At 65.3% G+C, this 111,471-nt stretch carries 99 protein-coding genes, 1 tRNA gene and 1 riboswitch (1 of these 101 cut by a window edge); of the genes, 59 read left to right on the forward strand and 41 right to left on the reverse strand.

All coding sequences use genetic code 11. The features are described from left to right. Positions 1-290, forward strand: partial view of a hypothetical protein gene (locus AC1DOQ_RS10090; RefSeq protein WP_477362728.1) — the 3' portion only. It extends 37 nt beyond the left edge of the window; 290 of the gene's 327 nt are visible here — the last part of the coding sequence; the start codon falls outside the window, past its left edge; the stop codon is at positions 288-290. Between the two features lie 21 nt (positions 291-311). Further along, a complete protein-coding gene (locus tag AC1DOQ_RS10095) occupies positions 312-1,220 on the forward strand; it encodes a LysR family transcriptional regulator (RefSeq protein ID WP_477362730.1) in 909 nt (302 codons plus the stop codon). On the opposite strand, the gene AC1DOQ_RS10100 is transcribed toward AC1DOQ_RS10095, so the two are convergent. The 5 genes from AC1DOQ_RS10100 to ltrA all read right to left on the reverse strand — a co-directional run bounded on the left by AC1DOQ_RS10100 (position 1,217) and on the right by ltrA (position 7,348). Next, positions 1,217-2,389, reverse strand: coding sequence for a UbiH/UbiF/VisC/COQ6 family ubiquinone biosynthesis hydroxylase (locus AC1DOQ_RS10100; protein WP_477362732.1), 1,173 nt, complete (start codon positions 2,387-2,389; stop codon positions 1,217-1,219). The genes AC1DOQ_RS10095 and AC1DOQ_RS10100 overlap by 4 nt on opposite strands. Beyond that, positions 2,386-3,720 (reverse strand): Xaa-Pro aminopeptidase, encoded by a 1,335-nt coding sequence (pepP, locus tag AC1DOQ_RS10105; protein WP_477362734.1) that lies wholly within the window; start codon positions 3,718-3,720, stop codon positions 2,386-2,388. Before pepP ends, AC1DOQ_RS10100 begins: the two co-directional genes overlap by 4 nt. Next, positions 3,717-4,448, reverse strand: a complete 732-nt coding sequence (murU, locus tag AC1DOQ_RS10110; protein ID WP_477362736.1) for an N-acetylmuramate alpha-1-phosphate uridylyltransferase MurU — start codon at positions 4,446-4,448, stop codon at positions 3,717-3,719. The genes pepP and murU overlap by 4 nt, the downstream gene beginning before the upstream one ends. A 19-nt stretch (positions 4,449-4,467) precedes the next feature. Beyond that, positions 4,468-5,526: an aminoglycoside phosphotransferase family protein gene (locus AC1DOQ_RS10115; RefSeq protein WP_477362738.1), complete on the reverse strand. Its 1,059-nt coding sequence runs from the start codon at positions 5,524-5,526 to the stop codon at positions 4,468-4,470. A 124-nt stretch (positions 5,527-5,650) separates the two neighbouring features. Next, on the reverse strand, positions 5,651-7,348 hold the full coding sequence (gene ltrA, locus AC1DOQ_RS10120) for a group II intron reverse transcriptase/maturase (RefSeq protein ID WP_477362741.1): 1,698 nt from the start codon (positions 7,346-7,348) through the stop codon (positions 5,651-5,653). A 1,018-nt stretch (positions 7,349-8,366) separates the two neighbouring features. Here ltrA and AC1DOQ_RS10125 point away from each other — a divergent pair. From AC1DOQ_RS10125 to rsmA, 4 genes are read left to right on the forward strand one after another with little or no spacing between them, the layout of a single operon-like run. After that, complete coding sequence (locus AC1DOQ_RS10125) at positions 8,367-10,721, forward strand: LPS-assembly protein LptD (protein ID WP_477362744.1); 2,355 nt, start codon at positions 8,367-8,369, stop codon at positions 10,719-10,721. Between the two features lie 51 nt (positions 10,722-10,772). Further along, the gene (locus AC1DOQ_RS10130) at positions 10,773-12,173 is read left to right on the forward strand and encodes a peptidylprolyl isomerase (protein WP_477362747.1); all 1,401 of its coding nucleotides are present in this window, start codon (positions 10,773-10,775) and stop codon (positions 12,171-12,173) included. Positions 12,174-12,176: 3 nt separating this feature from the next. Further along, entirely contained in the window at positions 12,177-13,235 is a 1,059-nt protein-coding gene (pdxA, locus tag AC1DOQ_RS10135) for a 4-hydroxythreonine-4-phosphate dehydrogenase PdxA (RefSeq protein ID WP_477362750.1), read from the forward strand. A gap of 7 nt (positions 13,236-13,242) precedes the next feature. After that, positions 13,243-14,031, forward strand: coding sequence for a 16S rRNA (adenine(1518)-N(6)/adenine(1519)-N(6))-dimethyltransferase RsmA (gene rsmA / locus AC1DOQ_RS10140; protein ID WP_477362753.1), 789 nt, complete (start codon positions 13,243-13,245; stop codon positions 14,029-14,031). On the opposite strand, the gene AC1DOQ_RS10145 is transcribed toward rsmA, so the two are convergent. Next, complete coding sequence (locus AC1DOQ_RS10145) at positions 14,026-14,835, reverse strand: DUF6851 domain-containing protein (RefSeq protein ID WP_477362756.1); 810 nt, start codon at positions 14,833-14,835, stop codon at positions 14,026-14,028. The genes rsmA and AC1DOQ_RS10145 overlap by 6 nt on opposite strands. Before the next feature lie 248 nt (positions 14,836-15,083). On the opposite strand from AC1DOQ_RS10145, the gene AC1DOQ_RS10150 reads away from it, so the two are divergent. Continuing rightward, complete coding sequence (locus AC1DOQ_RS10150) at positions 15,084-15,278, forward strand: hypothetical protein (protein WP_477362759.1); 195 nt, start codon at positions 15,084-15,086, stop codon at positions 15,276-15,278. A 189-nt stretch (positions 15,279-15,467) separates the two neighbouring features. On the opposite strand, the gene AC1DOQ_RS10155 is transcribed toward AC1DOQ_RS10150, so the two are convergent. Together AC1DOQ_RS10155 and AC1DOQ_RS10160 are read right to left on the reverse strand one after the other, a co-directional pair. Beyond that, a complete protein-coding gene (locus tag AC1DOQ_RS10155; protein ID WP_477362762.1) occupies positions 15,468-16,163 on the reverse strand; it encodes a hypothetical protein in 696 nt (231 codons plus the stop codon). A gap of 22 nt (positions 16,164-16,185) precedes the next feature. Then, the gene (locus tag AC1DOQ_RS10160) at positions 16,186-16,794 is read right to left on the reverse strand and encodes a hypothetical protein (RefSeq protein ID WP_477362765.1); all 609 of its coding nucleotides are present in this window, start codon (positions 16,792-16,794) and stop codon (positions 16,186-16,188) included. 195 nt (positions 16,795-16,989) lie between these two features. On the opposite strand from AC1DOQ_RS10160, the gene AC1DOQ_RS10165 reads away from it, so the two are divergent. The 3 genes from AC1DOQ_RS10165 (at position 16,990) to AC1DOQ_RS10175 (ending at position 19,741) form a co-directional block, all read left to right on the forward strand. Further along, entirely contained in the window at positions 16,990-17,703 is a 714-nt protein-coding gene (locus tag AC1DOQ_RS10165; protein WP_477362768.1) for an HAD family hydrolase, read from the forward strand. Between the two features lie 60 nt (positions 17,704-17,763). Next, positions 17,764-18,777 carry a heat-inducible transcriptional repressor HrcA gene (gene hrcA, locus AC1DOQ_RS10170; RefSeq protein WP_477362771.1) on the forward strand — a complete coding sequence of 338 codons (1,014 nt, stop codon included), beginning with the start codon at positions 17,764-17,766 and terminating at the stop codon, positions 18,775-18,777. A gap of 97 nt (positions 18,778-18,874) precedes the next feature. Beyond that, positions 18,875-19,741, forward strand: a complete 867-nt coding sequence (locus tag AC1DOQ_RS10175; protein WP_477362774.1) for an alpha/beta fold hydrolase — start codon at positions 18,875-18,877, stop codon at positions 19,739-19,741. A 13-nt stretch (positions 19,742-19,754) separates the two neighbouring features. Here AC1DOQ_RS10175 and fur read toward each other — a convergent pair whose 3' ends face one another. Next, the gene (gene fur, locus AC1DOQ_RS10180; RefSeq protein ID WP_230026249.1) at positions 19,755-20,186 is read right to left on the reverse strand and encodes a ferric iron uptake transcriptional regulator; all 432 of its coding nucleotides are present in this window, start codon (positions 20,184-20,186) and stop codon (positions 19,755-19,757) included. A 90-nt stretch (positions 20,187-20,276) separates the two neighbouring features. Here fur and AC1DOQ_RS10185 point away from each other — a divergent pair, with 90 nt between their 5' ends. The 15 genes from AC1DOQ_RS10185 to AC1DOQ_RS10255 all read left to right on the forward strand — a co-directional run bounded on the left by AC1DOQ_RS10185 (position 20,277) and on the right by AC1DOQ_RS10255 (position 40,718). Beyond that, positions 20,277-20,894 carry an outer membrane protein assembly factor BamE gene (locus tag AC1DOQ_RS10185; protein ID WP_477362777.1) on the forward strand — a complete coding sequence of 206 codons (618 nt, stop codon included), beginning with the start codon at positions 20,277-20,279 and terminating at the stop codon, positions 20,892-20,894. A gap of 5 nt (positions 20,895-20,899) precedes the next feature. After that, on the forward strand, positions 20,900-21,709 hold the full coding sequence (gene dapB / locus AC1DOQ_RS10190) for a 4-hydroxy-tetrahydrodipicolinate reductase (RefSeq protein WP_477362780.1): 810 nt from the start codon (positions 20,900-20,902) through the stop codon (positions 21,707-21,709). A 120-nt stretch (positions 21,710-21,829) separates the two neighbouring features. After that, positions 21,830-22,156 carry a barstar family protein gene (locus AC1DOQ_RS10195; protein ID WP_477362783.1) on the forward strand — a complete coding sequence of 109 codons (327 nt, stop codon included), beginning with the start codon at positions 21,830-21,832 and terminating at the stop codon, positions 22,154-22,156. Between the two features lie 127 nt (positions 22,157-22,283). After that, positions 22,284-24,929 carry a leucine--tRNA ligase gene (gene leuS / locus AC1DOQ_RS10200; protein WP_477362786.1) on the forward strand — a complete coding sequence of 882 codons (2,646 nt, stop codon included), beginning with the start codon at positions 22,284-22,286 and terminating at the stop codon, positions 24,927-24,929. Positions 24,930-24,959: 30 nt separating this feature from the next. Beyond that, the gene (locus AC1DOQ_RS10205; protein WP_477362789.1) at positions 24,960-25,451 is read left to right on the forward strand and encodes an LPS-assembly lipoprotein LptE; all 492 of its coding nucleotides are present in this window, start codon (positions 24,960-24,962) and stop codon (positions 25,449-25,451) included. Positions 25,452-25,463: 12 nt separating this feature from the next. Further along, entirely contained in the window at positions 25,464-26,477 is a 1,014-nt protein-coding gene (gene holA, locus AC1DOQ_RS10210; protein ID WP_477362792.1) for a DNA polymerase III subunit delta, read from the forward strand. 110 nt (positions 26,478-26,587) lie between these two features. Further along, positions 26,588-27,853: a glutamate-5-semialdehyde dehydrogenase gene (locus AC1DOQ_RS10215; RefSeq protein ID WP_477362795.1), complete on the forward strand. Its 1,266-nt coding sequence runs from the start codon at positions 26,588-26,590 to the stop codon at positions 27,851-27,853. Between the two features lie 46 nt (positions 27,854-27,899). Beyond that, positions 27,900-28,313, forward strand: coding sequence for a CopD family protein (locus tag AC1DOQ_RS10220; RefSeq protein WP_477362798.1), 414 nt, complete (start codon positions 27,900-27,902; stop codon positions 28,311-28,313). Positions 28,314-28,370: 57 nt separating this feature from the next. Beyond that, complete coding sequence (locus AC1DOQ_RS10225) at positions 28,371-28,973, forward strand: DsbA family protein (protein WP_477362801.1); 603 nt, start codon at positions 28,371-28,373, stop codon at positions 28,971-28,973. Between the two features lie 170 nt (positions 28,974-29,143). Next, positions 29,144-30,367 carry a THUMP domain-containing class I SAM-dependent RNA methyltransferase gene (locus tag AC1DOQ_RS10230; protein WP_477362804.1) on the forward strand — a complete coding sequence of 408 codons (1,224 nt, stop codon included), beginning with the start codon at positions 29,144-29,146 and terminating at the stop codon, positions 30,365-30,367. Between the two features lie 3 nt (positions 30,368-30,370). Next, positions 30,371-31,645 carry a multidrug effflux MFS transporter gene (locus AC1DOQ_RS10235; RefSeq protein WP_477362807.1) on the forward strand — a complete coding sequence of 425 codons (1,275 nt, stop codon included), beginning with the start codon at positions 30,371-30,373 and terminating at the stop codon, positions 31,643-31,645. 370 nt (positions 31,646-32,015) lie between these two features. Beyond that, positions 32,016-34,121 (forward strand): HDOD domain-containing protein, encoded by a 2,106-nt coding sequence (locus tag AC1DOQ_RS10240; RefSeq protein ID WP_477363009.1) that lies wholly within the window; start codon positions 32,016-32,018, stop codon positions 34,119-34,121. A 7-nt stretch (positions 34,122-34,128) separates the two neighbouring features. After that, the gene (locus AC1DOQ_RS10245; protein WP_477362810.1) at positions 34,129-36,366 is read left to right on the forward strand and encodes a putative bifunctional diguanylate cyclase/phosphodiesterase; all 2,238 of its coding nucleotides are present in this window, start codon (positions 34,129-34,131) and stop codon (positions 36,364-36,366) included. A gap of 15 nt (positions 36,367-36,381) precedes the next feature. Continuing rightward, positions 36,382-37,917: a tetratricopeptide repeat protein gene (locus AC1DOQ_RS10250; RefSeq protein WP_477362813.1), complete on the forward strand. Its 1,536-nt coding sequence runs from the start codon at positions 36,382-36,384 to the stop codon at positions 37,915-37,917. Between the two features lie 26 nt (positions 37,918-37,943). Beyond that, positions 37,944-40,718: a M16 family metallopeptidase gene (locus tag AC1DOQ_RS10255; RefSeq protein ID WP_477362816.1), complete on the forward strand. Its 2,775-nt coding sequence runs from the start codon at positions 37,944-37,946 to the stop codon at positions 40,716-40,718. Positions 40,719-40,722: 4 nt separating this feature from the next. Here the strand turns inward: AC1DOQ_RS10255 and AC1DOQ_RS10260 are convergent, their stop codons facing one another. Beyond that, on the reverse strand, positions 40,723-41,523 hold the full coding sequence (locus AC1DOQ_RS10260; RefSeq protein WP_477362819.1) for an alpha/beta fold hydrolase: 801 nt from the start codon (positions 41,521-41,523) through the stop codon (positions 40,723-40,725). A gap of 153 nt (positions 41,524-41,676) precedes the next feature. Here AC1DOQ_RS10260 and AC1DOQ_RS10265 point away from each other — a divergent pair, with 153 nt between their 5' ends. The 3 genes from AC1DOQ_RS10265 to AC1DOQ_RS10275 all read left to right on the forward strand — a co-directional run bounded on the left by AC1DOQ_RS10265 (position 41,677) and on the right by AC1DOQ_RS10275 (position 45,531). Further along, positions 41,677-42,906, forward strand: a complete 1,230-nt coding sequence (locus AC1DOQ_RS10265; protein ID WP_477362821.1) for a putative DNA modification/repair radical SAM protein — start codon at positions 41,677-41,679, stop codon at positions 42,904-42,906. Next, positions 42,903-44,417, forward strand: a complete 1,515-nt coding sequence (locus tag AC1DOQ_RS10270; RefSeq protein WP_477362824.1) for a UdgX family uracil-DNA binding protein — start codon at positions 42,903-42,905, stop codon at positions 44,415-44,417. The genes AC1DOQ_RS10265 and AC1DOQ_RS10270 overlap by 4 nt, the downstream gene beginning before the upstream one ends. A gap of 121 nt (positions 44,418-44,538) precedes the next feature. Then, on the forward strand, positions 44,539-45,531 hold the full coding sequence (locus tag AC1DOQ_RS10275) for a TraB/GumN family protein (protein WP_477362827.1): 993 nt from the start codon (positions 44,539-44,541) through the stop codon (positions 45,529-45,531). 3 nt (positions 45,532-45,534) lie between these two features. Here AC1DOQ_RS10275 and epsC read toward each other — a convergent pair whose 3' ends face one another. Both epsC and AC1DOQ_RS10285 read right to left on the reverse strand, forming a co-directional pair. Continuing rightward, positions 45,535-46,467 carry a serine O-acetyltransferase EpsC gene (gene epsC / locus AC1DOQ_RS10280; protein ID WP_477362830.1) on the reverse strand — a complete coding sequence of 311 codons (933 nt, stop codon included), beginning with the start codon at positions 46,465-46,467 and terminating at the stop codon, positions 45,535-45,537. Between the two features lie 273 nt (positions 46,468-46,740). Then, positions 46,741-47,502: a PEP-CTERM sorting domain-containing protein gene (locus AC1DOQ_RS10285; protein WP_477362833.1), complete on the reverse strand. Its 762-nt coding sequence runs from the start codon at positions 47,500-47,502 to the stop codon at positions 46,741-46,743. Between the two features lie 516 nt (positions 47,503-48,018). Here AC1DOQ_RS10285 and AC1DOQ_RS10290 point away from each other — a divergent pair. The 3 genes from AC1DOQ_RS10290 (at position 48,019) to AC1DOQ_RS10300 (ending at position 53,005) form a co-directional block, all read left to right on the forward strand. Continuing rightward, positions 48,019-48,092, forward strand: a tRNA-Gly gene (locus AC1DOQ_RS10290). A 103-nt stretch (positions 48,093-48,195) separates the two neighbouring features. Then, positions 48,196-50,250 carry a hybrid sensor histidine kinase/response regulator gene (locus tag AC1DOQ_RS10295; RefSeq protein WP_477362836.1) on the forward strand — a complete coding sequence of 685 codons (2,055 nt, stop codon included), beginning with the start codon at positions 48,196-48,198 and terminating at the stop codon, positions 50,248-50,250. A gap of 43 nt (positions 50,251-50,293) precedes the next feature. Continuing rightward, positions 50,294-53,005 (forward strand): bifunctional diguanylate cyclase/phosphodiesterase, encoded by a 2,712-nt coding sequence (locus AC1DOQ_RS10300; RefSeq protein ID WP_477362839.1) that lies wholly within the window; start codon positions 50,294-50,296, stop codon positions 53,003-53,005. Positions 53,006-53,015: 10 nt separating this feature from the next. Here AC1DOQ_RS10300 and AC1DOQ_RS10305 read toward each other — a convergent pair whose 3' ends face one another. Then, entirely contained in the window at positions 53,016-54,149 is a 1,134-nt protein-coding gene (locus AC1DOQ_RS10305; protein ID WP_477362842.1) for a succinylglutamate desuccinylase/aspartoacylase family protein, read from the reverse strand. Positions 54,150-54,296: 147 nt separating this feature from the next. Here AC1DOQ_RS10305 and trmB point away from each other — a divergent pair, with 147 nt between their 5' ends. From trmB to AC1DOQ_RS10320, 3 genes are all read left to right on the forward strand, one after another. Further along, positions 54,297-54,977: a tRNA (guanosine(46)-N7)-methyltransferase TrmB gene (gene trmB / locus AC1DOQ_RS10310; RefSeq protein WP_477363012.1), complete on the forward strand. Its 681-nt coding sequence runs from the start codon at positions 54,297-54,299 to the stop codon at positions 54,975-54,977. 139 nt (positions 54,978-55,116) lie between these two features. After that, positions 55,117-56,334, forward strand: coding sequence for a sensor histidine kinase (locus AC1DOQ_RS10315; RefSeq protein WP_477362845.1), 1,218 nt, complete (start codon positions 55,117-55,119; stop codon positions 56,332-56,334). A gap of 8 nt (positions 56,335-56,342) precedes the next feature. Beyond that, entirely contained in the window at positions 56,343-57,116 is a 774-nt protein-coding gene (locus AC1DOQ_RS10320) for a LytR/AlgR family response regulator transcription factor (protein ID WP_477362848.1), read from the forward strand. A 3-nt stretch (positions 57,117-57,119) separates the two neighbouring features. Here AC1DOQ_RS10320 and recQ read toward each other — a convergent pair whose 3' ends face one another. The 3 genes from recQ to AC1DOQ_RS10335 all read right to left on the reverse strand — a co-directional run bounded on the left by recQ (position 57,120) and on the right by AC1DOQ_RS10335 (position 60,220). After that, positions 57,120-58,940: a DNA helicase RecQ gene (recQ, locus tag AC1DOQ_RS10325; RefSeq protein ID WP_477362851.1), complete on the reverse strand. Its 1,821-nt coding sequence runs from the start codon at positions 58,938-58,940 to the stop codon at positions 57,120-57,122. Positions 58,941-58,946: 6 nt separating this feature from the next. After that, complete coding sequence (locus tag AC1DOQ_RS10330; RefSeq protein WP_477362854.1) at positions 58,947-59,780, reverse strand: undecaprenyl-diphosphate phosphatase; 834 nt, start codon at positions 59,778-59,780, stop codon at positions 58,947-58,949. A 167-nt stretch (positions 59,781-59,947) separates the two neighbouring features. Then, positions 59,948-60,220, reverse strand: coding sequence for a YkgJ family cysteine cluster protein (locus tag AC1DOQ_RS10335; RefSeq protein ID WP_477362857.1), 273 nt, complete (start codon positions 60,218-60,220; stop codon positions 59,948-59,950). 86 nt (positions 60,221-60,306) lie between these two features. Between AC1DOQ_RS10335 and AC1DOQ_RS10340 the strand changes: the two genes are divergently transcribed. The 4 genes from AC1DOQ_RS10340 to AC1DOQ_RS10355 all read left to right on the forward strand — a co-directional run bounded on the left by AC1DOQ_RS10340 (position 60,307) and on the right by AC1DOQ_RS10355 (position 63,549). Beyond that, positions 60,307-60,969, forward strand: coding sequence for a TetR/AcrR family transcriptional regulator (locus tag AC1DOQ_RS10340; protein WP_477362860.1), 663 nt, complete (start codon positions 60,307-60,309; stop codon positions 60,967-60,969). 163 nt (positions 60,970-61,132) lie between these two features. Next, a complete protein-coding gene (locus AC1DOQ_RS10345; protein ID WP_477362863.1) occupies positions 61,133-61,786 on the forward strand; it encodes a protein-L-isoaspartate O-methyltransferase family protein in 654 nt (217 codons plus the stop codon). Positions 61,787-61,801: 15 nt separating this feature from the next. Beyond that, positions 61,802-62,125: a rhodanese-like domain-containing protein gene (locus AC1DOQ_RS10350; RefSeq protein WP_477362866.1), complete on the forward strand. Its 324-nt coding sequence runs from the start codon at positions 61,802-61,804 to the stop codon at positions 62,123-62,125. Positions 62,126-62,178: 53 nt separating this feature from the next. Further along, complete coding sequence (locus tag AC1DOQ_RS10355; RefSeq protein WP_477362869.1) at positions 62,179-63,549, forward strand: TolC family outer membrane protein; 1,371 nt, start codon at positions 62,179-62,181, stop codon at positions 63,547-63,549. Positions 63,550-63,614: 65 nt separating this feature from the next. On the opposite strand, the gene ribB is transcribed toward AC1DOQ_RS10355, so the two are convergent. The 5 genes from ribB to AC1DOQ_RS10380 form a co-directional block, all read right to left on the reverse strand. Then, complete coding sequence (ribB, locus tag AC1DOQ_RS10360) at positions 63,615-64,280, reverse strand: 3,4-dihydroxy-2-butanone-4-phosphate synthase (RefSeq protein WP_477362872.1); 666 nt, start codon at positions 64,278-64,280, stop codon at positions 63,615-63,617. 95 nt (positions 64,281-64,375) lie between these two features. Next, positions 64,376-64,515: riboswitch (FMN riboswitch) on the reverse strand. Positions 64,516-64,588: 73 nt separating this feature from the next. Beyond that, a complete protein-coding gene (gene gloA, locus AC1DOQ_RS10365) occupies positions 64,589-65,002 on the reverse strand; it encodes a lactoylglutathione lyase (protein ID WP_477362875.1) in 414 nt (137 codons plus the stop codon). Between the two features lie 142 nt (positions 65,003-65,144). Beyond that, the gene (locus tag AC1DOQ_RS10370) at positions 65,145-65,576 is read right to left on the reverse strand and encodes an OsmC family protein (protein WP_477362878.1); all 432 of its coding nucleotides are present in this window, start codon (positions 65,574-65,576) and stop codon (positions 65,145-65,147) included. A 21-nt stretch (positions 65,577-65,597) separates the two neighbouring features. Next, on the reverse strand, positions 65,598-66,926 hold the full coding sequence (locus AC1DOQ_RS10375; protein WP_477362881.1) for a PQQ-dependent sugar dehydrogenase: 1,329 nt from the start codon (positions 66,924-66,926) through the stop codon (positions 65,598-65,600). Beyond that, on the reverse strand, positions 66,923-67,246 hold the full coding sequence (locus AC1DOQ_RS10380) for a hypothetical protein (RefSeq protein ID WP_477362884.1): 324 nt from the start codon (positions 67,244-67,246) through the stop codon (positions 66,923-66,925). The genes AC1DOQ_RS10375 and AC1DOQ_RS10380 overlap by 4 nt, the downstream gene beginning before the upstream one ends. Before the next feature lie 135 nt (positions 67,247-67,381). Here AC1DOQ_RS10380 and AC1DOQ_RS10385 point away from each other — a divergent pair, with 135 nt between their 5' ends. The 8 genes from AC1DOQ_RS10385 (at position 67,382) to can (ending at position 77,211) form a co-directional block, all read left to right on the forward strand. After that, a complete protein-coding gene (locus tag AC1DOQ_RS10385) occupies positions 67,382-68,371 on the forward strand; it encodes a DUF3667 domain-containing protein (protein WP_477362886.1) in 990 nt (329 codons plus the stop codon). Positions 68,372-68,507: 136 nt separating this feature from the next. Next, on the forward strand, positions 68,508-69,410 hold the full coding sequence (locus AC1DOQ_RS10390) for an NAD kinase (protein ID WP_477362889.1): 903 nt from the start codon (positions 68,508-68,510) through the stop codon (positions 69,408-69,410). Positions 69,411-69,445: 35 nt separating this feature from the next. After that, the gene (recN, locus tag AC1DOQ_RS10395; RefSeq protein WP_477362892.1) at positions 69,446-71,110 is read left to right on the forward strand and encodes a DNA repair protein RecN; all 1,665 of its coding nucleotides are present in this window, start codon (positions 69,446-69,448) and stop codon (positions 71,108-71,110) included. A gap of 14 nt (positions 71,111-71,124) precedes the next feature. Then, a complete protein-coding gene (hemH, locus tag AC1DOQ_RS10400; RefSeq protein WP_477362895.1) occupies positions 71,125-72,228 on the forward strand; it encodes a ferrochelatase in 1,104 nt (367 codons plus the stop codon). Positions 72,229-72,599: 371 nt separating this feature from the next. Beyond that, positions 72,600-73,157: a nucleotide exchange factor GrpE gene (grpE, locus tag AC1DOQ_RS10405; protein WP_477362898.1), complete on the forward strand. Its 558-nt coding sequence runs from the start codon at positions 72,600-72,602 to the stop codon at positions 73,155-73,157. 96 nt (positions 73,158-73,253) lie between these two features. Further along, on the forward strand, positions 73,254-75,197 hold the full coding sequence (gene dnaK / locus AC1DOQ_RS10410; RefSeq protein WP_477362901.1) for a molecular chaperone DnaK: 1,944 nt from the start codon (positions 73,254-73,256) through the stop codon (positions 75,195-75,197). A 132-nt stretch (positions 75,198-75,329) separates the two neighbouring features. Continuing rightward, positions 75,330-76,451, forward strand: a complete 1,122-nt coding sequence (dnaJ, locus tag AC1DOQ_RS10415; RefSeq protein WP_477323340.1) for a molecular chaperone DnaJ — start codon at positions 75,330-75,332, stop codon at positions 76,449-76,451. An 85-nt stretch (positions 76,452-76,536) separates the two neighbouring features. Continuing rightward, positions 76,537-77,211, forward strand: a complete 675-nt coding sequence (can, locus tag AC1DOQ_RS10420) for a carbonate dehydratase (protein ID WP_477362904.1) — start codon at positions 76,537-76,539, stop codon at positions 77,209-77,211. Positions 77,212-77,336: 125 nt separating this feature from the next. On the opposite strand, the gene AC1DOQ_RS10425 is transcribed toward can, so the two are convergent. From AC1DOQ_RS10425 to gntR, 4 genes are all read right to left on the reverse strand, one after another. After that, entirely contained in the window at positions 77,337-78,398 is a 1,062-nt protein-coding gene (locus AC1DOQ_RS10425; RefSeq protein WP_477362907.1) for a porin, read from the reverse strand. Between the two features lie 27 nt (positions 78,399-78,425). Further along, positions 78,426-79,754, reverse strand: a complete 1,329-nt coding sequence (locus AC1DOQ_RS10430; protein ID WP_477362910.1) for an MFS transporter — start codon at positions 79,752-79,754, stop codon at positions 78,426-78,428. 35 nt (positions 79,755-79,789) lie between these two features. After that, complete coding sequence (locus AC1DOQ_RS10435; protein WP_477363015.1) at positions 79,790-80,269, reverse strand: gluconokinase; 480 nt, start codon at positions 80,267-80,269, stop codon at positions 79,790-79,792. A 211-nt stretch (positions 80,270-80,480) separates the two neighbouring features. Then, complete coding sequence (gene gntR, locus AC1DOQ_RS10440; protein WP_477362913.1) at positions 80,481-81,509, reverse strand: HTH-type transcriptional regulator GntR; 1,029 nt, start codon at positions 81,507-81,509, stop codon at positions 80,481-80,483. 90 nt (positions 81,510-81,599) lie between these two features. Between gntR and AC1DOQ_RS10445 the strand changes: the two genes are divergently transcribed. Continuing rightward, positions 81,600-81,971 carry a nucleotide pyrophosphohydrolase gene (locus AC1DOQ_RS10445; protein WP_477362916.1) on the forward strand — a complete coding sequence of 124 codons (372 nt, stop codon included), beginning with the start codon at positions 81,600-81,602 and terminating at the stop codon, positions 81,969-81,971. Positions 81,972-82,018: 47 nt separating this feature from the next. Here the strand turns inward: AC1DOQ_RS10445 and AC1DOQ_RS10450 are convergent, their stop codons facing one another. The 3 genes from AC1DOQ_RS10450 to AC1DOQ_RS10460 all read right to left on the reverse strand — a co-directional run bounded on the left by AC1DOQ_RS10450 (position 82,019) and on the right by AC1DOQ_RS10460 (position 85,717). Continuing rightward, positions 82,019-83,620, reverse strand: coding sequence for a methyl-accepting chemotaxis protein (locus AC1DOQ_RS10450; protein ID WP_477362919.1), 1,602 nt, complete (start codon positions 83,618-83,620; stop codon positions 82,019-82,021). A 263-nt stretch (positions 83,621-83,883) separates the two neighbouring features. After that, complete coding sequence (locus tag AC1DOQ_RS10455; RefSeq protein WP_477362921.1) at positions 83,884-84,249, reverse strand: DUF4844 domain-containing protein; 366 nt, start codon at positions 84,247-84,249, stop codon at positions 83,884-83,886. Between the two features lie 13 nt (positions 84,250-84,262). Further along, complete coding sequence (locus AC1DOQ_RS10460) at positions 84,263-85,717, reverse strand: NAD-dependent succinate-semialdehyde dehydrogenase (RefSeq protein WP_477362924.1); 1,455 nt, start codon at positions 85,715-85,717, stop codon at positions 84,263-84,265. Positions 85,718-85,871: 154 nt separating this feature from the next. On the opposite strand from AC1DOQ_RS10460, the gene AC1DOQ_RS10465 reads away from it, so the two are divergent. The 4 genes from AC1DOQ_RS10465 (at position 85,872) to AC1DOQ_RS10480 (ending at position 90,096) form a co-directional block, all read left to right on the forward strand. Next, positions 85,872-86,153, forward strand: coding sequence for a S41 family peptidase (locus AC1DOQ_RS10465; RefSeq protein WP_477363018.1), 282 nt, complete (start codon positions 85,872-85,874; stop codon positions 86,151-86,153). A gap of 207 nt (positions 86,154-86,360) precedes the next feature. After that, entirely contained in the window at positions 86,361-87,122 is a 762-nt protein-coding gene (locus tag AC1DOQ_RS10470) for a gamma-glutamyl-gamma-aminobutyrate hydrolase family protein (RefSeq protein ID WP_477362927.1), read from the forward strand. Between the two features lie 116 nt (positions 87,123-87,238). Further along, on the forward strand, positions 87,239-88,609 hold the full coding sequence (locus AC1DOQ_RS10475) for a glutamine synthetase family protein (RefSeq protein WP_477362930.1): 1,371 nt from the start codon (positions 87,239-87,241) through the stop codon (positions 88,607-88,609). 32 nt (positions 88,610-88,641) lie between these two features. Next, complete coding sequence (locus tag AC1DOQ_RS10480; RefSeq protein ID WP_477362933.1) at positions 88,642-90,096, forward strand: aspartate aminotransferase family protein; 1,455 nt, start codon at positions 88,642-88,644, stop codon at positions 90,094-90,096. Positions 90,097-90,175: 79 nt separating this feature from the next. Here AC1DOQ_RS10480 and AC1DOQ_RS10485 read toward each other — a convergent pair whose 3' ends face one another. Then, on the reverse strand, positions 90,176-91,633 hold the full coding sequence (locus tag AC1DOQ_RS10485) for a high affinity choline transporter 1 (protein ID WP_477362936.1): 1,458 nt from the start codon (positions 91,631-91,633) through the stop codon (positions 90,176-90,178). Positions 91,634-91,768: 135 nt separating this feature from the next. On the opposite strand from AC1DOQ_RS10485, the gene AC1DOQ_RS10490 reads away from it, so the two are divergent. Further along, entirely contained in the window at positions 91,769-93,253 is a 1,485-nt protein-coding gene (locus tag AC1DOQ_RS10490; RefSeq protein WP_477362939.1) for an aldehyde dehydrogenase, read from the forward strand. A 31-nt stretch (positions 93,254-93,284) separates the two neighbouring features. Here AC1DOQ_RS10490 and AC1DOQ_RS10495 read toward each other — a convergent pair whose 3' ends face one another. Both AC1DOQ_RS10495 and AC1DOQ_RS10500 read right to left on the reverse strand, forming a co-directional pair. Beyond that, positions 93,285-94,040: a LytR/AlgR family response regulator transcription factor gene (locus AC1DOQ_RS10495; protein ID WP_477362942.1), complete on the reverse strand. Its 756-nt coding sequence runs from the start codon at positions 94,038-94,040 to the stop codon at positions 93,285-93,287. A gap of 14 nt (positions 94,041-94,054) precedes the next feature. After that, a complete protein-coding gene (locus AC1DOQ_RS10500; protein ID WP_477362945.1) occupies positions 94,055-95,083 on the reverse strand; it encodes a sensor histidine kinase in 1,029 nt (342 codons plus the stop codon). A 198-nt stretch (positions 95,084-95,281) separates the two neighbouring features. Here AC1DOQ_RS10500 and AC1DOQ_RS10505 point away from each other — a divergent pair, with 198 nt between their 5' ends. After that, positions 95,282-96,628 (forward strand): glutamine synthetase family protein, encoded by a 1,347-nt coding sequence (locus AC1DOQ_RS10505; RefSeq protein WP_477362947.1) that lies wholly within the window; start codon positions 95,282-95,284, stop codon positions 96,626-96,628. A gap of 61 nt (positions 96,629-96,689) precedes the next feature. Here AC1DOQ_RS10505 and AC1DOQ_RS10510 read toward each other — a convergent pair whose 3' ends face one another. Continuing rightward, a complete protein-coding gene (locus AC1DOQ_RS10510; RefSeq protein ID WP_477362950.1) occupies positions 96,690-98,279 on the reverse strand; it encodes a response regulator in 1,590 nt (529 codons plus the stop codon). 169 nt (positions 98,280-98,448) lie between these two features. Here AC1DOQ_RS10510 and AC1DOQ_RS10515 point away from each other — a divergent pair, with 169 nt between their 5' ends. Both AC1DOQ_RS10515 and AC1DOQ_RS10520 read left to right on the forward strand, forming a co-directional pair. Beyond that, positions 98,449-99,228, forward strand: coding sequence for a DeoR/GlpR family DNA-binding transcription regulator (locus AC1DOQ_RS10515; RefSeq protein WP_477362953.1), 780 nt, complete (start codon positions 98,449-98,451; stop codon positions 99,226-99,228). Beyond that, positions 99,225-100,382, forward strand: coding sequence for an MFS transporter (locus AC1DOQ_RS10520; RefSeq protein WP_477362956.1), 1,158 nt, complete (start codon positions 99,225-99,227; stop codon positions 100,380-100,382). Before AC1DOQ_RS10515 ends, AC1DOQ_RS10520 begins: the two co-directional genes overlap by 4 nt. A gap of 49 nt (positions 100,383-100,431) precedes the next feature. Here the strand turns inward: AC1DOQ_RS10520 and thpR are convergent, their stop codons facing one another. After that, complete coding sequence (gene thpR / locus AC1DOQ_RS10525; RefSeq protein WP_477362959.1) at positions 100,432-100,947, reverse strand: RNA 2',3'-cyclic phosphodiesterase; 516 nt, start codon at positions 100,945-100,947, stop codon at positions 100,432-100,434. A 15-nt stretch (positions 100,948-100,962) separates the two neighbouring features. Continuing rightward, complete coding sequence (panB, locus tag AC1DOQ_RS10530) at positions 100,963-101,832, reverse strand: 3-methyl-2-oxobutanoate hydroxymethyltransferase (protein WP_477362962.1); 870 nt, start codon at positions 101,830-101,832, stop codon at positions 100,963-100,965. 157 nt (positions 101,833-101,989) lie between these two features. Here panB and AC1DOQ_RS10535 point away from each other — a divergent pair, with 157 nt between their 5' ends. The 4 genes from AC1DOQ_RS10535 to AC1DOQ_RS10550 all read left to right on the forward strand — a co-directional run bounded on the left by AC1DOQ_RS10535 (position 101,990) and on the right by AC1DOQ_RS10550 (position 108,487). Then, positions 101,990-103,228 (forward strand): anion transporter, encoded by a 1,239-nt coding sequence (locus AC1DOQ_RS10535; protein WP_477362965.1) that lies wholly within the window; start codon positions 101,990-101,992, stop codon positions 103,226-103,228. An 81-nt stretch (positions 103,229-103,309) separates the two neighbouring features. Then, positions 103,310-104,071: a peptidylprolyl isomerase gene (locus tag AC1DOQ_RS10540; protein WP_477362968.1), complete on the forward strand. Its 762-nt coding sequence runs from the start codon at positions 103,310-103,312 to the stop codon at positions 104,069-104,071. A gap of 46 nt (positions 104,072-104,117) precedes the next feature. Then, positions 104,118-107,186 carry a peptidase domain-containing ABC transporter gene (locus tag AC1DOQ_RS10545; RefSeq protein WP_477362971.1) on the forward strand — a complete coding sequence of 1,023 codons (3,069 nt, stop codon included), beginning with the start codon at positions 104,118-104,120 and terminating at the stop codon, positions 107,184-107,186. Beyond that, positions 107,183-108,487, forward strand: coding sequence for a sigma-54 interaction domain-containing protein (locus AC1DOQ_RS10550; RefSeq protein WP_477362974.1), 1,305 nt, complete (start codon positions 107,183-107,185; stop codon positions 108,485-108,487). The genes AC1DOQ_RS10545 and AC1DOQ_RS10550 overlap by 4 nt, the downstream gene beginning before the upstream one ends. Before the next feature lie 20 nt (positions 108,488-108,507). On the opposite strand, the gene AC1DOQ_RS10555 is transcribed toward AC1DOQ_RS10550, so the two are convergent. The 7 genes from AC1DOQ_RS10555 to AC1DOQ_RS10585 form a co-directional block, all read right to left on the reverse strand. Continuing rightward, complete coding sequence (locus AC1DOQ_RS10555) at positions 108,508-109,266, reverse strand: PP2C family protein-serine/threonine phosphatase (protein WP_477362977.1); 759 nt, start codon at positions 109,264-109,266, stop codon at positions 108,508-108,510. A 29-nt stretch (positions 109,267-109,295) separates the two neighbouring features. Further along, complete coding sequence (locus AC1DOQ_RS10560; RefSeq protein ID WP_477362980.1) at positions 109,296-109,586, reverse strand: hypothetical protein; 291 nt, start codon at positions 109,584-109,586, stop codon at positions 109,296-109,298. A 91-nt stretch (positions 109,587-109,677) separates the two neighbouring features. Beyond that, the gene (locus AC1DOQ_RS10565; protein ID WP_477362983.1) at positions 109,678-109,956 is read right to left on the reverse strand and encodes a hypothetical protein; all 279 of its coding nucleotides are present in this window, start codon (positions 109,954-109,956) and stop codon (positions 109,678-109,680) included. Positions 109,957-109,975: 19 nt separating this feature from the next. Next, the gene (locus AC1DOQ_RS10570; RefSeq protein WP_477362986.1) at positions 109,976-110,230 is read right to left on the reverse strand and encodes a hypothetical protein; all 255 of its coding nucleotides are present in this window, start codon (positions 110,228-110,230) and stop codon (positions 109,976-109,978) included. Between the two features lie 28 nt (positions 110,231-110,258). Next, the gene (locus tag AC1DOQ_RS10575) at positions 110,259-110,534 is read right to left on the reverse strand and encodes a hypothetical protein (RefSeq protein WP_477362989.1); all 276 of its coding nucleotides are present in this window, start codon (positions 110,532-110,534) and stop codon (positions 110,259-110,261) included. 49 nt (positions 110,535-110,583) lie between these two features. Further along, positions 110,584-110,862, reverse strand: coding sequence for a hypothetical protein (locus AC1DOQ_RS10580; protein ID WP_477362992.1), 279 nt, complete (start codon positions 110,860-110,862; stop codon positions 110,584-110,586). 360 nt (positions 110,863-111,222) lie between these two features. Then, the coding region (locus AC1DOQ_RS10585; protein WP_477362995.1) for a hypothetical protein at positions 111,223-111,471 on the reverse strand (249 nt) is incomplete at its 5' end.

A 111,471-nucleotide genomic window follows, 5' to 3' on the forward strand; every position in this document is an offset into this window, starting at 1 on the left:
CGTTCGGGATCGCTTGGGCATACACATCGTATAAATACAACTGGCTGAATGTTGGTGGCGGCGAAAGCGACTTCAAGGAATTCTGGATCGCGGCTAGCGGTGTCGTTCCCTACCTGGCGCTAAGTGTCTGGCTGGCAGCCGTCGCCCTTGTTGCAGCCCAGGGCTGGCGCCGACCCCTTACGGCAAAAAATCGTATCTACCGTATAGCAACGACATTCGTCATCACGCCAGCCGCTTTGTTTATAGCCGACTGGTTTTTTCATATCGGGTTCCCACAATCTCCGCTCTGAAAGATTACCCAAGGAACTACTATGCTCTTCGACCTGACCGACCTGCGCCTCTTCATCCTGGTCGCGGAACTGAAAAGCCTGACCCGCGCGGCCGAGCGCATGCATTTGTCATTGGCGGCCGCCAGCAACCGCATGAAGGAACTGGAGTCGCGCTTCGGCATGCGCCTGCTGTACCGCGAGAACAAGGGCGTGCTGCTGTCGCCGGCCGGCGAAACCCTGCTGGCGCATGCCCAGCAGTTCATGCAGCAGCTCGAGCGGCTCAAGAGCGATATGCAGCAGTACAACAATGGCATCAAGGGCCATATCCGCATCTTCGCGAACACCACCGCGGTGACCGAATTCATGCCGGAGGTGCTGGGCCTGTTCCTGGCGTCGCATCCGCAGGTGAACGTGGCGCTGGAAGAGCGGCTCAACCACGACATCGTGCGCGGCGTGCAGGAAGGCACGGCGGACATCGGCATCGCGGCCGGTCCGGTGCAGGGGCAAGGCCTGGAGATCATCAATTTTTCGACCGACCGCCTGGTGCTGGCCACGGCACTCGACCATCCGCTGGCCGAGGCGGGCAGCATCAGCTTTGCCGAGACGCTGGCCTATCCGCACATCGGCCTGCACGAAGGCAGCACCCTGCAGCATTTCCTGAACAAGGTCGTCGTCGACAGCGGCGACCGCCTGCACTTGCGGATCCAGGTGCGCGGCTTCGAGGCGATGTGCCGCATGGTGGAGGCGGACGTCGGCATTGGCATCCTGCCGCAGTCGTCGGCGCTGCGCCACAGCCGCAATATGCGGCTGGCGCTGGTGGAACTGACCGACCTGTGGGCGGTGCGCGAACGCAGCGTGCTGGTGCAGGACCTGGAGAGCCTGCCCGCCTATGCGCGCGAACTGGTGGAACTGATCCGCACGGAAGCGGGAACGACGTCGAATAAACCCTAGCGGCGGCCGAACATCATCAGCTCGGCAAGCAGCATGCGCGCCGGCTTGACCGTATCCAGCGCAGCCAGCGCCAGCCCGAACAGCGGCTGCAGCGGGCCTTTGTCCGCGAATACGCGCGCCATGGTGTCGGTGGCGCGGATCACCATCTTGCGGTCGCCTTCGCGTTCGTTCTTGAAGCGGTCGAGCGAAGCGGGCGACATCTCGCGGGCCAGCAGGCGCGCCAGTACCGCCGCGTCGCGCAGGCCCAGGTTGAGTCCCTGTCCGGCCACCGGATGCAGGGTCTGGGCCGCGTTGCCGATGGCGACCGTGCGGGCGCTCGCGCGCGGGTCGGCGTTCAGGCCGAGAGGGAAGGCGATGCGCGGCGAGACGCCGGTGAAGCGGCCGAGGCGTTCGCCGAAGGCCTCGCCCAGCGCCGAAAGAAACGCCTCTTCGCCCAGGTCCAGCAGGCGCTGGGCACGTTCCGGCTGTACGCACCAGACGAGGGCGTACTGGTGGCCGTCGGCGCCGCCTTGCGGCAGCAGGGCCAGCGGGCCTTCGTCGGTGAAGCGCTCGAAGGCGCGGTGGGCGGCCGGGCTGCTGGTCGAGACGCGCGCGATCACGGCGGTCTGGCCGTAGTCGCGGGTATTGGATTTATCGGCCTGTTCGCCGAACACGCCGCCCTCGGCCTGCACCGCGACCTGCGCGTGGAGGGTACGGCCGTCATCCAGGTGCAGCAGGACGCCGTCCGTGCCTTCGTCGATGGAATTTACCCGCAGCGGACGCAGCACCTGCACGCCGGCGCGCTCGCAGGCGCGGGCGAGGGCGTCGACCACGTCGCCGTAGCGGGCCACATAGCCCAGGGCGTCGAGGCCGTGCTCTTCGCGGTCCATCATGCTGCGGCCCAGGTGGCCGCGGCGCGAGACGTGGATCTGGTGGATCGGCGTGCTCGATGCCGCAACCCCGGGCCAGGCGCCAACGTCTTCCAGCAGCAGGCGGCTGCCCCAGGCCAGCGCGATCGAGCGCGGGTCCGAGATCGCCTGGCCCAGCGCCTTGCCGTCGATGAGGGCGATGCGTTTGCCGTCGATGCCGCGCCGCGCCAGCATGGCGGCCAGCGCCATGCCGACCGGGCCGGCGCCGCAGATGGCGACGTCGGCCTGCAGTGTTTCCTCAGTCCTTGCTTGTTCCGTCATAGTCCCTTTCCAACCAGAGCCTCGATTTCCTCGACCGTTTTCGGTGCGCTCGCCGTCAGGATGCGGTAGCCGTCCCCGGTGACGACCACGTCGTCCTCGATGCGGATGCCGATGTGCCAGTATTCCTCCGGCACGCCCTCCGCCGGGCGCACGTAGATGCCCGGTTCCACGGTCAGGACCATGCCGGGTTTCAGCTGGCGCGAAGGCTTGTCGGCCTGCGCCAGGTCGCGGTAGGCGCCGACGTCGTGCACGTCCATGCCCAGCCAGTGGCCGGTGCCGTGCATGTAGAAGGGGACATGGGCCTTGGCGGCGATGGCGTCCTCCACGCTGCCGAACTTGCCCGGCGCAATCAGGCCGAGGTCCAGCATGCCCTGGGTGAGCACGCGCAGGGCCGCTTCGTGGAAGGCGCTGTAGGGGCGTCCGGGGGCGATCGCCGCGAAGGCCGCTTCCTGGGCCGCCAGCACCAGCTCGTACAGCCTGCGCTGGGCGGGCGTGAAGCGGCCGTTGACGGGGAAGGTGCGGGTGATGTCCGAGGCATAGCCATCGAGTTCGCAGCCGGCGTCGATCAGCACCAGGTCGCCGTCCCGCATCGGGCGGTCGTTGGCGCTGTAGTGCAGGACGCAGGCGTTGGGGCCGGAGGCGACGATCGGGGTGTAGGCCGGGAACTGGGCGCCGTTGCGGCGGAATTCGTACAGCAGCTCGGCCTCCAGCGCGTATTCGTGCAGGCCGGGGCGGGCGGCGCGCATCGCACGCGCGTGGGCATTGCCGGAGATCTCGCCGGCGCGCAGCATGATCGCCTGTTCGTCCGCGTCCTTGATGAGGCGCATCTCGTCCAGCAGGGGCAGCAGGTCGTGGAAGGCTGCCGGTGCCGTCACGCCGCTGCGCGAACGCGCGCGCACGGCCTTGATCCAGCCCGCTACCCGGGCATCCAGCGCGGGACTGGAGGCGGTGGCGTAGTACAGCGCCGGGGCGTCGGCCAGCAGGTCGGGCAGGCGGGTGTCGAGTTCCGCGATGGGCCAGGCTTCGTCTACGCCGAAGGCTGAGCGTGCGGCTTCGGGGCCGTAGCGGTAGCCGTCCCAGATCTCGCGTTCGAGGTTCTTCTCGCGGCAGAACAGGATGGCGCGGGCCGGCCGCTTGCCGCGGGCGGCGACGATTACCAGCACGCTTTCCGGCTCCGTGAAGCCGCTCAGGTAATAGAAATAGCTGTCGTGCCGGTAGGGGTAGTCGCTGTCGCCGTTGCGCGGGACTTCCGGCGCGGTGGGCAGCACGGCCACCGCGCCCGGCAGCATCTGCGCGGCCAGGCGCGCACGGCGTGCCGCGTAATCGGTCATGGCTTCGCTCTGGCCGAGGCAGTTGCGGCGTAGGGGGCGTTGAGCTCCTCGAGCTGGCGCATGGTGCCGACGTTGACCCATTCGCCGTCGTAGATCTCGCCGCCGACCCGCTTCTCATCGATGAACTTGCGCATGAGCGGGCCGAATTTCAGGAACTCGCCGGCCTTGATGCCGTCGAACATCTCAGGACGGTAGACGCCGATGCCGGCGAAATTCCACTTCGGCGAACCTTCGTTCGACAGCGTGTACATGGTCAGGCCGAAGTCGCCGTCCGGGTTGTGCCAAGGGTTCGGCGTCAGATACAGCCAGGCGATGTCGCGCTTGTCCGCGGGGATCGGCCGGCCGACCGCGTCGTTGTCCGGCAGCGCGTCCAGTACCTGTTCGAAGTCGAAGTAGGGCGCGTAGATGTCGCCCGACACGGCCAGGAAGGGTTCGTCGCCCAGCAGGTGCAGGGCGTTGGCGATGCCGCCGGCGGTTTCCAGCGGCGTCGGCTCGTGGGAGTAGACGATGCGTGCGCCGTAGCGGCTGCCGTCGCCCAGTTCTTCCTCGATCATGTGGCCGAGGTGGGAATGGTTGATGACGATGTCCTTGATGCCGGCGCGCACCAGGTTGATCACGTGGTAGGTGATGAGCGGGCGCCCGCGCACCTTGAGCAGGGGCTTCGGGCAAGAGTCCGTCAGCGGACGCATCCGCTCGCCGCGGCCGGCGGCGAAGATCATGGCTTTCATCGGCGTGTTTGACCTGGAATCAGAAGGTGTAGCCGACCTGCGGCGCCTTGTCCTCGAAGGCATCGAGCAGGCGCAGCAGCGGTTTCAGTTCGGTATAGCGGTTGGCGGTCTTGCGCACGTAGTCCATCACGGTCGGCAGGTCGCCCATGTAGTGCGGCTTGCCGTCGCGGTAGTTCAGGCGGCAGAAGATGCCGAGGATCTTCAGGTGACGCTGCAGGGCCATGTACTCGAAGTCGCGGTAGAAGGCGTCGATGTCCGGATTGACCGGCAGGCCGACCTGTTTCGCGCTTTGCCAGTAGCGCACCACCCAGTCGAGCACGAATTCCTCGTCCCACTGGATGTAGGCGTCGCGCAGCAGCGAGGCGAGGTCGTAGCTGATCGGGCCGTAGACGGCGTCCTGGAAGTCCAGCACGCCCGGGTTGCCCTGGTCGAGGAACATCAGGTTGCGGGAGTGGAAATCGCGGTGCATGAACACCTGTTGCTGGGCCAGCACGTTGGCGGTGATGGCCTCGAACACCTTTTCCAGCTGGGCCTTCTGGGTGTCGTTCATCTCGATGCCCAGGTGGCGGCCGATGAACCATTCCGGGAACAGGTTCATCTCGCGCAGCACGAAGGCGCGGTCGAATTCCGGCAGCACGCCTGGCTGGCTGGTCAGCTGGAACTTGATCAGGGCGTCGACGGCGTCCGAGTACATGTAGGGCGCGTTGTCGATGTCGAGGCGCTGCAGGTAGGTGGTGGTGCCGAGGTCGGACAGCAGCAGGAAGCCGTCCTCGACCTTGCGGGCGACGATGGCAGGCACGGTCACGCCGGCGTCGAACAGCAGGCCGTCGACGTGGATGAAGGCCGGCACGTTCTCGCGCTCGGGCGGGGCGTCCATCGCGACCAGGGTGTCCCCCAGCTTGGCGCGTAGCGCGGGCACAACATCGAGACGGAAGTAGCGGCGGAAGCTGGCATCGGCCGAGGCGGGGCGCAGGCTGCCGACGTCGACCAGGTCCAGGGTGCCCAGCCATGCGGTCAGCTGGGCCAGCCGGGCATCCTTGTCGAAGGCGGCGGGGGAGTGTTGAGACAGAGAAGACATGAAGCGTCCCGGTGAATCCGGTTGGTGATGAGTAGGGTAGGAGGAAGCCATTGCTGGAATCCCTCCCCCTAAGAACCGTGCGTGCGACTTTCACCGCACACGGCTCAAGCATAATAAAAAGCCCCTATACAGGGACCGGCTTTTTAACTTCCAAGTGTAGAGCATGCACTTGAGCATGGCAATTAGGGTGCAATAATACGCGATTTTCCAGAGCGTTCGAGCCTCCGCTCACACGGTATTCGATGTGATGGTCGTGCCATCCCGTCTCCATGTCCATCGCGCATTCGCACACTGCGCACAAGCCCGCTTGTTCGCTGAACAACTTCGCCCATTCACGCCGATAGCGCATGTGCTTCAACATGCGCTCCTGCCTCAGGGTTTCACCGTACAGCTCGTATTTGGGGTCATAAGGGTGATACCCGCCCTTGATTTTCTTGTGGCGCTCGATAGGCGTAGCGGGTAGCGAGAACATCTCCACCTTGCCTATCTTGCCATTCATCGGTATGTCAGCCACAAACACCCTCGGTCGATCGCCGACGGACTGCCAGTACCGCTTGCGAATCCAGTCTTTGTTCTTCCTTGGATGCCTGCGCATGGCCCACCTTTGAAGCCGCCAGTACAGCAGCGACTCCACGTGCGTGAACGCTTCCTTGGCAACTACACAGCTGTGATATTGCGCCCAGCCACGTAGCATCGGGTTCAGCAGTTGAATCAGGTTTTCCTGCTTTGCGCCGATGTTTTCACTGATCGTCTTCCTGAGCTTTTCATAGAACGCTTTCATGTTCTTCTTACCAGGCTTGATGAGCAGCTTCCCGGCGTACTTGCGGAAGTTCCATCCCAGGAAATCGAATCCTTCGTCGATGTGCACGATCTTGGTCTTGGCCGTGGAGAGTCGCAATCCTCGGGTTGCGAGGAACTGTTCCACCCACGGCCTTACTTCAGCTTCCAACAGCTCTTTCGAGCCGCCGGTGATGACGAAGTCGTCCGCGTATCGCACGACGCCGATCTTCAGCTTCGATGCCTTGGCTTTGCCGTACTTTGCACAGAGGTGCTCGGTAAGGCCGGTTTCAAGACCGTTCAGTGTCCAGTTTGCCAGGGCAGGGCTGATGATGCCGCCCTGTGGCGTCCCTGCGGTGGTTGCTATCAGTTGCCTCCGGTCGACCACCCCGGATCTCAACCACTTTTTCAAAACCGACTTGTCCATGCAGACCTTATCGATCATCCAGTCATGGTTGATGTTGTCGAAGAAGCCTTCGACGTCCGCGTCCAGTACCCATTCGGCCGAAACCTTACGGCAGGTCTGGAGGAAGATCTGGGACATCGCGTCCGCCGTCGAGCGATTCTTCCTGAATCCGTATGAATTCGGGTCGCTCAGCGTTTCCAGAACGGGGTCGAGAGCCAGCAGATGAAGCGCCTGCATGGCTCTGTCCTTCATGGTTGGTATGCCTGGCGGGCGCATCCTTCCATCTGTCTTGGGAATATGGACCCTCCGTAGAGGGAGTGGTCGATAGCGGAAGTTTCTTAGACGGGCAATTGCGGCCAGTTTCTGCCGAGGCGAATCCCAGGTTTCCTGGTCTACCCCTGCAGTGCGCTTCCCTTGGTTTTCAGTCACCCGTTTGATTGCCAACGCTTTCGCGCTGAACGAGTGGGTCAGCCACCGCTGCAAGGCTTTCACCCTGCGCCAGTCGCCTTCCTGCGAAGCCTTCGTTAGTCGGCGCTGCATGTCTCTCACGTTCTTTTGAACGAGCCGCCAATCGATGGCTGCCCAATCCGTCGGAACGTGCGAGGACGCAGAACCGTCGAAGTCGGCGGTTACTCTCATGCTGTACCTCGTATCTGTTCCGTCCGAGGTCCAGTCCCTGAGGGGACAGGACCCCTTCGGGATTGTTGATCGATAAGAGTTATTCAGGCGTGTAACGACTATTACACCAGATGGAAGTCTGCACCCTTTCAGGTCAGGACAAATTCCGAATCCCTATCCGGATCATTACAACCCGGCCTTCGCTTTTTCCATCCTCCCATACCCGCTTCTCCATCAATTTCCCTTGCGGGTCGTCTGCCCTATCGATGTCCCGAGATGGCGGAGAATCGGGCTTACCACGTTCCCTACGATATCGACGCGATTCCCATCGCGACTAACTGTTTAGGGTCCATCTTTCCCCCGGTGGTCTTTGTGACGACGTGTCCCCAGAATACACGGAGACAACCGACCACATACCTGTTGGTTTAGGCGCGATGATTCCAGCAGCTTTCGCCTATCTATATTTACGAGGGTTCTGACGATGATTCACATTACGTTACCCTTGCAGCATTCACCTAGCCTCTTGACCGCTTTCGCTGCTTGCAGTCTCCGGCCGCCACTCGCATGGGCAACCGCCGAATTTTCGGGAGTACATTGTCGTCGGAGCTTCATACCCCACCGTTGCCGATGACGCATGTCAGAGTAGGTGACGGGCGGTCGTACGCCCGGTCGTGGCAGGCGTTCTTGCGAACTATCCGGCACGACAAGATATCGAAGAGCTTGTCGCACTCCATGTTGGTACAGGCGGTGTTCTGCCCGTTTAACGACATGACAGCAATGTCCGATAGAGGAACGTTACCCCTGAGCTGTATCAAAACAAGCTTGGGCTTGTTTCGTGAGCCACGAGTACAGGTTCTCTTGCTGTAAAAGTTGTAACCATAGCTTGAAGCGACTCCTTAGAAATCAAAGAGTTACGTTTGCTCGCTATTTCTAGAGACATTGCCGCATGGCGGCGAGTTTGCGACCGTGTCGCACATATTCCCATATAATAAGGGATTCAATCCAAAAAATCGCCCTCTATGGTGCAACGCGATCTTTCATGAGCTGGATTACGGCCCTTCCTTTCCCGCCGCGGCGCGCCGCTGCCTTGTCCGCCCTCGTCGCCGTGGCCACGGGGCCCTTGTACGCGCAGACCGCGCCGACGGGCTCGCGCAACGACGACGACCAGCCGACGACCATGCGTGCCGAGGAGTTCACCGGTCGTCCGGACCGCGAGCTGAACCTGTACCGCAACGTCGAAGTGACGCGCGGCGCCACCGGCATCACCGCCGACACCGCCTGCTTCCGGCAGGTCGAGGACGAAGTGACGGCCCAGGGCCACATCACGATGTGGCGCTTCGGCGACCGCTACAAGGGCGACGCGCTGCAGCTGAACCTCGAGACCGGCAAGGGCTGGGTGCTGAACCCATCCTACCATTTGCAAATGAATAACGGCCAGGGCAAGGCCGCGCGCATCGACTTCCTGGGCGAGAACCAGGCCCAGGTCATCGACGGCACCTACAGCACCTGCGATGGCCCGGATCCGGACTGGTACCTGAAGTCCAGCACCCTGAACCTGGACAGCGGCCGCGACGTCGGTACCGGCGGCAAGACCGTCATCTATTTCAAGAACGTGCCGATCCTGGGCACCCCGGCGATGTCGTTCTCGCTGTCCGGCGCGCGCCGCTCGGGCTGGCTGCCGCCGTCGATCGGCACCGGCTCCAAGGGCTCGGCCGAGATCATGGTGCCGTACTACGTCAACATCGCGCCGAACCGCGACCTGACGCTGTATCCGCGCTATATGTTCGACCGCGGCCTGCAGCTCGGCGCCACCGGGCGCTACATCGGCGAGACCTCGCGCGGCCCGTACAGTGGCGAGACCCACATCGAGGTCCTGCCGCACGACCGCGTCGCCTACCGCGAACGCGAGGACGGCAGCCCCGCTTTTGGCGCCGCCTTGCCGACCGACCGCCTGGTCCACCGCGACCGCTGGTGGATCGACACCCTGCACAGCCAGACCCTGGCGCCGGGCTGGACCTTCGGCTGGAACGCGCACGCCGCGTCCGACAACGAATACCCGTCCGACTTCTCGCGTACGGTGGCGGCCAGCGCCGAGCGCCAGCTGCTGCGCGAGCTGCGGACCGACTACTCGGGCCAGTACTGGAGCGTGAACGCGCGCGTCCAGAGCTACCAGGTGCTGCAGGATCCGGCCGCGCTCGACCCGACCAACCCGAACGCCAACGCCTTGCGCGTGCCGCGTCCCTACGACCGCCTGCCGCAGATTAACTTCCACGCCGGCCGCTACGACGTGCTGGGCGGCTTCGACTGGGCGGTGGACGCCGAGCTGGTGCGCTTCTCGCATCCGGACAACAGTTTCGTGCAGGGCAACCGCGCCAACCTGGTCAGCCAGGTCAGCTATCCGATCGTGCGTCCGGGCTGGTTCTTCACGCCCAAGGTCATGCTGCACGCGACCCAGTACGACCTCGACAACAACGTCGACCCGGTGACCAAGGTCGACCACAACCGGATCTCGCGCGTGTTGCCGACCGTGTCGCTGGACAGCGGCCTGATCTTCGAGCGCCCCAGCACGCTGTTCGGCGAGAATTCGACCCAGACCCTGGAACCGCGCCTGTTCTACGTGCGTACCCCGTACAAGGACCAGAGCGCGATCCCGAACTTCGACACCGCGGTGGCGGGCTTCAACTACGCCCAGCTGTTCACGGAAAACCGCTTCGTCGGCGCCGACCGGGTGTCGGACGCCAACCAGCTGACGGCGGCGGTGGTGTCGCGCTTCATCGAGGCCAACGGCGCCGAGCGCCTGCGCCTGGTGGTGGGCAGCCGCTACTACTTCAGCGATCCGCAGGTGAACCCGCGCGTGCGCCTGAACCAGGCGGAAGCGCCTGAAGTGACCCGCTCGGACGCCTTGCTGGCCGCCTCCGGCCGGATTTCCGAATCCTGGACCTTCGACAGCGGCGTACAATACGACGCGCAAAGCCGCAGCTTGTACAGCAAGAACTACGGCGTGCAGTGGAATCCGGCGCCGATGAAGGTGCTGAATCTCGAATACCGTTATCAGCGTGACACCGCCGGTCTGCTCACCGGTTTCCGGAACGCCGACCTGTCGGGCCAGTGGCCGCTGTCGCAGCGCTGGTACGGCGTGGGACGCGTCAGCTACTCGCTGCGCGACCGCAAGCTGCTCGAAGGCCTCACGGGGCTCGAGTACAAGGCCGATTGCTGGATTTTCCGGATGGGTGCCCAGCGTTTCGTGACGGCGTCGCAGACGACCTCGACGCAGTACTTCTTCCAGCTCGAGCTGAACGGCCTGTCGCGCCTGGGCCCGGGCAATGCGCTGGAAACCTTTAACAAGAGCATCCCGGGCTACACCCGGCTGAACACCAACGTCGGCCGCCCCTGAGCGGTCGGGCCATGGACAACTAGAAACCCTGAAATGAGTGCTTCCCTGAATATGCGTACTACCCGTTTGCATCAAGTCAAGCTGGCCGCAGTGATGCTGTGTGCCCTCGCAGCCGGCGACGTCCTGGCCCAAGCCGCGGCAACGCCGGCCGCTCCTGCCGCTTCGGCAGCCAAGCCTTCCACCGGTTTCCTGCCGCCGGCGTCGAGCAATGCCAAGGTCATCGATTCCGTGTACGTCATCGTCAACGACGAAGTCATCACCAAGCGTGAAGTCGACAACCGCGTCAACGAAATCACCGCGCGCCTGCGCGCCCAGAATGCGCAGCTGCCCAATCCGGAAGACCTGCGCCGCCAGGTGGTCGAGGCCATGATCACCGAGCGCGCCCAGCTCCAGCTGGGCAAGGAATACGGCATCCGCGTGTCCGACATCGAGCTGGACCGCGCCATCGGCCGCATCGCCGAATCGCAGAAGATGAGCGTGCAGGAGATGCGCAACCAGATGGAGAAGGAGGGCATGACCTTCGCCCAGTTCCGCGAGCAGATCCGCAACGAGATCGTCATGCAGCGCCTGATCGACCACGAAGTCGACGCCAAGATCCAGGTGTCGGAAGCGGAGATCGACACCTACCTGGCCGCCGAGAAGGCCGCCGCCGCCGACCGCATCGAAGTCGACATTTCGCAGATCCTGGTGCGCATCCCGGAAAACGCCTCGCCCGAGCAGATCGCGGCGCGCAAGGCGCGTGCCGACGAGGTCGCGCGCCAGCTGCGCACCGGCGCCGACTTCGCCAAGATGGCCGCCACCTATTCCGATTCGCCGGACGCCCTGCAGGGCGGCGCGGTCGGCTGGCGCGATCCGAACCGCCTGCCGCCGGTGTTCGCGGCCGAGCTGGTGAAGATGAAGGCCGGGCAGGTGACGCCGGTGATGCGCACCAACGTCGGCTTCCACATCCTGAAGGTGAACAATGTGCGCAAGCCGGAAGCCCAGCAGCAGGAGCAGGCCGCCGCCAACGTGCAGCAGGTCCACGCCCGCCACATCCTGCTGAAGATCACCCCGACCCAGAGCGAGGAAGAGGACCGCAAGAAGCTGCTCGACCTGAAGGCGAAGATCGAGAGCAAGCAGGCGACTTTCGAAGACCTGGCGCGCCAGAATTCGCAGGACAGCCTGGCCTCGAAGGGCGGCGACCTGGGCTGGGTCGAAGCCGGCGACATCCCGGATGAGCTGGCGACCGCGATGCACGCGCTGCAGCCGGGCCAGGTCTCGGATCCGGTCAAGACCCCGTTCGGCATGCACATCGTGCAGGTCGTCGAGCGCAAGACCGAAGACACCTCGAAGGACAAGGAACGCGCCATGGCGCGCCAGGTGCTCACCGAGCGCAAGCGCCAGGAAGCGATGGAAGACTGGGCGCGCCAGGTGCGCGACCGCGCCTACGTCGAGTTCCGCGAGGAGCAGTAAGCCATGGCGATTCCGGGCGCACGTCCCACGCTGGCCGTCACGGTCGGCGAGCCGGCCGGGATCGGTCCGGAAATCGCGATCCGCGCCGCCTGGGCCCTGCGCGAGCAGGCCAGGTGCGTGCTGGTCGGCGACGCCGCCTTCCTCTCGCTGACGGCCAGCCTGATCGACCCGGACATCCGCCTGTCGGCGCTGTCGACGATGGCGCTGCGCCACAGCGGGCTGCCGCATTTCGGGCCGACGACGATTCCCGTCATCGACGTGCCGCTCGAGGCCCACGTGGTGCCGGGCCAGCTAGACGCCGCCAACGGCCGCGCGGTGCTGGCCACGCTCGACCTGGCGATCGAAGGCTGCAAGGCCGGCTGGTTCGACGCCATCGTCACCGCCCCGCTGCAGAAGAGCACCATCAACGATGCCGGCATCGCCTTCTCCGGCCATACCGAATACCTGGCCGAGAAGACCGGCACGCCCAAGGTCGTCATGATGCTGGCCGGCTCATTACAAGCCCAAGCTTCGGCAGAGAATCGGCCCACCCTGCGGGTGGCGCTGGCCACCACCCACCTTCCCTTGAAAGACGTGCCGGCCGCGATCACGCGCGAAACCCTGGACCAGGTGCTGGACATCCTGCACGCCGACCTGCGCGGCAAGTTCGGGATCAAGGCGCCGCGCATCCTGGTGACCGGCCTGAATCCGCACGCCGGCGAGAACGGCTACCTGGGCCGCGAAGAAATCGACGTCATCGAGCCGGCCCTGGAGGCGGCGCGCGGGCGCGGGATCGACGCGCGCGGCCCGTATCCGGCCGACACCCTGTTCCAGCCGAAGTACCTGCAGGACGCCGACGCCGTGCTGGCGATGTACCACGACCAGGGCCTGCCCGTGCTCAAGCACGCCACTTTCGGGCGCGGCGTGAACATCACGCTGGGCCTGCCCCTGATCCGCACCTCGGTCGACCACGGCACGGCCCTCGACCTGGCCGCGCAAGGCCTCGGCCTGGCCGATTGCGGCAGCATGGAGGAGGCGATCCGCGTCGCCCTGTCCATGGTCCGCGCCCGAGCAACAACTTAAGAACCCCATGAAACACGTAGCCCGCAAGCGCTTCGGCCAGAACTTCCTGACCGATGCCCATGTCCTCCACGACATCATCGATTCGATCGGTCCGCGCAAAGGCGACACCATGGTCGAAATCGGCCCCGGCCTGGCGGCGATGACCTCGCTGCTGCTCAAGGAACTCGACCACATGCACGTGGTCGAACTGGACCGCGACCTGGTGGCGCGCCTGGAGAAGGCTTATCCACGCGAGCGCCTGACCGTCCATTCGGGCGACGCCTTGAAATTCGATTTCGGCTCGATTCCGGTGCCGGAAGGGAAGAAGCTGCGCGTGGTCGGCAACCTGCCGTACAACATCTCGAGCCCGCTGCTGTTCCACCTGGCGGACTTTGCCCACCTGGTCGAGGACCAGCACTTCATGCTGCAGAAGGAAGTCGTCGAGCGCATGGTGGCCGAGCCCGGCACCAAGGCCTACAGCCGCCTGTCGGTGATGCTGCAGTGGCGCTACGACATGGCGATGCTGTTCGTGGTGCCGCCCACCGCCTTCGATCCGCCGCCGCAGGTGGATTCGGCGATCGTGCGCATGGTGCCGACGCGCCGCCAGTTGCCGGCCGATGCCGCCACCCTGGAAGCGGTGGTGGCCAAGGCCTTCTCGCAGCGTCGCAAGGTCATCCGTAATTGCGTGGCCGGCATGTTCACCGAGCAGCAGCTGGTCGAGGCCGGCATCGATCCTGGCGCGCGTCCGGAAGCGGTGGGGCTGGAGCAGTATGTGGCGCTGGCCAACCTGCTCAAGCCGGTGTCTCCGGCTTCATAATCTTCCTTCCCAATGGCGGCGCGCATCGTCGAATGCGCGCGCGCCTACCTGCCTGCCCAGTTCCTGTCCGGCCGAGCCGGCGCCGATGTGCGTGCCGGCTCGCGTCCGGCCTCGCATCCCGCTCCGCATCTCGTTCTCGAAGCGCCTGATCACTTCGTGCACCGCCGCGCCGGCGCTGCCGTGGATGGCGGCCGGCCCGGCCGTCTCCCGCTCCTGCGCGTCGCCCCAGCCGGCAATGCTGGCGTCGGCCAGGGCATTGGCGAGCGCGAAGAACAGGCGCACGTCCTGGTCGTCGTCGTGACCTTCGCGTTCGGACAGCCGGTGCGCCGCCAGGCACCAGCGGCCGGGCGCCGGCTCGGCCGTCGTCGCCGTGGCGGCCGGGGTGCCGGTGCGGTGGCAGGAGTCGAGCATGCTGGCGGCCTGGATACGGCCGATGCCGGCCGGGCTCAGCTGGCCGCCGGGCGCCGGATCCAGGCCCAGGCCGGCCATCCAGGCGTCGAACATGGCTTGCTGGCCCGGGAAGCGCTTGCCGAGCGCGTACCAGGCCGCATGGCTCATGGCGCAGGCCTTGCTCGCGGCGCTGCGTTCGGCGCAGGGCAGCCTTACCCTTACCCCATGCGCGGTCTGGCGGGCGGCGCCGTCGTAGGCGGCCCAGGCGTTGTACATGCAGGTGTGCAGGATCGCCAGCGAGCGCGCCGCGCCCAGCGGACCGGGCTGCGCCGCGCGGATCGCCTGCAGGGCCAGCAGGTTCCAGCCCGCCACGGTGCCGGCCATGCCGGCCGCCGCGCCCGGATCCAGTTTCAAGACGTTCTCCCGCCTCATGTCGCCTCCGCATTTGTGCCGCCGTCGAGTATGGCGAGCACAGGCGCGCAGGCTGTTGAGCGTTCTCAGGCGTAAAAGGCAGCCGGCGCAACGCATAGCCCCGGTTTTTGGGCGTCCATCCCGCGTTTTTTGCAGTTCGTCGCAGTCCGCTGGAAGGAGAAGGCGCAGACGCCTACAGTGACACCATCGAAAAACAAAACGCAACGCACTTCACCCGAAGGAGAACCGAAATGAACGTCATGAAAAACATGGAAGCGATCTTCCTGGCAACCGTCTTCCTGGCCGGTGTCACCAGCGCAGCCAGCGCCGCCAGCACCAATGCGCGCGAACGCTACAACGCCCAGGTGTCGATCGAAGGCAAGCAGATGGCGGTGGTGACGGTGACGGCGAAGCGTTTGACTGCAGCAGAGAAGGCCGCAATCTAATCGTTTCCTGCAAGAGACGAAAAAAAAGCCCGCTTTTGAGGGCGGGCTTAAATCCAATTCTTTTCTGAGGAGAGTTGGAGGAGACAGGAAGCAGTATGCTGCGTTACAGCATATTCGTCCAATTTTTGTTTGGAATATTTGATATTCGCAACAGAAATATCTCCTCCGCAAGGACCTCCCTGGCGTCGATCAGCTGTTCTTGACGCAGGTGACAGCCACGTCCTTGACGCCGCCGTTCTTTTCCTGGGCATCCAGCATCACGCCGGTGCCGTTGCCGGAAACGGTGCAGGTATAGCCGGTCGGCTGGGTCAGCACCGTGATACCGAAACTTGCGCCGTAGGGCACATCGCCCAGGCCGAACGGAATCGACGCATCGGTGTCGCTGCCGGCGAAGGTACGGGTGCTGTTGCTGCCGTTGGTCAGGGTCACGCTCAGGTCCTTGGACGGCAGGCCGGTGATGGTGCCGCTCAGCGCGTACGACAGGATGGAGCAGGAGTAGAACACCTCGATTGCCGGCGTGCGTGCCGATTCGATCGAAGCGGTCTGGCCCGCCGTGCCGTATTCGCGCGGATAACCGTTGGTGACGCAGTTCTGGTGCGCCGGCTGCGAGCCGCCGCCGAGCGTGGCGGTGCCGCCTTTCGGAATCACGTCGTAGCGGGTGCCGTAGTCGAGACCGTTCGCGAAATACAGGACCTGGGTGTCGCCGGGCTTGGCCGGTACCGGAACGGCCAGTTCCTGGCCGTTGGTGGTCAGGATCAGACCTGGATACTGGACGTTGGAGACCGTGACCTTGATCGGGTAGGTCTCCTTGCCGCCGCCGCCGCAGGACGCCAGGACCACGGATGAAGCCAGGATCAGGGCCGGGCGCACGAGGTGGAACTTCATACTTTACTCTCCAGTTTCCAGATTATTGGGTCTTCGGACCGCAGGTGACCACAGGCGTGGTGCCCGGGCCGGTGGCGGTCATGGTGCCGGTGCCGCCGCTGATCGTGCAGGTCTGCGTATCCGGCTGGTTCAGGATGGTCACGCCGTAGGCGCCGTCTTCCGGAATGTCGCCGATGGCCACCGGCTGGGCCGCATCGGCAGCCGTCACCACTTTGCGGTTGGAACCGTTGACGAGTTCCAGGCCGGTGCCGGTCAGGCCGGTCACCGTGACCGACAGGGTGTGGGTCTTGATCGTGCAGAACACCGTCGGCACCGTGGTGTAGACCGTATAGTAGTTGGCGCGTGCCTTGTTGTTGCTGATGGTGCAGCCGCTGACGTTCGACGGCAGGGACTTGTACGAGATGTTGAACTCGTCGTCGGTCGACAGGTATTTCGGGAACTGGACGCTGGCCGCGCCGGCCGGAACCGCAATCTCGTCGCCATTGCCCTGGTTAACCAGTACCAGGCCTTCCTTGGTCACGCCGCCGGCGATGGTTACGGTCAGGGGCAGGTCACCGCTGCCGCCGCCGCAGGCGGACAGGCCAAGCGCGCATGCCAGCGCAGCGCCGGCATACAGGATCGAACTCTTCATAGAATCTCCGTTGGACGGGATGGCGCACGGCAGGACCGGCGGCACCGCTGAGTAGAATATTGCCCGACATTTTAGAGCATTTGCCAAGCCGCAGCCTCATTTGCCTTTGTATCACGGTGTAACGACATCTGCATGCCGTTGATTTTCAAGGCCGGCCTCGCTATCCTTGACCCGCCCTCCCTCCGACTCCCGAGCATGACGACGACCCCACGCGCCTGGCCCAAGGCCCTCCTTTTCGACCTGGACGATACGCTGTGGCCGATCGCCCCGGTGATCCTGCAAGCCGAACAGATCCTGTTCGCCTGGCTGCGCGAGCACGCGCCGCGTGTCGCCCAGCGCTTCACCATCGACAGCCTGCGCCAGGCGCGCCTGGAACTGCTGGCGCAGAAGCCGGAGTTCCAGCTCGACCTGGGCAAGCTGCGCCGCGCCGGCCTGCTGGCCGCCTTCGAACAGGCCGGCGAGGATGCCGCCAAGGTGGAGCTGGCGATGGCCGAGTTCTTTGCCGCCCGCAATGCCGTGGTGCCTTACGACGACGTGGTGCCGGGATTGCTGCGCCTGAAGACCAGGGTGCTGCTGGGCGCGATCACGAACGGCAATGCCGACCTGCGGGCCATCGGGCTGGCCCACCATTTCCGGGCGTCGGTATCGGCACCCGAGTTCGGCGTGGCCAAGCCGGATCCGGCGATCTTCCTGGCCGGCTGCCGCGAACTGGGCGTGGCCCCGCTTGACGCCGTCTACGTGGGCGACGACGTATTGCTCGACGTCCAGGGCGCCCAGCGCGCCGGCCTGCGCGCGGTCTGGATGAACCGCAACGGCAGCCGCAAGCATATCGAACACGGCGTCGAGCCGGACGCGATCGTGCGCGATGTCGACGAACTGCTGGACTGGCTCGAGCGCAACCATGCCTGAAGCGTCGTTGACGGCACGCATGACTGCACACGCGGCGGGCGAACAGGCATAATGTGAACCATGCAACTCGATAACCGTGCACAAACCCTGCTGAAAGCCTTGGTCGAGCGCTATATCGCCGACGGCCAGCCGGTCGGCTCGCGCGCGCTGTCGAAGATTTCCGGCCTCGACCTGTCGCCGGCCACGATCCGCAACATCATGGCCGACCTCGAGGAGATGGGCTATGTCGCCAGCCCCCACACCTCGGCCGGCCGGATCCCGACGCCGCGCGGCTACCGCATCTTCGTGGATACGCTCCTCACCGTGCGGCAGATCGACGAGAACGCCGTCGAAGCCGGCATGCGCCTGCCCGCGCACCAGCCGCAGAAGGTGATCGCCAACGCGGCCCAGATGCTGTCCTCGCTGTCGCAGTTTGCCGGCGTGGTGCAGAGCCCGCGGCGCGAGTCGGCGTTCCAGCAGATCGAATTCCTGCGCCTGTCGGAAAAACGCATCCTGCTGGTGATCGTCGACCCGCGCGGCGACGTCCAGAACCGCCTGCTGCTGACCGACGTCGACTACAGCCCCTCCGAGCTGACGCAATCGGCCAATTACCTGAACCAGAATTTCGCCGGCCTGTCCTTCGACGAGGTGCGCGCGCGCCTGACCGGAGAATTGCGCAAGCTGAGCGACGACATGGCGCGCCTGATGCAGTCCGCGGTGGATGCGGGCAGCGAAGCCCTGCAGGAAACCGACGACATGATCATTGCGGGCGAGCGCAACCTGCTGTCGGTGGCCGACCTCTCGTCGAATATGAGTTCGCTGCGCCAGATGTTCGAGATGTTCGAGCAGAAGACCGGCCTGATGCAGCTGCTGGACGTCTCCAGCAAGGCCGGCGGCGTGCAGATCTTCATCGGCGGCGAATCCAAGCTGGTGCCGATGGACGAAATGAGCGTGGTCACCGCGCCCTATGAGGTGAACGGCAAGATCGTCGGCACCCTGGGTGTGATCGGCCCGACCCGCATGGCCTATGAGCGGGTGATCCCGATCGTCGATATCACGGCCAAGCTCCTCTCGAACGCGCTCAGCCATTCCTAAAGCGCTCACTCCTGAGGTTTCTTACAGTTTCGGCGGGAATCCTCTCTAGATATAGTCGGTTCACTGCGCCGCGCGCGCCATCCGCCAAGGAACTGCCGTGAACCGATTCAGACGTCCCCTTATCCTCGCGATCATCATGCTGGTGTGCTGCGCCGTCGCACGCACCGGCGCCTCGGCGCCGGAGGAGCGCATCGCCGTGGGCGCCTGGCAGGTGCAGGCGGCGGAGCAGGGCAGCGGGCGCTATACCGTCATCTTCGAATCCGGTTTCGGCACCGGGCTGGATACCTGGCGCAAGGTGGCGCCGGAGGTGGCGAAATCGGCGCACGTGATGAGCTATTCGCGCGCCGGCCATGGCAGCTCCGACCCGCGTCCCGAACCGCGCAACATCCTGCAAAGCAGCCGGGAGCTCGACCAGCTGGTGGCCGCGGCGGGGCTGAAGCCGCCCTTCATCCTGGTCGGCCATTCCTACGGCGGCTTGCTGGCGCGCGCCTTTGCGCTGCGCCATCCCGGCCAGGTAGCCGGCATGGTGCTGGTCGACCCGGCCGACGAACGCTTCAATCCGGGCCTGCGCAGGCTCGATGCCGGGCGCGCGGCGGACGACGACCGGCGGTTCGAGGCCCTCGTGCCGGCCAGGTTCAGGGCGGAGTACGATGCGCTGAAGCCGGTCCTCGACCAGGGAGCGCTGCCGCCGCCGCTGGACGGCAAGCTGCCGGACGTGCCGGTGGTGGTCCTGACTTCGGTGCAGCAAGTCGACAAGCCGGAATTCTTCCTGCAGAGCGTGGAGGCGGTGGCGCTCAAGCGCGACCTGCACGCCAATTTCCTGCGCCAGTTCAGCGAAGGCTACCAGGTGCTGACCCTGAAAAGCGGGCACGACATCCAGAAGGACGAGCCGGAACTGGTGATCGCGGCGGTGAACAGGGTCATCGCCGCGGCCAGCCGGCGCGCGGCGCAGGACGAGCTATAGGAGTATGCGCAGCTTAACGGTGCCGGTGCGGGCAATCCGTCTTCTGGCAGTTGCCGTAGATGGCGAGGGCGTGCTCGGCGATCTTGAAGCCGCGCTCGAGGGCGATCTTCTGCTGGCGGCTTTCGATCTCTTCGTCGTAGAACTCCTCGACGTGGCCGCAGTCGAGGCAGACCAGGTGGTCGTGGTGCGAACCGGCGTTCAGCTCGTAGATGGCCTTGCCGGTTTCAAAGTGATTGCGGTTCAGGAGACCGGCCTGTTCGAACTGCGTCAGCACGCGGTACACCGTCGCCAGGCCGACGTCCATGTTCTCGTTCAGCAGGGTTTTGTATACGTCTTCCGCCGTCAGGTGCCGCACCGTGCTGTTCTGGAAGATCTCCAGGATTTTCAGCCGCGGTAGTGTCGCTTTGAGGCCGCTGGCCTTCAGGTCGGTTGGGTTGTTGCTCATGTTTTGTTACTCTTAGATGGGCCGAGATGGGCGTAGTGCTTTATGATATAGCGTTTCTAGAATCTCGCTCAATCGTTTTTAAGGTTAGATATGCGCGTCATGAATGCCGTTTTCCATCGTTCCCACGCCCGGGCAGCGCTCGTGGCCGGCCTTGCCGTCACGACGCTGACGGTCTCCGGCTGCGCATCCTGGCGTAACCAGACCAAGCCGGCAGCGCCGGTGAGCACCGCCCCGGCCGCGGTCGCCGCCGATGCCGACAAGTCCGCGGCAATCGCGAATTCGGGCGCGCAAACGACCACCGTCACCAAGCTGCAGAAATTCCTGTGGGTGTTCTCGCCGTATCGTCCGGACATCCAGCAGGGTAACTTCGTGTCCCAGGAAATGCTGACCCAGCTGAAGGTCGGCCAGACCCGCGACCAGGTCAAGTTCATCCTCGGCACCCCGCTGCTGATGGACGCCTTCCACGCCGACCGCTGGGACTATCCCTTCTACCTCGCGCGCGGCAACGGCGAGCTGACCACCAGCCGCGTCACCGTCTACTTCAAGGACAACCTGCTGGCCAAGATCGACGGCGGCAACCTGCCGAGCGAGCGTGAATACATCTCGCGCCTGATCGGCATTTCGAAGTACGAGACCAAGACCGAACAGGAATCGCTGGACGAACTGAAGCGCAAGCGCGAAGACGCGGCCAAGCGCGGCGGGGAGTAAGGGGCATGACGCAATTGAATATCGCCGTCGCCGGCGCCAGCGGCCGCATGGGCCGCATGCTGATCGAGACCATCGCCGCAGCCGACGACGCCACCCTGGCCGGTGCACTCGATCGCGCAGGCAATCCCTTCATCGGCTCGGATGCCGGCGCCTTTTCGGGCCAGCTGACCGGCGTGACGATCCGATCGAGCCTGGAGCAAGGCCTGGCCGGCGCCCAGTACCTGATCGACTTCACCCGTCCGGAAGGCACGCTGGAGCACCTGGAATACTGCGCCGCCCACGGCGTCAAGCTGATCATCGGCACCACCGGCTTCGATGAAGCCGGCAAGGCCGCGATCCGCGCCGCCGCCGAAAAGACCGCGATCGTGTTCGCGCCGAACATGAGCATCGGCGTGAACGTCACGCTGAAGCTGCTGGAAATGGCGGCGAAGAACTTCTCGCAAGGCTATGACATCGAGATCATCGAAGCCCACCACCGCCACAAGGTCGACGCCCCGTCCGGCACCGCGCTGAAGATGGGCGAGGTCATCGCCGACGCCCTCGGCCGCGACCTGCAGCAGTGCGCCGTCTACGGCCGCGAAGGCGTGACCGGCGAACGCGACCCCTCGACCATCGGCTTCGCCACCGTGCGCGGCGGCGACATCGTCGGCGACCACACCGTGCTGTTCGCCGGCATCGGCGAGCGCATCGAGATCAGCCACAAGTCGAGCAGCCGCGTCAGCTACGCCCAGGGCGCCCTGCGCGCCGCACGCTTCCTGGCCGACAAGCCGACCGGCCTGTACGACATGCAGGATGTGCTGGGCCTGAAGGCTTAAAGCCGAACTGTACGGCTTTGCCGGCGTTCTGCTGGCATACTGGCCGCATCAAGTCGCCCCGCGAATAAACCTTCGTCGTTCCCGCGAAAGGCGGGGGCGACGATGAATCGGAGAATCCCTATGGCCACCGTCGAACTGAACGGCGCCGCAATCGTCGACACCGAAAGCTTCCACACCGAGAGCCAGCGCGCCTTCGGCTTCCCGGACTCCTACCCGCACACCATGGATTCCTGGGTCGACTGCCTCAGCTACCTGCGCGACGAGGACGGCATGAGCAAGGTCCGCCTCGGGCCGGACGAGACCCTGCACATCGTCGTGCTGCATTCCGACGCCATGCGCGAGCGCGCCGAGGACGTGCTGGAGGAAATGGCCTTCTGCATCATCGGCATCAACGAGCGCTATGAGGATTACGGCGAAAAGCCGGCCCTGGAGCTCGAGCTGCGTTAAAACCACGTGGGCTCGGAGAGCCCACCCTACACGTGGTTCGTAGGGTGGGCACCCCGTGCCCACGCCGCCCAGTAGGTGAATGTACCAGTATAATGTTCTGCTCACCTCCATTAGTCCGCAGAACATCATGCAAGATAAATATAGTCCAGCCGAAGTCGAACAGGCCGCCCAGGCCTACTGGAAGTCGATCGACGCCTATAAAGCGGTCGAAAATGACCCGCGTTTCCCAAAAGGCAAGTATTACGCTTGCTCGATGCTGCCTTACCCGTCCGGTAAGCTGCACATGGGTCACGTGCGCAACTATACGATCAACGACGTGATGTACCGCTACCTGCGGATGAACGGCTACAACGTGCTGATGCCGATGGGCTGGGACGCCTTCGGCATGCCGGCCGAGAATGCGGCGATGGCGAACAACGTGCCGCCGGCCGAATGGACTTATTCGAACATCGCCCACATGCGCGGCCAGATGGAGTCGATGGGCCTGGCCATCGACTGGTCGCGCGAAATGACCGCCTGCAAGCCGGACTACTACAAGTGGAACCAGTGGATGTTCCTGAAGATGCTCGAGAAGGGCATCATCTACCAGAAGACCGGCACCGTGAACTGGGACCCGGTCGACCAGACCGTGCTGGCCAACGAGCAGGTCGTCGACGGCCGCGGCTGGCGCTCGGGCGCGCTGGTCGAAAAGCGCGAGATCCCGATGTACTACGTGCGCATCACGGACTACGCCGACGAACTGCTGGACTACGTCGACAACAAGCTGCCGGGCTGGCCGGAGCGCGTGCGCATCATGCAGTCCAACTGGATCGGCAAGTCGACCGGCGTGCGCTTCGCCTTCCCGCACGTGATCATGGACGAGCAGGGTGAGCTGATCAACGAGGGCAAGCTCTACGTCTTCACCACCCGCGCCGACACCATCATGGGCGTGACCTTCTGCGCGGTCGCCGCCGAGCACCCGCTGGCCACCCAGGCAGCCAGGGACAACCCGGAGCTGCAGGCCTTCATCGCCGAGTGCAAGCAGGGCTCCGTGATCGAAGCCGACATGGCGACGATGGAAAAGAAGGGCATGCCGACCGGCCTGTCCGTCATGCACCCGATCACCGGCGAGCAAGTGCCGGTCTGGGTCGGCAACTACGTGCTGATGACCTACGGCGACGGCGCCGTGATGGGCGTGCCGGCGCACGACGAGCGCGACTTCGCGTTCGCGAAAAAATACGAGCTGCCGATCAAGCAGGTCGTCGCGGTGGAAGGCCAGACCTTCTCGCTGGACGGCTGGCAGGAGTGGTACGGCGATAAAGAAAAGGGCGTGCTGATCGACTCCGGCAAGTACGACGGCCTCGATTACACCTCGGCCGTCAACGCCGTGGCCGGCGACCTGGCCGAGAAGGGCTTGGGCGACAAGAAGGTCACCTTCCGCCTGCGCGACTGGGGCATCTCGCGCCAGCGCTACTGGGGCACGCCGATCCCGATGATCCACTGCGAGAAGTGCGGCACCGTGCCGGTTCCGGAAAAGGACCTGCCGGTCGTGCTGCCGGAAGACTGCGTCCCGGACGGCACCGGCAACCCGCTCAAGAAGCACGAAGCCTTCCTGAAGGTCGACTGCCCGTGCTGCGGCGCCCCGGCCCGCCGCGAGACCGACACCATGGACACCTTCGTCGACTCGTGCTGGTACTACATGCGCTATACCTCGCCGGGTTCGAACGACTCGATGGTCGACCCGGCCCGCAACGATTACTGGATGCCGATGGACCAGTACATCGGCGGTATCGAGCACGCCGTGCTGCACCTGCTGTACGCGCGCTTCTGGACCAAGGTGATGCGCGACTTCGGACTGGTGAAATTCGACGAGCCCTTCGTCAACCTGCTCACGCAAGGCATGGTGCTGAACGAGACCTACTACCGCGAGGATGAATCGGGTAAGAAGACCTGGTTCAACCCGGCCGACGTCGACCTCGTGCTCGACGACCGCGGTCGTCCGCAGGCGGCGGCATCGAAGCTGGATGGCGCCCCGGTCATCATCGGCGGCACCGAGAAGATGTCGAAGTCGAAGAACAACGGCATCGACCCGCAAGCCCAGATCGAGCAGTACGGCGCGGACACCGCCCGCCTGTTCACCATGTTCGCGGCGCCGCCGGAGCAGACCCTGGAGTGGTCGGAGTCGGGCGTGGAAGGCGCGAGCCGCTTCCTGCGCCGCGTCTGGGCCTTCGCCTACGCGCAGCGCGAGCGCATCGCTGCGGCGCTGGCCGGCCAGCAGCAAGGCACCCTGGACGACGACCAGAAAACCCTGCGCCGCGAAGTGCACAAGATCCTGCAGCAGGCCGACTACGACTTCAAGCGCATCCAGTACAACACGGTCGTCTCGGCCTGCATGAAGATGCTGAATACCCTGGAGTCGGCCAAGCTGGCCGAGGGTTCGGCGAGCGATGCCGTCATTACCGAAGGCCTGTCGATCTTCCTGCGCATGCTGAACCCGGTGGCGCCGCACATCACCCACGCGCTGTGGCAGGAACTGGGCTACGCCGGCGTGTACGGCGACATCCTGAACGTGCAGTGGCCGGAAGTCGACCCTGCCGCGCTGGAGCAGTCCGAGATCGAGCTGATGATCCAGGTGAACGGCAAGCTGCGCGGTTCCGTCAAGGTGCCGAAGGGCGCCGACAAGGCCGCCATCGAAGCCGCGGCTCTGGCCTCGGAAGCGGCCCAGAAGTTCGTCGAAGGTACGCCGAAGAAGGTCATCGTCGTCCCCGGCAAGTTGATCAACATCGTGGTGTAATCGATGCCCGCCTCCTATAAGAAAATAGTGGTGCGTTCCGTCGCGGCGCTGTGTATCGCAGCGTCGCTGGCGGCCTGCGGCTTCCAGCTGCGCGGCTCGAACGGCAGCTATACGATGCCCTTCCACAGCCTGTTCCTGACCTTCCCGGACACCTCGCCGCTCGGGACTGAGCTCAAGCGCAACCTGCGCGCGGGCGACGTCGCCATCGCCGACAAGCCGGACCAGGCGGAAGCGCAGTTCGTGGTGCTGGGCGAAAACCGCGGCAAGTCGATCCTGTCGCTGAACAGCCTGGGCCGGGTGCGCGAATACCTGCTGACCTATACGCTGACGTTCACGGTCCGCGACAGCAAGGGCGTCGAGCTGCTGCCGGCCACCGAGATCACGCTGCGCCGGAACATGGCCTTCGACGAGACCCAGGTGCTGGCCAAGGAATCCGAGGAAGCGCTGCTGTACCGCGACATGCAGGCCGACCTGGTGCAGCAGATCATGCGCCGCCTGGCCGCGCTGAAACCTGCCAGGTAAGGAACAGAGACTATGCAGTTGCGGCCTGAGGCGCTCGACGGGCAGCTCGCCAAGGGGTTGGCGCCCCTCTACGTGATCACCAGCGACGAGCACCTGCTGGCGCTGGAGGCGGCGGACAAGATTCGCCGCGCCGCCCGTGCGCAAGGCTTTTCCGAGCGCGACGTGCTCACGGTCGAGCGCAACTTCAAGTGGGGCGAGCTGCTGGCCGCCAACCAGGCGATGTCGCTGTTCGGCGACAAGAAGCTGATCGAGCTGCGCATCCCCGGCGGCAAGCCCGGCAAGGACGGCAGCGCGGCCCTGCAGAACTACGCGAAAGACCTGAACCCGGACAACCTGACCCTGATCACCCTGCCCAAGCTGGACTGGCAGACGGCGAAGGCGGCCTGGGTCGCGGGCCTGCAGCAGGCCGCGGTCTACGTCGAGATCCCGAACGTGGAACGTCCCGCATTGCCGGCCTGGATCGGCATGCGTCTGTCGGCGCAGCAGCAGAGCGCAGACCGCCAGAGCCTGGACTTCATCGCCGATCGGGTCGAGGGCAACCTGCTGGCGGCGCACCAGGAAATCCAGAAGCTGGGATTGCTGTACGAGCCCGGCAAGCTGAGCTTCGAGCAGGTCCAGGACGCCGTGCTGAACGTGGCGCGCTACGACGTGTTCAAGCTGTCCGAAGCGATGCTGGCCGGCGATCCGGCGCGCCTGGTGCGCATGCTGGAAGGCCTGAAAGGCGAGGGCGAGGCGTTGCCGCTGGTGCTGTGGGCGGTGTCGGAGGAAATCCGCACGCTGCTAAAATTGAAGGCAGGGATGGCGCAGGGACGCCCGCTGGGCGCGCTGCTGAAGGAATACCGGGTCTGGGGCCCGCGCGAGCGCATGATGGAACCGGCACTGCGCCGCATCTCGCTGCCGACCCTGGAAGCGGCCATGCAGGAGGCGGCCCAGGTCGACCGCATGGTCAAGGGCTTGCGTGCGAAGCAGTTCGCGGGCGACGCCTGGGATGCGATGCTGCAGCTGGCGTTGAGGGTTGCTTCGTAAGGCGTGGGCACGTAAGACAGTCCCCCGGACTGTTTTACCCCACCCTACCTGTATCGCAATAATGTAGGGTGGGCACACCGTGCCCACGTTTGAACGGACGACGACGCATCATGAACATCAACGAATACATGCAAACCATCGGCCGCCAGGCGCGCGCGGCCTCGCGCGCGATGGCGCGCGCCGACAGCGCAGCCCGCAACAAGGCGCTGCTCCTGATCGCCGACGCCATCGAGCGCGATGCCGCCTGCCTGCGCGACGCCAATGCGCGCGACCTCGATGCCGCCCGCGCCGCCGGCCTGGCGCCGGCCCTGCTGGACCGCCTGGCGCTGTCCGACAAGGCGATCGCCACCATGGTCGACGGCCTGCGCCAGATCGTCGCGCTGCCGGATCCGATCGGCGAAATCTCGAACATGAAGTTCCGTCCGAGCGGCATCCAGGTCGGCCAGATGCGCGTGCCGCTGGGCGTCATCGGCATCATCTACGAAGCGCGCCCGAACGTGACGGTGGACGCGGCCGGCCTGTGCATCAAGAGCGGCAACGCCGCCATCCTGCGCGGCGGTTCGGAAGCCATCCATTGCAACCGCGCCCTGGCCGAGCTGGTGGCGGAAGGCTTGCGCGGCGCCGGCCTGCCGGAACAGGGCGTGCAGGTGGTCGAGACCACCGACCGCGCCGCCGTCGGCTTTCTTATCACCATGCCGGAATACGTGGACGTGATCGTGCCGCGCGGCGGCAAGGGCCTGATCGCGCGCCTGATGCAGGAAGCGACGGTCCCGATGATCAAGCACCTGGACGGCATCTGCCACGTCTACATCGACGCCAAGGCCGACATCGCCAAGGCGCTGCCGATCGCGATGAACGCCAAGACCCACCGCTACGGCACCTGCAACACGATGGAAACCCTGCTGGTGGCGCGCGCCATCGCGCCGGCGATCCTGCCGCAGCTGGCCGAGCTCTATGCGACCAGGGAAGTCGAACTGCGCGCCGATCCGGAAGCGCTGGCGATCCTGCAGGGCTATCCGCACCTGGCGCCGGCAAGCGAAGAAGACTGGAGCACCGAATACCTGGCGCCGATCCTGGCGGTCAAGATCGTGGCCGATATCGACGAGGCGATGGACCACATCAACACCTACTCGTCGAAGCACACCGACGCCATCGTCACCGAGGATTACACCGACGCCATGCGCTTCCTGCGCGAAGTCGATTCGGCCTCGGTGATGGTGAACGCCTCGACGCGCTTCGCCGACGGCTTCGAGTACGGCCTGGGGGCCGAGATCGGGATCTCGAACGACAAGCTGCATGCGCGTGGACCGGTGGGACTCGAAGGATTGACGTCGCTGAAGTACGTGGTGTTCGGGCACGGCGAGATTCGCAACTAAGGTCAAAAACGTCATTCCCGCTTTCGGGGTCAACAACAAGGATAATATGTACCTCTGGATCAAAGCCTTCCACATCGTCTTCATCGCCGCCTGGTTCGCCGGCCTGTTCTACCTGCCGCGCATCTTCGTAAACCTGGCGCAGGAAACCAATCCCGCCACGATCGAGCGCCTGCTGGGCATGGGTCGCCGCCTCTACCGCTTCACCACGATGCTGATGATCCCGGCCCTGGTGCTGGGCCTCTGGCTGTGGCTGGGCTTCGGCATCAAGGGTGGCTGGCTGCATGCGAAACTGGCGCTGGTCATCCTGGTGATCGGCTACCATCACGCCTGTGGATCGCTGCTGAAGAAATTCGAACGCGGGGCGAATACGCGCAGCCATAAATGGTTCCGCGTGTTTAACGAAGTCCCGGTGCTGCTGCTGATCGCAATCGTGATCCTGGTCGTCGTCAAACCTTTTTGATTATTCGTGGCCAGAGCCCGGTTCACCCGGGTGGGCTCTGACCCCGACTGACTCGATATGAGCAAAACCATCCAGTATTTCTTCGCGCCGCATTCGCCCTATGTCTACCTGGGGCATGAACGCCTGCTCAAGCTGGCCGCCCAGTACGGCGCGATGATCGAACCCAAGCCCTTCGACCTGGGCGCGGTGTTTTCGCAGTCCGGCGGCCTGCCGCTGGCCAAGCGCGCGCCGCAGCGCCAGGCCTACCGCCTGCAGGAGCTGCAGCGCTGGTCGCAGTTCCTCGGCCTGCCGATGAACCTGCAGCCGAAGTTCTTCCCCGTCGACCAGGGCCCGGCCTCGCTGCTGCTGGCCGCCGCCCGCGAGCAGGGCGGCGCCGACCAGGCCCTGGAGCTGGCCAGCGCCATCACCCGCGCGGTCTGGGTCGAGGACAGGGATATCGCGGATGCGGCCACGCTCGAGCAGCTGGCGGGCGACGCCGGTTTCGACGGCGCGGCCCTGCTGGCGGCCTCGCGCACGCCGGAAACGCAGCGGAAATACGACGCATTCACGCAGGAAGCGCTGGACGCCGGCGTGTTCGGCTCGCCCTGGTACGTCGTCGACGGCCAGGGCTTCTGGGGCCAGGACCGGCTGGATTTCGTCGAGCGCCTGCTGCAGGTTTGAACCCCGAGTAATCGGGAAGTAAGGGCGGCCGGGCTCATTCCGGCCGTTGTTTTTTGTTTTTTTAACACAGTAACAGGGGCCTCGCACACCGTCGCCAGCATCGCAGACCGGCAATGCAACGCGCAGCAGGTGTGCGAGCCCCCCACCACAACGGATAAAGGGTACACCTGATGGCCTCCTACTTTTGCCCATGCCCGCGCGGCATGGAAGCGGCACTCGCCGAAGAAATCGCTGAAATCGCGCAGAACACCGGCAGCCCCACGCTGAAGGTCCACCAGCAGGTGCCGGGCGGCGTGCACGCCTCGGGCAGCATGCAGGATGCCTATCGCATCAACCTGCATTCGCGCATCGCCTCGCGCGTGCTGATGCGCATGGCGAACAAGACCTACAGCAACGAGAACGACATCTACGACCTGGTGCTCGAGCAGCCCTGGGAAGACTGGTTCGACGTGAATCACACGATCCGGGTCGACATCACGGCCGTCAAATCGCCGCTGAAGAGCCTGGAGTTCACCACGCTGAAGATCAAGGACGCCGTCTGCGACCGCTTCCGCGACCAGTTCGGCAAGCGCCCCTCGGTCAACACGCGCGAGCCGGACATGCGCATCCTCGGCTTCCTCGACAAGCACAACTTCACGGTCTACCTCGACACCTCGGGCGAGGCGCTGTTCAAGCGCGGCTGGCGCGAGGAAACGGGCGACGCGCCGCTGCGCGAGAACCTGGCCGCCGGCCTGCTGCGCGTGGCCGGCTGGAAGCCGGGTGTGCCGCTGTTCGATCCGATGTGCGGCTCGGGCACGATCCTGATCGAGGCGGCCCAGATGGTGCAGGGCATTCCGCCGGGCGCGCGCCGCCGCTTCGCCTTCGAAAAATTCCACAACTTCGACGGCAAGGCCTGGCAGGAGATGAAAACGGCGATCAAGCCGAACCCGCTGCCGGACACGCCCACCATCTTCGGTTCCGACATCTCGGGCGACATGGTGGCGATGACCCGTCACAACCTGAAAGTGGCCGGCGTGATGTTCGAGGTGCCGCTCAAGCAGATCGAGGCGCAGCAGGTGCAGCCGCCCACCAGCCAGCCGGGCATCCTGCTGACCAACCCGCCCTACGGCGAGCGTATCGGCGTGCGCGGCGACTCCACCATCCCGCAGGACGAGATGGCGGTCGGCTTCTACCAGGACCTCTCCAGCACCCTGAAGCAGCGCTTCGCCGGCTGGACCGTCTACCTGTTCACCGCCGACCTCTCGCTGCCGAAGATGCTGCGCCTGAAGGAATCGCGCAAGACCCCGTTCTTCAACGGCGCGCTCGAATGCCGCCTGTTCCGCTTCGACATGGTCGCCGGCTTCAACCGACGCGATGCCGCGAAGCCGGATGCGGCCCGCCCACAACAAGAGTAATCGATGCTGCCCGAACCCGAACCAGACAACCTGCCCAAGGACCCCGTCATTCCGGTCCCGCTGCCGGAACCGCACAAGGTCATCATGCTGTCCGCCGGCGGCCTGGCTTCGCTGCTGGCCGCGCTGTCGATGCTGGGACCGTTCTCGGTCGACGCCTACCTGCCGGCCTTCCCGCGCATCCAGGAGACCCTGCATGCAACCCCGCTGGAAGTCCAGCAGACCCTGACGGCCTATATGCTGTCCTTCGCCGTCATGTCGCTGTGGCACGGTGCGCTGGCGGACGCCTTCGGGCGCCGCAACGTGGTGCTGGTCGGCCTGATCGTGTTCGCGGTCGGTACCCTCGGCTGCGCTTCGGCGCATTCGGTGCACTACCTGTGGATCTTCCGCGTCATGCAGGGCATCTCGGCCGGGGCCGGGGTGGTGGTGGGGCGGGCGATCATCCGCGACCTGTACTCGGGCGCGCCGGCCGCGCGCCTGCTGTCGATGGTGACGATGATCTTCTCGATCGCGCCGGCGGTGGCGCCGGTGCTGGGCGGCTGGATCGTGACCCTGCTGGACTGGCGCGCGATCTTCCTCGGCCTGCTGGTGTTCAGCGTGGGCCTGTGGTGGGTCTGCTGGCAGCACCTGCCGGAGACCATGCCGAAAGAGCGCCGCCAGCCCTTCAATCCGCGCTTCCTGGCGCGCAGCTACTGGGACATCTTCAGCTCGGTGCTGTTCCAGATGAAGTCGGGGGTGGTCGCCTTCAACTTCGGCGGCATGTTCCTGTTCATCGCCGGCGCGCCGGTGCTGCTGCCGGTGCACCTGCACCTGGGGCCGTCGGACTTCGCCTGGCTGTTCGTGCCGGCGGTGGCCGGCATCTTCCTGGGCGCCCTGGCCGCCAACCGCCTGGCCGGCAAGATGCATTACGGGCGCCAGATCGGCATCGGCTATGCCTTGATGCTGTCCGCGGTGACCGGCAGCGTGCTGTACCACTCCTTCCTGCCGCCGGCCTTGCCGTGGACCGTGCTGCCGATGTTCTTCTATAACTTCGGCAGCTCGATCATCAACCCCAGCGCGACCCTGCTGACGCTCGACCTGTTCCCGCACATCCGCGGCACGGTGGCGTCCTGCCAGTCCTTCCTCACCACGCTGATGGGCGCGATCGTGGCGGGCATCATCGCACCGGCGCTGACCCACTCGGTGCTGGCGATGGCGCTCGGCCAGGCTGCGTTTGCCCTGGCGTCGCTGGCTTGCTGGATGGTGTCGCGGCACTTTCGGCGCAGGCAAGCCCTGGCGTAGGGTGGGCACTCCGTGCCCACGCGGGCGCTGATTTAACGCAAGCATCACGCGTGGGCACAGTGTGCCCACGCTACGAATATGAGGTGCGTCAACACGTCCGCCTGAGTTCTGACTCTAAAACACATCACTTTTACCGGAAAATGTTGTTCCCGGTCAGAAATGTATATATGCTAAGATAAGTTTTTCACATCCGGAACAATGCCAAAAAACCAGCACTATTCCGGGGATTACAAGAAGAATTATCGTGGCAGCTTGAGCCGGGGAGAGCCGCCACCAACCATCCAGAACAGCAGTGGCGGCCGTGCTTGAGACCAACTACTTACCAGACCAGGATATCCGCAATCGCCTGCTGATCGCGCGGCTGCCGGCCATGCCGCAGATCCTCATCAAGCTGCTGGCTCACCTGCAGGCGGACGATCTCGGCATGCCGGAACTGGCTGCGCTGGTGGCCAAGGACGCCGGCATGACGGGCAAGATCCTGAGCGTCGCCAACAGCTCGGCCTATCATCGCGGCGGCCGCCAGCCCAATCTCGAGCAGGCCGTGGTGGCGCTGGGCACCGACATGATCAAGACCCTGGTGATCAGCGACTCGGTGTTCCAGACCTTCAACAGCTTCCCGAATTCCGGCGCGACCGACCTGCGCGCGTTCTGGAAGAATTCGCTCACCGCCGCCGTGCTGGCGCGCGACCTGGCCCGCCACCTGAATTATTCGCAGCCGGAGGAAGCCTACCTGGCCGGCTTGCTGCACAACGTCGGCCGCCTGGCGCTGCTGGCCACCGCCCCGAAGGAATACGGCTTCAACTTCACCGCGCGCGACGACGAAGACCTGTGCGCGGTCGAGCAGCGCACGCTCCAGATCACCCACGCCGAAGCCGGCGCCTGGCTGATCGAGCGCTGGCAGCTCGACTCCTTCCTGGCCGACTCGGTGCTCTACCACCACGAGCCGGGCGAGCGCCTGGAGGGCGCCCACCCCTTGATCCGCATCGTGCGCGCCGCCCACCTGCTGTCCGGGCATGCCGACGATCCGAACCTGGTGGTGGAGGCGGCCAGGCTGTGCGACCTCGAACCGGAAGCCGCCGACGAACTGCTGGCCCAGGCCGCACGCCAGGTCGAGCGCGCCGCGGTCCACCTCGGCATCGACCTGACCGGCGCCGACGACATTCCCGCCCTGACGGCCTTCGCGCCGCCGCCGCCCGTCGACCCGGTGCAGCAGCGCCTGACCGAGGAGATGCGCAATCTGGTGCTGGTCTCGGAGATCGGCCAGGCCTTCGCGCGCCAGCAGGGCAAGGGCGGCGAGAGCGGGCTGCTGGAATCGGTGGCGCGTTCGGCGCGCGTGCTGTTCGACTTCGAGAACGCCGCCGTGATGCTGGAGAACCCGACCGGCCACGCGCTGGTGGGCGCGCCTACCGCCAACCAGCAGCGCATCTCGGAATTCTCGATCCCGCTGTCGAAGGGCGGCGCGGTGGCCAAGGCCGCGCTGGAGCGCCGCCTGGCCTTCGTGCGCCGCGACGGCGCGCCGCTCGGCCTGCCCGAGGAACAGCTGCTGCGCATGCTCGGCACCGAATCCCTGGTCTGCGTGCCGCTGGTGAGCGGGGCGCGCTGCATCGGCGTCCTGATCGGCGGCATCGCCAGCTGGCAGGTGCCGGCCTGCCAGAAGCGCGAGCGCTTCATGCAGTCCTTCGGCGCCCAGGCCGCGACCGCGCTGGAAAACGCGATGCTTGAGCGCGGCCATGCGCGCCGCCAGCTGGCCCACGTGGCCGAGGAATACCGGGAAGCGTCGCGCCGCGTGGTACACGAGGTGAACAACCCGCTGTCGATCATCAAGAACTATCTGTCGGTCCTCGACAGCAAGCTGGAACGCCAGGAGCCGGTGGCCGGCGAGCTGTCGATCCTGAACGAGGAGATCGACCGCGTCGGCCAGCTGGTCAACAGCCTGACCGAGGTGCAGCCGAAGGTGGACAGCGGCGTCAGCGCCGACGTGGCCAAGGTGGTGGAAGACGTGCTGCGCCTGTTCCGCGCCACCGACTTCGTGCCGCCGAACGTCGAGATCGTGGTCAGCATGTCCAGCGAAGCGTCGCGCGTCGAGGGCGACCCCGACATCCTCAAGCAGATCCTGGTCAACCTGATCAAGAACGCGGTCGAGGCGCTGTCCGCCACCGGCGGCCGCATCGAGATCGCCAATCGCGGCCACGTCAACCGCGAGCGCAGGCTGTACCTGGAGCTGGTCGTCTCCGACACCGGCCCGGGCCTGTCGCGCGAAGTGCTGGCCAACCTGTTCGCCGCCGTGAAGAGCACGAAGGAAGGCCCGCACCACGGGCTCGGCCTGTCGATCGTGCACAGCCTGGTCAAGAAGCTGAACGGGCATATCGCCTGCCGCAGCGGCAAGACCGGCACCAGTTTCGAAATTCTGCTGCCGGCGCATGCCGGCGCAAGCGCCCCGGCCGGAACGCCGATGCGCGCGCTCGGATCAGTATAAGGTAACAATGAATCCCATCTCCGACAGCGCCCCGTCACCCGCACCCCACGACGCGCTTGTACCGCAAGCCGCATTCCCGTCCACGCTGGAGCAGCCGCGCCTGCTGCTGGTCGACGACGAACCCCGCCTGCTGTCCTCGCTGTACGAACTGCTGCAGGGCCGCGGCTACCAGCTGGTCACCGCCGCCACCGGCAGCGAAGCCCTGGCCCACCTGTCGAAACTGCGCTTCGACCTGGTCCTGCTCGACCTGCGCCTGCCCGACATCGGCGGCCACGAGATCATGGACTTCATCAATGCGAAGGGCATCGACGCCGACGTCATCGTGATGAGCGGCGAGGTCGGCATCGAGGCCGCGATCGGCGCCCTGAAACGCGGCGCCTACGACTACCTGCGCAAGCCGTACAGCCGCGAAGAACTGCTGACGACCGTGGCCAACGCGCTCAAGGCGCGCCGCCTCGAGGAAACCAACAGCCGCATCGCGACCCAGCTGGAAAACTCGGAGAAGATGTACCGCTACCTGGTGGACTCCTCGCCGGACATCATCTACACCCTGAACCACGAGGGCAAGTTCACCTTCGTCAACGACCGCGCCTACCAGCTGCTCGGCTACCGCCGCGAAGAGCTGATCGGCCAGCATTACTCGGTGCTGGTGCACGAGGAAGACCTGGAGCGCGCACGCTATTCCTTCAACGAGCGACGCGTCGACGAGCGCGCCTCGCGCAACGTCGAGCTGCGCCTGAAGTGCCATGCCGGCTCGAACCAGGAACGCACCTTCAACAACACCCTGATGACGATCTCGCTGAACGCGATCGGCATGCACGTGCCCGACCAGGAAGTGAAGAAGCTGGAGTTCTTCGGCACCTACGGCGTGGCGCGCGACATCACCGACCGCAAGCGCGCGGAAGAAGTCATCTCCTACCAGGCCTACCACGACATCCTGACCGACCTGCCGAACCGCATCCTGTTCAAGGACCGGCTCGGCCTGGCCGTCATCCAGGCCAAGCGCAAGCAGACCGAGCTCGCGGTGATGTTCATCGACCTGGACCGCTTCAAGCTGGTCAACGACACCCTGGGCCACGTAAAGGGCGACGAGCTGCTGCAGCAGGTGGCGGTGCGCCTGAAGGAATGCCTGCGCAAGGGCGACACCCTGGCGCGCCAGGGCGGCGACGAATTCACCATCGTGCTGCCCGAGCTGCGCGACCGCGACGACGCGCGCAGCGTCGCCGACAAATTCCTCGAGTGCCTGCAGCTGCCGTTCGACCTCGACGGCCACCAGGTCCACATCTCGGCCTCGATCGGCATTGCGATCTATCCGGGTCACGGCGAGTCGATCGACGAGCTGCTGCGCCACGCCGACATCGCCATGTACCAGGTCAAGGGGCAGGGCAAGAACGGCCACGCCTTCTACGACGCCTCGATGCAGGACATCTCGCACCAGAAGATCGCGCTCGGCCAGAGCCTGCGGCGGGCGCTGGAAAACGACGAGCTGGAGATGTACTACCAACCGCAGATCGACGCCGCCAGCGGCCGCATCGTCGGCGCCGAGGCGCTGATGCGCTGGAACCATCCGACCCGCGGCATCGTCACGCCGGGCGAGTTCCTGCCCTTCGCCGAAGAAAACGGCTTGATGATCCCGATCTCGGACTGGATGATCGGCGCCCTGTGCCGCGACATGCTGCAGTGGAAGAGCATCTGTGCCAACCACGTGCGGCTGTCGCTGAACCTGTCCCCGCAATACCTGGACCGCGGCGACTTCTTCGAGAAGATGCGCGGCGCCCTGCTGCGCTACGGGATCGCGCCGAGCCAGATCGAAGTCGAGATCACCGAGAACATCTGCATCCGCAACCCGCAGCACGCGATCGAGCAGCTCAACAAGCTGGGCCAGCTTGGCGTCTCGGTGGCGATCGACGACTTCGGCACCGGCTATTCCTCGCTGGCCTACCTGCACCGCTTCCCGGTCCACACGATCAAGATCGACCAGTCCTTCGTCAAGGAGATCCACGACGAGTACGGCCACTATCCGGTGGTGCTGGCGATCATCTCGATCGCGCGCGGCCTGGGTCTGAACCTGATCGCGGAAGGCGTCGAGACCGAGCCGCAGGCACGCTACCTGCGCGCCAACGGCTGCATGACGATGCAGGGCTACCTGTATCACCGGCCGATGCCGCTGGGCCGCTTCGTCGAGGTGCTGCGCGGCCAGGGCCTGCCGGCCGGCGCGGGCAACGTGCTCGCGTTCCAGGCGTAAGGAAGCCGCCTTGCCATGCCCGATACCGTCGCTCATCACACCGCCGAGTTCCTGCGTGTAAAAGCGCTGGCCGAGCGCGGCGTCGCCACTGCCCAGCACAGCCTGGGCTTCATGTACGTGAACGGCCAGGGCGTGCCGAAGAACTACGAGCTGGCGGTGGCCTGGTACCGGATGGCGGCCAGCGCCGGCCTCGAACAGGCCCAGTACAACCTCGGCGTGATGTACCAGAAGGGCCAGGGCGTGGCCCAGGACCTGGCGCAGGCGATCTACTGGTACACCCAGGCGGCGAGCCAAGGTTATGCCGCGGCCCAGTACAACCTGGGCTGGCTGTACGCCAAGGGCCAGGGCGTCCCGGCCGACGTGCAGCAGGCCATGCACTGGTTCAGCCAGGCGGCCGAACAGGGCGACGCCGGCGCCCAGCACAACCTCGGCATGATGTACGAGGGCGGCAAGGGCGTGGCCCAGGACATCGGCCGCGCCATCGAATGGTATCGCCGCGCCGCCGACCAGAACTACGCGCGCGCGCAGTTCAACCTGGCGCTCCGCTACGACAGCGGCCAGGGTGTGGACCGTGACGTGCAGCAGGCCATCCACTGGTTCCGCAAGGCGGCCGAGCAGGGCTATGCGCCGGCCCAGTTCAACCTCGGCCTGCGCTACGACAAGGGCCAGGACCTGCCGCAGGACAGCGAAAAGGCGATCCTGTGGTACGGCCGCGCCGGCGAGCAGGGCCACGCCAGCTCGCAGTTCAACCTGGCCCTCATCCACGACAGCGGCCATGGGGTGGCGCGCGATCCCGACCTGGCGCTGCAGTGGTACCGCAAGGCGGCCGAGCAGGGCCATGCCGGCGCCCAGGACAATCTCGGCCTGCGCTACGAGCACGGCCAGGGCGTGGACCAGGATTACGGACTGGCCGCGCACTGGTACCGCAAGGCCGCCGAGCAGGGTTCCGCCGGCGCCCAGTACCACCTCGGCCAGCTGCTCGATGCCGGCCACGGCGTCGAACAGGATGCCGGGCAGGCGCTCGACTGGTACCGCAAGGCCGCCGAGCAGGGCCACCTGCGCGCCCAGTTCGACCTCGCCCTGCGCATCGAGGCCGAGGCCATGCACTGGTACCGCAAGGCGGCCGACCAGGACTATGCGCCGGCCCAGTACATGCTGGGCCAGCTGCTCGACCAGGACGACAGCGGCACCATCGACCCGCGCCAGGCCCACGAGTGGTACCGCAAGGCCGCCGACCAGGGCCACGCCCTCGCCCAGTTCGCGCTCGGCCTGCGCTACGACAGCGGCCACGGCGTCGAACGCGACTACGAAGCCGCCCACTTCTGGTACCTGTGCGCCGCACGCCAGGGCCATGCGCGCGCCCAGTTCAACCTCGGGGTCATGTACGCCAGCGGCCAGGGCGTGCAGAAGGACCTGATCGAAGCCTATGCCTGGCTGCACCGTGCCGGTGCCGCCGGCGTCGTTCCCGCCACCAGCTATATCCAGCGCATCGCCGCACGCATGGAACCCCACCTGCTAGCGCAGGCCAACGGATACGTTGGCGCGGCATAACAAAAACCAGAAACAGAAGAGAGAAGATGAAACTCAAGCAGATCGTGCTCGCGCTCGGCCTGGCCGCGCTTGCTTCCGCGCCGGCACTTGCCGCCAATGCCACCGCCACCGCTTCCAAATCCGCGCCCTCGGGCTTCGACCGCAAGGCCTACAGCATCGCCTACAAGAAGTTTGTGCTGCCCAACGGCTTGACCCTGCTGGTGCATGAAGACCACAGCGTGCCGGTGGTGGGCGTGAACGTCTGGTACCACGTCGGCTCGCGCAACGAGAAGCGCGGCAAGACCGGCTTTGCCCACCTGTTCGAGCACTTCTTCTTCAACGGTTCCGAGAACTACCCGCACGGCTTCCGCGAGGCGATGGACGACCTCGGCGCCAATAATCGCAACGGCACCACCAATACCGACCGCACCAACTTCTTCGAAGACGTCCCGAGCTCGGCGCTGGAACGTACCCTGTTCCTGGAATCGGACCGCATGGGCTTCCTCGGCAATTACATCTCGCAGGCCATGCTCGAGCGCGAGCGCGGCGTGGTGCAGAACGAGAAGCGGCAAGGCGACAACCAGCCCTACGGCAAGGTGCGCTACGAATTCGCGGCCAAGATGTATCCGTACTCGCACCCGTATTCGTGGACCACGATCGGCAGCATGGACGACCTGAACGCCGCTTCGCTGGAAGACATCCGCGAGTGGTACCGCACCTACTACGGCCCGAACAATGCGGTGCTGTCGCTGGCCGGCGACATCACGCCCGAGCGCGCGCTCGAGCTGGTGAACAAGTACTTCGGCGCGCTGCCGCCTGGCCCTCCGTTGCCGCGCCTTGAAGCCTGGATCCCGGTGCTGGACCGCGATATCCGCGACGAGATGGAAGACCAGGTGCCGCAGGTGCGCGTCTACCGCCGCTGGCACGCCGCCGCCTGGAAGGATGCGGATGTGGCGCGCCTGCAGCTGCTGGCCGACGTGCTGGCCGGCTCGAAGAGCGCGCGCCTGGACAAGCGCCTGGTGTACGAGAAGGGCATCGCCACCGGCGTCTCGGCCGGCATGCAGGACAGCGAACTGGGCGGCACCTTCGGCATCACGGTCACGCTCAAGAACGGCGCCGACCAGATCGAAGCCGAACGCGAAATCGACCGCATCGTGGGCGAACTGCTGGAGAAGGGCCCGACGAGCGAGGAGCTGGCGCGCGTGAAGACCCGCGAGCTGGCCGACTTCTCGCGCAGCCTGGAGCGCCTGGGCGGCTTCGGCGGCCGCGCCGACGTGCTGGCCGAGAGCATGACCTATGGCGGCAGCCCGGACGCCTACCTGACCCGCCTGGAGCAGATGGCCGGCGCCACCCCGGCGGACGTGAAGGCGGCCGGCAAGCGCTGGCTCAGCGGGCATCATTACACGATGACGGTCAAGCCTTATCCGAAACTGGCGGCCGTCAAATCCGGCTTCGACCGCAAGCAGCTGCCGGCCCTGGGCCAGGCGCCCGACGTCAGCTTCCCGGCCATGCAGCGCGCCCAGCTCAAGAACGGCCTGAAGGTCGTGCTGCTGGAGCGCCATGGCGCGCCGATCGTCAACGCCGCGCTGGTGCTGGATGCCGGCGCCGCCGCCGACCCGGCCGGCAAGGAAGGCCTGGCGTCGCTGAGCCTCGGCCTGATCGACAAGGGAACGAAGACGCGCAACGCCTTCCAGCTGTCCGATGCACTGGAATCGCTGGGCGCCGACATCGCTACCGGCACCTCGCAGGACCAGTCGGTGGTGCGCCTGAAGGCGACCAGCGCCAACCTGGCGCCGTCGCTGGCGCTGATGGCCGACGCCGCCCTCAACGCCACCTTCCCGCAGGACCAGGTCGAGCTGGCCAAGCAGCGCCGCCTGGCCCAGGTGGGGCAGGAGAAGGCCCAGCCGAGCGCCCTCGCGGTGCGCGTGATCCCGGGCATCCTGTACGGCGCCGACCACGCCTACGGCCGTCCGGCTTCCGGCACCGAAGCCAGCACCCGGACCATCAGCCGCGACGACGTCTCGCGCTGGCATGATGCCTGGTTCCGTCCCGGCAGCGCGACCCTGGTCGTGGCCGGCGACACCACGCTCGACAAGCTGATGCCGGCGCTGGAGTCGAGCTTCGGCAAGTGGCAGCCCGGCAGCGCGCCCGCCAAGCAGGTGCCGAGCGTGGCGGCCACCGCGGGCAAGCGCATCTACCTGATCGACAAGCCGGAAGCGCCGCAGTCGACCATCGTCGCCGCCCACGTCTCGCTGCCGGCCGGCCAGCCGGACGAACTGGCGATCCAGGCCGTGATGCACAACTTCGGCGGCATGGCGACCTCGCGCCTGAACCGCAACCTGCGGCTCGACAAGCACTGGAGCTACGGCACCACCGCCCGCATGATCGACATGCGCGGCCAGCGCAGCTTCCTGACCATCGCGCCGGTGCAGACCGACAAGACGGTCGAGGCGATGCAAGAAGTGTCGAAGGAGATCCGCGACATCGCCGGCCAGCGCCCGATCGCCGGCGAGGAATTCGACAGCGTGATGCGCAACGTGACCTCGCGCCTGCCGGGCCGCTTCGCCACCCTGGATGCGCTCGAAGGCGCGGCCATCACCAGCATCAACCTCGGCCTGCCGGACGATTACTGGAACCGCTACGCCGGCGGCATGCGCTCGCTGAGCGACAAGCAGCTGGCCGGCGCCGGCGCGCGCTATGTGCGCCCGGACCAGGTCGTGTGGCTGGTGATCGGCGACCTGCGCAAGGTCGAGCCGGGCATCCGCAAGCTGGGCTGGGGCGAGGTGACGGTGCTGGACGCGGACGGCAAGCCGGTCCGCTGAGCGCTCAGGCCAGCGTGCGCGCCAGGAAGGCGTCGATCGCCTGCGAACTGGCGGTCGGCTCGCTGACGTGCGGACAGTGGCCTTGGTCGTCGATGACGTCCAGGCTGCTGTTCGGCAGGTGGCGCAGCATGTAGTGGCCGACCTCGCGCGGCACGATGAGGTCGCCGCTGCATTGCAGGATCAGCGACGGCACGGTCGAGCGGGTCAGGTCGGCGCGGTGGTCGGACAGGAAGGTCGCGCGTGCGAAATGACGGGCGATGCCCTGGTCGTTGCGCATGAAGCTGGCCACCAGCTCCGCGCTCAGTTCCGGACGGTTCGCGCCCATCAGGATGGGCGCCATGCGCCGTGTCCAGCTCGGGAAATCGTCGTCCATCGACGCCAGCAGCGCGTCCATGTCCGCGCGGCTGAAGCCGCCCACATACTCGCCGTCGTTGATGTAGCAGGGCGACGGCCCCACCATGACTTGCGCGACGAAACGCTCCGGCGCCTTGATCGCCGCCAGCATGCCGATCGTGGCGCTGACCGAATGGCCGACGAAGATCACCGGACCGGCCGCGCAGGCAGTCAGTATTTCCAGCAAATCGTCGGCATGGCCATGCAGGCTTCCATGCCTGGCGCGGTCATAGGCCGTGCGGTCGGAATCGCCGCTGCCGGTCAGGTCGTACAGGATGGTGCGGAACCGCCCTTCATAGGCGGGGGCGAGGAAGCGCCACATGGTCTGGTCGCAGCCGAAGCCGTGGGCGAACACCATGGTCGCGTGGCCGACGCCGGCGATGTGGACGTTATTGCGGAATTGGACAGACATGGGCCACTCAAATTCGTCAAAAAGCAACTGCAAACTATCATAGTTTAGCAATGTTACAAACGCATGGGGGGAATTTCCACTGCGTGCGGCCACGCACCGCCGTCGCGGCACGAACTGCGTTATACTGTTCATCCATACAGTATTTACTGCGCAATGGAACTCAAAGACAAGCTCGAGATTCTGGCCGACGCCGCCAAGTACGACGCCTCCTGCGCCAGCAGCGGCGCGCCCAAGCGGGATTCGGTCGACAAGGACGGCCTGGGCGCCACCAACGGCATGGGCATCTGCCACAGCTACACGCCGGACGGGCGCTGCGTGTCGCTATTGAAGATCCTGCTGACCAACTTCTGCATCTACGACTGCCAGTACTGCGTGAATCGGCGCAGCTCGAACGTGCCGCGGGCCCGCTTCGCGGTCGACGAAGTGGTCAAGCTGACCCAGGATTTCTACCTCCGCAATTACATCGACGGGCTGTTCCTCAGCTCGGGCATCATCCAGTCCAGCGACTACACGATGGAACAGCTGGTCGAGGTTGCGCGGCGATTACGCGAGGAGCACAAGTTCCGCGGCTACATCCACCTGAAGACGATTCCGGATGCCGACCCGCGCCTGATCGACCTGGCCGGCAAGTACGCCGACCGGCTGTCGGTCAATATCGAGCTGCCGACCCAGGATAGTGTGAGCCGCCTGGCGCCGGAAAAGAACGTCCACACGATCAAGCTGGCGATGGGCTCGATCCGCACCAGGCTCGACGAGAAGGACGAGCACCCGAAGGCGCCAGTCTTCGCGCCGGCCGGGCAGAGCACCCAGATGATCGTCGGCGCCGACGCCAGCGACGACCAGACCATCCTGAACACGGCCCAGACCCTGTACGGCAGCTACAAGCTCAAGCGGGTCTATTACTCGGCCTTCAGCCCGATCCCCCAGAGTCCCTCCAGCGTGCCGTCCGCCCCGCCGCCGCTGCTGCGCGAGCACCGCCTCTACCAGGCCGATTTCCTGTTGCGCGGCTATGGCTTCACGGCCGGCGAACTGATGCCGCAGGCGGGCAACCTGGCGCTCGACATCGATCCCAAGCTGGCCTGGGCGCTCGGCAACCGCGAGCAATTCCCGCTCGACCTGAACCGCGCCGACGAAGCCATGATCGCGCGCGTGCCCGGCATCGGCCTGCGTTCGGCCAGGCGGCTCATCGACCTGCGCCGCCTGCGCCGCATCCGCTGGGAGGATCTGTCGCGCCTGCGCTGCAGCCTGAAGAAGCTGGCGCCCTTCGTGGTCACCGCCGACTACAAGCCGGCGCAAGGCGCGGCGTCGTCCGAACTGCTGCGGCGGAACATGGCCGACGCTCCGCAGCAGATGAACCTGTGGCCGGAGCTGCAGGCAGCATGAGCGCGATCGGCCAACAGCGTGCGGGCCAGCCGCTGCTGGTCGAGACCTTCGCCGAATGGCGCGAGGCGGCGCGCGAGCTGCTGGTCCACGACGTGCCGCCGGAGCTGGTTACCTGGGGCACGCCCTACGCCGGCGGCGACCTGTTCTCGGGTGCGCCGCCCACGGCCGAGCAGCCGCATAATCCTTCCGACGTGCCGCCGCCCGCATCGGACCCGGCGCGCCACGGACCGAAACACGGCGCGCCGAGCATTCCGCGCTCGCTGATGGACATGCTGCAAAGCGCCGCCTGCTGCCGCGTGCCGGACCGCTGGGCCTTTCTCTACCGCGTGATCTGGCGCTGGCAGCAGGGCGAGCACGAGGTGCAGTCGCCGGCCGACGAAGACGGCGCGCGCCTGCATGCGATGGTGAAGGCGGTGCGCCGCGAGGAACACGACATGCATGCCTATATCCGATTCCGCGAACGCCCGCCTGAAGCCGGGCCGCCACGCTTCGTCGCCTGGTACGAGCCGCGCCACGACGTGCTGCCCCAGGTCGCCGAGCATTTTATTTCCCGCATGGGCAAGGTCAGCTGGATGATCGCCACGCCCGAGGCCAGCGTACTGTGGGATGGCCAGACCCTGCACAATACCGGCCCGCTGGTGAAGAATTCCGACGACCTGGAGGACACCGGCGAGGCCCTGTGGCTGACCTACTACCGCAGCGTGTTCAATCCGGCGCGCCTGAATGCCGAGGTGATGCGCCAGCACATCACATCGGACCGCTGGAAAAATTTGCCAGAAGGCAAAATCGTGCCGCACATGATTTCCGAAGCAGCGATGGGGGCGCGCAAGATCGGCCAGTACGAGGCGGTGGGCCAGCGCAAGGGCACGACCATCCCGATCGCCCCCGAGGATGCCCAGCCGGAGCGCCAGCAGCCGTCCAGGCTCGACGAGTGCCGGCGCTGCGAGCTATGGCAGTTCGCCACCCAGGCCGTCGGCGGGGAAGGGCCGAAGAAGGCGAAGATCATGTTCGTCGGCGAGCAGCCGGGCGACCAGGAAGACCTGGCCGGCCAGCCTTTCGTGGGGCCCGCCGGCAAGCTGCTCGACCGCGTGTGCGAGGCGGCCGGCGTCGACCGCGAGACCATCTACGTGACCAACGCCGTCAAGCACTTCAAGTGGGAACCGCGCGGCAAGCGGCGTCTCCATAAAACCCCGGCGCAGAAGGAAATCGAGGCCTGCCGCTACTGGCTCGACAAGGAACTGGCCCATGTAAAACCGACCGTGATCGTGGCGCTGGGCGCGACCGCCCTGAAGTCGGTCATGCGTAGCGCCAACGTGACGCTGAAGAACGCGATGGGCAAGCCGGTCTTCCACGAAGGCCACTGGATCGTCACCACCTATCACCCCTCCTACGTGCTGCGGGTGCCGGGCGAGGACGCCAAGCGCGAAGCCTTCCAGGCCATGGTGGAGGGGCTGAAGCTGGCCCACGGCCTGCTGGACCGGCAGCCGGAAGAGCCGCCCGCCTCCGACTGACAGATATGCATGCTTTGTGACAAGCTGTTACGCGACTAGCCCCCTCGATGCCAGTTCGATAAGCTTTGGCAACACAACAATAAGGGGGTCTCCGATGGTTGCCGCACGCTTTGCCTGTGTCTTGTCCCTGAGTCTGCTCGGCGCCGCCGCGCTGGCGCAGACCGATCCGCCGCCCGCGTCCGCGCCCGCCGGGCAGGAGCTCGACGCGGCGCCCGCCACGGTCGTCGTCTCGGGCAAGCGTCCCGGTCCCGGTCTCTGGAAAGTCTCGAAGGATGGCCACGTGATGTGGGTGTTCGCCATGCATTCGCCGCTGCCGCAAAAGATGGAATGGGATTCGGTACGGGTCGAACGCCTGGTGGCGCAATCGCAGGAAGTGCTGCTGCGTCCCGGGGTCAGCGTCACGGTCGGCTGGATGAGCGGACTGAGCATGCTGCCATCGCTGATCGGCCTGAAGAAGAACCCGGACGGCGCCGAGTTGCATGACCTGCTGCCGGCCGATGTCTATGGACGCTGGGCTGTGCTGAAGCAGAAATACATCGGCGACGACGACGGCGTCGAGCGTTACCGCCCCTTCTTTGCCGCCGAGGAATTGATGGATGCGGGGCTGAAGAAGAGCGGGCTGTCGAAAGGCGGGGAGCTCGCCAACCAGATCGAGAAGATCGCCAGGAAGCACGACGTGAAGCTCACCAGCACCGGTATCTCGGTCACGCTCGAGCATCCGCGCGAGGCGCTGAAGGACTTCAAGAAGTCACAGATGGAAGACGTGGCCTGCTTTACCAAGACCCTGGAGAGTTTCGAAGGCGATATCGATGCGATGAAGCTGCGCGCGAACGCCTGGGCCAACGGCAACATCGCCGAGATCGGCAAGCTCGATTATGCCGAGCGCGAAGACACCTGCAACGACGCCATGATGAACGGTTCGTTCGCGCGGAATCATCCGGCCTTCCAGGACATGCGCGAACGCGGCCGGGTAGCATGGATGAAGACGGCGGAACGGGCGCTCGCGAAGAATGCGAGCACCTTCGCGCTGCTGTCGATGAGCCAGGTGCTCGGCCCGAAGAGCTACCTGGCCGAGTTGCAGGCCAAGGGTTATACGGTCGAGAACCCCAAATAACGATCAGCCCGGATCGCCAGGCAAACCCAGGGTCTCGAACACTTCCTCGCGCGAAGCGGCCTGGGCCACGCGCGCGCCCGGCGCCACGTCGTGGGTCAGCCAGACGTTGCCGCCGATGACCGCGCCCTTGCCGATCGTGATGCGGCCCAGCACGGTGGCGCCGGCGTAGATCACGACGTCGTCTTCCAGGATCGGATGGCGCGGCAGGCCCTTCTGCAGGCTGCCGTCGGCATTCGTCGGGAAGCGCTTGGCGCCCAGGGTGACGGCCTGGTACAGGCGCACGCGCTGGCCGATCACGGCGGTCTCGCCGATCACGACGCCGGTGCCGTGGTCGATGAAGAAGCCGGTGCCGATCTTCGCGCCGGGGTGGATGTCGATGCCGGTGGCGGCATGCGCCAGTTCGGAGATGATGCGCGCCAGCAGCGGCAGCCCGAGTCCGTACAGGCGGTGCGCCAGGCGGTAATGGATCATTGCCAGCACGCCGGGGTAGCACAGCAGCACTTCGTCGACGCTGCGCGCGGCCGGGTCGCCCTGGTAGGCGGCCAGCACGTCGCTGTCGATTTCCATGCGGACTTGCGGCAAGGCGGCGCCGAAGGACCGGGTGGCCTCGATGGCCTGGCTGGCGATGTCGCCGTCGGTGCGCTGCTCCAGCGCGGCGCTGTAGTGCAGCTCGATCTGGACCTGGCGCAGCAGGGCGTGCAGGGCGGAATCGAGGGCGTGGGCGACGTGGAAGTCTTCGCTTTCCCGGCGCAGGCCGGGCGGCCCCAGGCGCATGGGAAACAGCACGCCCTTGAGCTGGCCGATGATGTCCGCCAGCGCATCGCGCGAAGGAAATTCGATGCCGCGTACCTCGCCGGCGGGACGGTGGGCCTGGCGCCATTGCTGGCGGGCGTCGTGCAGGTCCTTGACGATGCCTGCGATGTCGAAGTTGGTCATCAGCCGTACTCCCGGAATAAGATAGGCACGCGCCAGGAGGCGTGATCAGGCCCTAATATACGAGAGTCCAGCAGGTGATCAAAAGAAAAGAAAATTACGAGGTTATTAAAAAATTATCTGAAGGGATATGGCTTTGCTCAAGACGTGAATCGCCATCTTGTGCTCGACCGTACCAGAGCTGGCGCTGCCTTCGCGTTCGGAGTATTTCTGCACTTCGACCCTGGAAAAAGGGATATGAACCGGCATATGAACCGGCATATCCCTCCCACGCCGTCAAACGTTCCGGCGACGCTTGGTTTGCAGGCACCATAGGCCGAGTCCCGCCAACCCGAACAGGGTTATCGACGCAGGTTCAGGAACTTCACCTGTGGCAATCTCTTGTTGCCCTCTGCTGATAATGCTGCCGCCGGGAAGTAGATCGTACTCGTAATACAAGGTCATCGAATATGGACCGGGCGCATTAATGGCAAACGGGCCGCCGTTGTGCGAAAAAGAAAACGCCGGCGTGGTGGCAGTTACGGTAAAGGTATCGATTAATGCGCCAGGGGTACTGGCGGTTGACAGACCTCCTTGTCCATTACTGGTATCGAGATACCAACGCTGGGTGAGCGTTGAGCCTTGCGATAACTGGAATGATCCGCTGCCGGAAGTAAAAAAGGAGTTGGCTTGGGTGAAATCGGTGTCGCCAACCGCGACAAGAATGTGGACAGTCGAGTTCGTGGTATTTGTAACGCTTAACGAACTGCTGTCCAGAATATCCGGATTGCCGTGAACCGATCTTTGAACCGATCCGCTAATCAACACACCGTTGAACGGCGGATCGCCTGGCGATCCAATTATAAGCATTCCGTTAGCGCCGGGACTCAAATCCGTCACCTGAGTACCAAACGAACATGGAGTATTGCCATCGACCGCGCAAACGTTTCCACCGTTCACGGTAGCAGCTAACATCAGGGCAGCATGGGAGGCAGTCGAGACCGCGCATGTACTGCCCACAAGCATGATTCGAAGCACATCGATTGATCGGATTTTCATGTTATCCCCTTTTATTTGACAGCCTTGGCCGGACGGCCAGGCCATTGTCGAGCTAGCAAATTCAATGCCAGTCAACGAATCGTCATGGCGTGGGAGCTACTTTTGGTTTTTGTAATTTTTGTGCGGTGCTTGTACTTGTAAAATTTACCGACAAAGAAAAAATTCTAGCTATAAATATTTTCAGGCATTGTGATCTACATTTCGTTCTTAAAATATTTTTCTGATCAAAGAATTGAACTGGAATTTTCCTCTTTTTGCTGTAAATAATATCGACATCGATGATGGGGGAGAAGTTATATGTAAGATAGAAAATATTTTCAAGTGATTGATTGGATTTGGCGAAAATTATTTTCTTGGAAAATATGCTGACTAATTGCAATTGATTGTCTTTATATTCGCGTCGTTATGTCCATCGGCTATCCCTGCGATGTCGAGCGATATGGAAATCGGTTTCCATCACGACAACGATCATTACATTTGTCAAACGGGCCAGAACCCGCGTAGAATGCCGGCAACGCGGGTGTAGCTCAATGGTAGAGCAGAAGCTTCCCAAGCTTACGACGAGGGTTCGATTCCCTTCACCCGCTCCAGCCTTCTCCGGAACGCCTCCTCCCGCCTTGCCCCTGCCTCGCCGTGCGGCCCGCCTCTTGAAGATATGGCAAACTTGAGTCTTCTGCCTCATTAGTTTCGACCATGCAACAACACGCCCCACGGCCCGATCAACCATCGCACGATGCCGACAGCCTTGCCGGCTCGCTCATGTTCCTGAGCGGGGGCGGCGAAGCCGGGGCGCTGATGCGCATGCAGGACTGGAGCGAATCGCCGCTCGGGCATCCTCACACCTGGCCGCAGGCCCTGCGCACCCTGGTCGGGCTGATGCTGAATTCGGGCTTCCCGATGTTCGTCGCCTGGGGAGAAGGGCTGGGCTTCCTGTACAACGATCCCTACCGCGAGATCCTCGGCGACAAGCATCCGCGCGCGATGGGCCGGCGCTTCCATGACATCTGGGCCGAGATCTGGGACGACATCTGGCCCCTGATCGACCGCGCGCTGAAGGGCGAGGCCACCTACGCCGACCGCCTGCTGCTGGTCATGAACCGCCACGGTTACGACGAGCCGACCTGGTTCACCTTCTCGTACTCGCCGGTGCGCGACGAGGATGGCGCCATCCGCGGCATGCACTGCGCCTGCGTCGAGGTCACCGACCAGGTGCTGGCCGAAAAGTACCGCGACGAGGAAAATGAACGCTTCCGCGCCCTGTTCGAGCAGGCGCCCGGCATCATGGCCGTGCTGCGCGGTCCCGAACACGTGTTCGAGCTGACCAACCTGTCCTACCTGCAGCTGATCGGCCATCGCCAGATCGTCGGCAAGGCAGCGCGCGAGGCGCTGCCGGAAGTGGTGGGGCAAGGCTTTTTCGAACTGCTCGACCGCGTCTATTCCACCGGCGAACCCTTCGTCGGCCACGCCCTGCCGGTACGCCTGCAGCGCGAGCCGGACGGCCCGCTGGAAGAGCGCTACATCGACTTCGTCTACCAGCCGATCCGCGACGCCGGCGGCGCCGTCTCCGGCATCTTCGTCGAGGGCAGCGACGTTACCCTGCGCAAGCAGATCGAAGACGAGCTGCGCGCGGCCAACCGCCAGAAAGACCAGTTCCTGGCCATGCTGGCCCACGAGCTGCGCAATCCGCTGGCGCCGATCATGACCGCGGCCCAGCTGCTGAAGGTCGGCAGCCTCGAACCGCGCAGCGTGGCCAACGCCAGCGAGATCATCGTGCGCCAGGCGACCCACATGACCGACCTGGTGAACGACCTGCTGGACGTCTCGCGCGTGACGCGCGGCCTGGTCACGCTCGAGAAGGAAGAGCTCGACCTGAACGTGATCGTGTCCGCCGCGGTGGAGCAGGTGCGGCCGCTGATCGACGCGCGCCGCCACTCGCTCACGCTGCAGCTGTCGGGCCGCAGCGCCCATGTGACCGGCGACCGCACCCGCCTGGTGCAGGTGATTTCGAACATCCTCAACAACGCCGCCAAGTACACCGCGCCCGGCGGCAGGATCACGCTGGCGGTGACGGTCGACGAGGAGCGCGTGCATGTGGCCGTGCGAGACAACGGCGTCGGCATCGCTCCCGACATCCTGCCCTACATTTTCGACCTGTTCACCCAGGCCGAGCGCACCCCGGACCGGTCCCAGGGCGGACTCGGGATCGGCCTGGCCTTGGTCAAGAGCCTGGCCACCCTGCATGGCGGCACCGTCTCCGCGAAGAGCGAGGGACTGGGACAGGGCAGCGAGTTCTGCATCTGCCTGCCGCGCCTGGCGACCCTCGACGGGATCGCGGAGGACGAGGCAGCCGGCGCCGGCATGCAGGCGCCGGGCGCGCTGCGTGTGATGGTGGTCGACGACAATGTCGACGCCGCGCAGATGCTGGCCGCGCTGCTGGAAGTGCAGGGCCATGCCGTCAGCGTCGAGTACGACGCCAGGGGCGCCCTCGAGCGCGCCCAGCGCGAACAACCGGACGTGCTGCTGCTCGATATCGGCCTGCCCGACATGGACGGCTACGAGCTGGCCCGCTGCCTGCGCAGCCAGGCCGGCAGCGCGCGCGCCACCCTGGTCGCGCTGACCGGCTACGGCCAGAGCCAGGACCGCAAGGAAGCCGAGCAGGCCGGCTTCGACCACTACCTCGTCAAGCCGGCCGACATGGACCAGGTCAACGAGGTGCTGGCCGAGGCGGCCCGGGAACGCGGCCGCTGAGGGCTGTCATCAAACAGTAATGTGCGCTGGCTAGACTTGCCGCATGAGCAAGCCCAGCGCGCACACCGCCCCCCGCACCCACCGATTCTTTGCGCTGCTGTGGCCGGCGCTGGCCCTGCTGGCCTGCGCCGTGCTGTGGTGCGCCGCCGTGCTGCGCGCGGACGCCGAGCACCGCCGCGCCGAGGACCAGGCCTTCAAGGAAGCCGACGCCTACGCCGAGGCCTACGAACAGTACGTCACCCGTTCGCTGGCCCAGATGGACCAGATCACCATGCAGCTCAAGCACAGCTGGGAGCATTCGCACAACCGCGCCCTGGTCGAGGACATGCGGCGCGACGGCATGTTCACCGACAGCGCCTTCCTCGCGGTGAGCGTGATCGGGCGCGACGGCAAGCCGGCTTCGTCGAGCGGACTGCGCGCCGGCCAGGACGCCGACCTGTCGTCCGCCGCCTTCTTCGTCCAGCACCGCGACAGCAACTCGACTGCGCTGCGGATCGGCATGCCGCCGCCGGCGCTGGGCGCGCTGCGCGGCGCGGTGCTGTTCACGCGCCGCCTCGACACCGCGGACGACGAATTCGCCGGCGTGCTGCTGATGGCGGTAGACGCCGCCTACTTCACCTCCTTCGTCAGCTCGCCCACGCTGGGCGAGAACAGCCTGCTGGCGCTGGTCGGCAGCGAGGGCAAGCTGCGGCTCGAACAGGACAGCAGCGGCGCCGTGCGCCTCGGTGCGCGCGGCTCGCTGCTGCCGGCGAATGCGGAGCGCTGGCCGGTGGCCCGCGGCGTGCAGCTGGTCGACGCGGTCAGGCATCCCGGCCGCGCGGAGCAGGCCGGCTTCGGCGACGGCCGCGCGCGCGTGCTGGGCTGGCGCCGTTCCAGCGCCTACCCGGTGGTGGCGCTGGTGGCGCTGTCGCACGAGGCGGCGCTGGCGGGCGCCGAGGCCTACTGGCGCGACAGCCGCACCTACACCTCGATCGCGACCGCGGTGCTGCTGCTGTTGGCCGGCATCGCCAGCATGCTGTCGCTGCGCGCGGCGGCGCGGGCGCGCGAGCAGGACGCGGTGGCGCGCGCCTACCGCACCGCCACCGAGAGCGGCAACGACGGCTTCTACATGGTCGCGCCGCTGCGCGACCGCAAAGGCCAGATCCTCGACTTCCGCATCGTCGACTGCAACGAGCGCGGCGCCTTTTTCTACGGGCTGACGCGCGCCAGCCTGGTCGGCAGCCTGATCTCCGAGCTCCACCGCGGGCTCGGTGCGGCCGAGCTGCTCGCCAACTACCGCCATGCGATGGCGACCGGCTTCTACCAGGAAGACCGCCGCATGCCGGACGATAACCGCTTGAACATCCGCTGGGGCCACCGGCGCGTGGTGCGGGTCGGCGACGGCCTGGCCGTGACCCTGCAGGACATCAGCGAGCGCAAGGAACACGAGTCCCAGCTGGCGCGCCTGGCCAACGAGGACAGCCTGACCGGCCTGCCGAACCGCCACTGGTTCCTGCACTTCGTGCCGTCCGCGCTGGCGCATGCCGAGGCCAGCGGCCAGGGCGTGGCGCTGCTGTTCATCGACCTCGACGAATTCAAGCAGGTCAACGACTCGCACGGCCACGCCGTCGGCGACCGCCTGCTGAAGGCGGCGGCCACGCGCCTGCTGTCGCAGCTGCGTCCGAGCGACCGCGTGGCGCGCTTCGGCGGCGACGAATTCATCGTCCTGCTCAGCCCCTTCGACAGCGACGAGCAGATCGGCATGGTGGCGCAGCGCATCGTCCAGGCCTTCAGCAAGCCCTTCCAGATCGCCGAGGAGCAGCACGTGATCGGCGCCTCGGTCGGCATCAGCGTGTTCCCGCGCGACGGCCAGGATGCCGCCACCCTGATCCGCCACAGCGACATCGCCATGTACGCCGGCAAGAACGAGGGCAAGGGCCAGTACCGCTTCTTCGACCCGGCCCAGTCGAGCACCCTGAAGACCCGCGCCCAGCTGCGCCAGCGCCTGCTCGAAGCGATCGACAAGCGCCAGTTCGTGCTGCACTACCAGCCGCGCGTGCACACCCGCAGCGGCGAACTGCTCAGCATGGAGGCACTGCTGCGCTGGGAGCATCCGCAACTGGGCATGATCCGCCCCGACGAATTCATTCCGCTGGCCGAATCGAGCGGCCTGATCGTACCGATCGGTACCATCGTGATCGACCAGGCCTGCGCCCAGCTGGCCGCCTGGTCCGCCGGCCAAGGCCCGGTGGCGCCGGTCTCGATCAACGTCTCGCCCAAGCAGTTCCTGCGCGGCGGCGTGGCGCGCCAGCTGGGCGAGGCCTTGTCCCGCCACGGGGTCGCGCCGCGGCTGCTGGAAGTCGAGATCACCGAGTCGGCCATGATGGGCGACCAGGAGGAGATCCTGGCCGAGCTGGCGGCGATCCGCGCGCTCGGCGTCAAGCTGCACGTCGACGATTTCGGCACCGGCTACTCGTCGCTGTCGCAGCTGCAGCGCATGAAAATGGACGTGCTGAAGGTCGACCGCTCCTTCACCGCCGAACTGGGACGCTCGAAGGAAGGCACCGTGTTCTTCCAGGCGATCGTCTCGATGGCGCATGCGCTCGGCATGGAAGTGGTGGCGGAGGGCGTCGAGAACGAGGAACAGCTGGCGATCCTGCGCACGCTGGGCTGCAACGAGGTACAGGGCTACCTGGTGGCGCGGCCGATGCCGGCGGAGGCGATGGCGCCGCTGCTGTCGCGGCGCTACCTGTTCGATGAGAAGCTGGCGGCATAAGCACGACGGCTCATTTGCTACCCAGCAGGCTCCCGCTACGATAAGCCGAATCCCCCGCAATCTTACAAACATGCATCCCGCGCAGCAGGTGCCGGTGCGCCGTGCTGGCGAACAGGATCCCGGCCCGCGTCGCGCGCAAGGTGGTCGTCTTGCCGCTGACGGGGTTGACGATGTCGGCCACCGCTTCGTTCTCGGCCACGCGGTCGCCCAGGCGCTTGAGGAAGACCAGCACGCCGGAGTGCGGGGCGGCGAGCGGTTCCACGCCTTCCAGCGGGGTCGGTTCGGCCACCAGCGGCGGCAGCGGTTCGCGTTCGATGTCGAGCACGCCCTGGTAAGCCAGGTACTGCAGCAGGCCCCGCGCATCCTTCTCGGCCAGCTCGTAGCGCACGTCCATCTCGCCGCGCAGCTCGACGGTCACGCCGATGCAGCCCATCGGGATCGGCATCGAAGGCCCGAAGTGGTCGGCCAGTTCCCACCACAGGCGGCTGCAGGCTTCGTCGAAGGGTTCGCCGCCGGATTCGCGCGCCAGCAGGGTCGCGTGCGCGCCCAGCAGGGCCGCCAGCGGCTTGACCTGGTCGGCCAGCGGGGTGCCGGTGTACAGGTGCAGCACGGCCTCGTTATCGCAATGCAGGTCGAGCATGATGTCGGCGTCGATCGCCATCCCCAGCAGGAGCTTCTTGAGGTCCTGGGTCGGGTTGTCGGTCTGCCAGTTGGCGACGGCGCGGCGCGCGTGTTCGCGGACGAGGGCGGCGTTGGCTTGGGCGTCGAGGCCTAGTTGATCCTTCAGCGATGCCTTCAGTTCGGCGGCGACGTGCTTGTACGAGCGGTTGAAGTTGATGCCGCTGGCGAGGTCGTAGCGGCCGAACGGGGCGCCGTGGACGACCTGCGACAGCCCGATCGGATTGGCGGCCGGCACCAGGATGATCTCGCCCTTGATCCGTCCCTCGGCGTCCAGGCGCTCCAGCTCGCGCCGCAGCACGTGGGCGACCAGCATGGCCGGCACCTCGTCGGCGTGCAGCGAGGCCTGGATATAGACTTTCTTGCCGGCGCCGGGATTGCCGCGCAGTTGGCCGAAGCGGTAGGAGGTCAGCTGGAAGGTGGCGACGTTGTCTTCGGTCGCGATCGGGTGGGAGAAGGACTGCATTACGGCTCTCTTTCCATTCGTGGAAGCGCCATTATGTCCGAGAATGGCGGCTGGCTCCGCCCCGTTGGGGATATAATGTCGACCCTTTTCTCTTGTCTCCGATCGATCATGTCTTCCGATACGCCCACCAACAGCCAAGGCCGTCCGATGCTCTACGACCCGCTTGATCACCGTATCCGCAGCTTCGTCACCCGTGCGGGACGGCTGTCGACCGGGCAGGCGCGCGCGCTCGAGGAATTCGGGCCGAAGTTCCTGATCGAGTACCGCAAGGAGCCCTTCGATTTCCACGCACCCTTCGGCCGCAAGGCGCCGCTGGTGCTGGAGATCGGCTTCGGCATGGGCGACACCACGGCCCATATCGCCAAGGCCATGCCGGACACGGATTTCGTCGGCGTCGAAGTGCACACGCCTGGCGTGGGCAGCCTGCTCAAGCAGATCGGCGAGCAGGGCATCGGGAACCTGCGCCTGATCCAGCACGACGCGGTCGAGGTGCTGAACAACATGATCGCCGACGGCTCGCTGGCCGGCGTCCACATCTTCTTTCCGGACCCCTGGCACAAGGCGCGCCACAACAAGCGCCGCCTGATCCAGCCGCCTTTCGTCAAGCTCCTGTGCGACAAGCTGGTGCCGGGCGGCTACATCCACTGCGCCACCGACTGGGAAGACTACGCGGTGCAGATGCTGGACGTGCTGGGCGCCGAGCCGGCCCTGCAGAACACCGCCGAGGGCTATGCCGAGAAGCCGTCCTACCGCCCGCTGACCAAGTTCGAGAACCGCGGCCTGAAGCTGGGCCATGGCGTGTGGGACCTGGTGTTCACCAAAAAATGATGGCGCCGCCCCCGCGCAGGCGGGGGCCGTCGTCGTTCATCCACCCGGATTCGTCGCTCGTCCCTTTTTGCTTTCCGGCGCCGCCTGGCCTGCCTAGACTGTAATCGTTGCTATATATTAACGATCACGGGAGGGCATCATGCTGGGCAGAGTGGCGAGCTGGTACAGGGGATGGGAAGACGAGACGCTGGCCGTGCTGGCGCAGCCCGAGCTGGCGGCGCAACTGCCGGCCGGTTTCCGCAAGTGCAAGGCGCAGAAGCTGGCGAAGATGCCGCCCTTGCAGCGCGAGCAGCTGCGCACTTTCCTGCTCAAGTACCGCGGCCGCCGCATGCTCTGGGCGATGGCCAGGCTGTCGCTGCTGTTCAGCCTGTGCAGCATCCTGCTGCGCCGGTCGGCGCCGGACTTGAGCTGGCCGTTCGCGCTGCTGGTCGCCAATGTGATCGGTTTCGCGGTCGCTTTCGCACTGGTCGGCGCATGGTTCGACTACCGGCAGCTCGCCCAGAAAAAGGGCAGGATCATCCTGTCCGTGCTGGCCTTTTCCGGACTCGGCGCCCTGACCCTGACCGGCACCTCGTTGTGGATCAGAAGCCAGACGCTGGCCCATGCGCTGGAGAGGGCATCGCATTTCCTCGGCGGTGTGCTGGCCGGCGGACTGGCCATCATGGTGCCGGTGCTGGTCGTCAGCCTGCTGCGCAACCGCCAGTACGAAGCCCTCAACCTGCAGCTGCAGCGCGAAGCCGAGCAGGCGCGCCTGGCGCGCGAACTGTCCGAGTCCCAGCTGCGCCTGCTGCGCGCCCAGATCGAGCCGCACTTCCTGTTCAACACGTTGGGCGCGGTGCAGCAACTGGCCCAGCATGGCGCGCCGCGGGCCGCCGAATTGACCGCCAACCTGATCGACTTCCTGCGCTCCAGCATGCGCGACATGCGCAGCGAGCAGGTCTGCCTGGCCGCGGAGTTCGGCCTGGTCGAGTCGTATCTCAAAGTGATGCAGGTGCGCCTGGGCGAGCGCCTGCGGTTTTCCCTGCAACTGCCGCGCGCGCTGGAAGAGGTGCGGCTGCCCAGCATGATCCTGCTGACCTTGGTCGAGAACGCGATCAAGCACGGCATCGAACCGGCCCTGCGCGGCGGCGAGGTCACGGTGTCGGCCGAGGCGGTCGACGGCAGGGTGCGGATCCGCGTGCAGGATGGCGGGGTCGGCATGAGCACGATGCCCGAGCGGGACGAGGGCGGCGGCACCGGCCTGGAGAACGTGCGCCACCGCCTGCGCCTGGCCTATGGCGAAGCGGCCGGTCTGGTGCTGCATGACGGCGATCCGGGACTGATCGCCGACGTCACTATTCCCCATCCGCAGGCATGAGTATCGGCATGAGCATGAACATGAGTCCCACGGTGCTGGTCGCCGAAGACGAACCCCTGATGCGCGAGCGCCTGCTGGAACTGCTGGCGCAATGCTGGCCCGAGGCGCGCGTCGTGCTGGTGGCGGAAAACGGCAACGACGCCTGGGACGGCTTCCTGGAGCACGAGCCCGACGTGGCCTTCCTCGACATCCGCATGCCGGGCCTGTCCGGCCTCGAAGTGGCCGAGCGCATCGGCGCCATGGCCCACGTGGTGTTCGTCACCGCCTACGACCAGTACGCCGTCGATGCCTTCGACACCGGCGCGGTCGACTACTTGCTCAAGCCTCTGCAGGCCGACCGCCTGGACAAGGCGGTGGCCCGCCTGCGCGGCAAGCTGGCGATGCGGACGGAAGCCTCCGGCGCCGGCATGGGCGAGCTGCTGCGCCACCTGAAGGCGGCGCTGCCGGGCGTGCGCCACGAGCGCACCAGGTGGATCAAGGCCAGCGTCGGCCGCCAGGTGCGCGTGATCGACGTCGACGAGGTGCTGTTCTTCCAGGCCGACACCCGCTACACCCGCATCGTGCTGCGCGACTACGAAGCACTGGTGCGCACGCCGCTGAAGGATTTGTTGAGCGGGCTCGACCCGGACCGCTTCTGGCAGATCCACCGCGCCACCGTGGTCAACGTGAATGCGATCCTGGCTGCCGAGCGTATCGATGCCGAACGCATGCAGGTGCTGGTGAAGGGGAGCGATGAGAAGCTGGCGGTGAGCCGGACTTTCGTGCACCTGTTCAGGGAGTGAAAATCAAACCATCTCGGAAATCATCGACACGATCTCGTCGCCATACGAGGTCAGCTTCTTCGCGCCCACGCCGGACACGCCGCGCAGTTCGTCCAGCGAAGTCGGCTTGACCTTGGCGATCTCGCGCAAGGTGGCGTCGCCGAAGATGATGAAGGCCGCCACGCTGTGCGCCTTGGCGGTCTCGAGGCGCCACCAGCGCAGCTTCTCGAAGATCTTCTGCTCGGCCGGCGACAGGTCCATCTCGACGTAGCCCTTGGCGGGACCGGCCTGGCGCTTCTGCTTGACGGGCTTCTGGTACTGGCGCAGCTCCACCTTGCGCTCGCCCTTCAGCACCGGGCGCGCCGACTCGGTAAGCTTGAGGGAGCTGAAGGCGTCGTGGTCGACGGTGACCAGGCCCAGCGCGATCACCTGGCGCACGATGGCGCGCCATTCGTGCTCGCTGCGGTCGGCGCCGACGCCGTACACGGTCAGCTTGTCGTGGTGCCACTGGCTGATGCGCTCCGTCTGCACCCCGCGCAGCACGTCGATCACGTGGCCGGCGGCGAAGCGCTGGTCGACCCGGTAGATGGCCGACAGCAGCTTCTGCACCGGCACGGTCGCGTCGAAGGACACCGGCGGGATCAGGCAGGTGTCGCAGTTGCCGCAGGGGCCGGAACGCTCGCCGAAATACTCCAGCAGCCGCATGCGGCGGCAGGACAGCGTTTCGCACAGGCCCAGCATGGCGTCCAGCTTCGAGCCCAGCACGCGCTTGAAATTCTCGTCGGCCTCGGACTCGTCGATCATCCGGCGCTGCAGCACCACGTCCTGCAGGCCATAGGCCATCCAGGCGTTCGAGGGCAGGCCGTCGCGGCCGGCGCGCCCCGTTTCCTGGTAATAGCCCTCGAGGGATTTCGGCAGGTCGAGGTGGCAGACGAAGCGTACGTCCGGCTTGTCGATGCCCATGCCGAAGGCGATGGTCGCCACCATCACGATGCCGTCTTCGCGCAGGAAGCGGGCCTGGTTATCGGAGCGCAGCGCGTAGTCCATGCCGGCGTGGTAGGGCAGGGCGCGGATCCCGTTTTCGTTGAGGAACTCGGCGGTCTCCTCGACCTTCTTGCGCGACAGGCAATAGACGATGCCGGCGTCGCCGGTGTGCTCGGTCGTGATGAAGTCCAGCAGCTGCTTGCGGCCGTTGGTCTTTTCGACGATGGAGTAGCGGATGTTCGGGCGGTCGAAGGACGACACGAACTGACGCGCTTCTTCCAGCTGCAGCCGGTGGGCGATCTCGGCGCGGGTGAGCTGGTCGGCGGTGGCGGTCAGCGCGATGCGCGGCACGTGCGGGAAGCGCTCGTGCAGGATCGACAGGCGGATGTATTCCGGACGGAAGTCGTGGCCCCATTGCGAGACGCAGTGCGCCTCGTCGATCGCGAACAGCGAGATGTGCGAGGCCTCGAACAGCTCCAGGCAACGCGGCGTCATCAGGCGCTCGGGCGCCACGTAGACCAGGTCCAGTTCGCCGGTGCGGACCAGGCGCTCGATGCGCAGGGTCTCTTCGAAGGTCTGGGTCGAGTTCAGGAAAGCCGCGCGCACGCCGACTTCGGCGAGGGCGTCGACCTGGTCCTGCATCAGCGCGATCAGCGGCGAGACCACCACGCCGACGCCGTCGCGCAGCAGGGCCGGGATCTGGTAGCACAGCGATTTGCCGCCGCCGGTGGGCATGAGGACGAGCGCGTCGCCGCCGCGCGCGACCTGCTCGACGATCTCGGCCTGTTGCCCGCGGAAGGCGGGATAGCCGAAGACCGTCTGCAGGATGTGCAGCGCGCGTTGTTCGATGTCGTCCTTCATGATTTTTTAGTCAGCCCAAACGACCCAGCCGAAGTGCGCCGTGACCAGCACGACGATACCGAACACGATACGATACCAGGCGAAGCCCGTGAAGTCGTGCGTGCTGATGAAGCGCAAGAGCCAACGGACGCAAAGGAAGGCCGACACGAAGGCAGCCACGCCGCCGATGAGGAACAGCGGCAGGTCGGTCATGTGCAGGTCGTGGCGCGCCTTGAACACCGAGTACACGGTGGCCGCCAGCAGGGTCGGGATCGCCAGGAAGAAGGAGAATTCGGTGGCCGCCTTGCGCGACAGGCCGAACAGCATGCCGCCGATGATGGTGGCGCCCGAACGGCTGGTGCCCGGGATCAGCGCGAAGCACTGGGCGCAGCCGACCTTCAGGGCGTCGATCATGGTCATGTCGTCGACGGTTTCGATGCGGTGCGAACCGGCCAGCGTCTTGTGGCGGCGTTCCGCCCACAGGATCACCAGTGCGCCGATGATGAAGGCGAACGCGACCGGCGCCGGTGCGAACAGGTGATTCTTGATCGCCTTGCTGAACAGCAGGCCCAGCACCGCGGCCGGCAGGAAAGCGACGAACAGGTTGAGCACGAACTTCTGCTGGCGCGAATCGGACGTCAAGCCACCCAGCACGGTACCGATGCGCGCACGGTATTCCCACATCACGGCGAGGATCGCGCCGGCCTGGATTGCAATCTCGAACACCTTGGCGACTTCGCCCGTGAAGTTGATCAGGCTGCCGGCCAGGATCAGGTGACCGGTGGAGGAGATCGGCAGGAATTCGGTGAAGCCCTCGACGAGGCCCATGATGATCGCTTTCAGGGCGAGAATGATGTCCATGAAGTTTTGGTAAGGATGTTATTGTGGGTGCGAAACGCGGAAGGGTGCTGCGCAGGCTTGCGGCAAGCAGGGCGCAAGCTTACCACGGCGAAGCATCCTACCGTCGAGTTCCCCGCATCAGGTGGTGGCTTTTTTGTTGCAGGCAAGACTGACATTTCCCGCCCTTGTCAGGCCGTCAAGCGCTCCAGTTCGCCCAGGAAGAACATCGCCTGCACCTTCGAGTCGCCGCACATCTCCCGCGAGGGCTGCAGGCCGCCGCACACCCTGGGACGCTCCGGCTGCCCAAAAATCTTGCAGCCGTTGCGTTCGTCGAGCTGGATGCAGCGGACGCCGGCCGGCTTACCGTTCGGCATGCCGGGAATGGACGAGCTGATCGATGGAGCAATACAGCAGGCGCCGCAGCCGGGCCGGCAATTGAGGGAGGAAAGCGCGGAGTTCATGCTGTAAGTATACCCGCCACAGCTTGACTGGCCCCAGCCCCGGGTCTATATTTCCTGACTCAACAGTTAGTTGTCGGACAGAAGCAATGCCATGCCCTTTCGAAACCAAGCCACGCTGGGAGCGCCGTAAAGACGCGCGGCCCCAGGAGTTGCTGGAGGCAGCCATCGACCTGTTCGTCGAACGTGGCTACGCCGCCACACGTCTGGAAGACGTCGCGCGCCGCGCCGGCGTCTCGAAGGGCACGCTGTATTTGTACTACGAGAACAAGGAAGAGCTGTTCAAGGCCGTGGTCCGCAGCAGCATCGTGCCCGTGATCGGCGAGGCCGAAGTCTCGGTCGCCGAATTCGAGGGCCACAGCGCGGACCTGCTGCGCCACCTGATCCATTCCTGGTGGCAGCGCCTGGGCGCGACCAAGGCCTCCGGCATCATCAAGCTGGTCACCGCCGAAGCCGACAATTTCCCCGAACTGGCCTGCTTTTACCAGGACGAGGTCATCAAGCGCGGCACCGCGGCCATGTCCGGCATGCTCGAGCGCGCCATCGCGCGCGGCGAGTTCCGGCCGCTGGACGTCAACCTGATGACCCAGGTGCTGATCGCGCCCATGCTCATGCTGATCACCTGGAAGCATTCCGTCGGCCCCTGCCCGCGTGCGGAGCTGGAGCCGCAGGCCTTCCTCGACACCTTCCTGGACATGGCCCTGAACGGCCTGCTTCCGGCGCCGGACGCTGCGCGGCCACCCGCTGCGTGAACTGTCCAGCGACGTCAAGACGCCATTTTTCGGCGTTCATCCCTTCTAAACTGCAGACTGTCGCAATTTCCCGTGGTCTCGGGTGCCATATCGCTAAGATGTGTTTCCCGAGGCCGTTCAACGATAAAATATCGGATTATTTCTTTTCCCGCCGAGTATCAAGATGAATATCGAACAAGCCCGCTTCAACATGATCGAACAGCAGATCCGCCCCTGGAACGTGCTGGACACCGACATCCTCGACCTGCTGCACGTGGTCAAGCGCGAACAGTTCGTGCCGGCCGCGTACCAGAACCTGGCGTTCGCGGATGCCGAGATCCCGCTGCCGGGCGGCCAGGCAATGCTGAACCCGAAGATCGAGGCGCGCATCCTGCAGGACATCGGCCTGAAGAAGCATGAAAACGTGCTGGAAATCGGCACCGGCTCGGGCTACATGGCGGCCCTGATGGCGCACCGCGCCGCCAAGGTCACGACCGTGGAAGTGAACCCGGAAATCAAGGAACTGGCAGAGAAGAACCTGGCCAAGGCTGGCATCAGCAATGTGGTCGTGGAACTGGGCAACGGCGCGGCCGGCTGGGACAAGGGCGCACCGTACGACGTGATCGTGATCTCGGGCGCGCTGGAAGTGCTGCCGGAAGCCTTCCTGAAGCAGGTGAAGGTGGGCGGCCGCATCGCCGCCATCGTCGGCGAGCCGCCGGCCATGGAATTCAACATCGTCACCCGCACCGGCGAGAACAGCTGGAACACGGTGAAAGTGTTCGAGACCAATGTGAAGTACCTGGCCGGCGCGCCGGCCGTGTCGCACTTCCAGTTCTGAAGGAAGAGGCAGACGATGCAGCACATTACCGCTCCCGAGTTGGCCGCCTGGCTGGCCGACCCGTCGCGCCCGAAACCGCTGCTGCTCGATGTGCGGGAAAACTGGGAATTCGAGACCTGCAATATCGCGGGCTCGACCCAGATCCCGATGAACCTGATTCCGATTCGCGTGAGCGAACTGGATGATGGCCAGGAAATCGTCTGCGTGTGCCACCACGGCGCGCGCAGCATGCAGGTCGCAGCTTTCCTGGAGCGTAACGGATTTGAAAAGATTACCAACTTGACAGGCGGCATACACGCCTGGGCCGTGCAGGTCGATCCATCGATGCCGAAGTACTGAGCATCGGCGGCGGTCTGCGTCCTTGACTATTGATGACTCCGACGGAGAAAGTAATGCAGAAACCCCTCATCGCCGTGCTGTTGGCCAGCGCGTTTTTCTCGCTCAACGCCCAGGCGGCCGATCTGCTCCAGGTGTACCAGCAGGCTCTGGCGAATGACGCCACCTATGCGAGCGCGCGCGCTTCGGCCCAGGCCGGCCGCGAGCGCGTTCCCCAGGGGCGTGCGGGGTTGCTGCCGACCGTCGGCATCACGGGGGGCATTACCAAGACCAACAACGACTACGCGCCGTTCAACGAAGGCCAGCCGATTCTCGACGCGAACGGCAACCCCACCGGCGGCTTCGTGGCGTCGGGCGGTCCGAACCTGACCGCCAAGGAAATCAACGTCCAGCTGTCGCAGCCGCTGTTCCGCTGGGACCGCTGGGAAACCTACCAGCAGAGCAAGCTGCAGCAGGCGATCTCGGAAGCCCAGTTCGCCCAGGCCCAGCAGGACCTGATCACCCGTGTGGCCCAGGCCTACTTCGACGTGCTGGCGGCCCAGGACACCCTGGCCTCGACCCGCGCCCAGAAGGAAGCGGTGACCGAGCAGCTGGCCTCGGCGAAGCGCAACTTCGAAGTCGGCACCCAGACCATCACCGACACCCATGAAGCCCAGGCCGCCTACGACCTGGTGATCTCGCAGGAGATCGCCGCGGTCAACGACCTGGAGACCAAGAAGACCGCGCTGCAGGCCATCATCGGCACGCCCCCTAGCGCGCTGGCGACCCTGCGCACCGGCGTCAACCTGACCGCGCCGCAGCCGGTCAACGTCGACCAGTGGGTCTCGGCCGCCGAGAACCAGAACTACGCCGTGTCGGTGGCCGAGCTGCAGCTCGAATCGGCCAAGCGCGACATCTCGAAGAACCGCGCCGGCCACTATCCGACCCTGGACCTGACGGCGAACTCGCAGCATCGCAACGTCAACGGCGCATTTTCGGGCCAGTCGGGCCGCACGACCAACAACTCGATCGGCATCGCGTACAGCATCCCGATCTTCAACGGCTTTGCCGTCACCAGCCGCGTGCGCGAATCGATCGCCCTGGAAGACAAGGCCCGCAACGACCTGGAGGCGAACCGCCGCAACGCCGCGCTGCTGGCGCGCCAGTCCTTCCTCGGCGTGAACTCGGGCCTGGCCCAGGTGAAGGCGCTGGAAGCGGCCGAGGTGTCGAGCAACTCGGCACTGGAATCGAACAAGCTGGGTTACCAGGTGGGCGTGCGTATCAACATCGACGTGCTGAACGCCCAGCGCCAGCTGTACCAGACCCGCACCGACCTGGCCAAGGCGCGCTACAACACCATCCTGGCCGGCCTGAAGCTGAAGGCGGCGGCCGGTTCGCTGCGGGAGGAAGATCTGCAGCCGATCAATGCCTTGTTGCAGCAGCCGTAAGCTGTTTCAGCTTCGATGGAAAAAATGGCGCTTCGGCGCCATTTTTTGTTGAGATTGCGGCTTCGTCAAGCAGCCTGCTGCTCCTGCCGGCTACGCCACTCAATCAACTCCGCAATCGTCAGGATCGGATAGCCGCGCTCGCGCGCGAAGCGTTCGATGGCCGCGCCGCGCATCATGGTGCCGTCTTCGTTCATCAGTTCGCACAGCACGGCGGACGGCTGCAGGCCGGCCAGGATGGCGAGATCGACCGAGCCTTCGGTATGACCCTTGCGGCCCAGCACGCCGGCCGGGTTGGCGCGCAGCGGGAACACGTGGCCCGGACGCACCAGGTCTTCGGGTTTGGCGTCATGGGCGATGGCGGCGCGGATCGTGGTGACGCGGTCCTGGGCCGAGACGCCGGTGGTGACGCCTTCGCGCGCCTCGATCGAGACGGTGAAGGGGGTGCCGTAGCGGCTGCCGTTTTCCGGCGCCATCGGCGGCAGGTCGAGCGCGCGCACTTTGCTATCGGACAGGCAGAGGCAGACGATGCCGCTGCATTCGCGGATCATCACGGCCATGGTCTCGACCGTGAGTTTTTCGGCGGCGACGATCAGGTCGGCCTCGTTCTCGCGGTCGAAGTCGTCGAGCAGGATCACGGGAATGCCCGCGCGCGTGGCCTCGAGGGCGGCGGCGATGCGGCCTTCCAGGTCATTGCTTTCAAGGGTGAAGGTATTGATGGTGGTGCTGGTCATTGAGACGCTCCTCGCATGAAGTAAAAGGAACGCATCAGGGCAACGCGAAATGGCGCGGCACCGCACGCCGAAGCGGCAGCAGGACGCGTGATGACGCACATCTTCTTTCATCCGGACTATACCGTCGGCCCTGGCTTCTCACCAGGTCTGCTGACCCTGCATGGCAGGCGCTCGCGGGCTCGGCCATGATGGCCATACCGCCGGTGGGGAATCGCACCCCGCCCCGAAGACGTATTCGTTTGTGTGCCTGCAGAGCAGGCAACAAGGATTGTAGCAGGGCCGGCAAAAGGCTGCCGGCCGCGGCTGATTTAGCTGCTCAGGCCGCCGCCGCCGGCATGGTCGGCGCGCTCGATCAGTTCGACCTTGTAGCCGTCCGGATCGGTGATGAAGGCGATCACGGTGGTGCCGCCCTTGACCGGACCCGGCTCGCGGGTGATGTTGCCGCCGGCTGCGCGCACCTGGTCGCAGGTCTTGTAGATGTCCTCGGTGGAGATCGCGATGTGGCCGTAGGCCGTGCCCATCTCGTACTTGTCGGTGCCCCAGTTATAGGTCAGCTCGAGCTCGGCGTGGTCCGGATTGTTGCCGTAGCCGACGAAGGCCAGGGTGTACTTGTATTCCGGATTCTCGCTGGTGCGCAGCAGTTTCATGCCAAGCACCTTGGTATAGAAGTCGATGGAGCGCTGCAGGTCGCCGACGCGTAACATGGTGTGCAGGATGCGCATTGTTGTCCTTGGTAGAGGTGAAATGAAACGGGGATTTTATGCGCTCGGTGCAAACTTTGCTGGCGCAGCCGGATTCAGGACAGTGAGATGGATGAAGAGAAGGAATGCGGCGGCGCCGGCTGGGGCAGGCGCCGCTCGCCGATCATGCCTGCTGCAGCCTGGCGTCCAGCGTGATGTTGGCGTTGAACAGCTTCGACACCGGGCAGCCTTCCTTGGCTTTACGGGCCGCTTCCTGGAAAGCCTGCTCGTTGGCGCCGGGGATGGTGGCGACCAGCTCGAGGTGAACGGCCGGAATCGCGAAGCCGCCATCCGCCTTGTCGAGCGATACCGTGGCCGTGGTTTCCAGCTTCTGGGCCGTCATGCCGGCTTCGCCCAGCTGGGCCGACAGGGCCATCGTGAAGCAGCCGGCGTGGGCTGCCGCCAGCAGTTCTTCCGGGTTGGTGCCGGCGCCGTCTTCGAAGCGGGTGTTGAAGCCGTATTGCTGCTGGTTGAGCGCGCCGCTCTGGGTCGAGACCGTGCCCTTGCCGTCCTTCAGGCCGCCGCTCCAGACGGCGCTTCCCTTACGCTTGATCATCGTCGTTCTCCTTTTGAATGTTTACTTTGCTGCTGGTGTGATGCGCCAGACGACATTGCCGACGTCGTCCGCCAGCAGGATCGCGCCCTGCCTGTCGACCGCGACCCCGACCGGACGCCCGTAGGCCTTGCCGTCCTTGCTCAGGAATCCCGTCAGCACGTCCTGCGGCGGACCGCTGGGCTTGCCGTCGGTGAAAGGCACGTAGATCAGCTTGTAGCCGGCATGCGGCTTGCGGTTCCACGAGCCGTGCTGGCCGATCAGGGCGCCGTTTTTAAATTGCGGCATCAGGCCGCCGTCGTAGAAGGCCAGGCCCAGCGAGGCCGTGTGCCCGCCCAGCGCGTAGTCGGGAACGATCGCGCTGGCGACCAGTTCCGGCTTCTGCGGCTTGACGCGGGTATCGACGTGCTGGCCGTAGTAGCTGTAGGGCCAGCCGTAGAAGCCGCCGTCCTTCACTGCCGTCATGTAGTCCGGCACCAGGTCGTTGCCCAGCTCGTCGCGCTCGTTGACGACGGTCCACATGGCGCCGGTCTGCGGCTGGAAGGCGAGGCCGTTCGGATTGCGCAGGCCGGAGGCATAGACACGGCTGCGGCCGCTGGCGATGTCGACTTCCCAGATCGCGGCGCGGCCTTCTTCGGCGGCCATGCCGTTTTCGGCGACGTTGCTGTTCGAGCCGACGGTCACGTACAGCTTCTTGCCGTCGGGCGAGGCGGCCACGTTCTTGGTCCAGTGGTGGTTGATGCCGGAGGGCAGGTCCAGCACCTTGGTGCCCGGGCCGCCGAGGGTGGTGTCGCCGGTTTTGTACGGGAAGCGCCACAGCGCATCGGCATTCGCGATGTAGAGGTCGTTGCCGGCCAGGGTCATGCCGAAGGGCGAGTTCAGGTTCTGCGCGAACACGCTTACGGTATCGGCCGTGCCGTCGGCCTTCACGCCGCGCAGCAGGATGATCTTGTTGGGCGACTCGACGCCGGCGCCGGCGCGCTTCTGCTCGATGCCCTGGACCTTGGCGCGGATGCCCGTTTCCTTGGGCCCGCTGCTTGGCTTATTGCTCTCGGCGACCAGCACATCGCCGTTCGGCAGCACGTAGAGCCAGCGTGGATGCTCGAGGCCGCTGGCATAGGCGGTCGCCAGCAGCCCGGCGGCGGCCACCGGATGCGTGCCCGGCGGCCAGGGATCGGCCGGCGCGATGTTCAGGGTCGGGATCAGCGAACGTTCGGGGGCCGGCAGGACCGGGTTCGGACCAAAGCCGGGCGGATAGCCTCCGGCGGCCGCCTGCTGCGGGACGGCCTGGTGGGCACATGCGCACAGGCCCGCGGCGCCCAGCAGGGCTGCGAGCAGCGTGCGCGTGTTCATCGGTTCTTGCCTCCGTCGACCGGCACCACGGAATCGTGGTCGCGCATGTCGCGGTTGCGCTCCGGCAGCGGGTTGGCCTCGCCGGTGGCGCCGGGTTTCTTTTCAACCGCGTCTTCGAGCCCCTTGTCGCTGCTGGTCAGGTAATTCTCGGTGTCGACCAGCCCCTGTTCCAGGTCTTCGGCGGCCTGCTTGATGATGCCGCGCGGCTTGACGCTCTGGCCGTCCGGCGATTCGTCGCGCTCGTGCGGTTCGCGCTTGTAGTCCTGCTCTTCGATCTTGCGGTCGGTGTTGACGACGCGGTCTTTGGCTTCTTCAACCATGGCAATCCTCCTCGGCATGCTTACATTGCTTAAAGCCTAACGCGTGGGGTGAAAGCGGGTCGCGCAATTGGATGATGCTTTTTTGCAATTAAATGGTTAACATGCATGCCTGTGTGCCGTTTGCCGGGAATTGCCGTGAACTCTGAAGCCGTCTCCGAAGTCGTCCTCCACCACCATGCCGCCAGCGATTGCCCGAACTGCGGCGCCGCCGTGTCCGGGAATTTCTGCCACCAGTGCGGGCAGGAGACCGTGCTGCATCCGCCCAGCACGCGCGAATTCCTGCACGAATTCATCGGCCACTACGTGGCGCTGGAAGGCAAGCTGTGGAAGACGATGAAGCTGCTGCTGCTCAAGCCCGGCCAGCTGAGCCTCGAATACATGCAGGGCCGCCGCGTACGCTACATCCAGCCGCTGCGCGTCTACCTGACCTTCAGCCTGATCTTCTTTGCCCTGTTTAAGTTCATGGGAGAGGATCACCATATCGGCGGCGTCAAGATCGACAGCGTTCCGGTGCTTACGATCGATCCCGGGGACAAGAAGCCCGCCGCGTCCGCGCACCCGCCCGTACCCGTTTCCGGGACCGCGGCGGCCAAGCCCGAAGCAAGCAGCAGTGCCAGGCCGGACGAAGACGAAAGCGACGACCCGCACGCGAAGACGGCCACCTTGCAGAAAGACGAGGAAGAAGACAAGTCGGGCTTCGAGAGTTTCATCGACAGTCTGGTCAGTTCGACCAGCGACGACAATGGCGCGAAGGCTAAAAAAGCCTTCTTCGGCTATGCACCCTACGCCGTGTTCGCCATGATGCCGCTGTTCGCCCTGTTCCTGAAGATCCTTTACCTGGGGTCGGGCAAGCGCTATGGCGAGCACCTGCTGTTCGCGCTGCACACGAACGCCTTCGCCTTCCTGATGCTCACCCTCATCATCCTCCAGAAGCCGCTGCGGATTCCCTACGTCGGCAACTTGCTGGGCCTGTGGCTGGTCTTCTACCTGCCGACCGCGATGCGGCGGGTGTACGGTGGTTCGCGCAAGCTCACGGCGCTGCGCTGGTGCACGCTGATGTTCCTGCACCTGCTGGCGCTGTCCTGCGCCATCGGTGTTGCAGTATGGCTTGGGGCCTCGCACTGATCCGAATCTTGCCGGATGCGCGCCGGGCAAATATACTGTGCGTTTGTACAGTAATCGCTGAGCGGCCGTATGGCAGAAGCCGGAAGAATCGGTTAATCTCCCCCGTGTCGTTTTTCATTACCGCCGAGATTTCCCTATGCCCGCTACGCCCGAATCGCAACAAACCATCGCGCTGGTCGTGCGGCACAACACCGCCGGCATCGACGAGCCGGTGCAGGCCATCGTCGACTTCCTGCGCGGCGCCGGCTACCTGCCCGTACTCGAAGCCGAGACCGCCGGCCACGTGAAGGTGGAAGGCGTGGCCGCGATGACGATGGACGAGATCGGCCGGCAGGCCAGCACCGCCATCGTGGTCGGCGGCGACGGCACCATGCTGGGCGTGGCGCGCCAGCTGGCCCGCTACAAGGTGCCCCTCATCGGCATCAACCAGGGCCGCCTGGGCTTCATGACCGACATCCCGATCGGCCGCATGCTGCCGGCGCTGGCCGAGATCCTCAGCGGCAAGGCGCGGGCCGAGGAGCGCACCCTGCTGGAAGCCCACCTGGTGCGCGACGGCAAGGAGATCCACTGTTCGGTGGCGGTGAACGACGTGGTGGTGTCGCGCGGTTCCGGCGCCGGCATGGCCGAACTGAAGGTCACGGTGGACGGCACCTTCATGTACAACCAGCGCTCGGACGGCCTGATCGTCTCCACGCCCACCGGCTCGACCGCCTATGCGCTGTCGGCCGGCGGCCCGCTGCTGCATCCGACCCTGGCCGGCATCGTGCTGGTGCCGATCGCGCCGCACGCACTGTCGAACCGCCCGATCGTGGTGCCGGACACCAGCCACATCGTGGTCGAGATCATGAATGGCCGCGACATCAGCGTGAACTTCGACATGCAGACTTTCACGAGCCTGCAGCACGGCGACCAGATCATGATCTCGCGCTCGCCCGACACCATCACCTTCCTGCATCCCGAAGGGTGGAGCTACTACCACACCCTGCGCGAAAAGCTGCACTGGAACGAGTATCCGTCCAGCGACGGCAAGCTCAAATAAACCAAGCATTCCGAAACCAGGAGACCTGTTTCTTCATGTTGCGCACATTGACCATCCGCGACTTCGTCATCGTCGACACGATCGAACTCGAGTTCTCGAATGGCTTCACGGTCTTCACTGGAGAGACCGGAGCCGGCAAGTCGATCCTGATCGATGCGCTGCAGCTCGCGCTGGGCGGGCGCGGCGACGCCAGCATGGTGCGCGAGGGCACCGCCAAGGCCGACATCAGCGCCGACTTCGCGCTCACGCCGGCGGCCACCGCCTGGCTCGAGCAGAACGAATTCGGCGTCGAGGAGGGCGGGGCGCTGCTGCGCCGGGTGATCGACAATGCCGGCCGCTCGAAGGCCTACATCAACGGCATCGCCGCCACCGCCGGCCAGCTGCGCGAGCTGGGCGAGATGCTGGTCGACATCCACGGCCAGCACGCCCACCAGTCGCTGCTCAAGCAGGATGCCCAGCGTGCGCTGCTGGACAACCAGATCGCCGTGCGCAATCCGGCAGCCACGGCCCAGGTGCAGGCGGTTGCCGGCTGCTACAAGGCCTGGCGCGCGCTGTCGCGCCAGCGCGAGGAATTCGAGACCAATGCGAAGAACGTGCTGCTCGAACGCGAGCGGCTCGAGTGGCAGGTCGGCGAGCTCGACAAGCTGGCCGTGAAGCCGGGCGAATGGGCCGAGATCACCAACGAGCACAGCCGCCTGTCGCACGCGGCCAGCCTGCTCGAGGGCGCGCAGGAAGCGCTGAACGCGATCTCCGAAGCCGAGCAGCCGATCCTGTCGCAGCTGTCCTCGCTGAACCAGAAGCTGGGCAAGCTGGCCGACGTCGACGCCGGCCTGCAGAACGTGCTCGACTGCATGGAGCCGGCCCGCATCCAGCTGCAGGAAGCAGTGTACGCGCTGAACGACTACATCGACAAGGTCGAGCTCGACCCCGAGCGCCTGGCCCAGGTCGATGCGCGCATGGATGCGATCCACAGCACTGCCCGCAAGTTCCGCGTCACGCCGGAGGAGCTGCCGGACGAGCACGCCACGCTGAAAGCCAAGCTGCGCCAGCTGGCCGATGCCAGCGACGTCGACGGCCTGCGCCGCCAGGAAGAGCAGGCCCGGGCCGCCTACCTGGAAGTGGCGGGCCGCCTGTCCGTCACGCGCCGGGAAGCGGCGCAACGCCTCGGCGAGCAGGTGACGGAAGCGATGCAGGAACTGTCGATGAGCGGTGGCCGCTTCGTGGTGTCGCTGAACCCCTGCGAGCCGGCCGTGTACGGCATGGAGCAGGTCGAATTCCTGGTGGCCGGCCATGTCGGCGTCGCGCCGCGTCCGCTGGCCAAGGTGGCCTCGGGCGGCGAACTGGCGCGCATCTCGCTGGCGATCTCCGTCATCACGTCGAATGCCACCACGGTGCCGACCCTGATCTTCGACGAGGTCGATACCGGCATCGGCGGTGGCGTCGCCGAGGTGGTGGGCCGCCTGCTGAAGCGCCTCGGCCATAGCCGCCAGGTGCTGTGCGTGACCCACCTGCCGCAGGTGGCGAGCCAGGCCAACCAGCACTTCCAGGTGGCCAAGGGCACGACCGGCGACGGCAAGACGGTCTCGCGCATCGACGTGCTGGACAAGAAGGAAAGGGTGGAAGAGGTGGCGCGCATGCTGGGCGGCATCGAGATCACCGAGACCACCCGCAAGCATGCGCGCGAGCTGCTGGCTTCATAATCTTCAACCAATTTATGCCATTCAGAAAAGAACCGCCCCACACCCACGGCGCGATCGCCAAGAGCGCCGTCGTGCTGGTCAACCTCGGCACGCCCGATGCGCCCACCCGGGCGGCGGTGCGGCGCTACCTGAAGCAGTTCCTGTCCGACCAGCGCGTGGTGGAGATCCCGCGCGCCGTCTGGAACCTGATCCTGCATCTCGTCATCCTGCCTTTCCGCTCCGGCAAGTCGGCGCAAAAGTACGCGATGATCTGGACCCGCGAAGGTTCGCCGCTGAAGGTGTACACGGCGCGGCAGGCGGCGAAGCTGGCGGAGCTGCTCGGCGAGCGCGGCCACGAGGACGTCGAGGTGGCGATGGCGATGCGCTACGGCTCGCCGGCGCTGCCGGAGGTGCTGGACGACCTGAAGGCGAAGGGTGTCGACCGCATCGTGGTGCTGCCGGCCTATCCGCAGTATTCGGGCACGACCACGGCCTCGATCTGGGATGCCGTCTACGCTCACTACGCCCAGGTGCGCAACATTCCCGAGCTGCGCCTGGTCAAGCACTACCACGACCATGAAGGCTATATCGAGGCGCTCGCCGACTCGGTGCTGGAATACTGGGAAGCCCACGGCCGCGGCGACAAGCTGGTGATGAGCTTCCACGGCGTGCCGAAGCGCACCTTGACCCTGGGCGACCCGTATTACTGCGAATGCCAGCGCACCGCGCGCCTGCTGGCGGCGCGCCTGCGCCTGTCGCCCGAGCAGTACCTGGTCACCTTCCAGTCGCGCTTCGGGCGCGCCGAATGGCTGCAGCCCTACACGGCGCCGACCGTGCAGCAGCTGGCGCGCGAAGGCGTCAAGCGCATCGACGTGATGTGCCCCGGCTTCACCAGCGACTGCCTGGAGACGCTGGAAGAAATCAATATGGAAGTGCGGCACGAGTTCGAATCGAACGGCGGCCAGGAATACCACTACATTCCCTGCCTGAACGACAACCCGGCCTGGATTACGGGATTGGCGGAAATCGCCGAGCAGCACCTGATCGGCTGGCCCACCATGATGAGCCCGTCACAGCGCGAGGTCCGGCGCAAGGATGCGGAAGAGGGCCGCGAGCACGCGGCCCGGTTGGGCGCATAAGGTCAAGGTCCGACGCGGGCTCTCCGAGCCCGCGCACGCGGACCTGCTAAAATGGCACGTTTTGCGGCGTCGCCCCGAGTTCCGCCAGGCAGATCGCTGCCAGCGCAAGGGCGGTCCAGACCACCACGGCGCCGCTGATCAGATGCAGTCTCATGATCTTTCCCCTGTTCCAATTAGGAAACATGGTAAGACGGCTAATTGCCGACGGGTTCTGCTGCCGCGTAAATCCTGTAACAAAAAATGTCAGGATATGCACATGTTAGCGCTGCAATTCCCCTTGAAAACGTAGGGGATCGCCCCATATGGGGCCCGTGTGTTAAGCAGGACAAGTCAATCAATCAGCCAAGTCCTTGATTCTAGGAGTTTTTTCGATGCAAGACCAAGAAAACCAAGAGGTGTCCAACCAGCCGGAAGGTGAAGCCGCAGCCAACGCAGCGAATGCGGGCCAGGCAACGCCGGCGTCGTCGGAGCCGAGTCTCGAAGAACAGCTGAGCGCCACCGAAGCCAAGCTGGCCGAGATGCACGATGCCTTCATGCGCGCCAAGGCCGAAGCGGACAATATCCGCCGCCGCGCCCAGGAAGATGTGAGCAAGGCCCACAAATTTGCCATCGAAAGCTTTGCCGAGGCCATGGTGCCGGTGCGCGACAGCCTGGAAATGGCGCTGAAGGTCGAAGCCCCTACCGTGGAATCGATCAAGGAAGGTGTCGAGATGACCCTCAAGCAGCTCACCGCCGCGTTCGAAAAGAACCGCCTGGTCGAAGTGATGCCGCAGCCGGGCGACAAGCTCGACCCGAACAAGCACCAGGCCGTGGCCGTCGTGCCGTCGGAGCAGGAAGCGAATACCGTGGTCGCAGTGTTGCAAAAAGGTTACATGATCGCCGACCGCCTGCTGCGTCCGGCCATCGTGACTGCTGCACAGCCGAAATAAATTTGCTCGTGCAAATTCCAAGCTCTTGAAAGCACGCAGTTTTTCCCTATATTCGACACATCTGAAAACTAAAACTAAGTATTAAAGGAAAACATTATGGGCAAAATCATCGGTATCGACCTGGGCACCACCAACTCCTGCGTGGCGATCATGGAAAATGGTCAGCCCAAGGTCATCGAAAATGCCGAAGGTGCTCGCACTACGCCTTCGATCATCGCTTACCAGGAAGACGGCGAGATCCTCGTCGGCGCGCCGGCAAAACGCCAGGCTGTCACCAATCCGAAAAACACCCTGTTCGCGGTCAAGCGCCTGATCGGCCGTAAGTTCGACGAAAAAGAAGTCCAGAAGGACATCGGCCTGATGCCGTACGCGATCGTCAAGGCCGACAACGGCGACGCCTGGGTCAGCGTGCGCGACAAGAAACTGGCGCCGCCGCAGATCTCGGCGGAAGTGCTGCGCAAGATGAAGAAGACCGCCGAGGACTACCTGGGCGAAGAAGTCACCGAAGCCGTGATCACCGTGCCGGCCTACTTCAACGACTCGCAGCGCCAGGCGACCAAGGACGCCGGCCGCATCGCGGGCCTGGACGTCAAGCGCATCATCAACGAGCCGACCGCGGCCGCGCTGGCATTCGGCCTGGACAAGACCGACAAGGGCGACCGCAAGATCGCCGTGTATGACCTCGGCGGCGGCACCTTCGACGTGTCGATCATCGAGATCGCCGACGTCGATGGCGAGAAGCAGTTCGAAGTGCTGTCGACCAACGGCGACACCTTCCTGGGCGGCGAAGACTTCGACCAGCGCGTGATCGACTACATCATCGACGAGTTCAAGAAGATCAACGGCCTCGACCTGTCGAAGGACCCGATCGCCCTGCAGCGCATCAAGGCTTCGGCCGAGCGCGCGAAGATCGAGCTGTCGTCCTCGCAGCAGACCGAGATCAACGAGCCGTACATCGCCATGGCGAACGGCGCGCCGGTCCACCTGAACCTGAAGATCACCCGCGCCAAGCTGGAAGCCCTGGTCGAGGAACTGATCTCGAAGACCATCGAACCGTGCCGCGTCGCCATCAAGGACGCCGGCGTGAAGGTCTCGGACATCGACGACATCATCCTGGTCGGCGGCATGACCCGTATGCCGAAGGTGCAGGAAAAGGTGAAGGAGTTCTTCGGCAAGGATCCGCGCAAGGACGTCAACCCGGACGAGGCCGTCGCAGTCGGCGCCGCGATCCAGGGCTCGGTGCTGGCCGGCGACCGCAAGGACCTGCTGCTGCTGGACGTGACCCCGCTGTCGCTGGGTATCGAAACCCTGGGCGGCGTGATGACCAAGATGATCCACAAGAACACCACGATCCCGACCAAGTTCTCGCAGGTGTTCTCGACCGCCGACGACAACCAGCCGGCCGTGACCATCAAGGTCTACCAGGGCGAGCGTGAAATCGCAGCGGGCAACAAGGGCCTGGGCGAGTTCAACCTGGAAGGCATCCCGCCGGCACCGCGCGGCACCCCGCAGATCGAAGTGACCTTCGACATCGACGCCAACGGCATCCTGCACGTGGGCGCCAAGGACAAGGCCACCGGCAAGGAAAACAAGATCACCATCAAGGCCAACTCGGGCCTGTCGGAAGACGAGATCCAGAAGATGGTGAAGGACGCCGAGCTGAACGCGGAAGAGGACAAGAAGGTCAAGGAACTGGCGGAGTCGCGCAACCAGGCCGACGCGCTGGTCCACTCGACCCGCAAGTCCCTGACCGAGTACGGCGACAAGCTGGACGGCGGCGAGAAGGAAAAGATCGAAGCCGCGATCGCCGACCTGGAAGGCTCGATCAAATCGGGCGACAAGGCCGAGATCGATGCCAAGGTGGCATCCCTGTCGACCGCCGCGCAAAAGCTGGGCGAGAAGATGTACGCCGACATGCAGGGCCAGCAAGCTGGCGCTGCCGGTGCGGCTGGCGCGCAACAGCCGGGTGCCGAATCGTCGGCCAAGGCGGACGATGACGTGGTCGATGCTGACTTCAAGGAAGTCAAGGACGCCAAGTAATGTCACAATAGGGGGTTAGCCGCTCAAGTTAGCTCCCAACGCGGAACATTCCGAGCCGATGCAGCCTTCTGGTGCCCGGCTCGGTTTTTTTGCACAGACAGTTTTTCAAGATAGACAGCAAGGTGCCGACAAATGGCAAAGCGTGATTTTTACGAGATCCTCGGGGTCGCCAAGACTGCGTCGGAAGACGAGATCAAGAAGGCCTATCGCAAGCTCGCGATGAAGTACCACCCCGACCGCAATCCGGATAACAAGGAAGCGGAGGAGAAGTTCAAGGAGGTCAAGGAAGCCTACGAGATGCTGACCAATCCGGAGAAGCGCGAAGCGTACGACCGTTACGGTCACGCCGGCGTCGATCCGAACAGCGGCATGGGCGGCGGTTTCGGCGCCGGCGGTTTCTCGGATGCCTTCGGCGACATCTTCGGTGACATCTTCGGCGGTGGCCGCGGCCGCAGCTCGGGCCCGCAGGTGTACCGCGGCGCCGACCTGCGCTACAACCTCGAGATCACGCTGGAACAGGCGGCCGCCGGCTTCGACACCACCATCCGCGTGCCGAGCTGGGACAAGTGCGACACCTGCCACGGCAGCGGCGCCAAGCCGGGCACACAGCCGGTCACCTGCTCGACCTGCCACGGCCACGGCCAGGTGCGCATGCAGCAGGGCTTCTTCTCGATCCAGCAGACCTGCCCGAAGTGCCATGGCAGCGGCAAGATCATCCCGGAACCGTGCGCGGCCTGCGGCGGCGCCGGACGCATCAAGCGCAACAAGACCCTGGAAGTCAAGATCCCGGCCGGTATCGACAATGGCATGCGGATCCGCTCGTCGGGTAACGGCGAGCCGGGCACCAACGGCGGTCCGCCGGGCGACCTGTACGTCGAGATCCACATCAAGCCGCACGAAGTGTTCCAGCGCGAAGGCGACGACCTGCATTGCGAAATGCCGATCTCGTTCAGCAAGGCGGCACTGGGCGGCGAGATCGAGGTGCCGACCCTGGGCGGCAAGGTATCCTTCACCATCCCCGAAGGCACCCAGACCGGCAAGGTCTTCCGCCTGAAGGGCAAGGGCGTCAAAGGCGTGCGTTCCGGCTACGCGGGCGACCTGTTCTGCCACGTCGTGGTCGAGACCCCGGTCAAGCTGACCGACAAGCAGAAGGACCTGCTGCGCGAGTTCGAGCGCCTGACCAGGGAGGGCGGCGCCAAGCACAGCCCCCAGAGCAAGGGCTGGATGGATAAAGTGAAGGACTTCTTCGAGTAAGAAGTCGACAACCGCTGGATGGCGCGAGTCCCAGCGGTTTTTTTTGCATTAATAGTTAGCTTAATCACAAGGTCGAGAGAATCAGATGCCTAACTCAAAACCCATCACCAGGGAGCTGTTCGCCAAGAATCGCGCCTGGGCGGAATCGGTCGTCGCCAAGCAGCCCGATTTCTTCAAATCGCTGGCCGCGCAGCAGGCCCCGGAATACATGTGGATCGGCTGCTCGGACAGCCGCGTGCCCGCCAACGAACTGCTGGGCATGATGCCGGGCGAGATGTTCGTCCATCGCAACGTGGCGAACGTGGTGGTGCACTCGGACCTGAATTGCCTGTCGGTGCTCCAGTTCGCCATTGACGTGCTCAAGGTGAAGCACGTCATCGTCTGCGGTCATTACGGCTGCGGTGGCGTGCACGCGGCCCTCACCGGACGCCGGGTCGGCCTGACCGACAACTGGCTGCGCCACGTGCAGGACGTCAAGCACAAGCACGGCCGCTACCTGGGGGAGATCGTGCAGCCCAGCGTCGCCCACGATCGGCTGGTCGAGCTGAACGTGGCCGAGCAGGTGATCAACTGCGCCCAAACCACGGTGGTTCAGGATGCCTGGGACCGTGGGCAGGAGCTGACGATCCACAGCTGGGTGTACGGCTTGAAGGACGGCCTGCTGCGCGACCTTGGCATGACCGTGTCCAGCGTCGAGGAACTGACGCAGAAATACGACGCGCTGCTGGCGCGCTACGCGGACGGCTGGACCCCGGCGTGAGCGAGCCGCTGCAGCTGCGCGGCCTCGGCATCACGGTCGGCAGCTGCCAGGAGGTCCAGCCGAGGCTGGACCCGATCCTGCGGCGTCATCTGGAAAGCGACGCCGGCAACTGAGCCGGCAGGCCGTCAGAAGCGGTGGCGCAAGCCCACCGCTAACTGGCGGTTGCCGGTGCCGGGTTCTTCGCTGTTGCCTTCGGTGTAGGCGGCGCCGTTGTGGTTGTGGATCACGCCGTAGGAGGCATAGACGTCGCTGCGCTTCGAGAAGGCGTACATGTAGGCGGCGCCCAGCTGTTGCGCATCCTGGTTGTGCAGGGTGCGGTCGTCAGCCCGCACATAGGTCAGCACGACGGTGCTGGCGCCGAACGGCACCGACGCCCCCAGCAGCAGGTCGCGGCTGTCGGTCGACGCGATCGGCGGCAGGCCGCCGAACACCGCGGCGCCATTGTTCAGGGGCGCGCTGTTGCGTCCCTTGTTCACCTCGTAGCCGAAGTAGGCGCGCAGGATCCCGAAGTCGTAGTTGGCGCCGAACAGCAGGTTGCGGGCGGGATCGGTGCCGCTCACGGTGGCGCTGTCGTTGTTCTTGCGGTGATAGGCGATGCGGGCGGACAGCGGACCGCCGGTGTAGCCGAAGGAGCCGCCGAAGGCCCGTCCGGCGGCGCTGTCGCCGGCGACTTCGCCGGCCACATACATCAGGTCGCCGCTGAATCCATGCATGTCGGGACTACGGTAGAGCACCGAATTCGATGCCCGGAAGCCGGTCGGCGGCATCAGGTTGTTGGAGCGCACGACGCCGTTGCGCAAGGGGTCGACCACCACGTTGAGCGTGGTGAACAGCGGCGTGTCCTGCAGGCCGGCGGAGACCGAACCGAAGCGGCCGCGCAGGCCGACGATCGAGGTGCGGCCGAACAGCGTGTTGTTCTGGGTCGAGGTGCCGTTATCGGCGTGGATGCCGCCTTCGATCACGAAGAACGCGGCCATGCCCTGGCCCAGGTCTTCGCTGCCACGAAAGCCCCAGCGGCTCTGGGTGGCCATGCCGCTGGTCACGCGGGTCGAGGTGCCGGCGACGCCGCCCTGGTCGACCGACACACCCATATCCATCACACCATAGAAGGCGACCGAAGAACCGTCGGCCAGTGCTGCGCCACTGCACAGCATGGCTGCGCACATCAGGGAAAACTTGGATTTCATATTCGTCTTTCTTTTTTTGTTTTTCTATCAGGCTGTCTTGCCCGGTGCGCGTACTGCGGGGGTGCCGGATTCGGGATCGGGAATCGGTTCGATCTTCCCGAGCACGAACACGAAGCAGACGATGCCGATGACGAGGATGACGCCGGCGACGAAGAAGGCATTGGTGAACGAGGCGGTGGCGCCGACGATCATGCCGGTCACGATCGGTGCGGCCGCGCCCATCAGGTTGTTCGCGAAATTCATGATGCCGCCGATGGTGCCGGCGCCGCCCTTCGGCGCGATCAGCGAAGGCAGCGACCAGCCGACCGGCGCTGCCGAGGCCAGGCCGCCCAGGGCGATCGAGATCCAGAAGATGGCCCAGGCCGGATCGGTGGTCTGGGTGGCGCCGAACACGGCCAGGCCGAAGGTCATGCCGACGATCAGCACGGTCTTGCGCACCTTCGATTCGTTCTTGCCGCGCGAAACCAGGTGGTCGATCAGCCAACCGCCGACGAACAGGTCGGTCAGGGTGGCGAAGGCCCAGGGAATGGCGGCGAAGCCGGCCGACTTGATAATGCTCATGTGCATCTGCTCGACCAGGTAGCCCGGCAGCCAGGTCAGGAACAGGTAGAAGGTGTAGCCGTAGGCGGCGAAACCGAGGGTCAGGCCCCACACCTTGGACTTGGTCAGCAGATAGCCCAGCATGTTGAGGGCGCCGGCGTCGGCCGGGCCTTCAGGCGCGGCGCCGCCGCGCTGGATGTAGTCGAGTTCCGCTTTCGACAGGTTCTTGTCGGCGCTCGGGTCGCGGTACAGCACGTAGAAGGCGATGAAGTACAGGAAGCTCAGGGTCGCGGTGAGTGCGAAACCCCAGCGCCAGCCGAAGGCCACCACCGTCACCGCCACCAGCGGCACGCCGATCACGTTCGAGAACTTGGCGGCGGCGTCGAAGATCGCGGTAGCCAGGCCGCGCTCGTTGCGCGGGAACCAGTAGCCGGTGGCCTTGGAGCTGACCGGGAAGGCCGGCGCTTCGGCCACGCCCAGCAGGATGCGCGCCACGAAGATGCCGGCGAAGCCGCTCGAGAATGCCGTGATGACCGAGGCCAGGCCCCACAGGAAGGCGCCCCAGCGTCCGACCCGGGTCGGGCCGAAGCGGTCCAGCACCATCCCGACCGGAATCTGCAGCAGCGAATACGACCAGGCGAAGGCGGAAAACAGCAGGCCCAGTTCGACGGGGCTGAGGTGGAACACATCCTTGATCTGGGGTGCCGCGACCGACAGGCCGATGCGGTCGATGTAGTTGATCAGGACGCCGACGCCTAGCAGCGCGCCGATGCCCCAGCGGCGCCGGGGAATGCCTTGTTGTCTGGTTGAAGCCATGCTTGTGTCTCCTATGTCGTGTTGATGAACGGGTTCTAGCGACCCTGGGTGTGAAGTATTTCTTCGGTGAGTTCGGGAAGCGTCTTGCTGAGGTCGAGCAGCAGGCCGGCTTCGTCCTGCTGCAGGGGTTCGAGGTCGCGCAGCTGGCTGTCGAGCAGCGAGGCCGGCATGTAGTGGGCGGTGCGCGCCAGCATGCGCTGGGCGATCAGCTCGCGCGGGCCGCTCAGGTGGGCGAAGCGCAGGTCGGGGTCGGCGGCGCGCAGCAGGTCGCGGTAACGGCGCTTGAGGGCCGAACAGGCCAGCACCAGGCCTTCGCCGCGCGCCCGGGCCGCGGCGATCTCGCCCTGCAGGACGCGCAGCCAATCGGCGCGGTCGTCGTCGTTCAGAGGAATGCCGGAAGCCATCTTGGCCACGTTCGATGCGCTGTGGTAGGCGTCGCCTTCGAGGAAGCGCACGTCCAGCGCTTGCGCCAGCCGCTGCCCGACCTCGCTCTTGCCGCAGCCGGACACACCCATCACGACCCAGCGCGCCGGTGTGGCGGAAGGGGTGGAATCGGGGCTTTGATTGATGGGTGGATGATAAATCATGATAAATTTGGTAGCGTTATCAGGCGTTGCGAGTCTACGCCGATCGATGGCTTTGTAAAGAAGTTTTCATGCTGCGGCGCAGCACGAACGCAAACTGGTGACGCCGCGGCCGCCTGCTCGCAAGCGGCCGGGAGGAGGATCAGGCGCTTTCGCGCGCCATCAGGGTGAAGCCGAGATCGATGCGGGTGAGGGCGGGCGTTTCGCCGTGGATGACGGCGCGCAGCAGCTGGGCCGCCTCGAAACCGACGCGGTAGCGCGGCGTGGCGATGGTGGTGAGGGAAGGATTCATCCAGGCCGACACCGGCAGGTCGTTGAAGCCGCAGATGGCGAGCCGGGCGGGCACCGCGATGCCGCGCCGCTGGCACTGGAAGATCGCGCCCTGGGCCAGGTCATCGTTGCAGCAAAAGATGGCGTCGCAGTCGGGCGTCACCGACAGCATGCGTCCCAGCAGTTCGGCGCCGAGCGCGATCGTGGACGGGTCGCTCACCATGGTCTCGAGCAGGGGATCGTACAGCCCGGCTTCCTGCAAGGCGCGGCGGTAGCCTTCGGCACGCTTCAGCGTGCGCTCGTCGCGCTGGGCGCCCATGAAGCCGATGCGCTGGTAACCCTTGTCGACGAGGTAGCGGGTCATGGTGTAGCCGGCCTCGATCTGCGAAAAGCCGACCGACAGCGCGTCCGGCGAACTCGCGAGGTCCATCATCGAGACCACCGGCAATTTCGACGAGGTCAGGATTTTCGTGACCTGCTTGCTGTGGGTCAGGCCGGACAGCAGCACGCCATCCGGGTTCGATTGCAGGTAAATGTTGAGAAGCTTTTCTTCCTCGGCATCCGAGTAGCGGGTATTGCCGATCAGGATCTGGTAGCCATCCTTTTCCAGCGCGTCCTGGATGCCGGCCAGGACTTCGGTGAACACGGCGTTCGACAGCGACGGCACCAGCACCACGATCACCTTCGACTGCGCCGAGGCAAGCGCGCGGGCGGCGCGGTTGGGCACGTAGCCCAGCTCTTCCACGGCTTCCTCGATGCGTGCGCGCAGCGCGGCCGACACCAGCTCCGGCTGGTTGATCGCGCGCGATACCGTCATGGTCCCGACGCCGGCCCGCGCCGCCACCTCGGACAGCGTGACGCGGCCGCTGCTGCGGCTGCGAAGGGTTTCTGGTTTGTTCATCGTCTGATTTGATAGCGTTATCGGCGCCCTGGTGAGCCGGCCGCTGTATCATGGCCTCCCCACAAGGGACACTTGTATTGGAGCACGATTATGGCAAATGATTCGGCATTTGGCGACCTCGCCCGGCTGCGGGCGATGGTGCGCGAATTCGTCGACGAGCGCGACTGGGACCAGTTCCACACACCAAAGAACCTGGCCTCCGCACTGACGGTGGAAGCGGCCGAGCTGCTGGAACACTTCCAGTGGCTGCAGCATGGCCGCTTTGAAGAACTCGGCCCGGACAAGCTGGTAGAAGTGCGGCACGAGATGGCCGACGTGCTGGTCTACCTGGTGCGCCTGGCCGACAAGCTCGACGTCGACTTGCTGGCGGCGGTGGAAGAGAAGATGGTGCTCAACCGGGCCAAGTACCCGGCCGAGCAGGTGCGCGGCGACGCGCGCAAATACGACGAGTACAAATCGTAGGGTGGGCACGCCGTGCCCACGCGTAACGTTGGCGTTACGTTGGTATCTCAGGCAGCCAGCGCCAGACGCGTTGCCGGTGCCGAACGAAGGGCCTGCCCCGCAGCACCAGCCAGGCGGAAGGTACTGACCAGCTCCTCCAACTGTCCGGACTGCTCCTGCAGCGATTGCGCCGCCGCCGCCGCTTCTTCCACCAGGGCTGCGTTCTGCTGAGTGACGGAATCCATTTCGCCGATTGCCTGGTTGATCTGCTCGATACCGGCTTCCTGTTCCTGGCTCGCGGCCGTGATCTCGCCCATGATGTCGGTCACGCGGCGCACGCTGGCGACGATCTCGTCCATGGTCGAACCGGCCTGCTGTACCAGGCGGCTGCCCTGGCCGACCTTCTCGACCGAGTCGCCGATCAGGGTCTTGATTTCCTTGGCGGCGGCGGCCGAGCGTTGGGCCAGGTTACGCACCTCGCTCGCCACCACGGCGAAGCCGCGGCCCTGTTCGCCGGCACGCGCCGCTTCCACCGCCGCATTCAGCGCCAGGATATTCGTCTGGAAGGCGATGCCATCGATGACGCCGATGATGTCGACGATCTGCTTGGCCGATTCATTGATCGAGTTCATCGTGATCACCACGTCGGAAACCACCTCGCCGCCGCGCATGGCCACGTTCGAGGCCGACATCGCCAGCTGGTTGGCCTGACGCGCGTTTTCCGCATTCTGCTTGACGGTCGAGGTCAGCTCTTCCATCGAGGAGGCGGTTTCTTCGAGCGCACCGGCCTGCTGTTCGGTGCGGCTGGACAGGTCCAGGTTGCCGGTCGCGATTTCGTTCGAGGCGGTGGCGAGGGTTTCGGTGCCGCTGCGCACCTGGCCGACGATGGTCTGCAACGAGCCGTTCATGTCCTTCAGGGCTGCCAGCAGTTCGCCGGTTTCGTCGGTCGAATTGACTTCGATGTGGCTGGTGAGGTCGCCGGCGGCGACGGTCTTGGCAACGTCCACCGCGCGGCGCATCGGCAGCGTGATCGAGCGGGTGATGAAGAAGCCGATCGCAACCGCGGCCAGCAAGGCGATCACGGCCACGCCGATCAGCAGCATGCGCGCCTGCCTGAACTCGACTTGGCCGGCTGCCAGTTCGGCCTGGTTGCGGACGGCCTGGGCTTCCATCATTTTCGTGAGGTCGGCCTGCCATGCCCTGGTGGCCGGCATGACGCTGGACTTCATCAGGCTGACCGCTTCGTCGTTCTTGTTTTCCCTGCCCAGTTGCTGGGTTTTCGCGATCAGGGGGGCGGCCGTGTTGCGCGCCGCCGCGATCTTTTCCAGTTGCGCCCGCAGTTGCGGGTCGGCGATCATCTTGTCGAGGGTGGCGACGGCCTGGTCGTATTCCTGCCATGCGCCTTCGATCGTCTTGGCGATGTTCGCCATTTCAGCTTCGTCGCTGGTGAGGATGATGTCGCGCACGTTGATGGCGATGCGGCGCTGGGCGTCGCGCAGGTCGGTCACGTTCTTGATCTGGACGTTGTTGTTGTTGACGATCTTGTCCACGGCCGCGTTGAGCGCGTTCATGTTTTCGAGACCGAAGATCGCGACCAGGATCAGCAGGGCCAGCATCAGTCCAAAGCCCAGGCCGAGGCGCTGGCCGATCTTCATATTGTTCAGCTTCATTTCTATGGAGTCCTTGTTATCGAAGAAGGGTGCAGGCGGCCGCTGAACATCTGAGGTCCAGGAAAAAATGCGGGCGGAGGTAGGCAGTGCGGTCGCTGCTGGTTGGCGGGGGTGGGGCCAACGCAAGGGAGCGTCACGGGTTGTGACGGTGCGAGAGATTCTAGTAGGACAAATCCTACAAGACAATCAAAACGTTGCCATGTGGAAAATCAACAACGTTCAACAAGAGCGCGCGGCCGCGCCGGAACGCGTGCTGCGGATGCTCAGATACCGCCCAGGTAACAGGCCAGCAGGCCGTCGGAACTCTCGATCCCGAGGATGTCCATCAGGCGCTCGAGTTCGCTACCGAAGTGTTCTCTTGCCTCGGTATCTTCCTCCTGGACCAGTTCCAGCGACTGCTGGAACTGCTTCATGACCCAGAACTTGGTCGGATGCGCTTCGACGCCGGCCAGCAGGCGCGTGGCCAGGTCGTCCAGCACCACCGCCAGGCGCTCGCGTTCCGCCGACGGGTTCACGCCCGGCAGGTCGGCCAGCTTGGGGCCGGCGCGGAAGGCGCGCAGTTGTTCGAGGACGCGCGGCACGATGAACAGCGGCGCATCCTCGACGTCGGACATGGGATCGTAGGCCATGTTCGGTCCGTGCTTACATGCCGCCGAGGCAGATGTACTTGATGACCAGGTAGTCGTCCATGCCGTACTTCGAGCCTTCGCGGCCCAGGCCGGACTGCTTGACCCCGCCGAAAGGCGCGATCTCGTTCGAGATCAGGCCGGTGTTCACGCCCACCATGCCGGTCTCGATCTGCTCGGCCACGCGCCACACGCGGTTGATATCGCGCGCATAGAAGTAGGAGGCCAGGCCGAATTCCGTGTTGTTGGCGAGGGCGATGACTTCCTCTTCGGTCTTGAAGCGGAACAGCGGCGCCACCGGGCCGAAGGTTTCCTCTTCCGAAATCAGCATGGCCGGGGTCACGTCGGCCAGCACGGTCGGCTGGAAGAAGCTGTGGCCGAGTTCATGGCGCTTGCCGCCCAGCAGCAGGCGGGCGCCTTTCGACAGCGCGTCGGCGATGTGGTTCTCGACCTTCACGAGGGCCTTGTCTTCGATCAGCGGGCCCTGGTTCACGCCCGGCTCCATGCCATTGCCGACTTTGAGTCCCTTGACCTTCTCGGTGAAGCGGCGCGCGAATTCGTCGTACACGCCGTCCTGCACGTAGATGCGGTTGGCGCAGACGCAGGTCTGGCCGGCGTTGCGGTACTTCGAGGCGAGCGCGCCCTCGACGGCCGCGTCGAGGTCGGCGTCGTCGAACACGATGAAGGAGGCGTTGCCGCCCAGTTCCAGCGACAGCTTCTTGACCGTCGGCGCGCACTGTTCCATCAGCAGGCGGCCGACCGGGGTCGAGCCCGTGAAGCTCAGCTTGCGCACGATCGGGTTGGCGCACATCTCGGCGCCGATCGCTTTCGCATCGCCGATCACGACCGAGAACACGCCTTTCGGCACGCCGGCGCGCTCGGCCAGCACGGCCAGGGCCAGGGCGGAGAACGGGGTCAGCTCGGCGGGCTTCAGCACGATCGGGCAGCCGGCGGCAAGGGCCGGCGCCACCTTGCGGGTGATCATCGCGGACGGGAAGTTCCACGGCGTGATGGCGGCGCAGACGCCGATCGGTTCCTTGGTCACGATCAGGCGGCGGTCGCGCGCCGGCGATTCCAGCACGTCGCCCTCGATGCGCTTGGCCTGCTCGCCGAACCATTCGAAGAAGGAGGCGGCGTAGCCGACTTCGCCTTTCGCTTCGGCCAGCGGCTTGCCCTGTTCGGCGGTCATGATGGCGGCCAGGTCGTCCGCGTTCTCGAGCATCAGGTCGTTCCACTTGCGCAGGATGAGCGCGCGTTCGCGCGCGGTCTTCTTGCGCCATGCCGGCCAGGCGGCATTCGCGGCCTCGATCGCGCGGCGGGTCTCCTGCGCGCCCATGTGGGGCACGGTCCCCAGCGATTCGCCGGTGGCCGGATTGGTCACCGTCACGGTCCGGCCCTCGCGGGCATCGCACCATTCGCCGTCGATATACGCCTGTTGGCGCAGCAGGGAAGGATCTTTCAGGTTCAGCATGGTTTCCTCATCAGGTAGGGCTGGTTCTTGTTCCTATCAGAAGACAAAGATACCACGCGCGGCAGGATCGGACAGGGTGGGGCCACAATCGTCGCCGCTTGCATTCTGTCGCAAACAAACAGGTTCGCAGATCGGAGTTTTTTAATGTCATGTCATCAATAACAACGACTTCGCGGTCGCCTTCGATAGCATGCAGCGCGGCATCATTGCCGGCGAACCGACCGGCGGCAGCACCGGCCAGCCGCTGATGTTCCGCCTGCCGGGCGGCGGCTTCGCGCGCGTCTGCACCAAGGCCGATACCTATCCGGACGGCCGCCGGTGGGTGGGCAAGGGCATCCAGCCGACCCTGCAGGTGGCGCCCACCGTGCTCGACCTGCAGAAGGGCAGGGATACGGTGCTGGAAGCAACCGTGGCGGCGCTGAAGAAGCAGATCTGAGCCGCCAGTCGTGTTGGCATGGTTTTCGAGTTGACGTTAAGCTTTTGCTACCGGTTTCTGAATGGGGGAACCTATCCCACTAGCAGATTTTCAGCGATGCGCAGGATGAGTCCGTGTGCTTGTTGATCTGGATTAACGGCCACTCGCACCCGGATCAGATTGCAGTATGATGGTCCGTGTGCGCCTCACTTCACAAAGGTAGAGAACATGCGCCCGATCGTAATCATCCCCGCTTGCACCCGCGACTTCGGAGAACATCCTTATTACGCGGCCCAGCACAAGTATGTCGACGCAGTCGTGATCGGCGCCGATTGCGCGCCCATGATCCTGCCGTCGCTGGGGGAGAGGCTCGACCTGGAAACCATGCTCGACCTGTGCGACGGCATCATGCTGACCGGCTCGGCATCGAACGTTCATCCCAGCTACTACTCCGAAGAAGTGCTCGACCCGACCCTGCCGCAGGATCCGGCGCGCGACCAGACCACGTTGCCGCTGATCCGTCAGGCGGTCAAGCGCGGCATTCCGATCATCGCAATCTGCCGCGGCTTCCAGGAAATGAACGTGGCGCTGGGCGGCAGCCTGCACCAGGCGGTGCAGACCGTATCGGGGCATTTCGACCATCGCGAGAATCCCGAACTGGGGATGGACGAACAGTATGGCGACGCGCACAAGATCCGCATCATCGAAGGCGGAATGCTGCATGGAATCCTGGGCAGGGACGAAATTCCCGTCAATTCCCTGCATGGCCAGGGCATACACGAGCTTGCGCCCGGCCTGACGGTCGAAGCGGTGGCGGAGGATGGCCTGGTCGAGGCGTTTTCCGTCTCCACTTCGCCGGGCTTCACCCTGGCCCTCCAATGGCACCCGGAATGGCGCATCGCCCACAATCCGCACTCGATGAAGATGTTCGGCGCCTTCGGCGATGCCTGCCGTGCCCGCTTTCAATCCAAAAAACGGAAGAACGTATGACCGCCTGTGAAAAATGGGCGGCCCGCTCCGTTCCATAGCGTTCCTGTTCAGACCAGACCGCGCGCCGCGGGCCGCGTTTGTGCGCCCGCGTTCATTCAAGGAACAGAGGAACCATCATGGCTATACGCGACAATTTTTCATACAACGACATGGACGAGTGGCTCAACGGTAAGCGAGTCACCGAAATCGAATGCCTGGTCCCCGACCTGACCGGCGTCGCCCGCGGCAAAATTTTGCCACGTGTAAAATTTACCGAAGACCGCGGCATGCGCCTGCCGGAGATCGTGCTGGGCATGACCGTCACCGGCAACTCGCCGGAGAACGACGATGCCTTCGACCGCGCGATCTCGACCACCGACCGCGACATGATCCTGAAGGCCGACCCCGGCACCATCACGATGGTGCCGTGGGCCGTCGACCCCACCGCCCAGGTCATCCACGACTGCTATTTCTCCGACGGCCGCCTGGTCGACTTCGCCCCGCGCAGCGTGCTGCGGCGCGTGCTGAAGCTGTACACGCAAAAGGGCTGGAAGCCGCTGGTGGCGCCCGAGCTCGAGTTCTACCTGACGGCCAAGAACATCGACCCGGACCTGCCGCTGGCCGCGCCGATCGGCCGCAGCGGACGCTCCGAGACCAGCCGCCAGGTCTACAGCATCGACGCCGTCAACGAATTCGACCCGCTGTTCGAGGACATCTACGACTACTGCGACATGATGGGCCTGGACGTCGACACGCTGATCCACGAGATCGGCGCCGGCCAGATGGAGATCAACTTCCAGCACGGCGAGCCGCTGGGCCTGGCCGACAAGGTCTTCTACTTCAAGCGCACCTTGCGCGAGGCCGCGCTCAAGCACGACATGTACGCCACTTTCATGGCCAAGCCGATGGCGGGCGAACCCGGTTCGGCGATGCACGTGCACCAGAGCGTGGTCGACGGCGAGACCGGCCACAACATCTTCAGCGACGAAAACGGCGCGCCGTCCGAGCTGTTCCGCTGGTACGTGGGCGGCCTGCAGAAGTACATGCCGTCGGCGATGGCGATCGTGGCGCCCTACGTGAACTCCTACCGCCGCATCGTGCGCCGCACCGCCGCGCCGATCAACCTGCAGTGGGGCGTCGACAACCGCACGGTCGGCATCCGCGTGCCGGTGTCGGGCTCGCAGGACCGCCGCGTCGAGAACCGCGTGATCGGCGCCGACGCCAACCCCTATCTGGCGCTGGCCGTGACCCTGGCCTGCGGCTACCTCGGCATCCAGGAGCAGATCGAGCCGACTCCGATGGTCGAGGGCAGCGCCTACAAGATGGAAGTCGAACTGCCGCAGGGACTGCCGGAGGCGCTCACCCTGCTGCGCCGCGAAGACCGCCTGCGCGACATCCTGGGCGAGCGCTTCATCGACGTCTATTCGGCGGTGAAGGAACTCGAGCACCAGGAGTTCATGACCGTCATCAGCCCGTGGGAACGGGAACACCTTCTGCTGCATGTATGAGAGAGAGCGTCCGATAACGATGGGAGTCGATCATGGCAAGCGACATTGTGACGGCCGACGTGCTCGCGCCGGTCCGGGAGGTGGACAGCCCGGGAACATTTGATACGCGCGCGCTGCAGGAGCTCGACAGCGCGCACTACCTGCATCCCTTCACCGACCACGGCGCGCTGTGCGAACGCGGCGCGCGCGTGATGGTGCGTGGCGACGGCATCTACCTGTGGGATTCGGACGGCCGCAAGGTCATCGACGGCATGTCCGGCCTGTGGTGCGTGAACATCGGCTACGGCCGCGCGAGCATGAGCGCCGCCGTGGCCAGGCAGATGGACACGCTGCCCTTCTATAACAGCTTCTTCAACACGACCAATGTGCCGGCGCTGATGCTGGCGGCGCGCCTGGTCGAGCAGGCGCGCAAGGTCGATGTGGGCATGCAGCACGTGTTCTTCACCGGCTCGGGCTCGGAAGCCAACGACACCATCGTGCGCATGGTGTGGCGCTACTGGCAGCTGATGGGGCAGCCGCAGCGCCAGGCCATCATCAGCCGCCGCAACGCCTATCACGGCAGCACCGTGGCCGGCGCCTCGCTGGGCGGCATGGATGCCATGCATGCGCAGGGCGCCCTGCCGATTCCCGGCATCCACCACATCGGACAGCCGAACTTTGCCGAGCATGGACGCGGCATGAGCGAAGCCGAATTCGGCCTGCGCGCGGCCGGCTGGCTGGAAGAGAAGATCCTCGAACTCGGGCCGGACACGGTGGCCGCCTTCATCGGCGAGCCGGTGCAGGGCGCGGGCGGCGTGATCATCCCGCCGCCGACCTACTGGCCCGAAATCCAGCGCATCTGCGACAAATACGGCGTGCTGCTGGTGTCCGACGAAGTGATCTGCGGCTTCGGCCGCCTGGGCACCTGGTTCGGCTGCCAGCTGATGGGCTTCCGGCCCGACCTGATCGCCTTCGCCAAGGGCGTGACCTCGGGCTATGTGCCGCTGGGCGGCGTGCTGGTGGGCGCCAGGGTCGCGCATGCCCTGGTCGAGAAGGGCGGCGACTTCAACCACGGCTTCACCTATTCCGGCCACCCCGTCGCCTGCGCGGCGGCGCTCGAGAACCTGCGCATCATGATCGATGAAGGCCTGGTCGAGCGCGTGGCACTGGAAACCGGGCCCCACCTGAAGGCCGCGTTCGGCACGCTGGCCTCGCACCCGCTGGTGGGGCAGGTCGAGAGCATCGGCATGGCGGCAGGCCTGAACCTGGTACGCCGCAAGGGCGCCACGCTGCACGACTGCGAAGCCTTCCCGCGCGAGCTGGCGGTGGGCATGGTGTGCCGCGGGCATATGTTCGACAACGGCGTGATCATGCGGGCGGTGGGAGACCGGATGATCGTGGCGCCGCCGCTGGTGATGACGACGGCGCAGATCGATGAGATGGTGGAGCGGATCAGGTTCTGTCTCGACCTGACCCTGGACGATCTGACGCGGCGGGGTTGGATGTAGGGTGGGCTCTCCGAGCCCACGCGGACGCCGGCGTCACGCGAACGTCACGCGTGGGCACGGGGTGCCCCACCCTACGTTATCAGACACTCAGGGCGGTCTTGTGCGGCTCATGCCGATTCTTCAAAACCTGCGGCGCCAGCGACCCCACGATCATGCCCGCGAACGCCGCGATCAGCCCGGCCAGCTGCCCCGGGAAATGCTCGCCCAGCGAGGAGATCTGCGGGAAGAACACGATCCACACCGCGATGCCGGCCGCGATCGACAGGATCGCGCCCTGGGTGGTGGCGCGCTTCCAGTACAGGCCCATCACCAGCGGCACGAAGGCGCCGACCAGGGTCACCTGGTAGGCCGAGGACACCAGTTCGTAGATCGAGGTGCCCTTCATCGCGATCGCGTAGGTCAGCACCAGCGCCGCGAACACGACGATGGTCACGCGCATGGCGAACAGCTGCTGGCGGTCGCTCATGCCCGGGCGCAGGTTCTTGAGGATGTTCTCGGTGAAGCTGGTCGACGGCGCCAGCAGGGTGGCCGAGGAGGTGCTCTTGATCGCGGAGAGCAGCGCGCCGAAGAACAGGATCTGCATGATCAGCGGCATCTTCGTCATCACGAAGGTCGGCAGCACGCGCTGGTAGTCGCTCTTGGCCAGCTCCATCGCATCGTTGCCCATCACGATCACGGCGCAGGCGACGATGAACATCGGGACGAAGGCGAACAGGATGTAGCTGGCGCCGCCGATCATGGCGCCGGCGCGCGCGGTCGGCGCGTTCTTGGCCGACATCACGCGCTGGAACACGTCCTGCTGCGGGATCGAGCCCAGCATCATCGTCACGGCCGCGCCGACGAAGAAGGCGATGTCGGTGAACTTCGCCTGCGGCAGGAAATTCCACAGGTCCTTCTGCTGGACCATGTGCAGCACGGCGCCGGTGCCGCCCGCCAGTTCGGACGAGAACACGGCGATGATGGACATGCCCACCACCAGCACGATCATCTGGATGAAGTCGGTGATCGCCACCGCCAGGAAGCCGCCGACCACCACATAGATCAGCACGGCCAGGGTGCCGACGATCATGCCGGCGGTCTCCGACATCGCGCCGCCGGTCAGCACGGAAAAGACCAGGCCCAGCGCCGTGATCTGCGCCGCCACCCAGCCCAGGTAGGACAGGATGATGGCGGCCGAGCAGAACACTTCGATGCCCTTGCCGTAGCGCGCGCGGTAATAGTCGCCGATGGTCAGCAGGTTAAGCTTGTACAGGCGGGCCGCGAAGAACAGGCCGACCAGGATCAGGCAGGTACCGGCGCCGAAGGGATCTTCGACCAATCCGTTCAGGCCGCCCTGCACGAACCGGGCAGGGATGCCCATCACGGTCTCGGCGCCGAACCAGGTGGCGAAGGTGGTGGTGATCACCATGATCAGCGGCAGGCTGCGGCCGGCCACGGCGAAGTCGGACGTGTTCTTGATCCTCGTGCCGGCCCACATGCCCAGGCCCAGGGTGCCCAGCAGGTAGAGCACGACAGACGTAATCAGAATGGTATTCATTAGGTGCTCCGGGCTGCGGGAAAGAGGAAATTCTGGCTGGAAAAATTCGCGATTATAGCGGCATAAATCGTCAATTGGATCGATTTTGTTTGCTAGTATCGGCCTGACAACAATCATGACTCCAGAGGGGACAAAATGACTACCGAATCCTGGCATGAACGTTCCGGAACGGTGCGGATCGACGGCCGCGCCGTCATCGATGGCAAGCGTATTGACGCAAACTCCGGCGCCCGTTTCGACTGTATCTCGCCGATCGACGGCCGCAAGCTCGGCGAGGTCGCGCGCTGCGGTCCAGACGACGCCGACGCCGCGGTCGCCAGTGCCCGCGCCGCCTTCGACGACGGGCGCTGGTCCGGCAAGTCTCCGGTCGAGCGCAAGCGCGTGCTGATCCGCTTTGCCGACCTGATGCTGGCCAACCGCGACGAGCTGGCCCTGCTGGAGACCCTCGACATGGGCAAGCCGATCCGCTACAGCCGCAGCGTCGACGTGCAGCTGGCCCAGAACTGCATCCGCTGGTACGGCGAGGCGATCGACAAGATCTACGACGAAGTGGCGCCCACCGCCCAGGACAGCCTGGCCCTGATTCAGCGCGAGCCGGTGGGCGTGGTGGCCGCCGTCATCCCCTGGAACTATCCGATGCTGATGGCCGCCTGGAAGATCGGGCCGGCGCTCGCCGCCGGCAACAGCCTGGTGCTGAAGCCCTCGGAAAAAGCGCCATTGACTTCATTGCGCCTGGCCGAGCTGGCACTGGAGGCCGGCGTGCCGGAAGGCGTGTTCAACGTCCTGCCGGGCTACGGCGACGAAGCAGGCAAGGCCCTCGGCCTGCACATGGACGTCGACTGCATCGCCTTCACGGGCTCGACCCGCGTCGGCAAGCAGATCCTGCAGATGGCGGGACAGTCGAACCTGAAGCGCGCCTGGACCGAGTTGGGCGGCAAATCGGCGAACATCGTCTGCGCCGACTGCCCCGACCTGGATGCCGCGGTATCTGGCGCGATCGGCTCGATCTATTTCAACCAGGGAGAGAGCTGCAACGCGCCGTCGCGCCTGTTCGTCGAAGAATCGATCCGCGAATCCTTCCTGGACAAGGCCCTGGCCCTGATGCCGAAGTATGCGCCGGGCGATCCGCTCGACCCGGACACCGTGATGGGCGCCATCGTCGACGGCATCCAGATGAAGACGGTGCTCGGCTATATCGAAGACGGCAAGGCGGCCGGCGCACGCCTGCTCGCGGGCGGGCGCGCCGCGCGTACGGAAACGGGCGGCCTGTATATCGAGCCGACCCTGTTCGATGGCGTCGATGCCTCGATGCGGATTGCGCGCGAGGAGATCTTCGGGCCGGTCTTGTCCGTGCTGTCGTTTACCGACCTGGACGAGGCGGTGCGGCAGGCGAACAGCACGCCCTACGGGCTGGCGGCGGCGGTGTGGACGGCGGACATGAGCAAGGCGATCCGCACCGCGCGCAGGCTGCGGGCCGGGACCGTGCATGTGAACCAGTATGACAATGACGACATCACCGTGCCCTTCGGCGGCTATAAACAGTCGGGGAATGGGCGCGACAAGTCCTTGCATGCGTTTGACAAGTACACGGAGTTGAAGACGACGTGGATACAGGTGTGAGGACCGGCAACGCAAGGATCGGCCCGCAGGCCTAGATCGCCATCTCCCGCAACACCTTCGAAGCCTCCCGGCTCGCCGTCAGCATCGTCCCATCCCGCATCTGGATGAGCAGCTGCGACTGCTCATCCGCGCGCATCGAATCGACGAAGTCCAGGTTCACCAGCGCCGAGCGGTGCACGCGGATGAAGCGGGCCGGATCGAGCTGGGCTTCGAGCTCGGAGATGCCGATGCGGACCAGGAAGGTCTGGCCGCGCGCGGCGATGGCCGTGTACTTCGAATCCGCTTTCAAATATTCGATCTCGTTCAGCGACAGCGGGAAGATGCGGCCGCGGTCGCGCACCAGGATGCGTTCCAGGCGGCCGGCGGGCCGGCCCTGCATCCGCTGCGTCGCCTGCTCGAGCGCCGCATCGACGATCTCGCGCGGCGGCATGGGCGCTTCCAGCAGGCGCGCCACCGCGGCGTCGAAGCGGGCGCGCGTAAAAGGCTTGAGCAGGTAGTCGACCGCGTTCAGCTCGAAGGCCGTCACCGCGTACTGGTCGTAGGCGGTGGTGAAGACGATGTCGGGCGTGCAGCTGAGGCGGCGCAGCACTTCCAGGCCGGTCAGCTCCGGCATCTGGATGTCCATGAAGACCACGTCCGGGCGAATGCGGTTGATCTGCTCGAGCGCGCTGGCGCCGTCGCCGGCTTCGCCCGCCAGGCGCAGGGCAGGGTGGGCGTAGATGGCGTCGCGCAGCACGTCGCGGGCCAGCGGCTCGTCCTCGGCGATGAAAACGGTTTTCGTGTTCACAGGGTTTCCTTCATTCAGGCGGATTCGAGCGGGATCGACATCGTCACCACGAAGCCGGCGCCGGGCGCGGTGGCGATCGAGAGAATGCCCCTGGCGCCGTACTCGAGCTGCAGGCGGCGTTCGACGGTGCGGATGCCGAGGCCGTTCGACTGCTTCACGATGGCGGGGTCGGCGCCGGGGCCGTCGTCGCCGACCGTCATGGTCAAGGCGCCGGCCTCGTCGTCGACCCGGGTGCGGATGCGCAACAGGCCTGGGCGGCTGTGCGGATTGAAGGCATGCTTGATGCTGTTCTCGACCAGCGGCTGCAGCGACAGCGCCGGCAGCGCGATGCGGGCGGCTTCCTCGTCGAGTTCCCACTCGATCTTCAGGCGCGAACCCAGGCGCAGGCTTTCCAGCTCGAGGTAGTCGCGTACGAAGCGCAGCTCGTCTTCCAGGGTGACGCGGTCGCTGCCGCTTTTTTCGGTGTCGAGCACGTAGCGCAGCATGTCCGAGAACTGGAACAGCGCGGTCTCGGCAGCCTCGGGATTGCGGCGTGTCAGCGCGATGATCGAGTGCAGGGTGTTGAACAGGAAGTGCGGGTTCAGCTTGTTGCGCAGGGCGTTCAGCTCGGAGGCGACCAGCAGGGTCTGGGCCTGCTGGATGGCGATGGCCTGGCGCTGGCCCGCATGGCTCATGCGCACAGCGTGGAACATCGCAGCGATGACGACATAGGTCATCATGCTGTACAACACCGGCCACACATACCAGGACAGCGGTTGCGGAGACCTGACCACCATCGACAACAGACCATAGAAGCCGACCGCATAGACAGCCGCGCCGGCGCCGTGGATGAGGAACTCGACGGGCAATGGCAGCCGCCTGCGCTCCAGCCAGCCGCTCAGCGGCCACAGCAGAGCGAGCACGAAGGCTTGTGGCGTGCTCCAGAGCAGCTCAGTGCCTGCCCTGTGCCAGTCGAAATATCCGTGAGTCAGGTTCTCGAACTGTCCGGCCGCCGTCAGGACGCACAGGTAATCGATCCAAGCGATGGCGTAGATGCGCCACATGCGGGCCGTCGACATCTGATGAGTTTTTGATAATTCCATGTCGAAAGTATGCCGCAGAATACGCGCCATGGAACGGGCAGTGACGCCAACTGCGGGATCCGGGCAACGAATTGCGGCATCGGGACGCGGGTCGAGCCGCGCGCGGCGGCCTGGAGGCCGGTGCTATATTGATCCGCAGCGGGGCAAGCGAGGAGTGCGATGGCCGAAGCAATCAGCGGTGACATGCGGGATTTTCTGCGAGAACACAATATCCACGAGGTCGAGTGCGTGATCGCGGACATGACCGGCATCGCCCGCGGCAAGATCCTCCCGAAAGACCTGTTCCTCACCGGCGAGCACATGCGGCTGCCGAAGAGCGTGCTGCTGAATACCGTCCACGGCGAGCAGCCGAACAACACGCCCTATGTCGGATCGATCGACCCCGACATGATCTGCGTGCCGGACCCGGCCACGATCCGCGTCGTGCCCTGGGCCACCGAGCGGGTCGCCTGCGTGATCCACGATTGCCAGGATTTCGACGGCAGCCCGGTCGAGCTGGCGCCGCGCGCCGTGCTGCGGCGGGTGCTGGACAAGTACCGCGAGCGCGGCTGGCGGCCGGTGGTGGCGCCCGAGATGGAGTTCTACCTGGTCGCGCGCAACACCAACCCGCACGAACCCTTGAGCCCGCCGACCGGCCGCAGCGGCTTTACTGAGCAGGGCCGGCAATCCTATTCGATCGACGCGGTCAACGATTTCGATCCCTTCTTTCTCGAGCTGTCGGCCTTCTGCAAGCAGCACGAGCTGGGCGTCGAGACCCTGATCCACGAAGCCGGCGCCGGCCAGATGGAAATCAACTTCACCCACGGCGACGCGCTCGAGCTGGCCGACCGCGTCTTCCTGTTCAAGCGCGCGGTGCGCGAGACGGCGCTGCGGCACGGCATCTTCGCCACCTTCATGGCCAAGCCGATGGAGACCGAGCCGGGCAGTGCGATGCACGTCCACCAGAGCATCGTCGACGGCAGCGGCCGCAATATCTTCTCGGACGAGGATGGCGGCGAAAGCACGCTGTTCCGTCAATATATCGGTGGGCTTGAAAAATACCTGCCTCCAGCGACCTTATTATTCGCGCCCCATGTAAATTCCTACCGCCGCCTGTCGCGCTTCCAGTCGGCGCCGATGAACGTGCACTGGGGCTACGACAATCGTACCTGCGGCATCCGCGTGCCGAACGCCGGCCCGGCCAACCGCCGGGTCGAGAATCGCGTGCCGGGCGTGGACGTGAATCCCTATCTGGCGATGGCGGCGACCCTGGCCTGCGGCTGGCTGGGCATGACGGAAGGCCTGCAGCCGGCCGCGCCGACGCCCGACAGTGCGGAGCACATCCACGGCGAACTGCCGCGCAACCTGGAGGACGCGATCCAGCAGCTGCGCGGCTGCGCGGCGCTGGCGGCGATGCTGGGGCCCTTGTTCGTGCAGGCGTTTTGCGAGGTGAAGGAGCTGGAGTTCGCGACGTTTTCGCGGGTGATCAGTTCCTGGGAGCGGGAGCACCTGATGCTGCTCGTTTGACGTGGGCTCGGAGAGCCACCCTACTCTTGCTCGCGTAGGGTGGGCACCCCGTGCCCACGCGTCAAACGCAGGGCAGCGTGACGGTCAAGCGCGTACGCCCATCCCCCGTATCCATCGAAGCCCCACCGCCCTGCACCTCGGCCATCAGCCGGATCGAATACGTCCCCAGCCCGCTGCCGCCTTCCTTGTCCGCCGTCGCGTACTTCTCGAAGAAGCGTCCGCGCATGGCCGGCGGTACTTCGCCCTCGTTGTCGATCACCACGTGCAGCTTGCCGTCGCCCGGCGAGACGTCGATCCTGATCGTGCCGCCCTCCGGCGAGGCTTCGGCGGCGTTCTTGAAGGCGTTCGAGAACATCGAATAGCACAGCAGCGGCTCGCCCAGGCAAAGCGTTTCGCCGGGGGCGTCGAAGCGGATCTCGATGGCGCCGGGCGCGAAGGCGAGGCGGGTCTGCCGGGCCACGCGCTCGAGCAGGGCGCCCAGGTCGAAGGCCTGCAGCGCCGGCTGGTACTCGCCCTTTTCCATGCGGTAGATGTCGAGCGTGCGGTTGATCATTTCGAGGGCGTTGCTGGCCGCCATCTCGATCATGCGCGCCTGCTCGCGCTGGCTCTCGGTGAGGCAGCCAGCCTGCAGGGCCTGGCTGCCGTGCAGGGCCACCGCCAGCGGGCTTTTCAGGTCGTGGCGGGTCATGCGTTCGACGTCTTCGCGCAGGTGGGCGTTCTCCACCAGCAGCTCGTTCTGGCGCTTCAGGTCGGCGGTGGCCGCGGCCAGGGTCAGGTGGGTCGCGATGCGCGCCTTCAGGATGGTCGGGTCGGCCGGCTTCGACACATAGTCGACCGCACCCAGGCGCAGGCCGCCCACCACGTCGTCGACGGCGTCCTTCGCGGACAGGAAGATGATCGGGATGCCGGCCGTCTTCGGATTCGCCTTCAGCTGGCGGCAGGTCTCGAAGCCGTCCATCACCGGCATCATGATGTCCAGCAGGATCAGGTCGATCTGGAAGCTGTCGGCGATCTCGATCGCCTTGCGGCCGCTGATCGCCACCTTGATCGCGTACTCGTCCTTCAGGGCGCCCGCCAGGATCTCGATATTCGTCGGGACGTCGTCGACGATCAGCACCGTGCTTTTCTTGATGCGCTCGGCCAGCGGCTGTTGCAGGCCGATCACGCCGGCGGCGCCGGCCGGTGCCGGCAAGGGCGCCGGCGCAGGGGAAGCGGCAGGCGCGGCAGCGGCCGGACGCGCGAACGGCGAGGCCGGCGCCTCCTGCGGCGCGCCGATCATCGCCATGAACTTGCCGGCGAAGCTGTGCACCGTGAACGGCTTGATCATGTAGGCGCTGACGCCGGCCTGCAGTGCGCTGCGCACCGAGGCCGGGTTCGACTCGGCGGTCAGCATCATGAACGGCGTCCTGGCGTAGCGCGCGTCCTTGCGCATCCAGCCCAGCAGCTCGATGCCGCTCATGATGGGCATGCTCCAGTCGCCGATCACGACGTCGATGTGCTGCTTGCGCATCAGGTCCTGCGCCGTCTTGCCGTTTTCGGCCTGGAAGATGTTGACGAAGCCGAGTTCGGTCAGCACCTGGCGGACCGCGGTGCGGATCAGCAGATAGTCGTCGACGATGAGGATGGCGGCGGACTTGTCCATGATTTTCATGTGCTTTTCTATCGGCCGAGTGTAACAACGAATAGTCATCCAACCAACTGTCAGGCCACAGTTTATTGTCAATATGCATATTAAATATGCTTGTTATTGCATTATTGGTGCATGAATTTGCACGTTTTTGCGTAAACCTGTACATTGCGGCGATCAAACAGGAGACGCAATGCAGTTAGCGGAAGAACGTCGGCAACAGATCGTCGACATGGTGGACCAACAGGGGAAGGTGCTCGCGGCCGAGCTGGCGCTGCGCTTCCAGACCTCCGAAGACACGATCCGGCGCGACCTGCGCGATCTCGACGCCGCCGGCCTGCTGCGCCGCGTGCATGGCGGCGCGATGCGGCGCACCCGGGCCGAGCCCAGCTTCGGCCAGCGCAGCGACGATGCCGGCGACCGCAAGGCCATGCTGGCCCAGGCGCTGCTCGATGCCGTGCGCCCCGGCGACACCATCCTGGTCGATGCCGGCACCACCAACCTGGCCTTCGCCCGCCTGCTCGAAGACGGGCGCGCCGCCACCGTCATCACCAACAGCCCGCAGATCGCGCTGGCGCTGGGAGAACTGCGCAAGACCAGGGTCATCCTGCTGGGCGGCGTCTACGCGGGTCATGCCGGCGCCGTGCTGGGCGCCCGGACCGTGGACGAGATCCGCGCGCTGCGCGTGAACCTGGCCGTGGTCGGCGTCTGCAGCGTCGAGGCCGACCGCGGATTGGGCGCCAGCGATGCCGAGGAGGCCCAGGTCAAGCAGGCCATGCTGGCCGCGGCCAGCCGCCGCGTGGTCGCCGTCCTCAACGAAAGGCTGGAGGCGCCGGCGCCCTTCCTGATCGCGCCGCTGACCGATGTCGACCAGCTGGTGCTGGAAGCCGACTGTCCGCCCGACGTGCTCGAGCGCCTGCGCCAGCTCGACCCCACCCCCGACATCAAACTCGCAGCGAAAGTCAAAGCATGAAACCGGCAGAGAACCTCCAACCCGCCAGCCTCGCCACCGTGAATGCTGCACGCTGGGCCATCTCCATCATCTTCCTGTTGAACGGCACCGGGATCGGCCTGTGGGCGGCCCACGTGCCGCTGGTCCAGGCGCGTGCCGGCATCGATACCGGCACCCTGGGCTTCCTGCTGCTGACCATCGCCGGCGGCGCGATCGCGGCGATGCCGGTGTCCGGCTGGATGTCGGCGCGCTGGAGCACCCGCGCCGTCACCCTCGCGAGCGGCGGACTGTTCGCCGTCACCGGCGTGCTGCTGATGAATGCGGACGGCCTGCTGCCGCTGTTCCTGGCGGCCTTCGCCTTCGGCGCCAGCAACGGTGTGCTGGACGTGTCGATGAACGCCAATGCCAGCGAGGTGGAAAGCGCGCGCGGCATGCCGACCATGTCGTCCTTCCACGGCTTCTTCAGCCTGGGCGGGCTGCTGGGTGCGGCCCTGGGCGGCATGCTGATCGGCGCCGGCCTGGGCGACGGCCGCGGCGCGCTGATGGCGGGGATCGCGATCGCCGTCATCGTCGCGCTGTGCGGCCCCTACGTGCTGCGGGTGGCGCCCTCGAAGCACGAGAGCCACTTCGCGCTGCCGCGCGGTCCTGCGCTCTTCCTCGGCCTGCTCGGCATGCTGTGCTTCGCGGTCGAAGGCGCGCTGGTCGACTGGAGCGCGCTGCTGCTGACCGAGCGCACCCGCGCCGAGCCGGCATCGGCGGCGCTCGGCTATTCCGCCTTCTCGATCGCGATGGCGGCCTGCCGCTTCGCGGGCGACCGCCTGGTGCTGCGCTTCGGCGCGATGCGGGTGATGGTGATCGGTGGCCTCGGCATGTTCGCCGGCCTGATGCTGGCCGTGCTCAGCACCCGCTTCGTGCTGTCGGCCTGCGGCTTCGCGCTGATCGGCCTGTCGGCGGCGAACGTGGTGCCGCTGATCTTCGCGGCCGCCGCGCGCATTCCGGGCATGTCGGCCGGCGGCGGACTGGCGACGGTGGCGACCCTGGGCTATGCGGGCCTGCTGCTGGCGCCGCCGCTGATCGGGTCGGTGGCGGCGCATACGAATATCGCGGTGGCGCTGGGTATTCTGTCGGTGTCGGGCATTGTCATCGCGGCCAACGCCCGCGTCGTGAAGCGGTAACGCATGGCATGCGATGACGGCAGGGTGGGCTCACCGAGCCCACGCAAGCTTAGCGGTATTCGCGCAGCACCGTGTAGCCGCTGCCATCCCCGGTCTTCGACTCGACCATCGTGTAATGGTCGATCTGCCAGTCGATGAGCGGTCCATCCTGCGGAATCCCGGCGCCATTGGCCCGCCGCGCCATGGTCACGTGCGGCCGATAGGTGCGCGCCTCCGGCTCCAGCCCCAGGCCGGGCAGGGCGCCCGAGAGCGCGGCGTGCAGGTCCAGCAGCGCCTGCGGCACCGAAGACGGCGCCAGCACCGCAACCCCGTTATGCCACAGCTCCGCCACGTCCAGATTCAAACGGAACGGCGACATGGGAACGGCCAGGCCATCGAGCAGTGCAGGCAGGGACTCGCCCGGCTGGTTGCCGAGGAAGTGCAGGGTCAGGTGCAGTTTATCCGTGTGGACCGGTGAGGCGCCGCGCGGCCAGTCCCACCGCTCGCGCCATTCGCGCAGCTGCTCGCGCACGGCCGGATCCGGCCACAAGGCCAGGAAAAGTCGGGTGGTAGAAGGCTTGTCCATGCCACCCTCCGCCGGTCAGAAGCAGTGTTCCGGTGCCGGGAAGCTGCCGTCCTTCACCGCCGCCACATAGGCTTCCACCGCGGCGTCGATGCTGGTCTGGCCATCCATGAAGTTCTTCACGAAGCGCGCCTTGCGGCCCGGGAAGACGCCCAGCAGGTCGTGCATCACCAGCACCTGGCCGGAGCAGTCGGGGCCGGCGCCGATGCCGATGGTCGGCACGTGCAGCAGCGCCGTCACTTCCTTGCCCAGCGCCGCCGGCACCGCTTCCAGCAGCACCATGGCCGCGCCGGCATCTTGCAGGGCTTGCGCGTCGCGCTTGAGCTGGTCGGCGCCGGCATCGGTCTTGCCCTGCACCTTGTAGCCGCCCAGCTGGTGCACGAATTGCGGGGTCAGGCCGATGTGGGCGCAGACCGGAATACCGCGCTCGGTCAGGAAGCGCACGGTGTCGGCCAGCCAGGCGCCGCCCTCGATCTTGATCATCTGGGCGCCGGCGCGCATCAGGGTGGCGCAGCTGTCGTAAGCCTGCTGGTGGGTACCGTAGCTGCCGAAGGGCAGGTCGGCCAGCACGAAGGCGTGCTTGCGGCCGCGCACCACCGAGGCGGTGTGGTAGGCAACGTCGGCCACCGTCACCGGCAGGGTCGAGTCGTAGCCGGCGCAGACCATGCCCAGCGAATCGCCGATCAGCAGCATGTCGACGCCGCAGCGGTCCATCAGTGAAGCAAAGCTGGCGTCGTAGCAGGTCAGCATGGCGATTTTCTGGCCGGCCGCGCGCATCGCCAGCAGCGAAGGCAGGGTGACCGCTTTGCGGGCCGGTTGCGCCGGGGCCGGGCTCTCGCCGCCCGAACCTGCGCCTGCCATCTCCTTGCCCTGCAAATATCCGCTCATCGTTTTTCCTTTACTCATCGTGAAAAAGCCGCCGGACGTGTTTCGCCGACGGCGTAGTGTAATGCCAAGACAGGTTTCCTGCCGGGGGCGCCGCAACTGGCGACAGGCAATTTTATTAGCTTGTTAGAATCGGGAACAGTTTGTAATTGAAAACAAGATGACCACCACGATCCTAATTATCTTTCTTATCGTTTATCTCGGCATGATTCTCGGCGGGCTGCCATTCCTGCGGCTCGACCGGACCGGGGTCGCCCTGCTCGGGGCCATCGCACTGATCAGCATCGATGCCCTGAGCCTCGAGGACGCGGTGGCGGCGATTCACCTGCCGACGATGGCCCTGCTGTTTGCCTTCATGGTCGTGTCCGCCCAAATGCGTCTCGGGGGATTCTACGACTGGATCACCCGCAAGCTGGCCGGCTTGTCGCTGGGGCCGCCGGGCCTGCTGGCGGTGCTGGTCGTGATCGCGGCCGCACTGTCGGCCGTATTCAGCAACGATATCGTCTGCCTGGCGGTTGCCCCGGTACTGATCGATGCCTGCAGGCGGCGCGGCCTGGCCCCAATACCCTTCCTGCTGGCACTTGCCTGTGCCTCCAATATCGGCTCGGCGGCGACCCTGATCGGCAATCCGCAGAACATGCTGATCGGCCAGACCTTGCGGCTGTCCTTCGACGGCTACTTCCTGGAAGCGATCCTTCCGGTCGCGTTGGGGCTGCTTGCGAGCTGGGGCCTGGTCGTGTGGCAGACCGGCGGACGCTGGCAGGAGGCCGGCGATACCGCGGCACCTGCGGCGCCGGCTGCCGAACCGCACGGCGTGGAAGTGCCCTTCGATGCCTGGCAGACGGCAAAGGGTCTGATCGTCGCCGGCGTGCTGCTGGTGGCGTTCCTGGTCGCACCGTGGCCCAGGGAACATATGGCGCTCATCGGCGCCGGCATCCTCCTCATGAGCCGCCAGTTGCGTTCCCAGAACATGCTGGGCCTGGTCGACTGGGAACTGCTGGTTTTATTCATGAGCCTGTTCGTGGTCAACCATGCATTCCAGCGCACGGGCATCGCCGCGGACCTCGTCGCCCGCCTTGGCGAGCACGGGGTGCAGCTGGATCATCCGGCCCCCTTGTTCTTTGCGACTTTCCTGCTTTCCAACCTGGTGTCCAACGTTCCCGCCGTGATGCTGCTGATCCCCGTGGTCCACCACGAGATCGGCGGTGCGCTGCTGGCGCTGGTGAGCACCTTGTCCGGCAATTTGCTGATTGTCGGCAGCATTGCGAACATCATCGTGGTGGACGCCGCGGCCAGGCGCGGCATCGCCATCGACTGGAAACGCCATGCGCGCGTCGGCATACCGGTCACCCTGGCGAGCCTGGGCGTCGCCGGCGTCTACCTGGCGCTGCGCTTTTAAGCTGCGCCGTCCCGCCGACATTGACTTTGCCCGACGGCCTGCTACAACGGATAGGACGAGGACGTCGACGAGGGAGAGATCATGGCCGGGATTGTGCGCATCGATGACACCGTCATCGATACGGAAGACTTCGTCCGGACACTCAAGCTGACCGGGCAGTTCGAAGGACTCGTCGAGCAGATGGTGCGCGACAAGCTGACCGTGCTGGCGGCGAAAAAGCAGGGCGTGCAATTGGCCCCGGAAGCGATCCAGGAGCGCGCCGACCAGTTCCGGCGCATCCAGGGCCTGCACCGGGCGGCCGACATGAACCACTACCTCGACGTGCTGGGCATCAGCCTGGACGAGTTCGAGGATTTCATCGTCGACAGCCTGACCCAGGAAAAGATGATGGAACAGGTGTGCAGCCCGCAAGCCATCGAGCACTACTTCAAGCTTAACTCGCCGAAGTTCGACAGCGTCGAGATCAGCCATATCGTGCTCGACTCCGAAGGCAAGGCCAAGGAAATGATGTCGGCGCTGGCCGACGATCCGGACAGCTTTGCCGAGATGGTGGCCGAGCATTCGGTCGGGGAGACGCGCGAGAATGGCGGGGTGATCGGCCGGGTATTGCGCGGCTCCCTGCGGCCCGACATCGAGGCGCGCGTGTTCAATGCCGCGGCCGGCGACCTGCTGGGTCCTTTCCCCTCGGCCGACCGGACGCTGTTCGAAATCTACGCGGTCAATGCCAGGCATCCCGCGGCGCTGGACGAGGACACCACCGTGGAGGTACGCCGCCTGCTGCGCGAGGAATGGCTGGCGGCGCGGGCGCAGGAACACATCATCGAGGCCTGTCCCGCGCGTTGAGCCGGCGGTGGCCGCAACATGAGGGACAGGTTCGCGGGACACCGACATGGACTCAGTTGCGAAACAAGAGCAATCCCCCGCCGAATTCCTGGCCACCGTCGAGATCCTGTCCGTCTTCACGGCCGAGGAGCTGGAAACGCTCGCGGCCGCGATCGAAACGCGTGCCTACGCCTTCGGCGATACCATCTGCAGCGCGGGCGACGCCGCCGAAGGGCTGGTCGTCATCCGTTCCGGCTCGGTGCGCGTGTTCAGCGAGGAGCACGGCAAGGAAACCAGCATGGGCGTGCGCAAGGCGGGAGAGGTGTTCGCCGAGATCGCCATGCTGCGCAGCTATCGCCACGAACTGTCGGCGCGCGCCGCGCTGAAGACGGAGCTGTGGTTCATCCCGCGCACGGCGATCGAACCGGTGGTTGCCCGTAATCCGGCCGCCCTGGACTTCATCAACAATTATGTGGCGGTCAGCTCGGCGGGCGGCCTGGTCGCGCGCCTGTTCGATTTGCGCGGCAAGGTCAGCAAGCCGGAGCTGGACGAGTTCGTGCGCAGCGTCGGCGTCAAGCGCGTCAGCGCCGGCAAGGAGATCCTGAAGCAGGGCTCGCGCGACGACCGCCGGCTGTACGTCGTACGCCAGGGCGAAGTGCGGGTCGTGGTCCACGACAGCAGCGACGAGTTCGTGCTGGCCACGCTGGGGCCGGGCGAGATCTTCGGCGAGCGCGCCTCCCTGATGCGCCAGGAACAGGCCGCCACGGTACTGGCCTCGACCGACACCACCGTGCTGGTCATTCCGGAGAAGTCCGCGCATTTCATCCTGGAGCGCAATGCGAAATTCCGCGAGGTAATCGAGGAACGTATCCGCTTTCTCGAACGCGAACTGCACCGCCAGAAGAAACTGGCGGAGCGGCGCAAGCGGCCCGTCGTGCTCGACCTGGTATCCAAACCTGAGGCCGGCGAAAAAGTCATCAAGCGCTTCGCCTGGGTCGAGCAGGCGGAGGAAATGGATTGCGGCGCCGCCTGCCTTGCGATGCTGTGCCGCCACTACGGCATCAACATGACGCTCGGGAAACTGCGTGAACTGGCCAACGTGACCGCGCAAGGCGCCACCCTGGACAGCCTGGCGCGCGCCGGCGAGGCGCTCGGCTTCGGCACCCGCGGCGTGCAATGCACCTTCGATGCGCTGCAGGGCTTCGAGCTGCCCTTCATCGTGCATTGGGAGGGGTATCACTACGTGGTCGTCTACGGGGTCTCGCCGAGCCAGGTCTGGGTCGCCGATCCGGCCGTCGGCTTCAAGAAGATGAGCGTGGAAGAGTTCGAGCGGGGCTGGAGCGGCACCTGCCTGGTGTTCACGCCAGGCGAGCAGCTGGTGCAGGCGACGGCAACCCGTTCGCCGTGGCTGCGTTTCGTCGGCTACCTGCGGCCCTACAGGAAAATCCTGCTGCACCTGTTCCTGGCCACCTTCGTGATCCAGATGCTGGGGATCGTCCCGCCCCTGATCATCCAGAACATCCTCGACGGCGTGCTGGTGCACCAGAACGTCGGCCTGCTGCACCTGCTGATCCTGGGCCTCGTCATCTCCACCGTGTTCACCCAGGTCATGTCGACCTTGCGCGCCTACCTGTCCAACTACATGGTGCGCAACCTCGATTTCTCGATGATGGCGCAGTTCTTCAAGCACACGATGTCCTTGCCGTATTCCTTCTTTGCCAAGCGCAAGACGGGCGACATCCTCGCGCGCTTCTCGGAAAACCAGACGATCCGCGCTTTCCTCACCGAGTCGACCGTGACGACCCTGCTGAACCTGCTGATGGTCTTCATGTACTTCACCATCCTGTTCTTCTACAACGTCAAGCTGACCCTGCTGCTGATCGGCTTCGTCATCCCGATCGTGGCGCTGACCGTGCTCGCCACGCCCCGCATCAAGGAGTACGCGCGGGAGGTGTTTGCCGCATCGACCGACGCCCAGTCCTTCCTGATGGAGGCGCTGGGCGGCATCGAAACCATCAAGGGCATGGGCAGCGAACGTCCGGTGCGCCTGAAATGGGAAAAGAAATACGTGAAGGCGCTCGAGACGCAATACCGTTCCCAATCGTTCAGCATCCTGGTCGGGCTGGCCAGCCAGGTATTGAATTCGGCCACCACGATCGTGATCCTGTGGGCCGGCGCGAGCCTGGTGCTGGCGCGCGAGCTGACCATCGGCCAGCTGATGGCCTTCAATGCCCTGATGGGCAGCGTGCTGGGGCCGTTGATGGGATTGGTGGGCCTGTGGAGCCGGATGGGTGACGCCACGGTCGCGATGGAGCGCCTCGGCGATGTGCTCGACATCGAGCCGGAGCAGAAGCCCGCCGACGTCGCGGCGCGCGTGGTGCTGCCCGACCTGCGGGGCGAGCTCAAGCTGGAACACATGTATTTCCGCTACGGCGGCGATGACACGCCTTATGTGCTGGAGGACATCGACATCGACATCAAGCCGGGCCAGCTGGTGGCGATCGTCGGCCGCAGCGGTTCCGGCAAGACCACGCTGGCGAAGCTGCTGGTGGGTTTCTATCCGCCCAGCGAGGGCAAGATCTTCGTCGACGGCTATGAGATGAACGTCATCGACCGCGGCTATTACCGGGCCCAGGTCGGCTATGTCATGCAGAGCAACCTGCTGTTTTCCGGCACCATCGCCGAAAACATCGCCAGCGGCGACGACAGTCCGGACCGCCGCCGCGTCGAGGAAGTGGCGAAGATGGCCGATGCCCATGCCTTCATCAGCAAGCTGCCGCTCGGCTACGAGCAGGTGGTGGGCGAGCGCGGCGTCGGCCTGTCGGGCGGGCAGGTGCAGCGCCTCTGCATCGCGCGCGCGCTCTACCACGACCCGCGCCTGCTGGTATTCGATGAGGCGACCTCGGCCCTCGATACCCAGTCGGAAAGCAATATCATGGCGAATATGGAAGCCATCCTGGCGGGCCGTACCGCGGTCATCATCGCGCACCGGCTCAGCACGATCATACGGGCCGACAAGATCGTCGTGCTCTACGAAGGCAAGATCGTCGAACAGGGACGCCATGAGGAATTGCTGGCGCGGCGCGGCATGTACTACGAGCTGGTGCAGAAACAGCTGGGCGCGGAGATGTCATGAAACTGTTCAATCCCGGCGGCGAGCGCGGATCGGCGATGTCGTATGCGGCCTTGCTGGAAAAGATCGAGATCATGCGCTCCACCCTGCGCTGGGCCACCCGGCTCGAACGTTCGGACGTCGACAAGCTGCTGCGCCAGGCGAATGCGCTGCGCGACGACGTCATGCAGCTGTCGCACAAGGAGCGTTTCGTCCAGGCCGTCAGCGCCGACATGGAACGCCGGACCGCGGAAGAACCGGTCGCCGAACCGCCGACCGGCGAGCGGCGCCGTGCCTTGCTGGCGCGCAGCTTCGTGTTCGAAGGCACTTTCGGCGACAATCCCAAGCTGCTGGACGCACTGGAGATCGCCGAGAAGGCGGCGCCCACCGACCTTCCCGTGCTGGTCGACGGCGAAAGCGGTACCGGCAAGGAGCTGATGGCCAAGGTGATCCACGCCAACGGCACACGGGCCGACAAACCCTATATCTCGGTCAACTGCGGTGCGATTCCCGACAGCCTGCTCGAATCGGAACTGTTCGGCCACAAGAAGGGGGCGTTCACGGGCGCCGCCAACGACCGCAAGGGCAAGTTCGAGAGTGCGCACAAGGGCACCATCTTCCTCGACGAGATCGGCGAGCTTCCCTTGCCCGGCCAGGTGAAGCTGTTGCGCGTGCTGCAGTCGCACGAGATCCAGCGGGTCGGTTCCGACGAGACGATTGCCGTCGACGCGCGCATCGTGGCGGCGACCAACAAGAACCTGCGCAAGCTGATCGAGCAGGGCACGTTCCGCGAAGACCTGTTCTATCGTCTCAGCGTGATCCACGTGACCTTGCCGCCGCTGCGCGAGCGCAAGGATGAGATCCCGCTGCTGCTGGCTTATTACGGCGACGAGGCAGCGGAAGCCCTGAAGCGGCGGCCGGTGGCGCTGACGGCGCGCCTGCGCGACTTCCTGCTGCGCTACGGCTACCCGGGGAATATCCGCGAACTGCGCAACATCATGTACCGTCTCGCCTGCCTGGCCGGCGACACGGCCGACCTGGCGCACCTGCCGGAAGACATACGGCCTGCGGCGGCCGGCACGGCTGCGGCACCAGGCGCCGGGGCGACGGCGGACGCGCTCGCGGCCCGCCCGGGTTCGTCGCTGGCGGAAGCCAAGCGGGCCGCCAGCGACGAGGCCGAGCGCCACTACCTGGAGCGGGGCTTGCAGGAAGTCGGCGGGACGGTAGCCGAGCTGGCACGGCGCTGGGACATGAACCGCTCCCACCTGCAGATCTTGTTGAAGAAACACGGCCTGCACTCGAAGGATTTTCGCAAGACCCATTGAGCGCACCGGGTGCGCCGGTACTACAGTGCGGGGTTCATCAGGGTCTTGTCGCCGGACATGTCCGAAGCACGTGCGACGATCACCGTCACGTTGTCGCGCCCGCCATTTGCCAGCGCCAGCCCGACCAGGGTCTGCACGGCGTGGGCGCAATCGCCGCACGCGAGTGCCTCCCGGATCGCCTGCTCCGGCACAGGGTTGCTGAGGCCGTCGCTGCACAGCAGGAAGATGTCGCCGTCGTGCGTCGCCAGGGTCGTCACGTCGAGTTCCAGCACATCGCTGGCGCCTACCGCACGGGTGATCATGTTGGCGCCGACCGCCGCCGCCGCCGCATCCTCGCCGCGCGCACGCAGCGCCGCCGCCTGGCTGTGATCGCACGTGAGCTGCTGCAGGCGCCCCTGGCGGTACAGGTAGATGCGGCTGTCTCCCGCCCACAGGCAGGCGGCTTCCGTTCCGCAGGCGAGCAGGACGACGGCGGTGCTTCCGATGACCGGCACCTGCCGCACGCGCGCTTCGGCACGCAGGGCCGCATTGACTTGGCCGAGCCGCTCGCGCGTGGCGTCGATGCACTGCGCCATGTCGGCGGGAAGCGGCAGGTTCTCGAGCGTGTCGACGACTGTCCGGCTCGCCACATCGCCGAAGGCATGCCCACCCATGCCGTCGGCGACAGCCCACAAGCCGCGCTGCGGCTGGTCCAGGTAGGCATCCTCATTGCGGCTGCGCACGCGGCCCACGTCGGTGTGCGCGGCCGAAGTCCAGTGGAAGGTCGTGTTGCAGCTCATGTGCGGCTCGGATCCGGGTCAGGTCCGGCTCAGGGGCGATGCAGTGCCTTGTTCAGGCTGCTTTCGTCCACGCTCAGGTTCAGGTTGGCGTTCGCGCCAGTGTTGTTGACCGAGACCGTCTGGTACTGGTTGATCATCTGGTCGGCAAAATTATTGATCTGGTAGAAGTTGATCACCGGGAATTGGCTTGGGCCCGCCTCGAGATAAGGCTGGATCCAGCCAAAGACCCAGGGCGCGCCATCGCCGCCATGGATCACCGACATTGCCTTGCGGTCCAGCGCCATGTTGGCGGGAAGATCTTTGACGGTAATGGTAGCCATGATGCCTCTCCGTACTGGAAGAAGGGAGACCGGAGGCCGGTCTCCCCAGTGTAGTCCAAATTTATCGGTTTTCCGACTGCCGTGCATGCCCTCAGCGGCGGACGATGGTATTGCCGCCGCGTTGGCTGGTGTCGTTGCCGGCGTGGATACCGTCGACGAAAGCCGCGCCGTTGGCCGTGGCGGTCAGCACGTTCTGTTGCTGGCCCAGGTTCTGGACTGCGGAGATCGACGAGTCGTCGCTGCCGCCATAGCTCAGGTTTCCGAACGACCAGGATGGCGAATTCACTCTCCAGCCGCCGCGCACGGCGGACATGGTGGGACGGTCGAGGCGCTCGCTGCGGGCGAGGTCGGTAATGGTCAGGGTTTTCATGACGGTTCTCCCGGATGGCTCAGAGTGCGGCGTGGTTCGCGCCCCACAGCGAGGCGGCCAGCTGGACGTCGGGGCCGACGAAGCCGGCGCCGATCACGGCATTGTTGTTGAGAACATTCACACCGATCTGCTGGAACTGGGCGAGCTGCTGGTTGACGTTCACGTTCACGTTGATGTCCTTGCCGAGGGCGGCGATACCGCCCCGGACGGCCGACATGGCCTGCCTGTCGAGTGCGGCGCTGTGCGCCAGATCGTGGATTGCGATGGATGACATGATGTTCTCCTGTGCGGTCGGCGATTTCTCAGCCGACGATGGTGTTCTGGCCGTTCTGGTGCACGTTGCTGTGCACGCTGACGCCGTCCAGGAAGGCCGAGCCGTTGGCGGTGGCGGTCATCACGTTCTGCATCTGGCCCAGGTTCTGCGCGGCATTGATCGACGAGTCGTAGCTCGGTGCGTAGGTGATGTCGCCGGTCTTGTACGACGGCGAGAACATGCTCCAGCCGCCGCGCACGCTGCGCATGGCTGCGCGGTCCAGTTGTTCGCTACGGTCCAGGTCTTTGATGGTCAGGGTTTTCATGGTCATGCTCCTCGATGATGGAATGATGGGATYGGATCTTGGTGGGCGATCAGCGGCGCACGATGGTGTTYTGGCCGTTTTGCGAGACGTCGTTATGGACGTGCACGCCGTCGACGAAGGCCGAGCCGTTGGCGGTGGCGGTCATCACGTTCTGGACCTGGCCCAGGGATTGGGAGGCGTTGATCGACGAGTCGTAGTTCGGTGCGTAGGTGATGTCGCCGAACGAGTACGAGGGCGATGCGAACTTGAAGCCGCCGCGGACGGTGGCCATGGTTGCGCGGTCCAGTTTGTCGGTGTGGGCCAGGTCGGTGATGATCAGGGTTTTCATGGTAAATCTCCTTGGATGTCGGTTTGGTTGGTTGAGGCATTTGATTTGCGCTCGATGGACTATCAGCAGGATGCGTGCCAGCTTTTTTCGAATGCCGCCAAAATGCATGCAGGCCATTGAAAACAAAGGGGATTTTCTTGATGTTCTCAGCCGTTCACGGCAGCGGAGGAAGCGGCCGCAGGCATCGCCGGTGATGGCCCGGACCCAACACCTTTCGGGACTTGTTCGTCGCGGACCGACAGGGGGAACTTGGCGGCATGGCTGCCGCCGGCAAGGAGAAGGAAGGGATGGGTTAACGGACTTCATCCCGCTGCCGGGATCGAAGCCGGCAGCGGGATGAAGGAACAGCAGGGAGACGGTTCAGAAGGCCAGCTTGTTCTCGCCCTTCAGTGCGGCGGCCACGTCGATATCGGGGCCGCGGAACCCGGCGCCGATGACGCCGTTGTTGTTGAGGACATTCACGCCGATCTGCTGGAACTGTGCAAGCTGCTGGTTCACGTTCACATTGACGTTGACGTCCTTGCCGAAGGCGTAGCCGCCCCGGACCGCCGACATGGCCTGGCCGTCGATCGCTGCGCTGTGCGCCAGGTCGTGGATTGCGATGGATGA

Source organism: Massilia sp. 01N417, from assembly GCF_056399645.1.

Coding starts and splice junctions, on each gene's coding strand:
- AC1DOQ_RS10095 (WP_477362730.1), top strand. CDS start 312: ATGCTCTTCGACCTGACCGACCTGCGCCTCTTCATCCTGGTCGCGGAA.
- AC1DOQ_RS10100 (WP_477362732.1), bottom strand. CDS start 2,389: ATGACGGAACAAGCAAGGACTGAGGAAACACTGCAGGCCGACGTCGCC.
- pepP (WP_477362734.1), bottom strand. CDS start 3,720: ATGACCGATTACGCGGCACGCCGTGCGCGCCTGGCCGCGCAGATGCTG.
- murU (WP_477362736.1), bottom strand. CDS start 4,448: ATGAAAGCCATGATCTTCGCCGCCGGCCGCGGCGAGCGGATGCGTCCG.
- AC1DOQ_RS10115 (WP_477362738.1), bottom strand. CDS start 5,526: ATGTCTTCTCTGTCTCAACACTCCCCCGCCGCCTTCGACAAGGATGCC.
- ltrA (WP_477362741.1), bottom strand. CDS start 7,348: ATGAGAGTAACCGCCGACTTCGACGGTTCTGCGTCCTCGCACGTTCCG.
- AC1DOQ_RS10125 (WP_477362744.1), top strand. CDS start 8,367: ATGAGCTGGATTACGGCCCTTCCTTTCCCGCCGCGGCGCGCCGCTGCC.
- AC1DOQ_RS10130 (WP_477362747.1), top strand. CDS start 10,773: ATGCGTACTACCCGTTTGCATCAAGTCAAGCTGGCCGCAGTGATGCTG.
- pdxA (WP_477362750.1), top strand. CDS start 12,177: ATGGCGATTCCGGGCGCACGTCCCACGCTGGCCGTCACGGTCGGCGAG.
- rsmA (WP_477362753.1), top strand. CDS start 13,243: ATGAAACACGTAGCCCGCAAGCGCTTCGGCCAGAACTTCCTGACCGAT.
- AC1DOQ_RS10150 (WP_477362759.1), top strand. CDS start 15,084: ATGAACGTCATGAAAAACATGGAAGCGATCTTCCTGGCAACCGTCTTC.
- AC1DOQ_RS10155 (WP_477362762.1), bottom strand. CDS start 16,163: ATGAAGTTCCACCTCGTGCGCCCGGCCCTGATCCTGGCTTCATCCGTG.
- AC1DOQ_RS10160 (WP_477362765.1), bottom strand. CDS start 16,794: ATGAAGAGTTCGATCCTGTATGCCGGCGCTGCGCTGGCATGCGCGCTT.
- AC1DOQ_RS10165 (WP_477362768.1), top strand. CDS start 16,990: ATGACGACGACCCCACGCGCCTGGCCCAAGGCCCTCCTTTTCGACCTG.
- hrcA (WP_477362771.1), top strand. CDS start 17,764: ATGCAACTCGATAACCGTGCACAAACCCTGCTGAAAGCCTTGGTCGAG.
- fur (WP_230026249.1), bottom strand. CDS start 20,186: ATGAGCAACAACCCAACCGACCTGAAGGCCAGCGGCCTCAAAGCGACA.
- AC1DOQ_RS10185 (WP_477362777.1), top strand. CDS start 20,277: ATGCGCGTCATGAATGCCGTTTTCCATCGTTCCCACGCCCGGGCAGCG.
- dapB (WP_477362780.1), top strand. CDS start 20,900: ATGACGCAATTGAATATCGCCGTCGCCGGCGCCAGCGGCCGCATGGGC.
- AC1DOQ_RS10195 (WP_477362783.1), top strand. CDS start 21,830: ATGGCCACCGTCGAACTGAACGGCGCCGCAATCGTCGACACCGAAAGC.
- leuS (WP_477362786.1), top strand. CDS start 22,284: ATGCAAGATAAATATAGTCCAGCCGAAGTCGAACAGGCCGCCCAGGCC.
- holA (WP_477362792.1), top strand. CDS start 25,464: ATGCAGTTGCGGCCTGAGGCGCTCGACGGGCAGCTCGCCAAGGGGTTG.
- AC1DOQ_RS10215 (WP_477362795.1), top strand. CDS start 26,588: ATGAACATCAACGAATACATGCAAACCATCGGCCGCCAGGCGCGCGCG.
- AC1DOQ_RS10220 (WP_477362798.1), top strand. CDS start 27,900: ATGTACCTCTGGATCAAAGCCTTCCACATCGTCTTCATCGCCGCCTGG.
- AC1DOQ_RS10225 (WP_477362801.1), top strand. CDS start 28,371: ATGAGCAAAACCATCCAGTATTTCTTCGCGCCGCATTCGCCCTATGTC.
- AC1DOQ_RS10230 (WP_477362804.1), top strand. CDS start 29,144: ATGGCCTCCTACTTTTGCCCATGCCCGCGCGGCATGGAAGCGGCACTC.
- AC1DOQ_RS10235 (WP_477362807.1), top strand. CDS start 30,371: ATGCTGCCCGAACCCGAACCAGACAACCTGCCCAAGGACCCCGTCATT.
- AC1DOQ_RS10240 (WP_477363009.1), top strand. CDS start 32,016: ATGCCGCAGATCCTCATCAAGCTGCTGGCTCACCTGCAGGCGGACGAT.
- AC1DOQ_RS10245 (WP_477362810.1), top strand. CDS start 34,129: ATGAATCCCATCTCCGACAGCGCCCCGTCACCCGCACCCCACGACGCG.
- AC1DOQ_RS10250 (WP_477362813.1), top strand. CDS start 36,382: ATGCCCGATACCGTCGCTCATCACACCGCCGAGTTCCTGCGTGTAAAA.
- AC1DOQ_RS10255 (WP_477362816.1), top strand. CDS start 37,944: ATGAAACTCAAGCAGATCGTGCTCGCGCTCGGCCTGGCCGCGCTTGCT.
- AC1DOQ_RS10260 (WP_477362819.1), bottom strand. CDS start 41,523: ATGTCTGTCCAATTCCGCAATAACGTCCACATCGCCGGCGTCGGCCAC.
- AC1DOQ_RS10265 (WP_477362821.1), top strand. CDS start 41,677: ATGGAACTCAAAGACAAGCTCGAGATTCTGGCCGACGCCGCCAAGTAC.
- AC1DOQ_RS10270 (WP_477362824.1), top strand. CDS start 42,903: ATGAGCGCGATCGGCCAACAGCGTGCGGGCCAGCCGCTGCTGGTCGAG.
- epsC (WP_477362830.1), bottom strand. CDS start 46,467: ATGACCAACTTCGACATCGCAGGCATCGTCAAGGACCTGCACGACGCC.
- AC1DOQ_RS10285 (WP_477362833.1), bottom strand. CDS start 47,502: ATGAAAATCCGATCAATCGATGTGCTTCGAATCATGCTTGTGGGCAGT.
- AC1DOQ_RS10295 (WP_477362836.1), top strand. CDS start 48,196: ATGCAACAACACGCCCCACGGCCCGATCAACCATCGCACGATGCCGAC.
- AC1DOQ_RS10300 (WP_477362839.1), top strand. CDS start 50,294: ATGAGCAAGCCCAGCGCGCACACCGCCCCCCGCACCCACCGATTCTTT.
- AC1DOQ_RS10305 (WP_477362842.1), bottom strand. CDS start 54,149: ATGCAGTCCTTCTCCCACCCGATCGCGACCGAAGACAACGTCGCCACC.
- trmB (WP_477363012.1), top strand. CDS start 54,297: ATGCTCTACGACCCGCTTGATCACCGTATCCGCAGCTTCGTCACCCGT.
- AC1DOQ_RS10315 (WP_477362845.1), top strand. CDS start 55,117: ATGCTGGGCAGAGTGGCGAGCTGGTACAGGGGATGGGAAGACGAGACG.
- AC1DOQ_RS10320 (WP_477362848.1), top strand. CDS start 56,343: ATGAGCATGAACATGAGTCCCACGGTGCTGGTCGCCGAAGACGAACCC.
- recQ (WP_477362851.1), bottom strand. CDS start 58,940: ATGAAGGACGACATCGAACAACGCGCGCTGCACATCCTGCAGACGGTC.
- AC1DOQ_RS10330 (WP_477362854.1), bottom strand. CDS start 59,780: ATGGACATCATTCTCGCCCTGAAAGCGATCATCATGGGCCTCGTCGAG.
- AC1DOQ_RS10335 (WP_477362857.1), bottom strand. CDS start 60,220: ATGAACTCCGCGCTTTCCTCCCTCAATTGCCGGCCCGGCTGCGGCGCC.
- AC1DOQ_RS10340 (WP_477362860.1), top strand. CDS start 60,307: ATGCCATGCCCTTTCGAAACCAAGCCACGCTGGGAGCGCCGTAAAGAC.
- AC1DOQ_RS10345 (WP_477362863.1), top strand. CDS start 61,133: ATGAATATCGAACAAGCCCGCTTCAACATGATCGAACAGCAGATCCGC.
- AC1DOQ_RS10350 (WP_477362866.1), top strand. CDS start 61,802: ATGCAGCACATTACCGCTCCCGAGTTGGCCGCCTGGCTGGCCGACCCG.
- AC1DOQ_RS10355 (WP_477362869.1), top strand. CDS start 62,179: ATGCAGAAACCCCTCATCGCCGTGCTGTTGGCCAGCGCGTTTTTCTCG.
- ribB (WP_477362872.1), bottom strand. CDS start 64,280: ATGACCAGCACCACCATCAATACCTTCACCCTTGAAAGCAATGACCTG.
- gloA (WP_477362875.1), bottom strand. CDS start 65,002: ATGCGCATCCTGCACACCATGTTACGCGTCGGCGACCTGCAGCGCTCC.
- AC1DOQ_RS10370 (WP_477362878.1), bottom strand. CDS start 65,576: ATGATCAAGCGTAAGGGAAGCGCCGTCTGGAGCGGCGGCCTGAAGGAC.
- AC1DOQ_RS10375 (WP_477362881.1), bottom strand. CDS start 66,926: ATGAACACGCGCACGCTGCTCGCAGCCCTGCTGGGCGCCGCGGGCCTG.
- AC1DOQ_RS10380 (WP_477362884.1), bottom strand. CDS start 67,246: ATGGTTGAAGAAGCCAAAGACCGCGTCGTCAACACCGACCGCAAGATC.
- AC1DOQ_RS10390 (WP_477362889.1), top strand. CDS start 68,508: ATGCCCGCTACGCCCGAATCGCAACAAACCATCGCGCTGGTCGTGCGG.
- recN (WP_477362892.1), top strand. CDS start 69,446: ATGTTGCGCACATTGACCATCCGCGACTTCGTCATCGTCGACACGATC.
- hemH (WP_477362895.1), top strand. CDS start 71,125: ATGCCATTCAGAAAAGAACCGCCCCACACCCACGGCGCGATCGCCAAG.
- grpE (WP_477362898.1), top strand. CDS start 72,600: ATGCAAGACCAAGAAAACCAAGAGGTGTCCAACCAGCCGGAAGGTGAA.
- dnaK (WP_477362901.1), top strand. CDS start 73,254: ATGGGCAAAATCATCGGTATCGACCTGGGCACCACCAACTCCTGCGTG.
- dnaJ (WP_477323340.1), top strand. CDS start 75,330: ATGGCAAAGCGTGATTTTTACGAGATCCTCGGGGTCGCCAAGACTGCG.
- can (WP_477362904.1), top strand. CDS start 76,537: ATGCCTAACTCAAAACCCATCACCAGGGAGCTGTTCGCCAAGAATCGC.
- AC1DOQ_RS10425 (WP_477362907.1), bottom strand. CDS start 78,398: ATGAAATCCAAGTTTTCCCTGATGTGCGCAGCCATGCTGTGCAGTGGC.
- AC1DOQ_RS10430 (WP_477362910.1), bottom strand. CDS start 79,754: ATGGCTTCAACCAGACAACAAGGCATTCCCCGGCGCCGCTGGGGCATC.
- AC1DOQ_RS10435 (WP_477363015.1), bottom strand. CDS start 80,269: ATGGGTGTGTCCGGCTGCGGCAAGAGCGAGGTCGGGCAGCGGCTGGCG.
- gntR (WP_477362913.1), bottom strand. CDS start 81,509: ATGAACAAACCAGAAACCCTTCGCAGCCGCAGCAGCGGCCGCGTCACG.
- AC1DOQ_RS10445 (WP_477362916.1), top strand. CDS start 81,600: ATGGCAAATGATTCGGCATTTGGCGACCTCGCCCGGCTGCGGGCGATG.
- AC1DOQ_RS10450 (WP_477362919.1), bottom strand. CDS start 83,620: ATGAAGCTGAACAATATGAAGATCGGCCAGCGCCTCGGCCTGGGCTTT.
- AC1DOQ_RS10455 (WP_477362921.1), bottom strand. CDS start 84,249: ATGGCCTACGATCCCATGTCCGACGTCGAGGATGCGCCGCTGTTCATC.
- AC1DOQ_RS10460 (WP_477362924.1), bottom strand. CDS start 85,717: ATGCTGAACCTGAAAGATCCTTCCCTGCTGCGCCAACAGGCGTATATC.
- AC1DOQ_RS10470 (WP_477362927.1), top strand. CDS start 86,361: ATGCGCCCGATCGTAATCATCCCCGCTTGCACCCGCGACTTCGGAGAA.
- AC1DOQ_RS10475 (WP_477362930.1), top strand. CDS start 87,239: ATGGCTATACGCGACAATTTTTCATACAACGACATGGACGAGTGGCTC.
- AC1DOQ_RS10480 (WP_477362933.1), top strand. CDS start 88,642: ATGGCAAGCGACATTGTGACGGCCGACGTGCTCGCGCCGGTCCGGGAG.
- AC1DOQ_RS10485 (WP_477362936.1), bottom strand. CDS start 91,633: ATGAATACCATTCTGATTACGTCTGTCGTGCTCTACCTGCTGGGCACC.
- AC1DOQ_RS10490 (WP_477362939.1), top strand. CDS start 91,769: ATGACTACCGAATCCTGGCATGAACGTTCCGGAACGGTGCGGATCGAC.
- AC1DOQ_RS10500 (WP_477362945.1), bottom strand. CDS start 95,083: ATGTGGCGCATCTACGCCATCGCTTGGATCGATTACCTGTGCGTCCTG.
- AC1DOQ_RS10505 (WP_477362947.1), top strand. CDS start 95,282: ATGGCCGAAGCAATCAGCGGTGACATGCGGGATTTTCTGCGAGAACAC.
- AC1DOQ_RS10510 (WP_477362950.1), bottom strand. CDS start 98,279: ATGAAAATCATGGACAAGTCCGCCGCCATCCTCATCGTCGACGACTAT.
- AC1DOQ_RS10515 (WP_477362953.1), top strand. CDS start 98,449: ATGCAGTTAGCGGAAGAACGTCGGCAACAGATCGTCGACATGGTGGAC.
- AC1DOQ_RS10520 (WP_477362956.1), top strand. CDS start 99,225: ATGAAACCGGCAGAGAACCTCCAACCCGCCAGCCTCGCCACCGTGAAT.
- thpR (WP_477362959.1), bottom strand. CDS start 100,947: ATGGACAAGCCTTCTACCACCCGACTTTTCCTGGCCTTGTGGCCGGAT.
- panB (WP_477362962.1), bottom strand. CDS start 101,832: ATGAGCGGATATTTGCAGGGCAAGGAGATGGCAGGCGCAGGTTCGGGC.
- AC1DOQ_RS10535 (WP_477362965.1), top strand. CDS start 101,990: ATGACCACCACGATCCTAATTATCTTTCTTATCGTTTATCTCGGCATG.
- AC1DOQ_RS10540 (WP_477362968.1), top strand. CDS start 103,310: ATGGCCGGGATTGTGCGCATCGATGACACCGTCATCGATACGGAAGAC.
- AC1DOQ_RS10545 (WP_477362971.1), top strand. CDS start 104,118: ATGGACTCAGTTGCGAAACAAGAGCAATCCCCCGCCGAATTCCTGGCC.
- AC1DOQ_RS10550 (WP_477362974.1), top strand. CDS start 107,183: ATGAAACTGTTCAATCCCGGCGGCGAGCGCGGATCGGCGATGTCGTAT.
- AC1DOQ_RS10555 (WP_477362977.1), bottom strand. CDS start 109,266: ATGAGCTGCAACACGACCTTCCACTGGACTTCGGCCGCGCACACCGAC.
- AC1DOQ_RS10560 (WP_477362980.1), bottom strand. CDS start 109,586: ATGGCTACCATTACCGTCAAAGATCTTCCCGCCAACATGGCGCTGGAC.
- AC1DOQ_RS10565 (WP_477362983.1), bottom strand. CDS start 109,956: ATGAAAACCCTGACCATTACCGACCTCGCCCGCAGCGAGCGCCTCGAC.
- AC1DOQ_RS10570 (WP_477362986.1), bottom strand. CDS start 110,230: ATGTCATCCATCGCAATCCACGATCTGGCGCACAGCGCCGCACTCGAC.
- AC1DOQ_RS10575 (WP_477362989.1), bottom strand. CDS start 110,534: ATGAAAACCCTGACCATCAAAGACCTGGACCGTAGCGAACAACTGGAC.